At 64.3% G+C, this 115,343-nt stretch carries 92 protein-coding genes, 1 tRNA gene, 1 pseudogene and 1 riboswitch (1 of these 95 cut by a window edge); of the genes and pseudogenes, 47 read left to right on the top strand and 47 right to left on the bottom strand.

Features of this window, described 5'->3' with window-relative positions; genetic code table 11:
- From PC358_RS17180 to PC358_RS17170, 3 genes are all read right to left on the bottom strand, one after another.
- On the bottom strand, window positions 1-370 hold the 5' end (the start) of the coding sequence (locus PC358_RS17180) for an aldehyde dehydrogenase family protein (RefSeq protein ID WP_033701347.1). It extends 1,061 nt beyond the left edge of the window; the window shows 370 of its 1,431 coding nt (coding positions 1-370); its start codon is at window positions 368-370; the stop codon falls past the left edge of the window.
- 13 nt (window positions 371-383) lie between these two features.
- Complete coding sequence (locus PC358_RS17175) at window positions 384-1,883, bottom strand: purine-cytosine permease family protein (protein WP_033701346.1); 1,500 nt, start codon at window positions 1,881-1,883, stop codon at window positions 384-386.
- 92 nt (window positions 1,884-1,975) lie between these two features.
- Window positions 1,976-2,365, bottom strand: coding sequence for a YybH family protein (locus PC358_RS17170; protein ID WP_033701345.1), 390 nt, complete (start codon window positions 2,363-2,365; stop codon window positions 1,976-1,978).
- Between the two features lie 263 nt (window positions 2,366-2,628).
- On the opposite strand from PC358_RS17170, the gene ycaC reads away from it, so the two are divergent.
- The 7 genes from ycaC to PC358_RS17135 all read left to right on the top strand — a co-directional run bounded on the left by ycaC (window position 2,629) and on the right by PC358_RS17135 (window position 10,184).
- On the top strand, window positions 2,629-3,249 hold the full coding sequence (gene ycaC, locus PC358_RS17165; RefSeq protein ID WP_033701343.1) for an isochorismate family cysteine hydrolase YcaC: 621 nt from the start codon (window positions 2,629-2,631) through the stop codon (window positions 3,247-3,249).
- Between the two features lie 112 nt (window positions 3,250-3,361).
- Complete coding sequence (gene ppk2, locus PC358_RS17160) at window positions 3,362-4,180, top strand: polyphosphate kinase 2 (protein ID WP_033701341.1); 819 nt, start codon at window positions 3,362-3,364, stop codon at window positions 4,178-4,180.
- 36 nt (window positions 4,181-4,216) lie between these two features.
- Complete coding sequence (locus PC358_RS17155; RefSeq protein WP_033701340.1) at window positions 4,217-5,413, top strand: monovalent cation:proton antiporter-2 (CPA2) family protein; 1,197 nt, start codon at window positions 4,217-4,219, stop codon at window positions 5,411-5,413.
- Between the two features lie 39 nt (window positions 5,414-5,452).
- Window positions 5,453-6,550, top strand: a complete 1,098-nt coding sequence (locus PC358_RS17150; protein WP_033701339.1) for an AI-2E family transporter — start codon at window positions 5,453-5,455, stop codon at window positions 6,548-6,550.
- 13 nt (window positions 6,551-6,563) lie between these two features.
- Window positions 6,564-8,084, top strand: coding sequence for an efflux transporter outer membrane subunit (locus PC358_RS17145; RefSeq protein ID WP_033701337.1), 1,521 nt, complete (start codon window positions 6,564-6,566; stop codon window positions 8,082-8,084).
- Window positions 8,081-9,178, top strand: a complete 1,098-nt coding sequence (locus tag PC358_RS17140) for an HlyD family secretion protein (RefSeq protein ID WP_033701336.1) — start codon at window positions 8,081-8,083, stop codon at window positions 9,176-9,178. The genes PC358_RS17145 and PC358_RS17140 overlap by 4 nt, the downstream gene beginning before the upstream one ends.
- On the top strand, window positions 9,168-10,184 hold the full coding sequence (locus tag PC358_RS17135) for a DUF2955 domain-containing protein (protein ID WP_033701335.1): 1,017 nt from the start codon (window positions 9,168-9,170) through the stop codon (window positions 10,182-10,184). The genes PC358_RS17140 and PC358_RS17135 overlap by 11 nt, the downstream gene beginning before the upstream one ends.
- A 79-nt stretch (window positions 10,185-10,263) precedes the next feature.
- Here the strand turns inward: PC358_RS17135 and ychF are convergent, their stop codons facing one another.
- From ychF to PC358_RS17095, 8 genes are all read right to left on the bottom strand, one after another.
- Entirely contained in the window at window positions 10,264-11,364 is a 1,101-nt protein-coding gene (ychF, locus tag PC358_RS17130) for a redox-regulated ATPase YchF (protein ID WP_033701333.1), read from the bottom strand.
- Between the two features lie 21 nt (window positions 11,365-11,385).
- Window positions 11,386-11,970 carry an aminoacyl-tRNA hydrolase gene (gene pth / locus PC358_RS17125; protein WP_008099045.1) on the bottom strand — a complete coding sequence of 195 codons (585 nt, stop codon included), beginning with the start codon at window positions 11,968-11,970 and terminating at the stop codon, window positions 11,386-11,388.
- 79 nt (window positions 11,971-12,049) lie between these two features.
- Window positions 12,050-12,643: a 50S ribosomal protein L25/general stress protein Ctc gene (locus PC358_RS17120; RefSeq protein ID WP_033701332.1), complete on the bottom strand. Its 594-nt coding sequence runs from the start codon at window positions 12,641-12,643 to the stop codon at window positions 12,050-12,052.
- 118 nt (window positions 12,644-12,761) lie between these two features.
- Window positions 12,762-13,703, bottom strand: a complete 942-nt coding sequence (locus PC358_RS17115) for a ribose-phosphate pyrophosphokinase (protein ID WP_003247410.1) — start codon at window positions 13,701-13,703, stop codon at window positions 12,762-12,764.
- A 47-nt stretch (window positions 13,704-13,750) separates the two neighbouring features.
- Window positions 13,751-13,825 (bottom strand) — tRNA-Gln (locus PC358_RS17110).
- Between the two features lie 19 nt (window positions 13,826-13,844).
- Window positions 13,845-14,705, bottom strand: coding sequence for a 4-(cytidine 5'-diphospho)-2-C-methyl-D-erythritol kinase (gene ispE / locus PC358_RS17105; RefSeq protein WP_033701331.1), 861 nt, complete (start codon window positions 14,703-14,705; stop codon window positions 13,845-13,847).
- Window positions 14,706-14,708: 3 nt separating this feature from the next.
- Complete coding sequence (gene lolB, locus PC358_RS17100; RefSeq protein ID WP_033701330.1) at window positions 14,709-15,326, bottom strand: lipoprotein insertase outer membrane protein LolB; 618 nt, start codon at window positions 15,324-15,326, stop codon at window positions 14,709-14,711.
- Between the two features lie 4 nt (window positions 15,327-15,330).
- Window positions 15,331-17,052, bottom strand: coding sequence for a tetratricopeptide repeat protein (locus PC358_RS17095; protein WP_033701329.1), 1,722 nt, complete (start codon window positions 17,050-17,052; stop codon window positions 15,331-15,333).
- 332 nt (window positions 17,053-17,384) lie between these two features.
- On the opposite strand from PC358_RS17095, the gene hemA reads away from it, so the two are divergent.
- The 6 genes from hemA to PC358_RS17065 all read left to right on the top strand — a co-directional run bounded on the left by hemA (window position 17,385) and on the right by PC358_RS17065 (window position 22,735).
- The gene (hemA, locus tag PC358_RS17090) at window positions 17,385-18,662 is read left to right on the top strand and encodes a glutamyl-tRNA reductase (RefSeq protein ID WP_033701328.1); all 1,278 of its coding nucleotides are present in this window, start codon (window positions 17,385-17,387) and stop codon (window positions 18,660-18,662) included.
- Window positions 18,659-19,741, top strand: a complete 1,083-nt coding sequence (prfA, locus tag PC358_RS17085; RefSeq protein WP_033701326.1) for a peptide chain release factor 1 — start codon at window positions 18,659-18,661, stop codon at window positions 19,739-19,741. The genes hemA and prfA overlap by 4 nt, the downstream gene beginning before the upstream one ends.
- Window positions 19,741-20,571: a peptide chain release factor N(5)-glutamine methyltransferase gene (prmC, locus tag PC358_RS17080; RefSeq protein ID WP_033701324.1), complete on the top strand. Its 831-nt coding sequence runs from the start codon at window positions 19,741-19,743 to the stop codon at window positions 20,569-20,571. The genes prfA and prmC overlap by 1 nt, the downstream gene beginning before the upstream one ends.
- Complete coding sequence (locus PC358_RS17075) at window positions 20,565-21,320, top strand: molybdopterin-synthase adenylyltransferase MoeB (RefSeq protein ID WP_033701323.1); 756 nt, start codon at window positions 20,565-20,567, stop codon at window positions 21,318-21,320. The genes prmC and PC358_RS17075 overlap by 7 nt, the downstream gene beginning before the upstream one ends.
- Window positions 21,313-22,110, top strand: a complete 798-nt coding sequence (murI, locus tag PC358_RS17070) for a glutamate racemase (RefSeq protein ID WP_033701322.1) — start codon at window positions 21,313-21,315, stop codon at window positions 22,108-22,110. The genes PC358_RS17075 and murI overlap by 8 nt, the downstream gene beginning before the upstream one ends.
- A 106-nt stretch (window positions 22,111-22,216) precedes the next feature.
- Window positions 22,217-22,735 (top strand): acyloxyacyl hydrolase, encoded by a 519-nt coding sequence (locus PC358_RS17065; protein ID WP_033701321.1) that lies wholly within the window; start codon window positions 22,217-22,219, stop codon window positions 22,733-22,735.
- Between the two features lie 68 nt (window positions 22,736-22,803).
- Here the strand turns inward: PC358_RS17065 and PC358_RS17060 are convergent, their stop codons facing one another.
- The 5 genes from PC358_RS17060 to PC358_RS17040 form a co-directional block, all read right to left on the bottom strand.
- Complete coding sequence (locus tag PC358_RS17060; protein WP_077068627.1) at window positions 22,804-23,502, bottom strand: SDR family oxidoreductase; 699 nt, start codon at window positions 23,500-23,502, stop codon at window positions 22,804-22,806.
- Window positions 23,503-23,513: 11 nt separating this feature from the next.
- A complete protein-coding gene (phrB, locus tag PC358_RS17055) occupies window positions 23,514-24,941 on the bottom strand; it encodes a deoxyribodipyrimidine photo-lyase (RefSeq protein ID WP_033701318.1) in 1,428 nt (475 codons plus the stop codon).
- Window positions 24,932-25,831, bottom strand: coding sequence for a MerR family transcriptional regulator (locus tag PC358_RS17050; RefSeq protein ID WP_033701317.1), 900 nt, complete (start codon window positions 25,829-25,831; stop codon window positions 24,932-24,934). Before PC358_RS17050 ends, phrB begins: the two co-directional genes overlap by 10 nt.
- Entirely contained in the window at window positions 25,821-26,789 is a 969-nt protein-coding gene (locus PC358_RS17045) for a YbgA family protein (RefSeq protein WP_033701316.1), read from the bottom strand. Before PC358_RS17045 ends, PC358_RS17050 begins: the two co-directional genes overlap by 11 nt.
- Before the next feature lie 106 nt (window positions 26,790-26,895).
- Window positions 26,896-27,882, bottom strand: a complete 987-nt coding sequence (locus tag PC358_RS17040; protein WP_033701314.1) for an NAD(P)/FAD-dependent oxidoreductase — start codon at window positions 27,880-27,882, stop codon at window positions 26,896-26,898.
- Between the two features lie 186 nt (window positions 27,883-28,068).
- Here PC358_RS17040 and PC358_RS17035 point away from each other — a divergent pair, with 186 nt between their 5' ends.
- Window positions 28,069-28,974 carry a TIGR01777 family oxidoreductase gene (locus tag PC358_RS17035; RefSeq protein ID WP_033701313.1) on the top strand — a complete coding sequence of 302 codons (906 nt, stop codon included), beginning with the start codon at window positions 28,069-28,071 and terminating at the stop codon, window positions 28,972-28,974.
- A gap of 13 nt (window positions 28,975-28,987) precedes the next feature.
- The gene (gene hemH / locus PC358_RS17030; protein WP_033701312.1) at window positions 28,988-30,001 is read left to right on the top strand and encodes a ferrochelatase; all 1,014 of its coding nucleotides are present in this window, start codon (window positions 28,988-28,990) and stop codon (window positions 29,999-30,001) included.
- Between the two features lie 51 nt (window positions 30,002-30,052).
- Here hemH and PC358_RS17025 read toward each other — a convergent pair whose 3' ends face one another.
- Both PC358_RS17025 and upp read right to left on the bottom strand, forming a co-directional pair.
- Window positions 30,053-31,318, bottom strand: a complete 1,266-nt coding sequence (locus tag PC358_RS17025) for a uracil-xanthine permease family protein (RefSeq protein ID WP_033701311.1) — start codon at window positions 31,316-31,318, stop codon at window positions 30,053-30,055.
- A gap of 2 nt (window positions 31,319-31,320) precedes the next feature.
- On the bottom strand, window positions 31,321-31,959 hold the full coding sequence (upp, locus tag PC358_RS17020; protein WP_033701309.1) for a uracil phosphoribosyltransferase: 639 nt from the start codon (window positions 31,957-31,959) through the stop codon (window positions 31,321-31,323).
- Between the two features lie 160 nt (window positions 31,960-32,119).
- On the opposite strand from upp, the gene PC358_RS17015 reads away from it, so the two are divergent.
- From PC358_RS17015 to PC358_RS17000, 4 genes are all read left to right on the top strand, one after another.
- On the top strand, window positions 32,120-32,677 hold the full coding sequence (locus PC358_RS17015; RefSeq protein WP_033701308.1) for a hypoxanthine-guanine phosphoribosyltransferase: 558 nt from the start codon (window positions 32,120-32,122) through the stop codon (window positions 32,675-32,677).
- 2 nt (window positions 32,678-32,679) lie between these two features.
- A complete protein-coding gene (locus tag PC358_RS17010) occupies window positions 32,680-33,153 on the top strand; it encodes a WbuC family cupin fold metalloprotein (protein ID WP_033701307.1) in 474 nt (157 codons plus the stop codon).
- 65 nt (window positions 33,154-33,218) lie between these two features.
- Window positions 33,219-33,689: a hypothetical protein gene (locus tag PC358_RS17005; RefSeq protein WP_033701305.1), complete on the top strand. Its 471-nt coding sequence runs from the start codon at window positions 33,219-33,221 to the stop codon at window positions 33,687-33,689.
- Between the two features lie 68 nt (window positions 33,690-33,757).
- Window positions 33,758-34,048 carry a PA4642 family protein gene (locus PC358_RS17000; protein ID WP_033701304.1) on the top strand — a complete coding sequence of 97 codons (291 nt, stop codon included), beginning with the start codon at window positions 33,758-33,760 and terminating at the stop codon, window positions 34,046-34,048.
- 63 nt (window positions 34,049-34,111) lie between these two features.
- Here PC358_RS17000 and mqo read toward each other — a convergent pair whose 3' ends face one another.
- Together mqo and PC358_RS16990 are read right to left on the bottom strand one after the other, a co-directional pair.
- Window positions 34,112-35,617 carry a malate dehydrogenase (quinone) gene (mqo, locus tag PC358_RS16995; RefSeq protein ID WP_033701303.1) on the bottom strand — a complete coding sequence of 502 codons (1,506 nt, stop codon included), beginning with the start codon at window positions 35,615-35,617 and terminating at the stop codon, window positions 34,112-34,114.
- Between the two features lie 602 nt (window positions 35,618-36,219).
- The gene (locus tag PC358_RS16990; protein WP_033701301.1) at window positions 36,220-36,453 is read right to left on the bottom strand and encodes a hypothetical protein; all 234 of its coding nucleotides are present in this window, start codon (window positions 36,451-36,453) and stop codon (window positions 36,220-36,222) included.
- Window positions 36,454-36,597: 144 nt separating this feature from the next.
- Between PC358_RS16990 and PC358_RS16985 the strand changes: the two genes are divergently transcribed.
- Window positions 36,598-37,182, top strand: coding sequence for a YajG family lipoprotein (locus PC358_RS16985; protein WP_033701300.1), 585 nt, complete (start codon window positions 36,598-36,600; stop codon window positions 37,180-37,182).
- Between the two features lie 67 nt (window positions 37,183-37,249).
- Here the strand turns inward: PC358_RS16985 and PC358_RS16980 are convergent, their stop codons facing one another.
- Window positions 37,250-37,456 (bottom strand): hypothetical protein, encoded by a 207-nt coding sequence (locus tag PC358_RS16980; RefSeq protein ID WP_033701299.1) that lies wholly within the window; start codon window positions 37,454-37,456, stop codon window positions 37,250-37,252.
- Window positions 37,457-37,616: 160 nt separating this feature from the next.
- Between PC358_RS16980 and PC358_RS16975 the strand changes: the two genes are divergently transcribed.
- A complete protein-coding gene (locus tag PC358_RS16975) occupies window positions 37,617-37,877 on the top strand; it encodes a hypothetical protein (RefSeq protein ID WP_033701298.1) in 261 nt (86 codons plus the stop codon).
- A 33-nt stretch (window positions 37,878-37,910) separates the two neighbouring features.
- On the opposite strand, the gene PC358_RS16970 is transcribed toward PC358_RS16975, so the two are convergent.
- Entirely contained in the window at window positions 37,911-39,080 is a 1,170-nt protein-coding gene (locus PC358_RS16970; RefSeq protein WP_033701297.1) for a 1-acyl-sn-glycerol-3-phosphate acyltransferase, read from the bottom strand.
- 122 nt (window positions 39,081-39,202) lie between these two features.
- Here PC358_RS16970 and PC358_RS16965 point away from each other — a divergent pair, with 122 nt between their 5' ends.
- From PC358_RS16965 to PC358_RS16950, 4 genes are all read left to right on the top strand, one after another.
- Window positions 39,203-39,388 carry a CPXCG motif-containing cysteine-rich protein gene (locus PC358_RS16965; RefSeq protein ID WP_033701296.1) on the top strand — a complete coding sequence of 62 codons (186 nt, stop codon included), beginning with the start codon at window positions 39,203-39,205 and terminating at the stop codon, window positions 39,386-39,388.
- Window positions 39,388-39,648 (top strand): putative signal transducing protein, encoded by a 261-nt coding sequence (locus tag PC358_RS16960; RefSeq protein ID WP_033701294.1) that lies wholly within the window; start codon window positions 39,388-39,390, stop codon window positions 39,646-39,648. Before PC358_RS16965 ends, PC358_RS16960 begins: the two co-directional genes overlap by 1 nt.
- A 15-nt stretch (window positions 39,649-39,663) precedes the next feature.
- Window positions 39,664-40,284 (top strand): SOS response-associated peptidase, encoded by a 621-nt coding sequence (locus tag PC358_RS16955; protein WP_033701293.1) that lies wholly within the window; start codon window positions 39,664-39,666, stop codon window positions 40,282-40,284.
- 97 nt (window positions 40,285-40,381) lie between these two features.
- On the top strand, window positions 40,382-41,197 hold the full coding sequence (locus PC358_RS16950; protein WP_033701292.1) for a M48 family metallopeptidase: 816 nt from the start codon (window positions 40,382-40,384) through the stop codon (window positions 41,195-41,197).
- Between the two features lie 60 nt (window positions 41,198-41,257).
- Here the strand turns inward: PC358_RS16950 and PC358_RS16945 are convergent, their stop codons facing one another.
- The 3 genes from PC358_RS16945 to PC358_RS16935 all read right to left on the bottom strand — a co-directional run bounded on the left by PC358_RS16945 (window position 41,258) and on the right by PC358_RS16935 (window position 44,129).
- Window positions 41,258-41,839: a TMEM165/GDT1 family protein gene (locus PC358_RS16945; RefSeq protein ID WP_177326489.1), complete on the bottom strand. Its 582-nt coding sequence runs from the start codon at window positions 41,837-41,839 to the stop codon at window positions 41,258-41,260.
- 90 nt (window positions 41,840-41,929) lie between these two features.
- Window positions 41,930-42,071: riboswitch (yybP-ykoY riboswitch) on the bottom strand.
- Between the two features lie 39 nt (window positions 42,072-42,110).
- Complete coding sequence (locus PC358_RS16940) at window positions 42,111-43,109, bottom strand: class I SAM-dependent methyltransferase (protein WP_033701289.1); 999 nt, start codon at window positions 43,107-43,109, stop codon at window positions 42,111-42,113.
- 54 nt (window positions 43,110-43,163) lie between these two features.
- Window positions 43,164-44,129: a 2-hydroxyacid dehydrogenase gene (locus PC358_RS16935; RefSeq protein ID WP_033701288.1), complete on the bottom strand. Its 966-nt coding sequence runs from the start codon at window positions 44,127-44,129 to the stop codon at window positions 43,164-43,166.
- A 216-nt stretch (window positions 44,130-44,345) separates the two neighbouring features.
- Between PC358_RS16935 and PC358_RS16930 the strand changes: the two genes are divergently transcribed.
- From PC358_RS16930 to PC358_RS16885, 10 genes are all read left to right on the top strand, one after another.
- On the top strand, window positions 44,346-46,028 hold the full coding sequence (locus tag PC358_RS16930; RefSeq protein WP_033701287.1) for a fatty acid--CoA ligase: 1,683 nt from the start codon (window positions 44,346-44,348) through the stop codon (window positions 46,026-46,028).
- Window positions 46,029-46,361: 333 nt separating this feature from the next.
- Window positions 46,362-48,248, top strand: a complete 1,887-nt coding sequence (locus PC358_RS16925; protein ID WP_033701285.1) for a DUF1302 domain-containing protein — start codon at window positions 46,362-46,364, stop codon at window positions 48,246-48,248.
- Between the two features lie 25 nt (window positions 48,249-48,273).
- On the top strand, window positions 48,274-49,638 hold the full coding sequence (locus PC358_RS16920; RefSeq protein ID WP_033701284.1) for a DUF1329 domain-containing protein: 1,365 nt from the start codon (window positions 48,274-48,276) through the stop codon (window positions 49,636-49,638).
- Window positions 49,639-49,916: 278 nt separating this feature from the next.
- A complete protein-coding gene (locus tag PC358_RS16915) occupies window positions 49,917-52,634 on the top strand; it encodes a winged helix-turn-helix domain-containing protein (protein ID WP_033701283.1) in 2,718 nt (905 codons plus the stop codon).
- 172 nt (window positions 52,635-52,806) lie between these two features.
- Window positions 52,807-54,414: a tetratricopeptide repeat-containing response regulator gene (locus tag PC358_RS16910; RefSeq protein ID WP_033701281.1), complete on the top strand. Its 1,608-nt coding sequence runs from the start codon at window positions 52,807-52,809 to the stop codon at window positions 54,412-54,414.
- Entirely contained in the window at window positions 54,411-55,103 is a 693-nt protein-coding gene (locus PC358_RS16905; protein WP_033701279.1) for a sensor histidine kinase, read from the top strand. Before PC358_RS16910 ends, PC358_RS16905 begins: the two co-directional genes overlap by 4 nt.
- 183 nt (window positions 55,104-55,286) lie before the next feature.
- Window positions 55,287-55,565 carry an AbrB/MazE/SpoVT family DNA-binding domain-containing protein gene (locus PC358_RS16900; RefSeq protein WP_081874754.1) on the top strand — a complete coding sequence of 93 codons (279 nt, stop codon included), beginning with the start codon at window positions 55,287-55,289 and terminating at the stop codon, window positions 55,563-55,565.
- Window positions 55,562-55,909: a type II toxin-antitoxin system ChpB family toxin gene (locus tag PC358_RS16895; protein WP_033701277.1), complete on the top strand. Its 348-nt coding sequence runs from the start codon at window positions 55,562-55,564 to the stop codon at window positions 55,907-55,909. The genes PC358_RS16900 and PC358_RS16895 overlap by 4 nt, the downstream gene beginning before the upstream one ends.
- An 8-nt stretch (window positions 55,910-55,917) precedes the next feature.
- Window positions 55,918-56,562 carry an MBL fold metallo-hydrolase gene (locus PC358_RS16890; RefSeq protein ID WP_033701276.1) on the top strand — a complete coding sequence of 215 codons (645 nt, stop codon included), beginning with the start codon at window positions 55,918-55,920 and terminating at the stop codon, window positions 56,560-56,562.
- Between the two features lie 109 nt (window positions 56,563-56,671).
- Complete coding sequence (locus tag PC358_RS16885; protein ID WP_033701275.1) at window positions 56,672-57,391, top strand: YiaD family glycine zipper/OmpA-like lipoprotein; 720 nt, start codon at window positions 56,672-56,674, stop codon at window positions 57,389-57,391.
- A gap of 42 nt (window positions 57,392-57,433) precedes the next feature.
- Here the strand turns inward: PC358_RS16885 and pta are convergent, their stop codons facing one another.
- Window positions 57,434-59,521: a phosphate acetyltransferase gene (pta, locus tag PC358_RS16880; RefSeq protein WP_033701274.1), complete on the bottom strand. Its 2,088-nt coding sequence runs from the start codon at window positions 59,519-59,521 to the stop codon at window positions 57,434-57,436.
- A 32-nt stretch (window positions 59,522-59,553) separates the two neighbouring features.
- Window positions 59,554-59,856, bottom strand: a complete 303-nt coding sequence (locus PC358_RS16875; RefSeq protein WP_033701526.1) for a DUF3565 domain-containing protein — start codon at window positions 59,854-59,856, stop codon at window positions 59,554-59,556.
- Here PC358_RS16875 and PC358_RS16870 point away from each other — a divergent pair.
- Both PC358_RS16870 and PC358_RS16865 read left to right on the top strand, forming a co-directional pair.
- Window positions 59,855-60,340 carry an FKBP-type peptidyl-prolyl cis-trans isomerase gene (locus PC358_RS16870; protein WP_016501463.1) on the top strand — a complete coding sequence of 162 codons (486 nt, stop codon included), beginning with the start codon at window positions 59,855-59,857 and terminating at the stop codon, window positions 60,338-60,340. The genes PC358_RS16875 and PC358_RS16870 overlap by 2 nt on opposite strands.
- Window positions 60,341-60,485: 145 nt before the next feature.
- Complete coding sequence (locus PC358_RS16865) at window positions 60,486-60,968, top strand: glutathione peroxidase (RefSeq protein WP_033701272.1); 483 nt, start codon at window positions 60,486-60,488, stop codon at window positions 60,966-60,968.
- Between the two features lie 9 nt (window positions 60,969-60,977).
- Here PC358_RS16865 and PC358_RS16860 read toward each other — a convergent pair whose 3' ends face one another.
- Window positions 60,978-62,195 (bottom strand): glycosyltransferase family 4 protein, encoded by a 1,218-nt coding sequence (locus PC358_RS16860; protein ID WP_033701271.1) that lies wholly within the window; start codon window positions 62,193-62,195, stop codon window positions 60,978-60,980.
- Window positions 62,196-62,373: 178 nt separating this feature from the next.
- On the opposite strand from PC358_RS16860, the pseudogene PC358_RS28455 reads away from it, so the two are divergent.
- Window positions 62,374-63,102, top strand: a pseudogene (locus tag PC358_RS28455) (PAS domain-containing protein); the annotation flags it as partial.
- A 156-nt stretch (window positions 63,103-63,258) separates the two neighbouring features.
- Entirely contained in the window at window positions 63,259-63,690 is a 432-nt protein-coding gene (locus PC358_RS28450; protein WP_371925420.1) for a methyl-accepting chemotaxis protein, read from the top strand.
- 152 nt (window positions 63,691-63,842) lie between these two features.
- Here the strand turns inward: PC358_RS28450 and cysZ are convergent, their stop codons facing one another.
- Window positions 63,843-64,571, bottom strand: coding sequence for a sulfate transporter CysZ (gene cysZ, locus PC358_RS16850; RefSeq protein ID WP_033701268.1), 729 nt, complete (start codon window positions 64,569-64,571; stop codon window positions 63,843-63,845).
- A 329-nt stretch (window positions 64,572-64,900) separates the two neighbouring features.
- On the opposite strand from cysZ, the gene trxB reads away from it, so the two are divergent.
- On the top strand, window positions 64,901-65,863 hold the full coding sequence (gene trxB / locus PC358_RS16845) for a thioredoxin-disulfide reductase (RefSeq protein WP_033701267.1): 963 nt from the start codon (window positions 64,901-64,903) through the stop codon (window positions 65,861-65,863).
- A 63-nt stretch (window positions 65,864-65,926) separates the two neighbouring features.
- On the opposite strand, the gene nadC is transcribed toward trxB, so the two are convergent.
- Entirely contained in the window at window positions 65,927-66,775 is an 849-nt protein-coding gene (gene nadC, locus PC358_RS16840; RefSeq protein WP_033701266.1) for a carboxylating nicotinate-nucleotide diphosphorylase, read from the bottom strand.
- 242 nt (window positions 66,776-67,017) lie between these two features.
- Between nadC and PC358_RS16835 the strand changes: the two genes are divergently transcribed.
- The 3 genes from PC358_RS16835 to ampE all read left to right on the top strand — a co-directional run bounded on the left by PC358_RS16835 (window position 67,018) and on the right by ampE (window position 70,663).
- Window positions 67,018-69,183 carry a DUF1631 domain-containing protein gene (locus tag PC358_RS16835; RefSeq protein ID WP_033701264.1) on the top strand — a complete coding sequence of 722 codons (2,166 nt, stop codon included), beginning with the start codon at window positions 67,018-67,020 and terminating at the stop codon, window positions 69,181-69,183.
- Window positions 69,184-69,269: 86 nt separating this feature from the next.
- On the top strand, window positions 69,270-69,836 hold the full coding sequence (gene ampD, locus PC358_RS16830) for a 1,6-anhydro-N-acetylmuramyl-L-alanine amidase AmpD (RefSeq protein ID WP_033701263.1): 567 nt from the start codon (window positions 69,270-69,272) through the stop codon (window positions 69,834-69,836).
- Window positions 69,833-70,663 (top strand): regulatory signaling modulator protein AmpE, encoded by an 831-nt coding sequence (gene ampE / locus PC358_RS16825; RefSeq protein ID WP_033701262.1) that lies wholly within the window; start codon window positions 69,833-69,835, stop codon window positions 70,661-70,663. The genes ampD and ampE overlap by 4 nt, the downstream gene beginning before the upstream one ends.
- Before the next feature lie 18 nt (window positions 70,664-70,681).
- Here the strand turns inward: ampE and PC358_RS16820 are convergent, their stop codons facing one another.
- Both PC358_RS16820 and cra read right to left on the bottom strand, forming a co-directional pair.
- Complete coding sequence (locus tag PC358_RS16820) at window positions 70,682-71,458, bottom strand: TatD family hydrolase (protein ID WP_033701261.1); 777 nt, start codon at window positions 71,456-71,458, stop codon at window positions 70,682-70,684.
- A 2-nt stretch (window positions 71,459-71,460) separates the two neighbouring features.
- Window positions 71,461-72,456, bottom strand: a complete 996-nt coding sequence (gene cra, locus PC358_RS16815; RefSeq protein ID WP_033701260.1) for a catabolite repressor/activator — start codon at window positions 72,454-72,456, stop codon at window positions 71,461-71,463.
- 287 nt (window positions 72,457-72,743) lie between these two features.
- Between cra and ptsP the strand changes: the two genes are divergently transcribed.
- Genes ptsP through PC358_RS16800 form a run of 3 tightly spaced genes read left to right on the top strand, consistent with a single transcriptional unit; the run spans window position 72,744 to window position 78,279 of the window.
- Window positions 72,744-75,596, top strand: a complete 2,853-nt coding sequence (gene ptsP / locus PC358_RS16810; RefSeq protein WP_033701259.1) for a phosphoenolpyruvate--protein phosphotransferase — start codon at window positions 72,744-72,746, stop codon at window positions 75,594-75,596.
- Window positions 75,596-76,543, top strand: coding sequence for a 1-phosphofructokinase (gene pfkB, locus PC358_RS16805; protein ID WP_033701258.1), 948 nt, complete (start codon window positions 75,596-75,598; stop codon window positions 76,541-76,543). Before ptsP ends, pfkB begins: the two co-directional genes overlap by 1 nt.
- Entirely contained in the window at window positions 76,540-78,279 is a 1,740-nt protein-coding gene (locus PC358_RS16800; RefSeq protein ID WP_033701257.1) for a PTS fructose-like transporter subunit IIB, read from the top strand. Before pfkB ends, PC358_RS16800 begins: the two co-directional genes overlap by 4 nt.
- 35 nt (window positions 78,280-78,314) lie before the next feature.
- Here PC358_RS16800 and PC358_RS16795 read toward each other — a convergent pair whose 3' ends face one another.
- A complete protein-coding gene (locus PC358_RS16795; RefSeq protein ID WP_033701255.1) occupies window positions 78,315-78,536 on the bottom strand; it encodes a DUF3820 family protein in 222 nt (73 codons plus the stop codon).
- A gap of 201 nt (window positions 78,537-78,737) precedes the next feature.
- On the opposite strand from PC358_RS16795, the gene PC358_RS16790 reads away from it, so the two are divergent.
- The gene (locus PC358_RS16790; protein WP_033701252.1) at window positions 78,738-79,214 is read left to right on the top strand and encodes a ferritin-like domain-containing protein; all 477 of its coding nucleotides are present in this window, start codon (window positions 78,738-78,740) and stop codon (window positions 79,212-79,214) included.
- Here the strand turns inward: PC358_RS16790 and PC358_RS16785 are convergent.
- The 14 genes from PC358_RS16785 to PC358_RS16720 form a co-directional block, all read right to left on the bottom strand.
- On the bottom strand, window positions 79,211-80,707 hold the full coding sequence (locus PC358_RS16785; protein WP_033701251.1) for a sensor domain-containing diguanylate cyclase: 1,497 nt from the start codon (window positions 80,705-80,707) through the stop codon (window positions 79,211-79,213). The genes PC358_RS16790 and PC358_RS16785 overlap by 4 nt on opposite strands.
- Before the next feature lie 224 nt (window positions 80,708-80,931).
- Complete coding sequence (locus PC358_RS16780) at window positions 80,932-82,266, bottom strand: OprD family porin (RefSeq protein WP_033701249.1); 1,335 nt, start codon at window positions 82,264-82,266, stop codon at window positions 80,932-80,934.
- Window positions 82,267-82,470: 204 nt separating this feature from the next.
- Entirely contained in the window at window positions 82,471-82,695 is a 225-nt protein-coding gene (locus tag PC358_RS16775) for a hypothetical protein (protein ID WP_033701248.1), read from the bottom strand.
- A gap of 130 nt (window positions 82,696-82,825) precedes the next feature.
- The gene (locus PC358_RS16770; protein WP_033701246.1) at window positions 82,826-84,238 is read right to left on the bottom strand and encodes a heavy metal sensor histidine kinase; all 1,413 of its coding nucleotides are present in this window, start codon (window positions 84,236-84,238) and stop codon (window positions 82,826-82,828) included.
- A complete protein-coding gene (locus tag PC358_RS16765; protein WP_033701245.1) occupies window positions 84,213-84,887 on the bottom strand; it encodes a heavy metal response regulator transcription factor in 675 nt (224 codons plus the stop codon). The genes PC358_RS16770 and PC358_RS16765 overlap by 26 nt, the downstream gene beginning before the upstream one ends.
- Window positions 84,888-84,896: 9 nt before the next feature.
- Entirely contained in the window at window positions 84,897-87,989 is a 3,093-nt protein-coding gene (locus tag PC358_RS16760; protein ID WP_033701244.1) for a multidrug efflux RND transporter permease subunit, read from the bottom strand.
- Window positions 87,986-89,149, bottom strand: a complete 1,164-nt coding sequence (locus tag PC358_RS16755; RefSeq protein ID WP_033701243.1) for an efflux RND transporter periplasmic adaptor subunit — start codon at window positions 89,147-89,149, stop codon at window positions 87,986-87,988. Before PC358_RS16755 ends, PC358_RS16760 begins: the two co-directional genes overlap by 4 nt.
- Before the next feature lie 421 nt (window positions 89,150-89,570).
- Window positions 89,571-90,305, bottom strand: coding sequence for a YkgJ family cysteine cluster protein (locus PC358_RS16750; RefSeq protein WP_033701242.1), 735 nt, complete (start codon window positions 90,303-90,305; stop codon window positions 89,571-89,573).
- Window positions 90,302-90,613 carry a hypothetical protein gene (locus tag PC358_RS16745; protein WP_033701241.1) on the bottom strand — a complete coding sequence of 104 codons (312 nt, stop codon included), beginning with the start codon at window positions 90,611-90,613 and terminating at the stop codon, window positions 90,302-90,304. Before PC358_RS16745 ends, PC358_RS16750 begins: the two co-directional genes overlap by 4 nt.
- 88 nt (window positions 90,614-90,701) lie before the next feature.
- Complete coding sequence (locus PC358_RS16740) at window positions 90,702-91,601, bottom strand: chemotaxis protein (RefSeq protein ID WP_033701239.1); 900 nt, start codon at window positions 91,599-91,601, stop codon at window positions 90,702-90,704.
- Window positions 91,602-91,718: 117 nt separating this feature from the next.
- Window positions 91,719-92,903, bottom strand: coding sequence for an HlyD family type I secretion periplasmic adaptor subunit (locus tag PC358_RS16735; protein ID WP_033701238.1), 1,185 nt, complete (start codon window positions 92,901-92,903; stop codon window positions 91,719-91,721).
- Window positions 92,900-95,062 carry a type I secretion system permease/ATPase gene (locus PC358_RS16730; protein ID WP_033701237.1) on the bottom strand — a complete coding sequence of 721 codons (2,163 nt, stop codon included), beginning with the start codon at window positions 95,060-95,062 and terminating at the stop codon, window positions 92,900-92,902. Before PC358_RS16730 ends, PC358_RS16735 begins: the two co-directional genes overlap by 4 nt.
- Complete coding sequence (locus PC358_RS16725; RefSeq protein ID WP_033701236.1) at window positions 95,059-96,495, bottom strand: TolC family outer membrane protein; 1,437 nt, start codon at window positions 96,493-96,495, stop codon at window positions 95,059-95,061. Before PC358_RS16725 ends, PC358_RS16730 begins: the two co-directional genes overlap by 4 nt.
- A gap of 64 nt (window positions 96,496-96,559) precedes the next feature.
- Window positions 96,560-115,343, bottom strand: an 18,784-nt coding sequence (locus PC358_RS16720; protein ID WP_244884621.1) for a BapA/Bap/LapF family large adhesin, incomplete at its 5' end; no start/stop codon positions are given.

Below are 115,343 nucleotides of genomic sequence, written 5' to 3'. Positions count from 1 at the left end.
CGCAGTTTTTCTGCGGCAACTGCTCAGCCAGGTCGGCGTAGTAATTGAACGTGGCAATCGCGTCGTCCAGGTCGATTTCGGCCTCATGGCGCGGCTTGCCGTTGTTGCGCATCTGCAGGGTGATCAACGCTTCGCGGCGTTGCCCGAGCTGCTCGGCAAAGCCGCGCAGGTACGCAGCACGCTGGCTGGCGTTGGTCTGCTTCCAGGCGGGCAGAGCTTCGCGGGCGGCAGCCACGGCTTGGTCGACCTGGGCGACGCTGGCGGCCATCAATTCGGCAAAGGGCAGGCCCAGGGCAGGGTCATTGACGCTGATGCAGTCGCTGCCTTGGCCTTCGACCCAGCGGCCGGCGATGTAGTGAGAAGTGGTCATGGGCAGACTCCAGTCAGGCTATTTCGGCAGTGATTAGCGGCGCATGCGGGGTGCTTTTGCAGCGCACCCAGCGCGGGCCATCAGGCCCATACACGCCAGCAGGTTCAGGGAACAGGTTGAGCAGCACGAGGTAAAGCACCCCGGCCAGCCCCAGGGTTACCGGCAGGCTCAGGTCGATGCCGCCGGCCAGGTCGCCCAGCGGGCCGACGAACTGCCCCGGCAGGTTGACGAAGCACAGGCCGACCGCCGCGCTGGGGATCCACGCCCCCATGCCGCGCCAGTTCCAGCCGTGCGTGAACCAGTAATGGCCGCCGCGCTGGCCACGGGTGAACACCTGCAGGTCATCGGCATGGTAGAAGCCGCGGCGGGTGATCAGGCCGAGGATCATGATCACCATCCAGGGGCTGGTGCAGGTGATGATCAGCACGGCGAAGGTCGACACGCTCTGCACCAGGTTGAAGGTGAAGCGGCCAATGAAGATGAAACCGATCGCCAGCACGCCGATCAGCAAGGTGGCGCCGGCACGGCTGAGCAGGCGTGGGAACACGCTGGACATGTCCAGGCCGGTGCCATACAGCGCAGTGGTGCCGGTGGACATGCCGCCGATCACCGCGATCAGGCACACCGGCAGGAAGAACCAGTTAGGCGAGACCGCCAGCAGGCCGCCGACGTAGTTGTTGGCCGCGATGTAGTCCGGTGCCTGGCTGGCGACCAGGGTGGCGGTGCACAGGCCGAACAGGAAGGGGATCAGCGTCGCGGCCTGGGCGGCGATCACGGCCAGCATGATGCGCGGCTTGGGGGTTGCCCGCGGGATGTAGCGCGACCAGTCGCCGAGGAAGGCACCGAACGAGACCGGGTTGCTCATGGCCAGGATCGCCGCGCCGACGAAGGCGGCCCAGAAACCCGCCTGGCCGAGATTGACGCTGCCGGCGTAGCCCGCATCGAACGGAGCGGCGAAGGCGACGATGCCTAGCAGAAACAGCAGGCTCGACGCCCACACGGCAATCTTGTTGACCCACAGCATGAAGCGGAAGCCGAAGATGCACACCACCAGTACCAGCACCGCGAACAGGCCATAGGCCAGGCCCAGGGTCAAGTCGGTTTCCGGCAAGCCGGCCAAGCGCTTGGCACCGCCGACCAGGGCATCGCCCGAGCTCCACACCGACAGCGAGAAGAACGCCACGGCGGTGAGCAACGACAGGAACGAGCCGACGATACGCCCGTGCACGCCGAAGTGCGCGCCCGAAGACACCGCGTTGTTGGTGCCGTTGAGCGCACCGAACAGGCCCATGGGGGCGAGGATGATGGCGCCGATGCCGACCCCGAGCAAAATTGCCCAGACCCCGGCCTGGAACGACAGCCCGAACAGCACCGGGAAGCTGCCCAGCACGGCAGTGGCAAAGGTATTGGCACCGCCGAAGATCAGGCGGAACAGGTCTAGCGGCGCGGCGTGGCGTTGATCGTCGGGGATCTGTTCGACACCGTTGGTCTCGATACCGGTCGATTGGCTCATGGTGATGCTCCAGCGCGGTTGTTGTCGGCCGGCGCGGTGCGCGGGCCTTATTGTGGGTGCGATGGCAGAGCGGCAAGGCCGCAAAAGAAGGTTCAGGCGGTGGTGACGACCGACAGGTGCTCATGGCAGGCCAGCCAGCGTTCGCCGTGGCGGCGGAACACGATGGTCTCGCGTTCAGCCAGCTGGTGTTCGTCACCGGCGATACGGATATGCGTGGCCACATCGTGCATGAAGATCGCCACGTCGCCTTGCAGGCTCACCTGGGCATTGCCCGATTCACACGCCAGCACGGCGAAGCCTTCGGCCTGCCACTGGGCCCAGAGGTCTTCATAGTCGCGGCGCGACAACAGCGGCTGGGCCAAGGTGTGGAAGAGGAAGGTGGCGTCTTCGCTGAAGCAGGCGAAGTAGCGAGCGGTGTCGTTGCTGGCAAAGGCATCGACGAGGTCGGCGGCGGCCTGCCGTACCTGGAGTGTCTGGTCCACGGGAGTGGCCTCACGGTTTTTGTGATTGTGGTGAGCGATTCTGGTGGCGGTGGGCGAGGGGAAAAATCGCTGGGGGCAAATAATCAGTTCAGGAAATTGTGAAGTGAGCGGTGGGGGCTCGCCTTGGCTGTTTTGGCGCCTATGAGATCGAGCGCCGCGTGGGCGGCGCTCGATCTCAAGAACGGACCCGACTGACGGTTACCGCAGTCGCTCATCCTTGCCTACGCTGATACTCCCTATCCGCTGATGCAAGGAGCTCCACCATGGCCTTCCAATACACGCGTCTGGACAAGAACAACGTCGCAGTCCTGCTGGTCGATCACCAGACCGGCCTGCTTTCGCTGGTACGGGATATCGACCCGGACCGTTTCAAGAACAACGTTCTGGCCCTGTCGGACCTGGCCAAGTACTTCAAGCTGCCGACCATCCTCACCACCAGCTTCGAAACCGGCCCCAATGGCCCGCTGGTCCCCGAGCTCAAAGAGCAGTTCCCCGACGCCCCCTACATTGCCCGCCCCGGTAACATCAACGCCTGGGACAACGAAGACTTCGTCAAGGCCGTCAAGGCCACGGGCAAGAAGCAACTGCTGATCGCTGGTGTGGTGACCGAAGTGTGCGTGGCGTTCCCGGCACTGTCGGCCCTTGAGGAGGGCTTCGAGGTCTTCGTCGTCACCGACGCCTCTGGCACCTTCAACGAGTTGACCCGCGATTCGGCATGGCGCCGCATGGAGGCCGCCGGGGCGCAACTGATGACCTGGTTCGGTGTGGCCTGCGAGCTGCACCGCGACTGGCGCAACGACGTTGAAGGGCTGGGGACGTTGTTCGCCAACCACATTCCCGACTACCGCAACCTGATGACCAGTTACAACAAGCTGGCCAAATAACCCGGCCATTGTCCGCCCTCTCCAAAGGGGGGCGGTGCTGTGGTAGCAAGCGAAGCGGCAAACCCCCGTGGATCGACCATACTGAACCTTCATTCGCCGCCGGGAGCGCCCCATGTCGAAGTCAGCCAGGAAGAAGACCCCACAGGCACAGCCGGAAAAGTTGGGCGGCAAGGCCTACGAGAAGGCACTCAAGCAACTTCACGTCGAGTTGGTGAAGCTGCAGGAATGGGTCGTGGCCAAGGGCCTGAAGGTGTGCATCGTCTTTGAAGGCCGGGACGGCGCGGGCAAGGGTGGGACCATCAAGGCCCTCACCGAGCGTGTCAGCCCGCGAGTGTTCCGTGTGGTGGCGCTGCCGGCACCTACCGAGCGGGAAAAGTCGCAGATGTACGTGCAACGCTACCTGGGCCATCTGCCCGCTGCGGGCGAAGTGGTGATCTTCGATCGCAGTTGGTACAACCGCGCCGGCGTCGAGCGGGTGATGGGCTTTTGCAGCGATGAACAAGCCGACAAGTTCCTCATGGTGGTGCCGCTGTTCGAGAAGATGATGGTCGAGTCGGGGATCATCCTGATCAAGTACTGGCTGGAAGTGAGCGCCGAAGAGCAGACCCGCCGCCTGCAGGACCGCATCAGCGATGGGCGCAAGCTGTGGAAGCTGTCACCCATGGACCTGAAGTCGTATAGCCGCTGGGATGATTACACCAAGGCGCGCGACGCGATGTTCGCCGCCTCGGATTCCTCCTGGGCACCCTGGTTCATGGCCCATTCCAACGACAAGCGGCGGGCGCGGCTGAACATCATCAGCCACCTGCTCACTCGCATTCCCTACAAGGACATCACCCGCGACCAGGTCGTGAAGTTGCCCAAGCGCGGCAAGGTCGGCAAGTACAAGGCGGTGGCCTACCCGTTCAAGGTGGTTGAAGAGCGCTTCTGACCCCCTCCTTGCGGGGAGCCTAAAGGATGAAATCCTATGCCACATGACGGCAGCCTGCTGCAGGCGACGGTGGTGTTCCTGCTGGCCGTGGTGCTTCTGGTGCCACTGGCGCAACGTTTGAAACTGGGGGCAGTGCCTGGCTATCTGCTGGCCGGCATCCTGATCGGCCCCTCGGTGCTCGGCTTGCTGGGCAACCCGGACAACGTCGCCCGCCTGTCGGAGATGGGCGTGGTGATGCTGCTGTTCGTGATCGGCCTTGAGCTCTCGCCCCGCCGCCTGTGGACCATGCGCCGCGCCCTTTTCGGCATCGGCTCGCTGCAGGTCGGGCTGACCGCCGCCGCACTTGGCCTGCTCGCCTATGGGGTATTTGGCCAGTCGAAGCCGGCGGCCATCGTGCTGGGGCTGGGGCTTGCGCTGTCATCAACGGCGTTCGGCTTGCAGGTGCTCGCCGAGCGCAAGGACCTGGGCAAGCCCCACGGCCGACTGGCTGTGGCGATTCTGCTATTCCAGGACATCGCCGCCATCCCCCTGATTGCCGTAGTGCCCTTGCTTGGCGGTGATGTCAGCCATGCAGATGAAGGCAACTGGCCGCTGCTGGCCGTGGCGCTCGGCATCGGCGTGATCATTATCGGCGGCCGCTACTTGATGACCCCGATTTTCAAATGGACAGTCGGCTCCGGGTTGCCGGAGCTGTCCACGGCTACTGCGTTGCTGGTGGTGTTGGGCACCGCCTGGGTGATGGAGCATGTAGGCATATCGATGGCCCTTGGCGCATTCCTGGCCGGCGTATTGATGGCCGAGTCGCCGTTTCGCCACGAACTGGAAACCCAGATCGAGCCGCTCAAAGGGTTGCTGCTCGGGCTGTTCTTTGTCGGCGTGGGCATGAGCGCAGACTTGCGCCTGTTGTTCGGCATGCCCTTGGCCGTGCTTGGGCTCACGCTGCTGCTGGTGGGCATCAAGCTGCCACTGTTGGTTGCCCTGGGCCGCAGGGCCGGCGGGTTGAACCGCGCCCAGGCGCTGTGCCTGGGCGTGGTGCTGGCGTCGGGCGGCGAGTTTGCTTTCGTGGTGTTCAAACTGGCGCGTGAGCACCAGGTATTGGAGCAGCAGGTTCACGACCTGCTGGTGCTGGCCATCACCTTGTCGATGGCCGTGGTACCGCTGGTGATGATGGGCCTGACACGGCAGTTGAGCGACGCTGAGGCGTCCCCGCCTGAGCGTCAAACCGACCACTGAACTGCACCCGTTGGCAAAATGAATGTGCGGAGGTGAAGCATGCAGCCGAGTTTCAAGCTGGACAGTGCCCTGTCGCGGGGCCTGCTCGATGTATTGATCAAGGCAGGCCTGGTGGCTGCCCTGGTGATCTTCGCCTTCCAGGTGTTTCAGCCCTTTCTGGAATTGATGCTGTGGGCGGTGATCCTGGCGGTGACCCTGTACCCGCTGCACCAGCGCATCAAACGCGGCACGGGGCTCAAGGACGGCTATGCGGCAACGCTGGTGGTGCTTTTGGTGCTGGTGGTGTTGCTGGTGCCGATCTACCTGGTGGTGGTGTCGATCAGCGAGTCGGTGGACGGCTTGGTGACACTGCTCAAAAGCGGTGCCTGGAGCGTGCCGACGCCTTCGGAGTCGGTGGCCACCTGGCCGCTGATCGGGCCGCGCGTGTATACCTTGTGGCTGGCGGCTTCCGAGAGCTTGAGCGGGGTGCTCAACAGTGTGATGCCGCAGCTCAAGGATGCCGGGCGTGTATTGTTGGGCGCCGCTGCCAGTGCCGGGGGTGCATTCTTGATGTTCATCGCGGCGATCATCATCTCGGGGGTGATCATGGCCTTCGGCGAGCGCGGCGAAGTGGCGGCGCAGCGCATTGCCATTCGGGTTTCAGGTGAGTCGCGCGGCAAGCCCATTGCAAGGCTGTGCACCGCCACCATTCGCGCCGTCGCCCAGGGTGTGATCGGCATCGCCTTCATCCAGATGCTGCTGATAGGCGTAGGTTTTGTGGTCAAGGGTGTGCCGGGCGCGGGGATCCTGGCAATCGCCATCCTTATGCTGGGCATCGCCCAGGCGCCGGCCACGCTGATCACGCTACCGGTCATCGCCTATGTATTCCATGCCGAAGGCTTCACCGTCGCGACCATCGTGTTTGCCATCTACACCTTCGTCGCCGGCCTTGCCGACAACGTGCTCAAGCCGCTGTTGCTGGGGCGCGGCGTGGATGTGCCGATGCCGGTGGTGCTGATCGGTGCGCTGGGCGGCATGGTGGTCAAAGGCATCATTGGCCTGTTCATCGGCCCGGTGATTCTGGGCGTGACCTATGTGCTGTTCTGGCAGTGGGTGGCGTTGCAGGTGCCGGAAGACCCTGCCGAACCGTCGGCTTGAGCCGGGGCCTGGCATGCCCGGACCTCGCTGGCGCCGCGCACTGGGCCTGGTGGCTTTGCTGGCAGGCTGTACGCAGGTCGGTCCGGACTACCCGCCGGCGCAATCGCCCTGGCTGGACACCTGGAGCACCCCGCTGCTGGAGCAGGCCAGCCGTAGCGCCGCGGCGCCGGATTTTCGCCAGTGGTGGGCGGTGTTCGCCGACCCGTCACTGGATGCCCTGATCGCCCAAGCCGATGCGCACAACACCAACCTGCGCGTGGCTGGGCTGCGCGTCGCCGAGGCACGTGCGCAACTGGCCATCGTGCAGACCGGGCGTTATCCACAACTGCAGCAGTTGCGCGCGCAAAGCCTCTACCTCAAGCAGGACCAGTCCGGTACCGCCAACGCTCGTGATTCGGTGTTCTGGCAGTCCAGCGTGGGCTTCGACATTGGTTGGGAGATCGACTTCTGGGGGCGCTTCAGCCGTGCCATCGAGGCGGCCGATGCCCTGTACTTTGCCTCCGAGGCCAACTACGCCGATGCCATGCTGTTGTTGCGTGCACAGGTGGCCGACACCTATTTTGCCTTGCGTACCGCCGAGGCGCGGCTGGCCATTTCCGAGGAAAACGCCAAGCGCCAGGCGCGCAGCCTGGAGATCACCGAGCGGTTGTTCCGCCATGGCGAGCATGATGAGCTCGACTGGCAGCAGGCACGCACCCAGTACCTGGCGACGCAGGCGACCATCCCCGAGTTCGAAAACCAACTCAATGCCCTGCGCAACGTGTTGTGTTCGCTGCTTGGGCGGCCACCGGGGCCGCTGCCGGAGTTGCAACCTCGTTACGGGCAGTTACCACTGCCAGACCGGGCACTGTTGCAAGACGTTCCCGCCCGTTTGTTGCTGCGACGCCCGGACATCCGTGCCGCCGAGCAGGCCGTCGCGGCGCAGTCGGCGCTGGTGGGCGTGGCCGAAGCGGACCTTTATCCACAGCTGAGCCTGCTGGGCAGCATCGGCTGGAGCTTCGTGACGGCCAGCCACCTGCCCGACAGTTTCGACCTCGCCGCTGGCCCAGGCCTGATCTGGAACCCGTTCGACTATGGCCGGCGCAAGAACGCCGTGCGCGTGGAGGATGCCCGCTTGCAGCAACTGATCGAGCTGTATCAGCAGGGCGTGCGCGAAGCCGCCCGCGAGGCCGACGATGCAGCCAGCGGCCTGGTGCGCTCGTTGCAGAGCGCGGGTATTCGCGACCAGGCCTCGCAAGCCGCGCAGCGCTCGCTGAGCCTGGCCACCTCACAATACCGCGAAGGCTTTGCCGACTTCCAGCGGGTGCTCGATGCCCAGCAACTGCTGCTGCAGCAACAAGACGGTTACCTGGTCAGCCGCGGCAATGCCGTCAGCAGCGTGGTGACCTTGTACAAGGCCCTGGGCGGCGGTTGGCAGCCAGGCCGTGCAGCGGTCGACCCGGCCACGCGTCGACAGATGCAGCAACGCACCGATTGGGGAGACCTGCTGGACGCGCCAGCCCCTACCGCACAGCAACCCGGTGAACCGAAATGAGCGACGCCCCGCAAACACCGCCCCCGCAAGCGCCTGATCGTGGCATGCGCTGGGTATTGCTGCTGATTGCCATAAGCCTGCTCTGGTACTTGCTGGCAGACCGTTTCACGCCTTACACCCAGCAGGCCCGCCTGCAAGCCTATGTGGTGCCGGTGAGCGCCGAGGTGGCTGGCCCGGTGAAGCGTGTGGCCGTGGGCAACAATCAGGAGGTACGCCAAGGCGCGGTGCTGTTCGAGCTGGACCCGGCGCAATACCGCATTGCGCTGGCTCGCGCCGAGGCCGACCTTGATACCGTGCGCAGGCAGATCGGCGCCAACACCGCCGGCATCGATTCGGCCAAGGCGGCGTTGCTGGCGGCCCAGGCCAACGAGCGCAAGGCGCGCCAGGATGCCGAGCGGCTCAAGCGGCTGATCGAGGAAGACCCAGGCACGGTGTCGGTGCGCCGCCTGGAAGGGGCCCAGGCCACGCGCGACCAAGCCATCAGCCAGGTGGCGGCGGCCCGTGCCGAAGTCGAGCGGGCACGTGAACAGCAGGGCGGTTCACAGGCAGACAACGCCCAGTTGCGCAGCGCTGCGGCGAATGTTGAAAAGGCCCGCCTGGATCTGGCCCGCACCGTGGTGCGCGCCGATGCCAACGGTTTGATCACTGACCTGCGCACAGACGTTGGCCATTATGTGGCGGCCGGCAGCCCGATGATGACCCTGATCGCGATCCATGACGTGTGGATCAGCGCCGACATGACCGAAAACAACCTCGGCCGCCTGCGCTCCGGCACAGCGGTGCTGGTGGTGCTCGATGCACTGCCGGGGGTCGTGCTGAAGGGGCGCATACGCAGCATTGGGTATGGCGTCAGCGTGGGGCAGGGCAGCCCGCCGGGTACCCTGCCGAGCGTGCAGAACAGCCGCGAGTGGCTGCGCTCGGCGCAGCGTTTTCCGGTGATCGTCGAGCTGGACCGTGACCAGCTGGAGGACAAGACCGGGTTGCGGGTCGGCGGCCAGGCCGAAGTCATGGCGCTGCCCAGCGAGGGCAACCCGCTGAACGTGCTGGGCCGCGTGTTCATGTGGCTGATGAGCTGGCTGTCGTATGCCTATTGAGTGGCGGCGCCTGCGGGCGCTACGCCTGGCCTGGGGCGTGGCGCTGTGCCTGGCGGTCAGCTTCGGCATCGGCCTGCCCGTGCCGATCCTGGCCCCGGTGTTTGCGGTGCTGCTGTTAGCCACCCGCAGCCAGCCGCTGCCGTTGCGCGCGGCACCGGCGTTGGCGGTGCTGGTGCTGCTCAGTTGTGGCAGCGGCTTGTTGCTGATTCCACTGCTGCGCCATGCCCCGGTGAGTGGGGTGCTGTTGGTCGGCGTTGGGGTGTTTCTGGTGCTGCGTTACGCGCTCAAGGGCGGCAATGGCCTGGTGGCGAACTTGCTGGTGATCGGCCTGACCATGATCGCCGCAGCCGGCACCCATGATTTCACCTTGGCGCTGTCGGTGGTCGAGGCGTTAGCCAAAGGCATGCTGTTGGCGGCGCTGGGCACGGCGCTGGCGCATGTACTGTTTCCCGAACCTGTCGATGCCCCCGCGCAACCGTCCCCGCCACCGCTCCCCAGCGCGCGTGCCAGTTGGGTTGCGCTGCGTGCCACGCTGATCGTCATGCCGGCGTTCTTGCTGGCGCTGATTGCCCCGGATGCATTCATGCCGCTGATCATGAAGTCGGTGAGCCTGGGCCAGCAGGCCGGCGAAACCCATGCCCGCAATGCCAGCCGAGAGCTGATTGGTTCGACCCTGCTAGCCGGGCTGCTGGCGATCCTGCTGTGGAGTGCCTTGAGCCTGTTCGTGCACCTGTGGATGTTTTTTCTGTGGGTGTTGCTGTTCACCCTCTGGCAGGCCCGGCGGCTCTACCGGGCGGTGGCGACGCGGCACGGCCCTGCTTACTGGGTCAGTTGCCTGACCACGATGCTGATTCTGCTGGGGCAGTCGGTGCAAGACAGCGCGGCAGGGCAGGACGTGTACCGGGCCTTTGCGGTGCGCATGGCGCTGTTCTTGGCTGTCTCGGTGTATGCCAGCGTCTTGCTGATCTGGATCGACAGGCGCAGGGCGCGGCAGTGGGTGCACTGAGGGGGATAGGGGCGAACGGGACAACAGAAACACAAAAGCCCCCATACGGAGGCTTTAGTTGACAGGCAAACGCTGAGCGTCAGACGTTGAAGCGGAAGTGCATCACATCGCCGTCTTTGACGATGTAGTCCTTACCTTCCAAACGCCACTTGCCGGCTTCCTTGGCGCCACTTTCACCCTTGAACTGGATGAAGTCGTCATACGCCACTACTTCAGCGCGGATGAAGCCTTTTTCGAAGTCGGTGTGGATCACGCCAGCAGCCTGTGGCGCGGTGGCGCCAATGCGCACGGTCCAGGCGCGTACTTCCTGCACGCCGGCAGTGAAGTAGGTCTGCAGGTTCAGCAGCTCGTAACCGGCGCGGATCACGCGGTTCAGGCCAGGCTCTTCCAGGCCCAGGGCCTCGAGGAACATGTCCTTCTCTTCACCGTCGTCCAGCTCGGCGATTTCGGCTTCGATCTTGTTGCACACCGGTACCACGACCGCGCCTTCTTCCTCGGCGATGGCCTTGACCACGTCCAGGTGCGGGTTGTTGTCGAAGCCGTCTTCAGCGACGTTGGCGATGTACATCACCGGCTTGCTGGTCAGCAGGTGGAAGCCACGGATGACGGCCTTCTCGTCGTCAGCCATGTGCTTCATCAGGCTGCGTGCAGGCTTGCCTTCGGTGAAGTGCGGGATCAGCTTTTCCAGGATGGCCTTTTGCGCCAGGGCTTCCTTGTCGCCACCCTTGGCGTTGCGGGCAACCTTCTGCAGTTGCTTCTCGCAGCTGTCGAGGTCGGCGAAGATCAGTTCGAGGTCGATGATCTCGATGTCACGCTTGGGGTCGACGCTGTTGGAAACGTGGATCACGTTCTCGTCTTCGAAGCAGCGCACCACGTGGGCGATGGCGTCGGTCTCGCGGATGTTGGCGAGGAACTTGTTGCCCAGGCCTTCACCTTTCGATGCGCCTGCCACCAGGCCGGCGATGTCGACGAATTCCATGGTGGTCGGCAGGATGCGGTTAGGCTTGACGATCTCTGCCAGGGCAGCCAGACGCGCGTCGGGCATCGGCACGATGCCGCTGTTCGGCTCGATGGTGCAGAAAGGGAAGTTCTCCGCCGCGATGCCGGACTTGGTCAAGGCGTTGAACAGGGTGGACTTGCCGACGTTGGGCAGGCCGACGATGCCGCAATTGAAACCCATGGGTATTCCCTCTCTAGGAAATCAGGCCTTCTGGCTGTGCAGCTCGCGCATCGCCTTGGCGAAATCGCCAGCGAGGACATCTGGCAGCACGCCGAGGGCAAAATCGATGCTGGCGTCGAGCTTCTCCTGCTCGGCGCGCGGCGCGCGGCCCAGGACGAAGTTGGAGACCAGTTTGGCGTCACCCGGGTGGCCGATGCCAAGCCGCAGGCGGTGGAAGTCGTTCTGGTTGCCGAGCTGCGCGATGATGTCGCGCAGGCCGTTGTGCCCGCCATGGCCGCCGCCGCGTTTAAGCTTGGCGACGCCCGGAGGCAGGTCGAGTTCGTCATGCGCCACCAGAATTGCTTCCGGCTTGATGCGGAAGAAATTGGCCAAGGCCGCCACGGACTGGCCGCTACGGTTCATGTAGGTGGTGGGGATGAGCAGACGAACGTCGTTGCCCTGATGGCTGAATTTAGCCGTCAGGCCGAAATACTTGCGGTCAGCGGTCAGCGAGACGCGCTGGGCGCTGGCAATGCGTTCAACGAAAAGAGCCCCTGCGTTATGCCGGGTCTGTTCGTATTCGGGGCCGGGGTTACCCAGGCCAACGATCAACTGGATGGCGGTCACGTCAGGGGCTCTTCCTTGGAGTTGGTGGGTTACAGCGCGCGCGGCACTGTAACCCGATCAACACCGGCGTGCGAGTGGATTACTCGGCAGCGCCTTCTGCTTCTGGAGCAACGCGTGGCGCGTGAACGTTGGCAACAGCCTTGTCATCACCGTGGGCCAGAGCGACGAACTCTACGCCTTTCGGAGCTTTCAGGTCCGACAGGTGGATGATGGTGCCGACTTCAGCGTTAGCCAGGTCAACTTCGATGAACTCAGGCAGGTCTTTGGCTTCGCAGGAAACTTCGATCTCGGAAACAACGTGGGAGATCTCGCCGCCTTTCTTGATCGGCGCTTCTTCGCCGATGAAGTGAACCGGAACCTTGGCAGTCAGCTTCTGGCCAGCAACGACGCGAACGAAGTCAGCGTGCATGATGAATTGCTTGGCTGGGTGACGCTGCATGGCCTTGACGATGACGTTTTGCTTGGCGCCGTCAACGTTCAGCTCGATCACGTGGCTGTAGGCAGCTTCGTTTTCGAACAGCTTGGCGATTTCCTTCGACACGATGGTCAGGGATTGCGCTTCTTTATCGCCACCGTAGACAACGGCAGGGATGCTCAGCGAGTGACGCAGGCGGCGGCTCGCACCTTTCCCCAGGTCAGTACGCACTTTGGCGTTCAGCGTGAAATCAGTCATTTTGTTTCTCCAAAATAGCCTCCCGAGGGCGTTTGCGACCAGCGCCAACGGGAATGGCAAAAAAGCCCCGCCCCAACAAATGCTGGGGCGGGGCGCTTCACATCAACACGTGTTCCGCTTAGCGGAACATCGCGCTGATCGATTCTTCGTTGCTGATGCGGCGTACCGCTTCAGCGACAACCGGTGCGATATCCAGCTGGCGGATACGGTCACAGGCTTGAGCAGCGGCGGACAGCGGAACGGTGTTGGTCACCACCAGCTCGTCCAGTACCGACTTCTCGATGTTCTCGATCGCGCGGCCCGACAGGACAGGGTGCGTGCAATAGGCGTAAACCTTGGCAGCGCCGTGTTCTTTCAGGGCTTTGGCCGCGTGGCACAGGGTGCCGGCGGTGTCGACCATGTCGTCTACCAGGATGCAAGTGCGCCCTTCGACGTCGCCGATGATGTGCATCACCTCGGAGTGGTTAGCCTTCTCGCGGCGTTTGTCGATGATACCCAGATCGACACCCAGGGACTTGGCGACGGCACGTGCGCGCACGACACCACCGATGTCCGGGGAGACGATCATCAGGTTCTCGAAACGCTGGTCTTCGATATCGTCGACCAATACGGGCGAGCCGTAGATGTTGTCGACTGGGATATCGAAGAAACCCTGGATCTGGTCAGCGTGCAGGTCGACGGTGAGTACACGGTCGATACCCACGACAGTGAGCATGTCAGCGACAACTTTGGCGCTGATGGCTACACGTGCCGAACGCGGACGGCGGTCCTGGCGGGCGTATCCGAAGTAAGGAATCACGGCGGTGATTCGGGATGCTGAGGAGCGGCGGAAGGCGTCGGCCATCACTACCAGTTCCATCAGGTTATCGTTGGTCGGGGCACAGGTCGGCTGAATAATGAAGACGTCTTTACCGCGGACATTTTCATTGATCTCAGTGCTGATCTCGCCGTCGGAGAATTTACCGACAGAGACGTCACCGAGAGGGATATGCAGCTGACGTACGACACGCCGAGCCAGATCGGGGTTAGCGTTCCCCGTAAAGACCATCATCTTGGACACGCGCAGTACCTGAAGGCTGAGGGTATACCTGGATGAGTATAGGAAAATGGCAGGGGCGGCTGGATTCGAACCAACGCATGGCAGGATCAAAACCTGCTGCCTTACCGCTTGGCGACGCCCCTGTATCTGTTGCTGCGAGCGCTAGGCACTCGACTTCTTGACCAGACTTTGCAGCTTGCGATGCAACATCGAAACATTGCTTCCTTTCGCCACAAACCCTGTTTGGGTCGCTGAAAGAAGGGCCAGAACTTTATCAGCTTCGGCTTTGCTTGGGAAGGCCCCAAACACACAACTTCCAGTGCCGGTTAATCGAGCTTCAGTGAATTTGCCCAGTGAATTCAACGCATTGCGAACTTCTGGGTAACTCTGCTCTACCACCGGTTGGCAGTCATTTCGACTGTTTCCCTCGGGAACGGGGCGCATCTTAAGGGGGAGGGAATCACGTGTCAACTGCGGATGTGAAAAAATTTCTACAGTACTGACAGACACTTGCGGCACCAGCACGACATACCAGGGCTCGATCGGGTCGACCGGGGTCAGTTGCTCGCCCACACCCTGGGCGAACGCCGCGTGGCCGCGCACGAACACCGGCACGTCGGCACCGAGGGTCAGGCCCAGGCCGGCCAGGCGATCTTCATCCCAGTCCAGCTGCCACAAGTGCGCCAGCGCCAGCAGCGTGGTCGCGGCGTCCGAGCTGCCGCCGCCGATGCCACCGCCCATGGGCAAGACCTTGGTCAGCCAGATGTCGGCGCCAAGGCGGGTGCCGGATTGTTCCTGCAATTTGCGCGCGGCACGCACGATCAGGTTGCTGTCGTGGGGCACCGCCTCGATTTCGGTGTGCAGGCGGATCACGCCGTCTTCACGCAGGGCGAAGCTCAGCTCGTCGCCATGGTCGAGAAACTGGAAGACGGTTTCCAGCTCGTGGTAACCGTCCGGGCGGCGGCCGATGATGTGCAGCCACAGGTTGAGCTTGGCCGGGGCGGGCAGGGTAAGGGTGGTCATCGATCAGTGCCCCAGCTGGCGCGGCTGCCAGTCCTTGACCACCAACGTCACGTCGAGGTCCTTGCCGTGCAGTTTCAGGCGCTCGGGCAACCAGTAGCCGTTCTGCTCGGTATAGCTCAGGTACTGCACCTGCCAGCCATCCTGTTGCAGGCTGGCCAGGCGGCTGTCGCCGTCCAGGGTCAGCTGGCTCTTGCTGTCGGGCGCGGGCAGGCCGCGTACCCACCAGACCAGGTGCGAAACCGGCAGTTGCCAGCCCAGTTGTTCTTCCAGCAGTGCTTCCGGGCTGGTGGCTTCGTAGCGGCCCTGGTTGGCCACTTCCAGCACCACGCCGCCGGGGCGGCCGGTCAGGCGGGCAGCGCCACGGCCCAATGGCCCGGCCAGGCGGATGTCGTAGTAGTCCTGGCGCTGCAACCAGAACAGCGTGCCGCTGCCGGAATCGCGCGGGGCGCGGATGCCGACCTTGCCGCTGATCTGCCAGCCGTCGAGGGTGCTGAGTTGCGCTTTGTGCTGGCGCCACTGCTGCGGGTCGCCATGGCCCTGCAGGGCTTCACGGCTACCGAAGCCGGCACAGCCCGCGAGCAGGGCAATCAGGGTGAAGGTGATGCAATGGCGCAGGAACATGGCGTTAAAGGGTCTCTGATCCGGTCAGGCGCAGTACGGTCTTGCGCAGGATGGGGCTATCGGGCTGGGCTTCGAAGGCCTTGGCCCAGACCTGGCGGGCTTCGCGGCGCTTGCCGTTGGCCCACAGGACTTCGCCCAGGTGCGCAGCCACTTCGTGGTCGGGGAAGCGTTCCAGGGCCTGGCGCAGGTAGCCTTCGGCTTCGTCCAGGTTGCCCTGGCGGTAGGCGATCCAGCCCAGGCTGTCGAGCACCGCCGGGTCATCCGGGGTGAGCTGGTGGGCCTTGTCGATCAGCGCCTTGGCCTCGGCGTAGCGGGTGGTGCGGTCGGCCAGGGTGTAGCCCAGGGCGTTCAGGGCCATGGCGTTTTCCGGCTCGCGGTCGATGATGGCGCGCAGGTCTTTCTCCATCTGCGGCAGGTCATCACGCTTTTCGGCCAGCATGGCGCGGGTATACAGCAGGTTGGGGTCGTCCGGGTAACGCTGGATGCCTTGTTGCAGCACCTGGTTGGCCTGAGCGTCCTTGTTGTTGTTGCTGTAGCTTTCCGATTCGATCAGGTACAGCTGGATGGCGTAGTCCGGCTGGGCCTCGCGGGCTTCGGCGAGCAGGCGCGAAGCCTCGGTGCCGCGGCCGTTGGCAATCAGGATGTCGGCCTGGCGCAGCTGCGCCGGCAGGTAGTCGGGGCCGGTGCCGACCAGGGCGTATTCGCGCAAGGCGCCTTCGGGGTCGTGGCGCTCCTCGCGGATGCGGCCCAGGTTCAGGTGGGCGGCGTCGACGTTGCTGTCGCGTTCGACCAGCTCCTGCAGGTAGCCCTCGGCTTCATCCCAGTCTTTGTTTTCCAGGCATACCAGTGCCAGCGAGTAGCGCAGCTCGTCATCCTCGGGGTACTGCTGGACCAGGCTGATGAACTCCCCCTTGGCATCGGCGATGCGGTCCTGCTCGACCAGGGTACGGGCGTAGGTCAGGCGCAGGCGTTTGTCATCCGGGTTGTCGCGGATCGCGCCACGCAGCAGGGGCAGCGCCTCTTTGCCGCGGTCGAGCGCTTGCAGCAGGCGGGCACGCAGCAGAATCGGGGCGATCTCGCCATTTTGCGGCGGGTGCTCCTCGAGCAGTTCGAGCGCTTCTTCGGCCTTGCCGTCCTGGTTCAGCAGGAGCGCTTTGCCGAACACCAGCTGGCTGTTTTCCGGGTACTTGACCAGCAGGCGTTCGAAGCTCTGCAGCAAGCCGTCGCGAGTGCTCTGGTCGGTCTCGGCGGCCGACAGGGCGAGGAAGTCGAAATGGGTATCGCCCTGGCCTTGCAGGACTTTTTCCATGTAGACCATAGCATCGTCGTAGCGACCGGCGCGGGCCAGCTGGATGGCGGCGGCGCGCTGGGCGTCGAGGTTGTCCGGGTCGTTGCGGGCCCAGATCAAGGCGTTTTCCAAGGCCGGCTCGTCGGCGCCGAGGTACTCGGCGATGCGGTAGGCGCGTTCGGAAACGCCAGGGTCCTGGGTTTTTTCGGCCTGGTCGGCGTAGTTGGCCAGGGCGATGTCGAAGCGGTTGCGCTGGCCGGCCAGCTCCGCCACCAACAGGCTATATAGGGTGTCTTGCTTGAACGAACCGTACACCACGGGTTTTTCGGCCTCGCCCTTGCCGGCCTCGGCAACGGGTGGCTCGGCTTTTTGCGGGGCCAGGCTCTGGCAACCCTGGAGCAGGGCGAAGGCAAGCAGCAGTGCGTAGTGTCTGTTCATAGAAAGGCTTAAAAGGACTCACCGGCGGTCGGAGCATGATGACACAAGCGCGGGGGCAAACCCACCTGCGAAGCATTTGCTTAACTGCGACCATGGCAGGGGCGCCCAGGTTCCGCCACCTGTGTGGGGGCGGCCTGTGGGGGCGGCCTTGGGTCGCGAAAGGGGTGCGTAGCGGCCCCAGGTTTTCAGGTTTGTCAGAGATATTGCCGGGGCCGCTGCGCAGCCCTTTCGCGACGCAAGGCCGCTCCTGCACGACAATAGCGAACGGTGGTTGTTCTAAAACCTGCGAAAGAGGACAATTATCGGCTTCTCGTCACAACCAGCGACCTTGCATGGCCTTTCTTGCACTTGGTATCAACCATAAGACTGCCTCGGTAGACGTACGCGAGCGCGTGGCGTTTACCCCAGAGCAGCTGGTGGACGCCCTGCAACAGCTCTGCCGACTGACCGCCAGCCGTGAAGCGGCGATCCTGTCGACCTGCAACCGTAGCGAGCTTTATATAGAGCAGGACCACCTGTCTGCCGAGGCCGTACTGCTGTGGCTGGCCGATTACCACCGGCTGAGCCTGGATGAACTGCGCGCCAGCGCCTACATCCATGAAGAGCACGATGCGGTGCGGCACATGATGCGCGTGGCCTCTGGCCTCGATTCGCTGGTGCTCGGCGAGCCGCAGATCCTCGGCCAGATGAAGTCTGCCTACGCCGTGGCGCGTGAGGCCGGTACCGTTGGCCCACTGCTCGGGCGCCTGTTCCAGGCCACCTTCAGTGCCGCCAAACAGGTGCGCACCGACACCGCGATCGGCGAAAACCCGGTTTCGGTGGCGTTCGCCGCGGTGAGCCTGGCGCGGCAGATCTTCAGTGACCTGGGCCGCAGCCAGGCCCTGCTGATCGGGGCCGGCGAGACCATCACCCTGGTCGCCCGCCACCTGCATGAGCAAGGTGTGCGCCGGATCGTGGTGGCCAACCGTACCTTGGAGCGTGCCAGCACGCTGGCCGAGCAGTTCGGCGCACATGCCGTGCTGCTGGCCGACATCCCCCAGGAACTGGCCAACAGCGACATCGTCATCAGCTCCACCGCCAGCCAGTTGCCGATCCTTGGCAAGGGCGCGGTCGAGAGCGCGCTGAAACAACGCCGGCACAAGCCGATTTTCATGGTCGACATCGCCGTGCCGCGTGATATCGAACCCGAAGTGGGCGAGCTCGACGACGTCTACCTGTATACCGTCGATGACCTGCACGACGTAGTCGCAGAAAACCTCAAGAGCCGCCAGGGTGCGGCCCAGGCTGCCGAAGAGCTGGTGTCGGTGGGCGCCGAAGACTTCATGGTGCGCCTGCGCGAACTGGCTGCGGTGGACGTGCTCAAGGCCTACCGCCAGCAAAGCGAGCGCCTGCGCGATGAAGAGCTGCAAAAAGCCCAGCGCCTGCTGGCCAACGGCGGCAACCCCGAGGACGTGCTGGCCCAGCTGGCCCGGGGCCTGACCAACAAACTTCTGCATGCGCCCAGCGTGCAGTTGAAAAAGCTCTCGGCCGAGGGCCGCCTCGATGCGCTGGCCATGGCCCAGGAACTCTTTGCCCTCAACGAGGGCTCGACGGACAAATCCCTGCAATGAAAGCGTCGCTGCTGAACAAACTGGATATTCTCCAGGACCGCTTCGAAGAACTGACCGCACTGCTCGGTGACGCTGAGGTCATCAGCGACCAGACGCGTTTCCGTGCTTATTCCCGCGAATACGCCGAAGTCGAGCCGGTTCACACGGCCTATCAGGCATGGCGCAAAGTCCAGGACGACCTTGAAGGTGCCCAGGCGCTGCTCAAGGACAGCGATCCGGATATGCGCGAAATGGCCGTGGAGGAAGTGCGCGAAACCAAGGAGCAACTGCTGGCGATGGAGGCGCAGCTGCAACGCATGCTGCTGCCCAAGGACCCCAACGACGGGCGTAACGTGTTCCTCGAAATCCGCGCTGGCACCGGTGGTGACGAGGCGGCGATATTCTCGGGTGACCTGTTCCGCATGTATTCGCGCTACGCCGAAAAGCGTGGCTGGCGTCTGGAGATTCTGTCCGAGAACGAAGGCGAACACGGCGGCTACAAGGAAATCATCGCCCGCGTCGAAGGCGAAAACGTTTACGGCAAGCTCAAGTTCGAGTCTGGTGCGCACCGTGTGCAACGGGTGCCCGAGACCGAGTCGCAGGGGCGCATCCATACCTCCGCTTGTACCGTGGCCGTGCTGCCCGAGCCCGATGAGCAGGCGGTGATCGAGATCAACCCGGCCGACTTGCGCGTGGACACCTACCGCGCTTCCGGGGCCGGTGGCCAGCACATCAACAAGACCGACTCGGCGGTTCGCATTACTCACTTGCCCACCGGTATCGTGGTCGAGTGCCAGGAAGAACGCTCGCAGCACAAGAACCGTGCCCGTGCCATGTCCTGGCTGTCGGCCAAGCTCAACGACATGCAGACCAGCGCCGCGCAGAATGCCATCGCCAGTGAGCGCAAGCTGCTGGTGGGCTCCGGTGACCGCTCCGAGCGTATCCGCACCTACAATTATCCACAGGGCCGGGTAACCGATCACCGCATCAACCTGACCTTGTATTCGCTGGACGACATCCTTGCCGGTGGCGTCGATGCCGTGATCGAACCGCTGTTGGCCGAGTACCAGGCCGATCAACTGGCCGCCCTGGGGGACTGATGACCATCATCGCCAGCTTGCTGCGCAATGCGCAGTTGCCCGAATCGCCCACCGAGCGGCTGGACGCCGAACTGTTGTTGGCTGCGGCCATCGGCAAGTCGCGCAGCTACCTGCATACCTGGCCCGAGCGCATCGTCAGCAGCGAAGCGGCCGACACTTATACCGGTTACCTGCAGCGCCGCCGCAGCGGTGAGCCGGTGGCGTATATCCTTGGGCAGCAGGGGTTCTGGAAGATCGACCTGGAAGTGGCACCGCATACGCTGATCCCGCGCCCGGACACCGAGCTGCTGGTCGAGACCGCCCTGGAGCTTCAGCCTGCGACACCTGCCAAGGTGCTCGACCTGGGCACCGGCACCGGGGCCATTGCCTTGGCCCTGGCCGGCGACCGCCCGGCCTGGCAGGTGATGGCGGTGGACCGTGTCGAGGAGGCCGCCGCGCTGGCCGAGCGCAACCGCCAGCGCCTGGGGCTGGGCAATGTGCAGGTGCGCGTCAGCCACTGGTTTGACCAGCTCGGCGATGAGCGTTTCGACCTGATTGTCAGCAACCCCCCCTACATTGCCAGCGAAGACCCCCACCTGGCCGCTGGCGATGTGCGTTTCGAACCCAGCAGCGCACTGGTGGCAGGTGCCGATGGCCTGGACGACCTGCGCGTGATCATTGCCCAGGCGCCGCAGCACTTGCTGCCAGGCGGCTGGTTGCTGTTGGAGCATGGTTATGATCAGGCAGCGGCGGTGCGCGCCTTGCTGACTGAACAAGGCTTTGCCGAGGTTGCCAGCCGCATCGACCTGGGCAGCCATGAACGCATTACCCTGGGGCGCCTGCCATGCTGAGTGATCAGGAACTGTTGCGCTACAGCCGGCAAGTGCTGCTGGCGCAGATCGATATCGACGGCCAGTTGCGCCTCAAGCAGAGCAAGGCGCTGATCGTCGGCCTCGGTGGGCTGGGCTCACCTGTGGCGCTGTACCTGGCTGCGGCGGGGGTGGGCGAGTTGCACCTGGCAGATTTCGACACCGTCGACCTGACCAATCTGCAACGCCAGGTGATGCACGACAGCGACAGCGTCGGCATGAGCAAGGTGGACTCGGCGCTGCAGCGCCTGGGGGCGATCAACCCGGAGATCAGCCTGGTCGCTCACCGCCAGGCGCTGGACGAAGATTCGCTGGCCGCAGCGGTGGCTGCGGTCGACCTGGTGCTGGACTGCTCCGACAACTTTTCCACTCGCGAGGCGGTCAATGCCGCCTGCGTCGCTGCTGGCAAGCCGTTGGTCAGTGGGGCGGCGATCCGCCTCGAGGGCCAGCTTTCGGTGTTCGACCCGCGGCGTGACTACAGCCCGTGCTACCACTGCCTGTATGGCCATGGCAGCGAGGATGAACTGACCTGCAGCGAAGCCGGCGTGATCGGCCCGCTGGTGGGGCTGGTAGGTAGCCTGCAGGCGCTGGAAGCCATGAAGCTGCTGGCTGGGTTCGGCGAGCCACTGGTGGGCCGCCTGCTGCTGATCGATGCCCTCGGCACGCGCATACGTGAACTGCGGGTCAAGCGCGACCCGGCCTGCGCTGTCTGCGGCAAGCGCGATGGCTGAGCGTTCGGCGCCGATTGGCGTGATGGATTCGGGGGTCGGCGGTTTGTCGGTGCTTGCCGAGATCCAGCGCCTGCTGCCCAACGAAACCCTGCTGTATGTGGCCGATTGCGGTCATGTGCCCTACGGTGAGAAGTCGGCGGACTACATCCGCCAGCGCTGCCGACGCATTGCCGAGTTCTTCCATCAGCAAGGCGCCAAGGCCATGGTCCTGGCCTGCAATACCGCAACGGTGGCGGCGGTTGCCGACCTGCGTGAGCTGTACCCGGTCTGGCCGCTGGTGGGTATGGAGCCTGCGGTAAAGCCTGCAGCCGCCGCCACCCGCTCCGGTGTGGTCGGGGTGCTGGCCACTACCGGGACCTTGCAGAGCGCCAAGTTCGCGGCATTGCTCGACCGCTTCGCCAGCGATGTACGGGTGGTCACCCAGCCTTGCCCAGGGCTGGTAGAGCTGATTGAAACCGGCGACCTTGGCAGCCCCGCGTTGCGCCAGTTGCTGCTCGGGTTTGTGCAGCCACTGCTGGATGCCGGCTGCGATACGCTGATTCTTGGCTGCACCCATTACCCATTCCTGCGCCCCTTGCTGGCCGACATGGTGCCGGCAGACGTGGCCATCATCGATACCGGCGCCGCCGTGGCGCGCCAGCTGCAACGGCTGTTGCACGCCAACGACCTGCTGGCCGAGGGCCCGGCGCTGGATACCCGCTTCTGGACCAGTGCCGACCCGCAAACTCTGAGAAAAATCCTACCGTTGCTGTGGCATAAGTCCGACAGTGTGCAAAGCTTTGCGTTGTGAAAAAAACGTCAAAAGCAGCTGAACTATCGTACCACTGCCGATTTCTACCGATTTGCCTGGCAAGAGGCGAACACTAACAACAGCATCAGGAAGAAGGATGTTTCTTATGAGGAAACTGCTCGGCTTGGCGGCGGTTGCCGCCTTAACTTTGGGGCAAGTGGTGTCGGCGCAGGCTGCCGATGTTTCATTTTCGGTGGGGCAGACCGGTGACTCGACCATGGTCTATCGGCTGGGGTTGCAGTCGAACTGGGAGGCGAGCTGGTGGCAGACCAGCGTTGGTCGTCTCACCGGTTATTGGGATGGGGCTTACACCTATTGGCAGGGTGACGAGACGGCGAGCAACCACAGCTTGTCGTTTGCGCCAGTGTTCGTCTATGAGTTTGCCGGGGAATCGGTGAAGCCTTACATCGAGGCGGGCATCGGTGTCGCGGCCTTCTCCAGCACCGAGCTTGAAAGCAACGAGCTAGGCTCGGCGTTCCAGTTCGAGGACCGGATCGGTTTCGGCTTGCGCTTTGCCGGTGGGCATGAAATTGGCGTGCGCGCCATCCACTATTCCAACGCCGGTATCAAGCAGCCCAACGATGGTGTGGAAAGCTACAGCCTGCATTACCGTATGGCGTTGTAACCCACCTGCTTGGGCAGTGGGAGCGGGTGAGCCGCTCCCACTGCGGTAGCACCTTGCCAACCCTTGGGTCAGCGCGGCAGCGGCCACAAACTGCTAGGGTCCAGCGTCTCCAGCACCAGTTCAGGTTCTCGAAGCGGCAGTCGCCGCAGCAGTTCTTCGGCAGCGCTCTGCGCTGTCCACATCTCCGGCATAGCCTGCGCCGGTGTCACGGGGGTCTTCAATGATTGCGGCGCCACCACCGTCAGGCTGATCTGCAGTTGGTCCAGTACCTGGCGTTGCTCGCGAAACCACTGCGCGGTGCTGTTGAAACCGCTGGAAACCTGTGTGGGCGCAAACAGCTGCGAGGCTGAATAGCGATTGAGGATCGCCATTACCTGAGGCGCTTCACCCTTGGTCAGCAGCGGCAAGGCACTGGCCAGGCATTGTTCGCTGGCCAGCAGGTTGCTGGCGGCGATGGCCTCGAACAGCTCGGCATCAGGTATGGCGTCGGCCACATACTCACCGGTGCCGGCATTGATGATCAGGCAGTCCAGCGACCCCCAGTTGCCCAATAGCAGCTTGCTGGCTGCCTCGACCTGATCCAGCGCCTGCAACTGGCCCGGCAGGCGCAGCAATTGCGTGCCGTAGCGTTCGCCCAGCGTGTCCAGTGCTTCACACTCCCTGCCGCTTGCGGCTACCCGGTGCCCCTGTTCGAGCAACTGTTGTACCAATGCCAGCCCTAATCCATTAGTGGCCCCTGTCACCCAGACACTGCGAGCTCTATTCACGATACTGCCCCTTAATGCTGCCGACGCGGAAGGCCTTTGAAGGCTTCTAATGCGCGCTGGCGACTGCTGCCGAGATCGACTATTGGATTGTGATACGAATGGGTAGCAAAAAGATCCGCAGCCTTAACTGGCTGATGAATGGCTTTATCATCCAGCGCCTGCAGTTCCGGTACCCAGTGACGAATGAAGCGCCCCTGCGGATCGAAGCGCTGAGACTGCGAAACCGGGTTGAAGATGCGGAAATAGGGCACGGCGTCGGTGCCGGTAGATGCGCTCCACTGCCAGCCGCCGTTGTTGGCTGCCAGGTCGCCGTCTATCAGGTGACGCATGAAATGCCGCTCGCCTTTGCGCCAGTCGATCAGCAGGTTCTTGCTGAGGAACATGGCGACGATCATGCGCAGGCGGTTGTGCATCCAGCCGGTGTGCAGCAACTGGCGCATGGCGGCATCGATGATCGGAAAACCGGTGCGCCCCTGTTCCCAGGCCGCAAGGTCTTCAGGTGCATCACGCCAGGGCAGGGCTTCGGTCTGGGCACGGAAAGCACGGTGACGGGATACCTGTGGATATCCCACCAGGATGTGCTTGTAGAACTCCCGCCAAAGCAACTCGTTGACCCAGGTCTGGATGCCGGTGCTGCCGCTGTCGAACTCGCCACGGTTGCTGGCCAAGGCCCCGTGCAGGCATTGCCGGGGCGAAATCACCCCGGCGGCCAGGTAGGCGGAGAGCTCGCTGGTGCCAGGCTTGGCCGGGAGGTCGCGCTGGTGTTGGTAGTCTTCCACCCGCTCATCGAGAAAACGCGACAGCCGTGCTTGCGCTTCGGCTTCGCCCGCTGCCCAGCCATCGCGCAAGGTACGCGGTACTGGGTCGAAGCCCAGCACATGCTCAGGTAGCGGGTCGCTGGCGATCGCCAGAGGCGCCTGGGGCTTTAGCCGTGGGGCCAGCGCGGGGAGGCTGCGGTGCAGATGCTCCAGGCAGCTTTTCTTGAATTGGCTGAAGACCTGGAAGTAGTCACCACTGCGGGTAAGGAGGGTGCCAGGGCGGAAGAACAGCTGGTCGAGGTAGCTGTGCGCCTGCACGCCTGATTGCTCCAGCCGCGCCCGCACAGCCTGGTCGCGGCGCTGTTCGTTGATGCCGTACTCGTCGTTCCAGTGCACGCTATCTATCCGATGCTGATGGCATACTGCCATTATTGCATCTGATGCCTGATCCCACCTGTCAATTGAGCGGATCAGCAGCGGGATGTTGAGTGTGCCCAGTGCCTGGCGCAGCTCGCGCAGGTTGCGCAGCCAGAAGTCTACTTTGCAGGCGGCGTCGTCGTGAGCCTGCCATTGGCCGGGGCTGAGCAGCCACAGGGCGACGGTCGGGCCGCGCTCACAGGCGGCGCTCAAGGCGGTGTTGTCGTCGATGCGCAGGTCGCTGCGCAGCCAGATCAATTGCATGGTGCATTCATCTCTACAGGCCGGCGGTCATTGCCTTGAAGCAAACGCAATGCCGCCTGCGGGGTATCGAACAGGAGCAGGTCGGGGAGGTCGAGGGCGTTCAGTTGGGCTTCATGCAGGGCGAGCGTGGCGCCGCCCAGCAGTTTTGCCCCCGGCGTACCCTGCAGCGTGCGCTGCAAGGCCTTGATGTCGATGCGTGGCCCCAGGTGCAGTAACAGGGCGCGCGGTTGCAGCGCGGCGATGGCCCGTTGCAGTTGCGGGCCACCCACCGGCTGTTCAAGCACCTCGACAGGGATGCCGTTGCTGCTGAGCAGCCAGGCGCACAGCCACAGCTCAGGGTCGAAGACGCGTTCGCTGTCTTCGGCCAGCAGCACTGGCGCACCCGGTAGCAGCTGGTTGTCGTGATACACCCGGGCGCCGAGTTTGCTGCGCAGCCAGCTGTGGAAGAACACTTGCTCAAGCCGTGCATTGAAATAGTTGCGCCAGCGCAGGTCCAGGCTGTCGAGCAGGGGTAGCAGCAATTGCTCGCACAGGGTAATGGCGGGGTACAGCGCCATGGCCTGGTTGAGTTGCTGGTCAAGTGCCCGCTGCGAGAGGTTGGCGATAGCCTCGATCAACTGCGTCTGTCGCGCCTGCCAGTTGCTTTGTGGGGCGGTGCTGGCCGGTTTATCGAGCAGTTCGCGCACCTGCCCCACCGATGCGCCGCGCTGCAGCCAGGCCAGGATCGCTTCGACCCGTTCGACCTGCTCGTTGGAATACAAGCGATGCCCTTTTGCGGTGCGCTGTGGCTTGAGCAGGCCGTAACGGCGTTCCCAGGCCCGCAGGGTGACTGGGTTGACGCCGGTGCGGCGGGCGAGTTCGCCTATCGCTAGCAGGGCCTCAGACGGCATTGCGCAACCCTAGGCTTTCGGGGTGTGGCTGCAGGTAGGCCTGCTGCATCAGGTAAGGGTCGGGGTGCTTGCGCAGGTGGTGCTTGAGCAGCGTCAGCGGTACCACCAGCGGCACCACGCCCTGTTGGTACTGGCTGATGATGGCTTGCAGTTCGGCCTTGTCCTGCTGGGTCAGGGCGTCTTTGAAGTAACCGCTCAGGTGCTGCAGTACGTTGCAGTGCGTGCCACGGCTGGCGCAGCGGCGCAGGGCCTGCATCAGCTGGCTGAAATAGTGTGGGCCGACCTGCTGCGGGTCGTCATCACGGCTCATGCTGCCCAGTAGTCGCCCCAAGGTGCGGTAGGCATGGGGGTTGTTGGCCATCAGCAGGTACTTGTAGCGCGAGTGAAACCGCACCAGGGCACCGCGGCTCAAGCCTTCGGCCAGCAGGCGCTGCCAATCGGCATAGGCGTATACGCGGCTGATGAAGTTTTCGCGTAGCACTGCGTCATGCAGGCGGCCTTCCTCCTCCACCGGCAGATCCGGGCGAAGGTTGCAGAAGGCCTGGGCATACACACCACGTCCGCTATGCAACGCAGGGTGGCCGTTATCCTGGTAGACCTTGACCCGCTCCAACCCGCACGAAGGCGACTTCTGCATGAAGATATAGCCGCAGATATCGTCGAGCTCGCCGGCCATCTGCTCGCCATAGGTGCGCAGCGGGCCGGTGAGGTCCATGCCGGGGTTGCGGGTACCGACCACTTCCGGCTGCTCCGGGTCGCCTACCAGGCGAATAGGGTCGCGCGGTACACCGAGGCCGATAGCGACCTCGGGGCAAACCGGCAGCCATTCGAAGTGCGCTTCAAGTTGCGCGCGGCACAGGTCGGATGCCTTGTGCCCACCGTTGTAGCGCACACTGTGCCCGGTCAGGCAGGCGCTGATGGCGATGCGAGGCTTGCAGTGAGCGGAAGGGGATTGCATGGCTGTCTCCGGTAAACTTGTACGCGATATCTATTTTGTACAAGTTTATTCCAGCACAGCCTTGGCGTTATGCAAACTGATTTTTTTGTACAGGCTCAGCGCCCGTTCAGTCGAGATGCTCCAGCAGCCGGCGAGCGGCTTCCTGGCCACTCAGCCAAGCCCCCTCGACGCGGCCGGACAAACACCAGTCGCCGCAGGCGTACAGGCCTTGATCGGCATCGGCCAACGCGCCCCACTCATGGTGGCTGGTGGGGCGTGCATACAGCCAGCGGTGGGCGAGGGCGAAGGTGGGTGCCGGCACCACGCAGCCGACCAGTTCGGCGAATTCGCCCCATAACTGCTCGATCACCTCTTCCTTGGGCAGGTCGATATGCTGCCGGCTCCAGCTCGACGTGGCATGCAGCACCCAGGTGTCGAGATGCTCGTCACGCCCGGGCTTGCTGCGGTTGCGGGCCAGCCAGTCGAGCGGGTTGTCCTGCACGAAGCAACCTTGCATGGGGGTGTCCAGTGGCGTCTGGAAGCCCAGGGCGACGGCCCAGGTAGGCTCCATCTGCACGCCGGCCGCCACGGCAGCCAGTTTGGGCGTCGAGGCCAGTAACGGCGTTGCCTGCGGCGCAGGCACCGCGATCACCACGCGGCTGAATGGGCCGTGGCTGCAGCCTTCGGTGTCTTGCAGGTGCCAGTACTGCTTGCCGCGGAATACTTCAGCGATGCGGCAGCCAAAGTTGACCGTCACATCCTTGAGCATGCCGCGGGTGATGGCACTCATGCGCGGCACGCCTACCCAGCGAGTCTGCTCATCCGGGGAGGGTGTGAGTTCGCCGTCGCGGTAGTTGTACAGTTGCGGCTTCCATTGCTCGGCCCAACCCGCAGCCACCCATTGCTGGACCTGATCGACGAAACGCCGGTCACGGGCAGTGAAATACTGGGCGCCGAGGTCCAGCGCGCCAGCGTCGCTGCGCTTGCTGGCCATGCGCCCGCCACTGCCGTGGCCTTTGTCGAACAAATGCACGGATTGCCCGGCCTTTTGCAGCGCCTGGGCGGCGGACAGACCGGCGATACCGGCACCGATGATGGCAATAGGTACTGTCATGATGGCCTCTTCAAACCTTGCTGTGAGCAGACTACGCTGTCAGGCAAACCTGTACAATGCACAAATTTTGTATAAGGTTATTCCGCTTTATAGAGCAGGTTGGCCTATGTTTATCCGAGAGCGTCGGGTCAAAAAAGTGCCTTGTTCTAAAAATAGACCACTGCCGCATTCTGCGAGGACACAGCCATGCATATATTGCTGACAGGCGGCACCGGTTTGATAGGCCGGCACCTGTGCCAGCTCTGGCTCGGCCAGGGCCATCGCCTTACGGTTTGGAGCCGCCGGCCTGATCAGGTACCCAAACTGTGCGGTAGCCAGGTGCGCGGCATCGCCCGGCTTGAAGAACTGCAGGCGGATGATCAGTTGGATGCGGTCATCAACTTGGCCGGCGCGCCGATTGCCGATCGGCCTTGGACCGGCGCCCGGCGTAACCTGCTGTGGGCCAGCCGGGTCACCCTGACCGAGCAGTTGCTGGCTTGGCTGGGCAGCCGTGAGCAGCGCCCGGAGGTGCTGATCTCCGGGTCTGCGGTGGGCTGGTACGGGGATGGCGGTGAGCGCGAACTGACCGAGGTATCGCAGCCGGTACGCGAAGATTTTGCCAGCCAGTTGTGCATCGCCTGGGAAGAAACCGCCCAGCGTTCGCAGGCACAAGGCATCCGGGTGGTGCTGGTGCGAACGGGGCTGGTGCTGGCCAGCGATGGCGGCTTTTTGTCGCGCCTGCGCCTGCCCTTCAAACTGGGGCTGGGCGGGCCGTTGGGCGATGGCCGGCAGTGGATGCCGTGGGTCCATATAGACGACCAGGTCGCCCTGATTGATTTTCTCTTGCAGCACAAGGACGCCAGCGGTCCTTATAATGCCTGCGCCCCAGAGCCTGTGCGCAACCGCGAGTTCGCCAAGCGCCTGGGCCGGGCCATGCACCGGCCGGCCGTGCTGCCCGTGCCTGCGCTGTTGCTCAAGGCCGGCCTTGGCGAGCTGTCGACGCTGTTGCTCGGTGGCCAGCGGGCGCGCCCGGTGCGCTTGCTGGCGGCAGGGTTCACCTTCCGTTTCAATGATCTGCAATCGGCCCTGGACGACTTGTCCAGCCGCCTCTGACATAGGACGCTGCATGACTGAACACGCCCTGCTGCTGGTCAACCTGGGTTCCCCGGCCTCCACTTCGGTGGCCGATGTGCGCCGTTACCTCAACCAGTTCCTGATGGACCCGTACGTGATCGACCTGCCCTGGCCGGTGCGGCGCTTACTGGTGTCACTGATATTGATCAAGCGCCCGGAACAGTCGGCGCACGCCTACGCCTCCATTTGGTGGGAGGACGGTTCGCCACTGGTGGTGCTGACCCGCCGTCTGCAAGCCGCGATGGTCGAGCACTGGCCCCATGGCCCGGTGGAGATGGCCATGCGCTATGGCCAGCCGGCATTGCCCGAGGTGCTCGAGCGCCTGGCCGCCCAAGGCGTGCGCACGGTCACCCTGGCACCGCTTTATCCACAGTTTGCCGACAGTACGGTTACCACGGTGGTCGAGCAGGCGAAGCAGACCATCAGCGAACGCCAGCTGCCGCTGCAGATGCGTGTGCTGCAGCCGTTCTACGATCATCCCGACTACATCGACGCGCTGGTGGCCAGTGCCAGGCCCTATCTGGAGCAGGATTACGATCACCTTCTGCTGAGTTTCCATGGGCTGCCGGAGCGGCACCTGAAGAAGCTGGACCCCACCGGCAAGCATGATTTCCGAGCGGCCGATTGTTGCAAGGACGCCAGTGCCGAGGAGCGCGCAGTGTGCTATCGAGGGCAATGTCAGGCCACGGCCAAGGCGTTTGCGCAGAAAATGGGTATCCCGCACGGCAAGTGGTCGGTGTCGTTCCAGTCGCGGCTGGGGCGGGACAAGTGGATCGAACCCTACACCGAGAATCGCTTGGATGAGCTGGCTGCTGCGGGGGTGAAGAAGCTGCTGGTGATGTGCCCCGCGTTCGTTGCCGATTGCATCGAGACGCTGGAAGAGATTGGCGACCGCGGCAAGGAGCAGTTCATCGAGGCGGGGGGCGAGGAGTTGGTGCTGGTGCCGTGCCTGAATGATCACCCGGAGTGGGTGCGGGTGTTGGCGGGGATGTGCGAAAAGGCTTGAATGCAAAGGGCCGCATTGCGGCCCTTTGCGAGCGGTCTGGCAAGGCCGCTCTTACACATCCAGCTTCTTGTTCTTCCAGCCGTCATTGCCCGGCAGAATGAGGTTCAGGGCAATGGCCACTACGGCGCACAGGGAAATACCCTTGAGGCCCCAGTCGTCCGGGCCGTCACCGCTGCCGATCAAGACCCCGCCAATGCCGAACACCAGGGTCACCGAAACGATCACCAGGTTGCGCGCTTCGGCCAGGTCGATCTTGTGGCGAATCATGGTGTTCATGCCCACCGCCGCGATCGAACCGAACAGCAGGCACAGAATGCCGCCCATGACCGGTACCGGAATGCTCTGCAGCAGCGCGCCGAACTTGCCGATGAAGGCCAGGGTGATGGCAAAAATCGCCGCCCAGGTCATGATCTTCGGGTTGTAGTTCTTGGTCAGCATCACCGCGCCGGTCACTTCGGCGTAGGTGGTGTTGGGCGGGCCACCGAACAGGCCGGCAGCCGTGGTCGCCAGGCCATCACCCAGCAAGGTGCGATGCAGGCCGGGCTTTTTCAGGTAGTCGCGGCCGGTCACGCTGCCCACAGCGATCACCCCGCCGATGTGTTCGATCGCCGGCGCCAACGCCACCGGCACGATGAACAGGATGGCCTGCCAGTTGAACGCCGGCGCGGTGAAGTTGGGGATCTCCAGCCAAGGCGCGGCGGCAATCTTGGCGGTGTCGACCACACCGAAGGCGAACGCCAGGGCAAAGCCCACCAGCACGCCGGAGATGATCGGTACCAGGCGGAAGATGCCCTTGCCGAACACCGCGACGATCAAGGTGGTCAGCAGCGCCGGCATCGAGATCAGCATGGCGGTCTGGTAAGGCATCAGCGCAGCACCATCACCGCCCTTGCCCATGGCCATGTTGGCGGCGATCGGCGCCATGGCCAGGCCGATCGAGATGATCACCGGGCCAATTACCACGGGCGGCAGCATGCGGTCGATGAAACCGGTGCCTTTGATTTTGACCATCAGCCCCATGAAGGTGTAGACGAAGCCTGCGGCCATCACGCCGCCCATGGTCTCGGCCAGGCCGAACTGGCCCTTGGCAAGGATGATGGGGGTGATGAAGGCAAAGCTCGACGCCAGGAACACCGGTACCTGACGGCCGGTGACCAGTTGGAACAGCAGCGTGCCGATGCCAGCAGTGAACAGCGCGACGTTCGGGTCGAGGCCGGTGATCAGTGGCATCAGCACCAGCGCGCCAAATGCCACGAAGAGCATCTGCGCGCCCGAAACGACCTGGCGCCAGAGCGGGTCGTTGAAGCCGTCCTGCATGGTCAGGCGTCCTTTTGCTTGGTGCCGAAGATCTTGTCGCCGGCATCACCCAGGCCCGGCACGATGTAGCCGTGCTCGTTGAGGCGCTGGTCGATCGAGGCGGTGTAGATCTGTACGTCGGGGTGGGCTTTTTCCACCACGTCGATACCTTCCGGTGCTGCAACCAGGACCATGGCGCGGATTTCCTTGCAGCCAGCCTTTTTCAGCAGGTCGATGGTGGCGACCATCGAGGCGCCGGTGGCCAGCATCGGGTCGATGATCAAGGCCAGGCGCTGGTTGATATCCGGTGCGAGCTTTTCCAGGTAGGTGTGGGCTTCGAGGGTTTCCTCGTTGCGCGCGACGCCAACGGCACTGACCTTGGCACCCGGAATCAGGCTGAGCACGCCGTCGAGCATGCCGATACCGGCGCGCAGGATCGGCACCACGGTAATCTTCTTGCCGGCGATTTTTTCGACCTGCACCTTGCCGCACCAGCCGTCGATCTCGTAGGTTTCCAACGGCAGGTCTTGAGTGGCTTCATAGGTCAGGAGCGCGCCGACTTCCTGGGCGAGTTCGCGAAAATTCTTGGTGCTGATGTCGGCACGGCGCATGAGGCCGAGCTTGTGGCGGATCAGCGGATGGCGGATCTCACGAGTGGGCATAGGGGGGGCTCCGAAAGGCGGGCAAAAAAACCGCGCTAGATTAATCTATTCAACCTGTGCTGTCGTGTAGTCCTTTTGGACGTTAGTCCATAAATGCTTGATCTGTGACGAGCGGATGCGTACCTTTGCCCGCTTTTCCAAAATACCCCCGGAGAGCGCAATGTCCGCCGATCTCGAGCACATCCGTCAAGTCATGCGCGAAGCTGACTGTCTGTACAACGAAGCCGAAGTCGAAGCGGCCATCGCCAAGGTCGGCGAGCAGATCTGCAAAGACCTGCACGACAAGAACCCGGTGGTCTTCTGCGTGATGAATGGCGGCCTGATTTTCACCGGCAAGCTGCTGACTCACCTGCAGTTCCCGCTGGAAGCGTCGTACCTGCACGCCACCCGCTACCGCAACCAGACCAGCGGCGGTGAGCTGTTCTGGAAGGCCAAGCCTGAAGTCTCGTTCATCGACCGTGACGTGCTGATCGTCGACGACATCCTCGACGAAGGCCACACCCTCAGCGCCATCATCGAGTTCTGCAAGCATGCCGGCGCTCGCTCGGTGCACACCGCGGTGCTGATCGACAAGGACCATGACCGCAAGGCCAGCCCGGACCTCAAGGCCAACTACGTCGGCCTGCCGTGCGTCGATCGCTACATCTTCGGCTATGGCATGGATTACAAAGGCTACTGGCGCAACGCCAACGGCATCTTCGCCGTCAAGGGTCTGTGACCATGCGCCAGCCCGCGTTCATCGACCAATCGCTGTTCGCTGGGCTGGCGCAAAAGGCTGCCGCCAACCCTCGCGGGCGGCAGCACCACAATTTCCACGAGATGGAAGAGCCCTGCCACCGCATGGCGGTCGGGTTGCAGCCGAGCACGTACATCCCGCCGCATCGGCATCTGAATGACGACAAGGCCGAAGCACTGATCGTGCTCAAGGGGCGCCTGGGCCTGCTGATTTTCGATGAGCAGGGCGCGCTCATCGACAAGCGTGTGCTGCAGGCTGGCGGTGACTGCCTGGGCGTGGACCTGGCACCGGGTACCTACCATGGGTTGGTGGTGCTGGAGCCAGACAGCATCTTGTTCGAGTGCAAGGCCGGGCCGTACCGGCCGGTGGGCGAGGGCGAGCATGCGCACTGGGCGCCACGCGAAGGCCAAGCGGGCGTGGCCGAGTACCAGGCCTGGATGCGCGCGCAGTTCGATTGAGCGGCGGCTCCGGTACAGGCTGAACACAGCATGCTAGAGTGCCTGTTCATGCCAAGGAGCCTCACATGCGTGCGATTGTTCCCCTCCTGTTGGCGGTCAGCCTGCCGATCGGTGCAGCACCGCTGCACAGCCAGTTTCTGCCGCCCGATGACCTGTCGTTGCGCCAGGAAGCGCCGACTGGACAGCAACTGCTGCAGGTGACCGATTATTCGGTCGTAGTAGGTGCCCAGCGCCAGTCCGACCAGCAGCCGATCCCGATCACCGCCTCGTTGCAGATGCGCCTCAAGGGCAAGCCGCTGAGCAAGGGCGCCACCCTTGCCCAGGTGCTGTTGACCTTCGATGGCGAGCCCGGCAAAAGCTTGAAAAAACCGGTCTATGACGAAAAAACCCGCACCTTGAGCCTCAATTACCCGGTCAGCGATTACCGCGTGATCATGGACCTTTTGCGCAACGAGACGCTCTACGTGCAGTTTCTGACCTATGGCAACGGCCATATCTGGGCCGACCTGCACACCGGGACCGTACGTACGCGTTGAGGCGCGCGCCCTGCGGGGGGTAAACTGCCGGCCTTCGAAATTCCGTGATGGTCCAGTTGGAGTCGGCAATGCGTAAAGACAAGAAACAGGTAATCGGTGACGAAATCAGCGACGACTACATCAAGTCGTACCTTCAGTTCGAGCCGGCCGATGGCGTGACTTCGCCTTCTCAGCACAAGCTGATCAAGGCCTACCGCGGTCTGCGTATTGACGACTTCGAGCGTTTCGTCCGCTTCTTCGTCGAAGCTGGCCTGGACCTGGATGGCAAGGACGAGCACGGCAAGACCTTTGTCGAGGTAATCGCCGACCAGCGCGGTGCGCCGGAGTACATCGAGGTCATCGAGAAAGCTCGGGGCTGATGTGTAGCCTGTATCGCAGCCACAAAAAAACGCCCCGAGGGGCGTTTTTTCGTTTCAGCCAGCTCAGGCGTAATGCTGGGCCGGGCTGTCTTCTACCAGTTCCAGCGCCGCATCGTTGTCGGCACTGATCTTGCGGTACAGCGCAGCATCGGTTGCCAAGGTCTTCTCGCGAGCCGGGAAGATCTCCTTGAGCTTGGCAGCCCAGGCACCTTTGGCCTGCTCGGGGAAGCAGCGCTCGATCAGTTCGAGCATGATCGAAACGGTGACCGAAGCGCCCGGCGATGCGCCGAGCAGCGCCGCCAGGCTGCCGTCCTGAGCCGAGACCAGCTCGGTACCGAACTGCAGAATGCCGCCTTTTTTCGGGTCTTTCTTGATGATCTGCACGCGTTGGCCGGCCACTTCCAGGCGCCAGTCTTCGGCTTTAGCCTGCGGATAGAAGCGACGCAGGGATTCCAGGCGTTGCTCCATCGACTGCATCACTTCACTGACCAGGTACTTGGTCAGGTCCATGTTGTCGCGGGCTACGGCCAGCATTGGGCCGATGTTGCCCATGCGTACCGACAGCGGCAGGTCCATCAACGAGCCATGCTTGAGGAACTTGGTGGTAAAGCCGGCGTAAGGGCCGAACAGCAACGAGGTCTTGCCGTCCACCACGCGGGTATCCAGGTGCGGCACCGACATCGGTGGCGCGCCGACTGCGGCCTGGCTGTAGACCTTGGCCTGGTGCAGTTTGACGATTTCCGGGTTGTCGCACCGCAACCACTGGCCGCTGACCGGGAAGCCGCCGAAGCCTTTGCTCTCGGGGATGCCGGAAAGCTGCAGCAGCGGCAGGGCCGCGCCGCCGGCGCCGAGGAACACGAAGCGGGCATCGACTTCACGGCTGCCGCCGCTGTTGACGTCCTTGATGCTCACGGTCCAGCCGCTGCCGTTACGGCGCAGGCCGACGACTTTCTTGCTGTACTTGACCTGCGTGTCCGGGGTGTCGGCCAGCAGCTTGAGCATTTTGTTGGTCAGCGCGCCGAAGTTGACGTCGGTGCCTTTCGCCACGCGGGTGGCGGCGATGTGCTGGTCGGCCGGGCGGCCGGGCATCATCAGCGGCATCCAGTCCTTCATCACGGCCTTGTCTTCGGTGTATTCCATCTCGGTGAAGGCGTGATGCTGCTTGAGCAGCTCGAAGCGCTTCTTGAGGAAGGACACACCCTTTTCACCTTCGACGTAGCTCAGGTGCGGGACAGGGTTGATAAAAGCACGCGCCGAGCCGAAGTTGCTCTTCTTGCTCAGGTAGGCCCAGAACTGGCGCGAGACCTCGAACTGGGTGTTGATGTGCACGGCCTTCTTGATGTCGATGCTGCCATCGGCGGCCTGGGGCGTGTAGTTAAGCTCGCACAGGCCAGCGTGGCCGGTACCTGCGTTGTTCCAGGGGTTGGAGCTTTCCGCGGCCCCGGAGTCCATCGCCTCGACGACCTCAAGCTTCAGGGTCGGGTCGAGCTCCTTGAGCAGTACGGCCAGGGTGGCACTCATGATGCCCGCGCCTACCAGTACTACATCAACCGATTCGTTCTGCGCCATTTAACGCGTCTCCACAATCTACAGCTACCTAATTGACAGCATAGGACCTGGGTTTGCCAGGATCGCCATGTCCGACTTTTCGCAGTTCTTGCAACTTCCGCGGACACCGCCAATCAGTCTTCGGGTTCAGGTATTGAACCCCGTTTGCCACAGGTGCGGCAATTCGACTTATGGTCAAGGTGTCGTGCGTGCGTTATGGAGCGGCCTCAGATACTCATCCGGGATGAGCGCAGTTGCCGCCTGTTCAGGGCTGTTCGGGACACATCTGCTGCTTTTGCACATGCCAGACTGTTCATTTGCTCGCCACACTCTCGTGAAGTTGTGAAAAACCGTTTTTTCACGCTCTTTTGGAGACGTGAACCTCAAAAGGGGACTGCGCGATGGCAACCCACAGGTTCATGCAGTGCGAAGGGCCGGAAAAGCAGGCACGACAGCCGATGCAAGACCTGAGTGGAAGGCTCTCTGTGGGCGAAGCGGTGAAGGTGCCGGGGTCAAGCGGCAAATGCGGGGCCCGATCAGGAGACGTCCTTATAATCGGGGGGAGATTATAGCGATGTCGCGGGCAGAAAGGTCGTTATTCGTGGTTTTTATTGCAGCGTTTGTCAGGCCGGCAGGCTGCGTTGATGCCAACGGTTGTTTGCGCGCGCGCAAACCCGAGCGCTGGCGGGCAATTGGCGGCCCAGCCAGGCGAGTTGCACTTCGCTGACCTGCACCCAGCCACTGCCGCTTGGCGGCTGGCTACAGTGCTTGAACGCCAGGCATTTGCCGTCGGCGTCAAGGTGGGCATAGGGGCGGTGGCGCGGGCGTTGGAAGAGCAGGGTCCAGAGCGAGGCCATGGCGGTGAGTCCTTTGTGTTAGGGCTGGGCCAAGGATAACGGCAGGGGCATGAAACGATTGTGACAGCGCAGCCTTGGCGATGACTGGCCTGTGCGAGGCTGGGTATACTGTGCGCCTTAGCCGCATTTTCTGGAGAAACGCGCATGTTGCAACGTCTGTTGTTCGGTTTGATCGCCGTGGCCAGCCTCAGCCTGGTCGGATGTGCCCACAGCCCGCAACAACTCAGCCCGCAACCCAAGCTCACCGCCCAGCTCGCACCTGTCGGCCAGGGTCAGCCGGTGGTGGTCAAGGTGGTTGATGGTCGGGCTTCGCAGTCCCTGGGCACTCGCGGTGGCATGTACCCCGAGACCAGCACCATCAGCGTCAGTGGCAATGATGTGCTGCCCAAGTTGCAGGCCCAGGCCGAAGCCGCTGTACGCCTGCTCGGTTTCACCCCGACGCCGAACGCTAACAATGCGCCGCAACTGACCGTGACCCTGGCCGAGCTGAAATACCAGTCGCCCAAGGACAACCTGTACGTGACCGAGGCCACCATCGGCGCCACTTTCCGTGCCGACGTGGCCAACGCCAACCGCCGCTACAGCGGCCGTTACGGCGCTTCGCTGGATCAGCGCTTCGGCATGGCGCCGAACCAGGAAACCAACACCAAGCTGGTCAGTGATGTGCTGAGCGACGCCCTGACCCGCCTGTTCAAAGACCCGACCATCGGGCAGGTGCTGGCCGAGTAAGCGTTCAGTTGCCTTACAAAAAACCCGCTGCCTGGCAGCGGGTTTTTTGTGGGTGGCTGCGGGGGCTTCAGGCCGCCTGGATGTGGAAATCCAGCACGCTGAAACCGGTGGCAACATCCACCTCTGGCAAGTCTTCATGAGCATGCCCTCCCAATGCGCAATAGACCAGCCACTGCCGGTCTTGCACATTGATGGCGAAACCGTCGATCAACGCCTGTTGTTCGTCGCTCTGGGCAACGAGATAGAGGCGGTCCTGGTTTTCGGCGTGCAGCATGAACAAGCTCCGGATCGGGGAAAGGCCGACAGGGTGGCCTGTTCTGATGACGAGCATGTGACAGATGAAATTTAGTGACACTTTGTCGCCCAGGCCGGGCGCCTGGGTCGGACTTGGGTAGAATGCCGGCCTTCGTTGTCGTTCAAACCGAGGATGCGTGATGTCGTTGCAAGTGCTCTGGGGGTTTCTGGCCGCCCATCCCACCAAGCTGATCAACCTGCTGGCATTGCTGATGACCTGCCCAGGCGGCCTGCTGCTGCACAGCGCACGGCGCCGCGAGGCGGTCACGCGTGAAAGCCTGGCAATGGATGAAGGGGTGATGGATGCGTTTGACCTGAGGGTGCCGCGTTACTTCTATATTCTCGGTTTTTCGTGCCTGGCCCTGGCGCTGTTGTTGTCCTGGTTCAGTACCTGGGTCTGAAAACCTGGGGCCGCAGAGCAGCCCCAGAGTTGATCAGGCGACCGGTGCCTGCTGCCTGACCTGATACTGGTTGCGCACCGGCGTCGCATACTGCAACACCAGGTACGGCCGCTGCTCCTCGGGGCATGCCTCCAGGCGCCGCTGCCATTCTTCCTTGGCCCGCGCCAACTCTTCGGCCGGGAACACCTTCTCGGCACTCGGCACCTGCAGTGCCTCATCCTTTTCGTCCCACATTGCGTAGGCCAGGTAGTGCACCGGGAACAGCCGGTAGCCGCCGAGGATCTGCCGGTCGATTTCGGCTGCCAACTGCTTGGTGTCTTCGAAGTATTCGGTCACCGGCGCTGCAAAGTTGATGTGCACACGACCTTTGTAGCCAGTGATGCCTTTGGCGATGCTGTTGTCGTCTTCGCCCGGCGCCTTCTTGTAGGTGCCAGTGGTGGCGCGGATGTACAGCTCACGGGCTTTGGCCTGGTCGCAGGGGTCGTACTCGTAGCTGATCGACACCGGCGTCAGGTTAAGGCTCTGGATGACCGCGCCGAACGGTTCGTCCTTGCGGCTCATGTGGAACATCTTGAGGATCGCCGAGTCGGTGCGGTCGTCACCATCCTTGGCACGGCCTTCGGCCTGGGCGATCCAGATCGACGCAGTATCGTTGCGGATCGAGTGGTTGATGTAGGCCGAAAGCAGTTGGTAAGCCGCCAGCTTTTCGCGACGACCGCTGAGCGAGCGGTGCACGATGAAGCTCTTGTTCAGGCGCATCATGTCGCTGACGAAGGGCTTTTGCAGCAGGTTGTCACCGATGGCGATGCGTGGGGTCGGCAGGCCGGCGTGGTACACGGCGTAGTTGACGAAGGCCGGGTCCATGACGATGTCGCGGTGGTTGGCCAGGAACAGGTACGCGGTGCCGGCCTTGAGCTGCTCGACGCCCGAGTAGGTGACGCCATCGGTGGCGCGTTCGATGGTTTGATCGACGTAGTACTCGACTTTGTCCTGCAAGGTCGAGACGCAGGTGACGCCGGCGAACTCCTTGCGTAGGCGACGGGCGATTAGCGGCTTGAGCAGCCATCCGAGGGGGCCAGCCGCACGCGGGAAGCGGAAGTGGGTGAGGATATCGAGGAATGCCGGGTCGCTGAGCAGGCGTGCCAGCACGGCAGGGACCTCAGCGTCGTCGTACGGTCGGATGGCATCGAATTCGCCCATCATGCTCTCTTGTTGGAAACGGCTAGGGTAATAAGGTAGGGACGGGGTCCGAAAAACGGCTCGAACACACGCAGGCCCTGTAATCAGACCGGCAATTATACGCATAAGTCACCGCGGAGGCCGCGATGCTGGAAACCGACTTCTATGATTGCCCTTATTGTGGCGAACGTGTGGAAACCACTGTCGATATTTCCGGTGGCGACCAGCGCTACACCGAGGATTGCCAAGTGTGTTGCCAGCCTGTGGTGTTCATTTTGCAGGTGCACGGTGACGAATGGATGCTTGAGGTCAGACGCGAGGACGATGCCTGATGCAGCGAATCTACGAGCCGGAGAGTTTGCTGGAGGCCGAAATGCTGATGGGCATGCTGGCCAGTGAAGGTGTCTCGGTACATTTGATTGGGCGCGACCTGGTCGGTGCTGCCGGTGAGCTACCGATGCAGGGCTTGCTGGCGCTGGCGGTGCCCGACGAGCAGGCCGAATACGCACGGCAGCTGATCGATGCGTACAATGCTGCCCAGCCACTGGTTGGCGACGAACCGGAGAGCTATCCCGGTACCTTGATCTGCTAGGTTCAGAATTCGCTCATGTGTGGACGTTACGCCCTGTTTCGCTGGCCCCAGGCCCTTGCCAGTCTGCCGGGCTTTCCGGCCGGCCAGCCGGCCCAATGGAATATCTCGCCGGGGGCTTCTGTGCTGATTCAGCGCCAGCTCGACGGCCAGCAGCAACTGGCCAAGGCGCGCTGGGGGCTGACCCCGGCCTGGCTCACCGACCTTTCCCGTACGCCTGCCCATGCCCGCGCCGAAACCCTTGCCGAGCAACCGATGTTCCGCGAGGCGTTTCGCCAGCGCCGTTGCCTGATGCCGGCCAATGGCTTCTATGAGTGGCGCGGTAATGTGCGCAAACGCCCGTACTGGCTGACGCCAGGGGAGGGGGCTTCGCTGTATTTCGCAGCGGTGTGGGAGGCGTATCCGGTACAGGACCAAGTCTGGTTGAGTTGCGCGGTGGTGACCCAGGCGGCCATGAACCAGCGCCGGCCTTTGATTCTGGATGAGGCGGGGCGAGCGGCCTGGCTGGACCCTGATACGCCGATGGCGCGGTTGCATGAATTGCTGGCCAGCCCGCCGGCCACGTTGCGTGAGCGGGCGTTGGCACACTTCGTCAATGACCCGAAGCTCGATGCGCCAGAGTGCCTGACCCCGGCCTGATGCGCTGGCTGCAGTGCCGGTAAAATTCTTCCCTGCGGCTATGGCGGGCCTGGGCGACTAGGCCTAGGATACGCCGCATGTAAAAGGGAGTGTTTTCATGCGTAAGTCATTTGTTGTCAGTCTGTTGAGCGCCGGTATCCTGCTGGCAGGCTGCCAGTCGGTAAATACGACCAGCGGCGGGGCCGTCGGTGTCGAGCGCAAGCAATACATGTTCAGCATGCTCTCGACCGATGAGGTCAACCAGATGTACGCCCAGTCCTACCAGCAGACCCTCGGTGAGGCGTCGAACAAAGGCGTGCTGGACAAGTCCAGCGCCGACGCCAAGCGCGTGCAGGTCATCGCTGACCGGCTGATCGCCCAGGCGCCGATCTTTCGTCCGGATGCTGCCCAGTGGAAGTGGGAAGTCAACGTGATCAAGAGCGATGAGCTCAATGCCAACTGCGGGCCTGGCGGCAAGATCATCGTTTACACCGGCCTGATCGACCAGCTCAAGCTGACCGATGCCGAGATTGCAGCGGTGGTCGGCCACGAGATCGCCCACGCCTTGCGTGAGCACAGCCGCGAAGCGATGTCCAAGGCCTATGGTGTGGAAATGGCCCGCCAAGGCGCGGGCGCCCTCTTCGGACTGGGCCAGAGCAGCATGGCCTTGGCCGATACCGTGGTGAACTACGCCATGACCCTGCCCAACAGCCGTTCCAACGAGAACGAAGCGGACCTGATCGGCCTGGAGCTGTCGGCGCGTGCCGGTTACGACCCGAATGCCGCGATCACCTTGTGGAACAAGATGAGCAAGGCTTCCGAAGGCGCGCCGCCTGAGTTCATGAGCACTCACCCGGCGTCCGAGAGCCGTATCGCCTCGTTGCAGGCAGCCATTCCGAAGGTGATGCCGTTGTATCAGGCGGCCAAGAAGTAAGCATTCCCATGGGGGCCGCTTTGCGGCCCTTTTGCAACGCAAAGCGCCCCCAGCTTTGTGTTACCCCACCCAGCCACTGGCTTTCATCGCCGAATAAACGGCCACGACCGCCAGCACGATGAACGCGGTAGCCGCCAGGCGACGAATCAGCGTCAACGGCAGTTTATCCGCCGCAAAGTTACCCGCCAGTACCACCGGCACGTTGGCAATCAGCATGCCCAGGGTGGTGCCGATGATGACCATGATCAGGTGTGGGTACTGTGCTGCAAGCATCACCGTGGCCACTTGGGTCTTGTCGCCGATCTCGGCCAGGAAGAACGCAATCAGTGTGGTCAGGAAAGGGCCGAAGCGGCGCGCGGGGTTTTCATCGTCATCCATCTTGTCCGGCACCAGCGTCCACAGTGCAGTGGCGGTGAAGCTGGCGGCCAGGATCCAGTGCAGCGCCGAGTCGCTGAAGAACCCGCCGACCCACGCACCCACGGCGCCTGCGGCGGCATGGTTGGCCAGGGTGGCGGCGATTATACCGGCGATGATCGGCCAAGGCTTGCGAAAGCGGGCAGCGAGGATGAGCGCGAGCAGTTGCGTCTTGTCGCCGATTTCGGCGAGGGCAACGATGGCGGTGGGGACCAGCAGGGATTCCAGCATCAGGTTTCCTACGGGGGCGGGTCGACACGGCTATGACACGTACAGCCTTCCCGCCCCGGGTAAGGTGTGCGTGTCATAGGTCTTGTCAAACCGCGGATCCGTCTGTGCGGATCTCTCTATGCAGGCGCTGCATAGCGGGTCGCACGCGCCATGGCCTGTGGGCCAAGTATGTTGACGCGTGCCGGGCGAGCTGGGTGCTCGCGGGAGACTACTCCCCTAGGACGGTGCGGATTCTGCCTAGCCGAATCGGTTTCGGCAAGCGCTGTTTTTAACCGCGTGTTGCCTGGTAGATACGAAAACCGTCGGCCTCGGCGCGTACCTGGCAGTTGCCCAGTGCCCCTTCGATCAGCGGCTGGTAGCGCAGGAAGCTGTTCGCCACCAGGCGCATTTCGCCACCTTTTCGCAGATGAACGCTGGATTTTTTCAGCAAGTTCTCCGACGCCTGGTAGTTGGTGTGGACCCCGGTATGAAACGGCGGGTTGCTCAGGATCAGGCTCAAGTCGGTGGGGGCCGCGTCGATGCCATCGCCGCTGATCACTTCACCTTCCAGGCCGTTGGCGGCCAACGTCAGGCGACTGGCAGCCACGGCGAAGGCGTCGACGTCCAGCAAGGTCAGCCGGCTTTGCGGATAGCGGCGTTTCACCGTGGCACCCAGCACGCCGGCACCGCAACCGAAGTCCAGTACATGCCCGCACGGTAGGCCATCGAGGTGCTTGAGCAACAGTGCGGTACCGCGATCGAGGCGGCCATGGCTGAACACGCCCGGCAGGCTGACCACCTGCAGTGGGCCGTCTTCGAGGTCGAGCTCGAAGCGCTCGGCCAGGCTTTGCAGCGGCGTGGCCGCTGGCGCCTGGTTGACGGTCACTTGCCACAACTGGCAATGCCGGGCGCTGTCGAGCTTGCGCGGTTTGCCAAAGGCCTGCAGTTGCTTCGCCGCGCCTTCGATACCCCCGCGTTTCTCCCCGACCAGGTACAAATCGCGCCCGGCCAGGCGCGACGCCAGGGCGTTGAGCAGGTAGGCGGCCAGCTCACGGGACTTGGGCAGAAACAGCACGGCGCTGTCGAAGGCCACCGGGGGCGGTTCGACACCGTAGTGGCTGCGGCCGGCAAAGCGCCCTTCGAGCATGGCCTGGTCGCCGGCATGCCAGGTCCAGCCATGGGCCATGGGCAGGTGGCCGAGCAGATCGTCGGCGGGCGCACCGGCGATCAGCAGCGGGCCCTGGAACAGGTCCGCCTGGCGGAGCAACACTTCACTGCGCGGGTCCATGGACGACGCCTCCTGGAAAAAAGTCGCGCAGTGTAGCAGAGGCTAACGCTGCGCTCAGCTGACCACGCGGCGTGGCTGACCGGCGAAGTAGGCCTGGGCATTCTCGCTGAGCTGGCCGACGATGCGCTGGCGCGACTCCACTGCACCCCAGGCACTGTGCGGGGTGATGATCAGCCGGGGGATATCGCCTGCCAGCAGCGGGTTGCCATTGACCGGCGGCTCGACGCTGAGCACGTCGGTGGCGGCGCCACCGAGGTGGCCCTGGCGCAGGGCGTCGGCCAGTGCCTGCTCGTCGATCAGTCCGCCCCGGGCGGTGTTGACCACCAGGGCACCGGGCTTGAGCAGGGCCAGCTCGTCGGCCCCGATCATGTGCCGGGTATGCTCGTTCAGTGGGCAGTGCAGGGTCAGCGCGTCGACTTGCGGCAGCAGGTCTTGCAGCGGCATGCGGTCGGCGCGCTCCGGGCGGCCGGGGATCTGCCCGCTCAACACGCGCATGCCAAAGGCTTCCGCCAGGCGTGCCACCGCGCCGCCCAGCTCGCCATGGCCGAGCAGGCCAAGGGTCTTGCCCTCCAGCTCGACGATGGGGAAGTCCAGCAGGCAGAACTGGTTGGCCTTGGCCCATTGGCCGTCAGCCACCGCCTGGTTGTAGTCGCACAGGCGCGTGGCCAGGGCCAGCAGCAGGGCGAGGGTGTGCTGGGCCACCGACGGCGTGCCATAACCCTGGCAGTTGCACACCGTGATGCCTTGGGCGCGGGCCGCTGCCAGGTCGACATTGTTGGTGCCGGTGGCGGCCACCAGGATCAGCTTGAGCTGCGGGTTGGCCGCTAGGGCTGCGGCATCGAGCATGACCTTGTTGCTGATCACCGCGACGGCGCCCTGCAGGCGTTCGGCGACCTGCTCCGGGCGGGTGGCGGCAAACAGCTCGAACGCCTCGAACTGCGATTGCAAGGGCGACAGGTCAAGGTCACCCAGGTCCAGGGACTGGTGATCGAGGAACACGGCGCGACGCGGGCTGGGCATGGGGTTCTCCGGTGGCGGGGCGGGAAATGGGGCATGGGTTTCGGTGCAAAGCCCGAAAGGGTTAGCCGCAGTGTCTAGCCCGCGGTTACCGCGCGTCAACGCCTGCCACTCATACCTCAACGGCCCAAATCATTCCTTCGGCTGATTTGACCGTCACATTGAGCTACTACAGTAGATCCAGACTTGTCCGGCCCGCTTTTCAGAAAAGGGATACCCATGTTGCAGACCCGCATCATCAACCCCGCCGAAGGCGCCTACGCCTACCCGCTGCTGATCAAACGCCTGCTGATGTCCGGCAGCCGTTACGAGAAAACCCGCGAGATCGTCTATCGCGATCAGTTGCGCCTGACTTATCCACAGCTCAACGAGCGTATCGCTCGCCTGGCCAATGTCCTGACCGAAGCCGGGGTCAAGGCCGGTGACACGGTGGCGGTGATGGACTGGGACAGCCATCGCTACCTGGAATGCATGTTCGCGATCCCAATGATCGGCGCGGTGGTGCACACCATCAACGTGCGCCTGTCACCGGAACAGATCCTCTACACCATGAACCACGCCGAAGACCGGGTGGTGCTGGTCAACAGTGACTTCGTCGGGCTCTACCAGGCCATCGCCGGTCAGTTGACGACGGTCGACAAGACCGTGCTGCTGACCGATGGCCCGGACAAGACCGCCGAGCTGCCGAACCTGGTCGGCGAGTACGAACAGTTGCTCGCCGCCGCCAGCCCACGCTACGACTTCCCGGATTTCGACGAGAACTCGGTGGCCACCACCTTCTACACCACAGGTACCACCGGCAACCCCAAGGGGGTGTACTTCACCCATCGGCAACTGGTGCTGCACACCCTGGCCGAAGCCTCGGTGACCGGCAGCATCGACAGCGTGCGCCTGCTGGGCAGCAACGATGTGTACATGCCCATCACCCCGATGTTCCACGTGCATGCCTGGGGCATCCCTTACGCCGCCACCATGCTTGGCATGAAGCAGGTGTACCCGGGGCGCTACGAGCCGGACATGCTGGTCAAGCTGTGGCGTGAAGAGAAAGTCACCTTCTCCCATTGCGTGCCGACCATCCTGCAGATGCTGCTCAATTGCCCCAGCGCCCAGGGCGAGGACTTCGGTGGCTGGAAGATCATCATCGGCGGCAGTTCGCTTAACCGGTCGTTGTACCAGGCTGCACTGGCGCGCGGTATCCAGCTGACGGCGGCGTACGGCATGTCCGAGACCTGCCCGTTGATTTCTGCCGCGCACCTGAACGACGAACTGCAGGCCGGCAGCGAGGATGAGCGCATCACCTACCGGATCAAGGCCGGCGTGCCGGTGCCCCTGGTGGAAGCGGCGATCGTCGACGGCGAGGGCAATTTCCTCCCGGCCGATGGCGAGACCCAGGGCGAACTGGTGCTGCGAGCCCCGTGGCTGACCATGGGCTACTTCAAGGAGCCGGAAAAGAGCCAAGAGCTGTGGCAGGGCGGCTGGCTGCACACCGGTGACGTCGCGACCCTCGATGGCATGGGTTACATCGATATCCGCGATCGCATCAAGGATGTGATCAAGACCGGCGGCGAGTGGGTATCTTCGCTTGACCTCGAAGACCTGATCAGCCGTCACCCGGCGGTGCGCGAAGTGGCGGTGGTGGGTGTCGCCGACCCGCAGTGGGGCGAGCGACCCTTTGCCCTGCTGGTGGTGCGCGACGGGCAGGCCATTGACGCCAAGTCGCTCAAAGACCACCTCAAGCCTTTTGTCGAAGAGGGGCATATCAACAAGTGGGCAATTCCAAGCCAGATCGCCGTTGTTACTGAAATTCCCAAGACCAGTGTCGGCAAACTCGACAAGAAACGCATCCGCCAGGACATCGTCCAGTGGCAGGCCAGTAACAGCGCGTTCCTGTCGACTCTGTGAGCACCATGCGGGTCGTGTACGTCAGAACACGACCCGCATGCTAGAGAGCCCGGCGCCTTGCCAAACAGCCAAAATGCGCCATGCTTCAGCACTGCCAGCGCGTCACGAAGAAAAACGTCCGTGCGAGTTGGCGGCACGGAGCGCAAATCACACTTTAGAGGGATCAAGCGCCTGTGCCTTGCTGGCTATAGTCGAGGCCAGGGGATTTTCAGGAATGGGGGAGGGCGACACGCGCAAGCCGTGTTGCCGCAGGCGCAAGCCTGCATACCGGTCCCACGGGCCGTTTCTGAAAGGACTCACTGCCATAACAAAAAAGTACATGGAGTAGCGTCGATGAAATCTGCAAACCTGTTCTGGCGCCGGGCCAAGTTGCCCCTGGCCGTCAGCCTTGCTTCCACGCTCGCAAGTCCTGCTTTCGCTGTCAGTTTCAACATTGGTGAAATCGAAGGCCAGTTCGACTCGTCGCTCTCCATCGGCGCCAGTTGGTCGACGGCCAACCCCAACAAGAACCTGATCGGGGTGAACAACGGCGGCAAAGGCCTGTCGCAGACCTCCGACGATGGCCACCTGAACTTCAAGAAGGGCGAAACGTTCTCCAAGATCTTCAAGGGCATCCATGACCTCGAACTCAAGTATGGCGACACCGGCGTGTTCGTGCGCGGCAAGTACTGGTACGACTTCGAGCTGAAGGACGAAGGCCGCGAGTTCAAGGACATCAGCGACTCCAACCGCAAGGAAGGCGCCAAGTCTTCCGGTGCCGAACTGCTCGATGCGTTCGTCTATCACAACTATTCGATTGGCGACATGCCAGGCTCGGTGCGCCTGGGCAAGCAGGTTGTCAGCTGGGGTGAGAGTACCTTCATCGGCGGCGGCATCAACTCGATCAACCCGATCGACGTGTCCGCGTTCCGCCGCCCGGGAGCCGAGATCAAGGAAGGCCTGATCCCGGTCAACATGTTCTACATCTCCCAGAGCTTGACCGATAACCTGTCGGCCGAGGCCTTCTATCAGATCGAATGGGACCAGACCGTCGTCGACAACTGCGGCACGTTCTTCTCCCAGCCAGACATCATCGCCGACGGCTGTACCGACAACCTGCGCGTGCTCAACAGCAGCCGCACGGTGCCGGGCGCGGCCCAGCAGTTCCTCGCCACCCAGGGCGTGAACATCAACGAGGAAGGGGTGATGGTGCGCCGCGGCGCCGACCGTGATGCCCGTGACAGCGGCCAGTTCGGCGTGGCTCTGCGCTACATGTTCGACCCGCTGGACACCGAGTTCGGTGCCTACTTCATGAACTACCACAGCCGCGCGCCGATCTTCAGCGCCACTGGCGCCCCACCGTCGGTGTTCGCCGGCCTGAGCGCGCTGCCTGCACAGTTGCGAGCGCTGGCACCGCTGATCGTGGCCGGTAACTCCGAGTACTTCGTCGAGTACCCTGAGGACATCCGCCTGTACGGCCTGAGCTTCTCCACCACACTGCCCACAGGGACCGCCTGGAGTGGTGAAGTCAGCTACCGCCCCAACGCCCCGGTACAGCTGAACACCACCGACATCCTGTTCTCCGGTGTTCGCCCGATTGGTGGCGCCCTGAGCAACGCGTCGCTGCTCTCCGGTACCCCAGGGCAGGACCTGCACGGCTACCGTCGCAAGGAAATCACCCAGTTCCAGACCACCCTGACGCACTTCTTCGACCAGGTAATGGGCGCCAGCCGCATGACCGTGGTGGGCGAAGTGGGTGTCACCCATGTCGGCGGCCTGGAAAACGCACGCGAGACCCGCTACGGCCGCGACCCGGTATTCGGGCCTGGCCCGCTGCCTGCCACCGGCGGTGCGGACACCTGCCAGGCACTCAATGGCAGCACCATCGCTGGCGCGGGTGCTGGGGCATCCACCACCAACCTGAATCGCAAATGCGAGAACGACGGCTACACCACCAGCACCTCCTGGGGTTACCGCGCCCGGGTCATCTGGGACTACAACGACGTCTTCGCCGGGGTCAACCTCAAGCCCAGCGTGGCCTGGTCGCATGACGTTTCCGGCTACTCGCCTGGCCCGGGTGCCAACTTCGAGGAAGGCCGCAAGGCCGTCAGCCTGGGCCTGGACGCCGAGTACCAGAACACCTATACGGCGAGCCTGTCGTACACCAACTTCTTCGATGGCAAGTACAGCACCGTGGATGACCGCGACTTCGTCGCCCTCAGCTTCGGCGTGAACTTCTAAGAATACTGATTCAGGACGACACGACATGAACAAGACCAGAAGTCTGCTGCAAGCCGGTGTACTGGGCCTGTCCCTGCTGGCGACCAGCGTCATGGCTGCGGTATCCGCCGACGAGGCGGCCAAGTTGGGCAGTACCCTGACGCCGATGGGCGCCGAAAAGGCCGGCAACGCCGATGGCTCGATCGGCCCGTGGGAGCCGCTGTCGAAGACGGCGGGTAGCGTCGACGGCAAGGGCTTCCTGGCCGACCCGTATGGCAGTGACAAGCCGCTGTTCACCATCACTGCGCAGAACGCCGATCAGTACAAGGACAAGCTTTCGCCGGGCCAGCTGGCCATGTTCAAACGCTACCCGGACAGCTTCAGGATCCCGGTATTCAAGACCCATCGTGGCTCCACGGTACCTGCCGACGTGTTCGCCGCCATCAAGAAAAACGCCACCCAGACCACGCTGGTGGAAGGCGGCAACGGCTTGAACAACTTCGACACGGCGGTGCCGTTCCCGATCCCGAAAAGCGGCCTGGAAGTGATCTGGAACCACATTACCCGCTACCGGGGGGGCAGTGTCAGCCGCCTGGTAACCCAGGCAACGCCACAGCAGAACGGCTCTTTCAACCCGGTGTACTTCTCCGACCAGTTCGTCTTCCGCGACAAGATGAAGGATTACGACCCGAGCAACCCGGGCAATATCCTCTTCTACTTCAAGCAGGAAGTGACCGCGCCCGCTCGTCTGGCCGGGACGGTGCTGCTGGTGCACGAAACCCTCGACCAGGTGAAGGAGCCGCGCAAGGCGTGGATCTACAACGCCGGCCAGCGTCGCGTACGCCAGGCACCGCAAGTGTCGTACGACGGCCCGGGTACCGCTGCCGACGGCCTGCGTACCTCGGACAACCTGGATATGTTCAACGGGGCGCCAGACCGCTACGACTGGAAGCTGGAAGGCAAGAAGGAGCTGTACATCGCCTCCAACGCTTTCAAGCTGGATGACCCCAAGCTGAAGTACACCGACATCATCAAGGCCGGGCACATCAACCAGGACCTGTCCCGTTACGAGCTGCGCCGCGTCTGGCACGTGGTCGCAACCCTCAAACCGGGCCAGCGGCACATCTACGCCAAGCGTGACTTCTACATCGATGAAGACACCTGGCAGGCTGCAGTGATCGACCAGTACGACGGTCGTGGCCAGCTGTGGCGCGTTTCCGAAGCCCATTCCCAGCCGTATTACAACAAAGAGGTGCCTTGGTACACCCTGGAAACCATCTACGACCTGCAGTCGGGGCGTTACCTGGCGCTGGGCATGAAGAACGAAGAGAAGCGCGCTTACGACTTTGGCTTCAGTGCCAGCAAAGCCGACTTCCAGCCAGCGGCCCTGCGTCAGTCGGGTATTCGTTGAGCTGATAACCTGCAACTCCGTGTGATCCCCAGAACGCCCCGGCTTGCCGGGGCGTTTCTGTTCAGCCACTGCGCAATTCGCGGCCACCTGCAGGGCCGCGATAAGGCCGGTGAATATTCCGCCAAAGCCCCGGCCTAGTGCTCGTCCATCAGGGTTGTTGCTTTTTGTCGTAGTCTTTTACAGCGCAATTGCGCCCATCATCTTCAAATGCGCTGCGTTACCCGCTAGTCTCGCAAGCATCCGTATCGCCGTTGTCTTCCCATCAGAATGAGCCGGCCATGACAGATCTGTCCCGTACGCATGGATTCGCCAGCCAGGCCCTCGGCCTGCTGGGCGGGCGTTTCTTCCGGCCACCGCTGCCGGACGGCCATGTGCCGCGTGCACGTCTGTGCCAGCGCCTTCAAGCAGGCCTGAATGGGCGGTTGCTGCTGGTCAACGCGCCGGCGGGCTTTGGTAAAAGCTCGTTGGCCATCGAGTTCTGCGAAGCACTGCCCGAGCACTGGCGAAGCCTCTGGCTTGGCCTGAGCCAGCGCGATGCCGACCCCGGGCGTTTTCTCGAGCGGCTGCTCGAAGGCCTGCAGCAGTACTGCCCCGCCTTGGGTGGCCAGGCCATGGGCTTGCTGAAAATGCGCCAGCGTCACCAGCCATTCGCCTTCGAGGAGTGGATCGACGGCCTGCTCGACGAGCTGGCGCAGTACCTGCAGGCCGATACGCCCCTGCTGCTGGTGCTGGATGACTATCACCTGGCGCAAGGGCCGGTACTCGACAGTTGCCTGCAGTTTTTCCTCAATCACTTGCCCAATGGCCTAGTGCTGTTGATCACCAGCCGCCAGCGCCCGGATTGGCACCTGGCGCGCTTGCGTCTGTCCCGGCAACTGGTCGAACTCAACGAGCAGGAGCTGCGCCTGACGCCTGACGAGTCGTTGGCGGTAATCGGCCGCCAACCCACCGGCCTGCGTGGCCAGGCACTGGACAACCTGATCCAGCGCAGTGACGGCTGGGTGGCCGGGCTACGCTTCTGGCAGCTTGCGGCCAGCGAATCAGGCGATGAGCATGCCTTGCCCCACGCCTTGCATGGCGGCGAAGGGCTGATACGCGATTACTTGCTGGAAGAAGTCATCGAGATCCTGCCGGCGGACGTACAGGCCTTTCTCTACGAAACGGCGTGCCAGGAGCGCTTCTGTGCGCCGCTCTGCGATGCCCTGCGTGGCCGCGAGGACAGTACCGCGATCCTGCGCTTCCTGCAGGCTCACCAGGTGTTTCTGGTACCGCTGGACGAGCACGGTCACTGGTTTCGTTACCACCACCTGTTCTCTGACCTGCTGCGTAGCCGCCAGGCCAGCGAACCGCTGGCGGGCCTGCACTTGCGTGCCTGCCGCTGGTTCGAGGGGCAAGGCTTGCTGGACGAGGCGGTTGAACAGGCGCTGCGTGCCGGCCACCTCGATGTGGCTGCCGACCTGGTGCAGAGCCTTTCCGAGGAGCAGCTGCTGGCCGAGCAGAACGTCGGCATGCTGCTGCGCTGGAAGATGGACCTCCCAGAAAGCTTGCTGATCAGCACGCCGCGGCTGATCGTGCTGTATAGCTGGGCGTTGGGGTTGGCTTGCCAGCTGGATGCGGCCGAAGAACTGGCCGGTTACCTCAGCCGTTTTCTGCCTGCGCCGTCGGCGACCGCGCAGAAGTCGATGCTGGCCCAGTGGCTGGCGCTGAGCGGCGTCATCGCGCGCGGTCGGGGTGATCGCGAGCGCACCTTGGCTTATTGCGGTGAAGCGCTGCAAAGCCTGCCGTGCAAGCGTTATGGCCAGCGCCTGGTGTGCCTGTCGACACTGTCCAACCTGGCCATTGCCGATGCCGACTTCTGGCATGCGCGGGGCTGGAACCGCGAAGCTCTGGAGCTGGCCCAGCGTGTCGGCAACCCGCTGTTCGAGGCCCTGGCGCACTATGATCGGGCGCGGGTGCTGCATGCCCGTGGTGAAGTGTTGCGGGCCCTGGACGAAGTGCGCCAAGGCTTGCAGCGCCTGCAGGGGCTGTCGGGGCAGCGCCTGTATGCGGTGCGGGCGCGGCTGACCCTGTACGAGGGCTACCTGCTGGTTTCGCGCCTGCAAGCCGCCCAAGGCCGTGCGCGCCTGCGTGCGGGGCTGGGTGAAGCGCGGGCCTGCCGGGACATCAGCGTGCTGATCGGCCACTGTGTGATTGCGACGCTCGATGGCCGTGAGGGCCACTTCGCCGAAGCGTTCGCCGAGCTGGCCGAGGCGGAGCGGCTGATGCACATCTGGGATGTTCCGCCGATCTACTACCTGGCCATGATTACCCTGGTCAAGTGCGAGCTGTGGCTGGCGCAAGGGCGTACCGACCTTGCCGAGTCGTGGTTGCTGCGGCTGGGGCAGACCTACGGCGGCGAGCAGCCCGCAGCGGCCCCGGAGTTTCACCCGTTGCTGCCACTGCATATCGAACTGCAGCAGGCGTTGCTGGCGCGTATCCAGCTGCGTACAGATGAATCTATTCAGCGCCTGTCTGGGCTGGTCGAACGGGGTTTGGCCAGTGGCGGCATGCTGCTGGCCGTCAGTGCACTGTGCCAGTGGGTTGCCCTGCTGCTAGGGGAGGGCCGTGACGCGCAAGCTGCCGGGCTGCTGCCCAAGGCGCTCGAAGCCGCGCAGGGCGGCGTGCTGCACCCCTTCCAAACGTTGCTCGAAAAACACCCACAGTGGCTGCACGAGCAGCTTGCAGCGCACCCCGGTTGCGCGGTGCAGGCCGAACTGCTCAAGCGCCTGCCGCCATTACCTGTGGTCAGCAGCGGCAGCGGCGAGGCGTTGAGTGGTCGGGAGCGGGCTGTGCTTGAGCTGATCGCGCAGGGGTGTTCCAACCAGCAGATCAGCGAGCGGCTGTTTATCTCGCTGCATACCGTCAAGACCCATGCCAGCCACATCAACAGCAAGCTGGGCGTCGAGCGCCGGACGCAAGCGGTGGCCAAGGCCAAATCGCTGGGCTTGCTGGCCTGAGGTAGCCCTCGCGGGGTTTGCTCGCTAAAGTAATGGCTTGAGGCCACTGCGCGCAATTGTTTAGCGCGCTGCATGCTCAACCCTCATCTTTCCCGACCGGCTGCCGATACAGCATTCGGTGGTATGCATCGCCTTGCGCGATTTTTCAATCATCCCAATACAGGTCGTGTTGATGCTGCAGTACGGGCAAAAGAGCTTTCTGATCGTCGACGACTTCACCGACTTTCGTACGTCGACACGTTCCATGTTGCGCGAGCTGGGTGTGCGCGACGTGGACACTGCCGACAGCGGCGAGCAGGCCCTGCGCATGTGCGCGCAGAAACGTTATGACTTCATCCTGCAGGACTTCCACCTGGGCGACGGCAAGAAGAACGGCCAGCAGGTGCTCGAAGACCTGATCCTCGACAAGCACATCAGCCATGAGTGCGTGTTCATCATGGTGACGGCCGAGAGTAGCCAGGCCATCGTCCTCAGTGCCATCGAGCATGAGCCCGATGCCTACCTGACCAAGCCGTTCAACCGGGTAGGCCTGGCCCAGCGCGTCGAGAAGCTGTTCCAGCGCAAGACCTTGCTCAAGCCGATCCTCCAGGCCCTGGACCGCGGTCGCCCGGCCGAAGTCCTGGCGGCCTGCGCCGAGCTGTGCAAGAAGGACCCGCGCTTCGCCCCTCTGTGCCTGCGCTACCGGGCCGATGCCCTGCGCAACCTCAATCGCTTCGACGAGCTGGAAAAGTTCCTCAAGGCCATTCTCGCCAGCCGCCCGCAGCCGTGGGTGTACTCGGCGCTGGGCAGCCTGATGCACAAGCGTGGCCAGAATGCCCAGGCTCAGGGCGTGTACGAGCAGGCACTGAAGGCCTTCCCGATCATGCCGGGCCTGTACGACGGCATGGCCGAAGTGCTGGTGGCGCAGGGCGAGAACAAGCGCGCGCAGAACATGCTGGAAGAAGCAGTGCGCCTGTCGCCGCTGTCGGTACGCCGGCAGGCCACGCTGGGCAAGCTGGCGCTGGGCAACGAGGACTTTGAAACCTCCTCGAAAGCGTTCCGCCATGCAGTGAACCAGGGGCAGAGTTCGCGCTACAAGGATGCCGAGAACAACCTTGGCCTGGTGCAGGCCTTGATGAGCAAGAACGCAGGCTTTGGCCTGGACGCCCGGACCCGCGTCGAGATCAACACCGTGCTCAGTGAAGTGGCCAAGGAAAACCCCGAGGATCAAGGCTTGCAGGTGCGCGCCCGGATGATGAAAGCCGCGAGCCTGCAGCAGGCCGGTGACGCCGAGACGGCCGCCAAGCTCACCGAGCAGGCCATGCAGCGTCTGGACAAGATGGAACAGTTCTTCTCGGTCGATGCTGCGCTGACAGTGGCTGCCCAACTGCAGGCGTCAGGGCAGGAAGCGGCCGCGATTGGGGTGCTCAAAAGCTGTGTGGAAAGCTATGGCGATGACCCCAAGGTCATGCAGAAGGTGGCCAAGCTGACGGATGATCCGGCCGTACTCAATGCGATCACCGAAGCCGTAACCCTCAACCGCCAGGGAGTGCGTAGTTACCAGGGAGGTCAGCTCGACGAAGCGCTGCAGTTGTTCCGCAAGGCCTTGGCCTTGCAACCGAAGAACATCAGCATCGCCCTCAACACCGCCCAGGCGCTGCTGCGCATCGGGGGGGATGACCCACAGCCTGCGATCATGCAGGAATGCCGCAACGCCTTGACCAGCGTTGCCGGCATCCCGGCCAGCGACAACCGCTATGACCGCTATGGCAAACTGCACATCCGAGTGTTCGGCGCATGAATCAAGACAATCAGGGGCTGGATTTTTCCACGGTGATCGCCTCCACCGTGCACGACCTCAAAAACTCCCTGTCAGCGCTGATCCAGTCCCATGACCAGTGGCTGGCGCGCTTGCCCGAAGAGTTGCGCACTGGCACCGAGCAAGGGGTGATGGAGCACGAGTTCCGCCACCTCAACGGTATGCTGGTGCAGCTGTTGGGGCTGTACAAACTGGGTGTCAACCAGCTGCCGGTCTGCCCGGACTACCACGAGCTGGATGACTTCATCGAAGCCCAGTTGGCTGCCCATCAGGAAGTACTCAAGCACAACGACATCCTCGCCACCTGGCGTATCGACACCGACAACCCGTTGGGCTTTTTCGACCGCGAACTGGTGGCGTCGGTGATCGCCAACGTCATCACCAACGCCACCCGTTTTGCCGGGCATGCCTTGTTGATCAGCATCGAGGAAGAGGCCAACCAACTGGTGATCTGCGTCAACGATGACGGCCCGGGTTATCCACAGCGCATGCTCGAACGCCAGGAAGAGTTCATTCAGGGGATCGATTCACACAGTGGCAGTACTGGCCTGGGCCTGTACTTCGCTGCGCGGATCGCGGCGCTGCATGAGAGCGATGGGGTGAAGGGGCGCATCGAGATTTCCAATGGCGGGGCGCTTGGGGGCGGGTTGTTCAGGTTGTTTTTGCCTTGATCGTTCACGTGGCCATTTCGCGTGATCAGGTGTTGCCTTTTATTGCGGCCCCAGCGTCGATTCCCAAGACGATGTAAGGGATTTCCTTCTTGTGGTAGCTGGGCTTTTTTTCCAGCCAGGCGAGTGACAATGTAGATACGACGTTTCTACATTTCACTTGCAATCGCATGGAGGATTTCTAGTATGTATCTACCTTGGGAGATACTTATGCAGATCAAGATTCAGCAGTGGGGCAATAGCGCGGCCATTCGCCTCCCTGCAGCGGTGCTCAAGCAGCTGCACCTTGGTGTCGGCTCAACCCTTAGCTTGGATACGGCGGGTGAAACGCTGGTGCTCAAGCCTGTCAGGTCCAAACCTAAATACACCCTTGAAGAATTGATGGCTCAGTGTGATCTGACGGCACCGGAGCCAGAGGACATGGCCGCCTGGAGCGCGATGCGCCCAGTGGGGCGTGAAGTGTGAAGCGGGTTAAATTCGCCCGAGGCGATATTGTTCGTATCAACCTTGATCCCACTGTCGGACGAGAGCAGCAAGGCGCAGGGCGACCCGCATTGGTGCTTACACCCTCGGCCTTCAATGCTGCGGGGCTCGCAGTGATCGTGCCGATCTCCCAGGGTGGGGATTTCGCAAGGCATGCAGGGTTCGCAGTGACGCTTAGCGGCGCGGGTACGCAGACGCAAGGGGTCATGCTCTGTAACCAGATACGCACAGTGGATCTGGAGGCCAGAAAGGCCCAGCGTGTCGAGGCTGTGCCCGAGGTGGTCATCCTTGATGCACTGGCTCGCGTACAAACCCTCTTTGAATAATGGTCCCTATGGAAAATCTATCCTCAGCCCTCATCCGCGAAACCTTCCCCGTAGGCCCCCTGCAGTGCAATTGCACCCTGATCGGCGACCCGCTGAGCAAAAAGGCCATCGTCGTCGACCCAGGCGGTGACCCGGAGAAGATCCTCGCCCGCCTGCAAGCCCATGGCCTGACCTTGGTAAGCATCATCCACACCCACGCGCATTTCGATCACTTCCTCGCCTCGGGCAAGTTGAAGGAACTGACTGGCGCGACATTGCACCTGCACAAAGACGACCAGTCGCTGTGGGACAACCTGGAGATGCAGTGCCAGGTGTTCGGCGTGCCTTACACCCCGGTGCCTGCCCCAGACCGCTGGCTGAGCGATGACGAGGAACTGGCCTGTGGTTGTGGCGTAGCCTTGCATACCCCGGGGCATACGCCCGGCTCGATGAGCTTCTGGTTCGCCGATGCCAAGCTGTTGATTGCCGGCGATACTCTGTTCCGTCGCGGTATTGGCCGCACCGATTTGTGGGGCGGTGATCAGCGGGCTATCGTTCGTTCGATCAAGGAGCGGTTGTACCGGCTGGATGAAACGGCCATCGTGGTCACAGGCCACGGGCCAGATACCCGCCTGGGTGACGAGATGCGCGAGAACCCGTTCGTTCGGGCATGAACCCGCGTGAAAACGTGTTCATGGAATTTTTCTGCCGCTTGGCAATCCAAGGCTGGCATAGATCCATTCGCGGTCTGCCGCATTTATGAATTTCAGTAGGAGCTTGTCCATGTTCACCATGCGTCGTCTGATTATCGTCGCAACCGCTGCAGCCCTGATGACTGGCTGCGCAAGCCAGAACCCGTACGACAACCAGGGTCAGGCGCAGGGCTCCACGGGGATGAGCAAGACCGCCAAGTACGGCGGCTTGGGCGCGTTGGCCGGCGCTGTCGCCGGTGCCGCCATCGACCACAACAACCGGGGTAAAGGTGCGCTGATCGGCGCCGCCGCAGTGGGTGCCGCAGCAGCCGGTTACGGCTACTACGCCGACAAGCAGGAAGCCGCACTGCGTGCACAAATGGCCAATACCGGCGTCGAGGTGCAGCGCCAGGGCGACCAGATCAAGCTGATCATGCCAGGCAACATCACCTTCGCCACCGACTCGGCCAACATCGCGCCAAGCTTCTACTCGCCGCTGAACAACTTGGCCGGCTCGTTCAAGCAGTTCAACCAGAACACCATCGAAGTGGTCGGCTTCACCGACAGCACCGGCAGCCGTCAGCACAACATGGACCTGTCCCAGCGCCGCGCGCAGGCGGTCAGCACCTACCTGACTTCGCAGGGTGTGGATGCTTCGCGTATTTCGGTACGTGGCATGGGCCCGGACCAGCCGATCGCCAGCAACGGCGACGCCAACGGCCGGGCACAGAACCGTCGCGTGGAGGTCAACCTGAAGCCGATCCCAGGTCAGCAGTATGACCAGCAAGGGCAGGTTCAGCAGTATCCGTAAGTCATAAGGGTCGCCTTGGGGCTGCCAAGCAGCCCCAAGGCTTCAGCGCACGACGCTGGCCTGAATCGCCGTCAGGGCGATGGTATGCACGATATCGTCCACCTGAGCCCCGCGCGGCAAATCGTTCACCGGCTTGCGCAACCCCTGCAGCATCGGCCCCAGGCTGACCCCATCGGCACTGCGCTGCACCGCTTTGTGCGTGGTGTTGCCGGTATTGAGGTCGGGGAAGACGAACACCGTGGCTCGCCCGGCAACCGGGCTGTTTGGTGCCAGTTCCCGGGCGATGGCCGGGTTGGCCGCAGCGTCATACTGCAACGGCCCATCGATCAGCAGATCATGCTCCGCGCTTTGTGCCAGGCGTGTCGCTTCGCGGACCTTCTCGACTTCTTCATCGCTCGCCGAATCACTTGAATAACTGATCATCGCCACCCGCGGCGCGATGCCGAAGGCCTGTGCCGATTCGGCGCTCTGCCGGGCAATTTCTGCAAGTTCTGCGGCACTGGGGTGCGGGTTCATCACGCAGTCGCCGTACACCAGCACCTGCTCGGGGAACAGCATGAAGAACACCGAAGACACCAGGCTGGCACCTGGCGCCGTCTTGATCAGCTGCAGGGCCGGGCGGATGGTGTTGGCGGTGGAGTGCACCAGGCCCGAGACCAGGCCGTCGACCTCATCCAGGGCCAGCATCATGGTGGCGATCACCACCGGGTCTTCCAGCTGCTGCTCGGCCATGGGCGCATTAAGGTTCTTGCTTTTGCGCAGCTCGACCATCGGTTCGACATAGCGCCCGCGAATCAGCTCCGGGTCGAGTATTTCCAGGTCTGGCGGCAGGGTAATGCCCTGGGCGCGGGCAACGGCTTCGACGGCCTCGGGCTTGGCCAGCAGTACGCAACGCGCGATGCCACGGGCCTGGCAGATCGCCGCCGCCTGCACCAACAGCGGCTCGGCGCCCTCGGGCAGGACGATGCGCTTGTTGGCCTGTTGTGCGCGTTGAATCAACTGATAGCGGAACACCGCAGGCGACAGACGCAGCTCACGTGGCGTGCCACAGCGCTGATGCAGCCAGGCAGCGTCGAGGTGGCTGGCGACGAAATCGGTGATGAACTCGGCACGCTCGCGGTCATCCACGGGGATCTCGCGGTTCAGTGAATTGAGCTGGTTGGCCGTGTCGTACGAACCGGTACTCACCGAAAGAATCGGCAGGCCGGCTTGCAGGGCGCCGCGGCACAAGCCAAGGATGCGCGCATCGGGCTTGCTGTCGCTGGTCAGCAGCAGGCCGGCCAGGGGCACGCCATTGATCGCCGCCAGGCTCACGGCCAGAATGATGTCGTCACGGTCACCCGGGGTCACCACCAGGGTGCCAGGGGTGAGCAATGGCACGGTGTTGGCCACGGTGCGTGCGCAGATGATGATCTTGCTCATGCGCCGCTGCTCGTAGTCCCCGGCGTTGAGCACCTGGGCGCCAAGCAGGTCGGCCACATCGCGGGTGCGCGGGGCGTTCAGCTCGGGCTGGTAAGGGATGCAGCCCAGCAGGCGGAAGTCGTTGCCGCGCAGCAATGGCGAGTGCTCGCGCAGGCGCGTGGCGAAGTCCGCCATGCTTTCTTCGGTGCGCACCTTGTTGAGAACCACCCCGAGCACTTTCGGGTCGCGTGGGCCGCCGAACAGCTGGGCCTGCAGCTCGACCCGGCCGGACAGCTCGCTGAGGACCTCGTTTTCCGGCGCCGACACCAGAATCACCTCGGCATCCAGGCTCTTGGCCAAGTGCAGGTTGACCCGCGCCGCGTAGCTGGCGTGGCGGGTCGGCACCATGCCCTCGACCACTACCACGTCATTGCCCACGCAGGCTTGCTGGTACAGGCGGATGATTTCTTCGAGCAGTTCGTCAAGTTGGCCATCGCCGAGCATGCGCTCGACGTGCGCCAGGCTCAAAGGCTTGGGCGGCTTGATGCCGTGGGTCCGTGCGATCAGTTCGGTGGAGCGCTCGGGGCCGGTATCGCCGGGGTGAGGCTGGGCGATCGGCTTGAAAAAACCGACCTTCAGGCCTGCGCGTTCAAGGGTGCGAACCAGGCCCAGGCTGATTGAAGTCAGGCCGACACCAAAGTCGGTCGGCGCAATGAAAAATGTTTGCATGCGTGCTTCTCGAAATAAAGCGGTGCAAGGAATCAACGGCCAAGGGTAGCGCTATCGGCCCCCTGTGCACACCAGCCACAGGCGAAAGCCTGGCCGATGCGCTGCTGGCGCTGAGCGGCATCGAGCACCCACGGGCGCGCCTGCCAAGGGGGTTGGTGGCGAAGGTGCTGGGTGTGGCCGCACGACAACTCGACCACCCAGTGGCCTTCTTCGTCCTGATGGAAGCCAGTGATCCGACTGATGGGCTGTTCCTCGGCCGAGGCGCGTTCGCAATCGGGCGATGGCTTGGTTACACTTGTCCGCTCTACATACTTTTGCAAAAGGTCTTGCCCCATGCTGATCGCCGCCAACAAGGCTGTCTCCATCGACTATACCCTGACCAACGACGCCGGGGAGACCATCGACAGCTCCGCCGGTGGCGCGCCGCTGGTTTACCTGCACGGTGCCGGCAACATCATCCCGGGCCTGGAAAAAGCCCTGGAAGGCAAACAGGCCGGTGACGAGCTGAATGTCTCCATCGAGCCGGAAGACGCGTACGGTGAATACCTGGCCGAGCTGGTCAGCACCCTGAACCGCAGCCTGTTCGAAGGCGTCGACGAGCTGGAAGTCGGCATGCAGTTCCACGCCTCGGCGCCGGATGGCCAGATGCAGATCGTCACCATTCGCGACCTCGACGGCGACGACGTTACCGTTGACGGCAACCACCCGCTGGCCGGCCAGCGCCTGACCTTCCAGGTCAAGGTTGTCGACGTGCGTGATGCCAGCGAAGAAGAAATCGCTCACCGTCACATCCACGGTGAAGGTGGCCATCACCACTGATTTTCTGCGCTAAGCTCAGAGAGTCGCCAGGCGCTCGGGCAAGCCATTTGCCTTCCCAATGGGAGGTGGACGGCTTGGACGAGCGCTTTTTTATTGGGCGGGTTTCGCCCACGCGGCCATCGGGAACCTGAGAGGGGATTACATCATGAGTGCATTTCACGACCTGAAGTTGGAGGCACTGAACGGCGGGGAACTGCCCCTCGCACCGTTCAAGGGCCAAGTGGTGCTGGTGGTCAACGTTGCCTCCAAGTGTGGCCTGACGCCGCAATACGCTTCGCTGGAAAAGCTGCAACAGCAGTTCAAGGGCAAGGGTTTCAGCGTGCTGGGGCTGCCCTGCAACCAGTTTGCCGGCCAGGAGCCTGGCAGCGAGAAGGATATCCAGGAATTCTGCAGCCTCAACTACGGTGTCAGCTTCCCCTTGGGCGCCAAGCTGGAGGTCAATGGGCCACAACGCCACTCGCTGTATCGCCTGCTGGCAGGGGAGGGGGCTGAATTCCCCGGTGACATCAGCTGGAACTTCGAAAAGTTTCTGGTAGGCAAGGACGGGCGTGTGCTGGCGCGCTTCTCGCCGCGCACTGCGCCGGATGACCCTGCCGTGGTTCAGGCCATCGAGAAGGCACTGGGCTAAGGTTTTTCCTCAGCCGCGCGGGGCTGTCGAACCTGGCTTGATCGCCAGCGCAGTGCCCGGTGCCTGTTGCGTCGCGCCTGCGCGTTGTTTGCAGGCACCATACAGATAGGCCTCGAACTGCTCGACAATCGCCGGCCAGCCTTGGCGGCTGGCGTGTTGACGGGCGTTCAGGCGTACTCGGCGCAGGGTTTCTTCCTCTTCCAGCAACCAGCAGGCGGCATCGATAAAGGCCGCCTGGTCCCCGGGCATGGCCAGCGCGCCGCTGTGCCCATGACGAAGATGTTGCGCGGCCGCCGCCTCATCGTAGGCCACCACCGCCAGCCCCGAAGCCATGCCTTCGAGTACCACGTTGCCAAAGGTTTCGGTCAGGCTTGGGAACAGGAACAGGTCACCGCTGGCATAGTGCTCGGCCAGTGCCTCACCGCGCTGGGCGCCACAGAACACGGCATCAGCCACCTGTTGTTCAAGGGCGGCGCGCTGTGGGCCGTCGCCGACCACGATCAGGCGCAGGCGCTTCTGTGGATAAGTCTGCTTCAGCGCGTCCAGGCACGGGCGCAGCAGCCCCAGGTTCTTTTCTGCCGCCAAGCGCCCGACATGCAGCACGGCGATATCGTCCGGGCCAAGCCCCCAGCTTTCACGCAGCACCTGGCTGCGCCGGGCCGGGTTGAACAGGCAGGCATCGACGCCGCGAGCCAGCAGTTCCAGGCGCTCGAAGCCACGGCGTTCAAGCTCCAGGCGCTGGCTGATGCTGGGCACCAGGGTGATGGCCGTACGGCGATGGAACCAGCGCAGGTAGTGGGTGAGCAGGCGTGCCAGCAAACCCAAGCCATATTGGCCGGAGTACTGCGGGAAGTTGGTATGGAAACCGCTGACTACCGGCACCCCCAGGCGCCGTGCCGCGCGCAGCGCACTCAGCCCCAATGGCCCTTCGGTAGCGATGTACAGCACATCCGGGCGTTGCCTGCGCCAGCGCCGCAGCAGCTTGTGCATGGACACTTCGCCCCATTGCAGGCCGGGGTAGCCGGGCAAGCCCCAGCCGCGGCACAGCATCAGTTGCGGGTCGTTTTGCACCGGCGCTTCGCCGGCTTGGCGTGGGCGCACGATCTCGATGTCATGCCCGCGTTGGCGCAACCCTTCGCTGAGGCGGCCAAGGGTATTGGCGACACCGTTGATCTCCGGTGGGAAGGTTTCGCTGACGAGGGTGATACGCAGGGCGGGTGTATTCATGACAAAAAGTGTCCGCCTGCAGCATTGCGCGCATGTGACGGCCTTGTGACGTGCAGGTGACGCCTGATCGCCGGTTGTTTCAACGGTGTGAATATTTGCCTGCAGGGTGCTCAAGAACCTGCCACCACCAGCCGATGAAGATGCATTCGATTACGTGCTGCGCTCCAGGAGAGCGGGAATGTTCAACAACAAGCTCAAGCAAGAAATCCAGCAACTGCGTGAAGACCTGCTGTCGGTCGAACAGGTCAAGAGCAGCCTCGACAGCGAGATGCTGGTGCTCCAGCTCGACCCCCAAGGACGGATCGAGATGGTCAACGGCAACTTCGAGAGCGAGATGCTCTACCGTGCCGACCAACTGCTTGGACGCAAACTCGAAGACATTGTCCCGGCCCATGTGAAGACGCTGGATTTCTATCAGCGCATGAAAAGTGCCATTAGCCGTGGCGAGCACCTCAACGGGGCGTTCCGCCTGCTGCGTGGCAATGGCCAGGAAGCCTGGCTGCGCTCCATCCTGCAGCCGGTCAAGAACAGCGAAGGGCGCCTCAAGTATTTCACCCTGCACTCGAGCGACCTTACCCGCACCATCGAAACCTCACGCGAGCACGAAAGCCTGATCAAGGCATTGATGCGCTCGACCGCCGTGATCGAATTTGGCCTCGATGGCACCATTCTGACTGCCAACGAACGTTTTCTGACCGCGGTCGGCTACCGTCTCGAGCAGATCTGCGGCAAGCATCACCGCATCTTCTGTGAGCCTGCAGAAGCCAATTCGGCAGGGTATCAGGCGTTCTGGGACAAGCTGCGCCGGGGCGAATACATCGCTGAGCGCTTCAAGCGCGTCGACGCCCATGGCCGGGTAGTGTGGCTGGAGGCGTCCTACAACCCGATCTTTGATGCCCATGACGTGCTGTACAAGGTGGTCAAGTTCGCCACCGTGATCACCGACCAGGTCAACCAGGAGCAGGCGGTTGCCGAGGCGGCGGACATCGCCTTCAACACTTCGCTGGGCACGGACACCAGCGCGCGCAAGGCCACCGAGGTGGTGACGCAAACCGTAAGCGTCATGCGTGGGCTGGAGGCGTCGATGCAGGAGGCGGCCGAGGGTATCCAGGCGCTGGACACTCAGTCGCGGGTGATCGGCTCGATCATCAAGACCATCAGCGACATTGCCGGGCAGACCAACCTGCTGGCGCTCAACGCCGCCATCGAGGCAGCCCGTGCGGGGGAGCAGGGGCGGGGGTTTGCTGTGGTCGCCGACGAAGTACGCCAGCTGGCCTCGCGTACCAGCACTGCCACCGAAGAGATTGCCAGGGTCGTGCAGCAGAACGAGCAATTGGCCCAGGCTGCGGTGGCGATCATCGACACCAGCAAGCGCCAGGCCGAGCAGGGGCTGGCGCTTGCCGATGAGACCGGCAACGTGATCGTCGAGATTCAGGACGGAGCGAAGCGGGTGGTGGACGTGGTGGGGCAGTTTTCCAGCCGCCTGGCTCAGTGATTGTTGTTGTTGTTGTTGTTGTAGGAGCGGCCTTGCGTCGCGAAAGGGTCGCGTAGCGGCCCCATCGATATTAGCGGCGACGCTGAAATCCGGGGGCCGCTACGCGACCCTTTCGCGACGCAAGGCCGCTCCTACAACAGCGCGTGCCAGGCTCAGTTACGCTCGCGTACCCAGAACAGGGTGGCACCGGCCACCGCTGCCGGCATCATCAGCACGTTCACCACCGGCACCATCAGCGCCAGGTAGGTGATGCCGCCAAAGCCCAGCGACTGCCAGCGCTTCTGGCGCAGCCAGGCGAGCATGTCCTGCCAGCTCATCTTGTTGTTGTCCGCCGGGTAGTCGATGTATTGGATAGCCATCATCCATACCCCAAAAATCAGCCACAACGGCGCCGCGATCACGTTGACCACCGGGATCAACGACAGGATGAACAGGCCGATCGCCCGGGGCAGGAAGTAGCCCAGCTTGCGCATCTCGCGGCCAAAGGTGCGCGGCACCATGGCCACCAGCTCAGCCCAGCTGAACGCGGGGAAATTGTCTTCGCCGCGCACCACCACTTCGACCTTTTCGGCCAGAAAACCATTGAACGGCGCGGCAATGACGTTGGCGACCAGGGTGAAGGTGAAGAACACCATCAGCACCACCAGGGCGACGAACAGTGGCCAGAGAATGTACGTGAGGAAGTTCAACCAGCTTGGCAGGGTCGGCATCAGCGCGTCGACCCACACACTGAACTGGTGGCCGGCAAAGTAGATCAGGCCGCCGAACAGCAGCAGGTTGACGGCCAGGGGCAGCAGCACGAACAACCGCAGGTTCGGGCTCAGCACCAGTTTCAGGCCTTCGCGCAGATACTGGGGGCCAGAGAGGACAGGGGCTTGCATCGAGACACTCCGAACATAAGGAAAACGCGCTGACCTTACCGAGTTTGTTGCGCCGACGAAAGGCGGGCGATGTCGGCGAAACCGGCTGTAACAAAAGCATCAGGGCGTTTTTCGTGAATGAAATTGCTGAATAGACGATGCCTATGAGGTGGATTGTCGAAGGATATTTCCTTAATCTTTGCGACCTCGCTACAGTGCGCTCAACTTTTAGGTTCTGGACCGACGCGTTGTAGCCTTCCCCAAGGTTGCGTGGGTCCTTTTTAAATTCCAGCTGGCACCGCCGGCACACCGATGCTGGCCCCGTGCGGCCGGCTCGACAGGAGTTCGACATGTCTGAAGTACGTCATTCGCGCGTCATCATCCTCGGTTCCGGCCCTGCCGGTTACAGCGCCGCAGTCTATGCCGCCCGTGCCAACCTCAAGCCGCTGCTGATCACCGGCATGCAGGCCGGTGGCCAGCTGACGACCACCACCGAAGTCGACAACTGGCCGGGCGACCCCCATGGCCTGACTGGCCCAGCCCTGATGCAGCGCATGCAAGAGCACGCCGAGCGCTTCGAGACCGAGATCGTCTTCGACCACATCAACGCTGTCGACCTGGCCAACAAACCATTCACCCTGCAAGGTGACAGTGGCACCTATACCTGCGACGCGCTGATCGTTGCCACTGGCGCCAGCGCCCGCTACCTGGGCCTGCCGTCGGAAGAAACCTTCATGGGCAAGGGTGTTTCGGCCTGCGCTACCTGTGACGGCTTCTTCTACCGCAACAAGCCAGTAGCCGTTGTCGGTGGCGGCAACACCGCGGTTGAAGAGGCGCTGTACCTGGCCAACATCGCCAGCAAGGTGACCTTGGTTCACCGTCGCGAAACCTTCCGTGCCGAGAAGATTCTGGTCGACAAGCTCAACGCCCGCGTGGCCGAAGGCAAGATCGAGCTCAAGCTCAACGCCACCCTGGACGAAGTACTGGGTGACAACATGGGCGTGACCGGTGCGCGCCTGAAGAACAACGATGGCAGCAGCGACGAAATCAAGGTCGACGGCGTGTTCATCGCCATCGGCCACACGCCGAACACGTCGCTGTTCGAAGGCCAGCTGACCCTCAAGGACGGCTACCTGGTGGTCAATGGCGGCCGTGAAGGCAACGCCACTGCCACCAACGTCGAAGGTGTGTTCGCAGCGGGCGACGTGGCCGACCACGTCTACCGTCAGGCCATCACCTCGGCCGGTGCAGGCTGCATGGCGGCACTGGACGTCGAGCGTTACCTGGACGGCTTGGCCAACGCCTCGTTCTGATCCAACGCTCGAAAAAAACCGGCCATCTGGCCGGTTTTTTCATGCCTGCAATTTTCTGCGCCTTCAGAGGCTCAAGCGCATCGACAAGTCCACCGCCTTTACATCCTTGGTCATGGCACCAATGGAGATGTAATCGACGCCGGTTTCGGCAATCAACCGCAAGGTGCTCTCGTTGACGCCGCCGCTGGCCTCAAGTTTGGCCTTGCCTGCGGTGATGCGCACCGCTTCGCGCATTTCATCCAGGGTCAGCTCGTCGAGCATGATGATATCCGCCCCCGCACTCAGGGCCTGGCGCAGTTCGTCCAGGCTTTCGACCTCGATTTCCACGGGCTTGCCAGGGGCGATGCGGTGCGCTGCTGCCACCGCTTCAGGCACGCCACCGCTGGCGGCGATGTGGTTTTCCTTGATCAGGAAGGCATCGTAAAGGCCGATGCGGTGGTTGTCGCAACCGCCACAGGTGACTGCGTACTTTTGCGCCAGGCGCAGGCCGGGCAGGGTCTTGCGGGTGTCGAGCAGGCGCACCTGGGTGCCGTCGACCAGGTCGGCCAGAAAGCGCGCGCGCGTGGCGACGCCAGACAGCATCTGCAAAAAGTTGAGCGCACTGCGCTCACCGCTGAGCAGCGAGCGTGCCGGGCCTTCCAGGTGGAACAGCGGCTGGTTGGCCAGCGCGCGGTCGCCGTCGGCGACTTGCCAGTGCACGGCTACCCGCGGGTCGAGCTGGCGGAACACGGCGTCGACCCAGGCGGTGCCGGCGATCACGCAGTCCTCGCGGGTAATGATGGTCGCCTTGGCCAGGCGCTCGGCAGGGATCAGCTGCGCGGTGATATCGCCACTGCCGATGTCCTCCAGCAGCGCGCGGCGCACGTTGGCTTCGATTTCGGCGGTCAGGTCGGCGAGGCGTAGGTTCGGCATGGTCGGCTCCACAAGCTAGATGCCGGCGATTATAGGGCAGGGGGCCGGTGTGTACAGCGCCCTGGCGGGTGACCTTTGGTCGGTCGGTGTGAGCATCTGCGGCAAAGCAGGGTCATTTCCCCGTACGCGAAACGGCGCTGGCAGCTATCAGATTTTTTGCCGATAATGGTGCCCAGTATTTGGCGTCATAGCTTTGACGAATTATTGCCCGCTCGGGCAAGCGAGCCTGCAAGGAGTTCGGGATGCATAAAGAAGGCAAGGTGGTGCCGCTGGCGGCAGCCATCGACAGAGGGGCGCGCACGCCTCTGCCTTGCCTTCCGGTATTGCTCCTGCAAGTGCGCGACAAGGCTGCACTGCAATTGCGCCAAGGCCTGCAAGCCTTGTTCGACAACGCCGACGACACCCTGTTCGAGATGGCCGACAAGGCCTTCGAGCGCTGCGACCAGAACCTGTATTTTGAAGCGATGCGCGACTTGCGCCTGAAGCGCAAAAGCATCGAGCGGGGCTTTCTCGATACCTTCTACGACACCTTCGCCAGCATCGGCAAGGTTGACCCCTTGGGGTGCCTGGGTGAAACGCAAAGCGCAGCCAGCAAGGCGCAACTGGAGCGCGCATCGGCGCTTGAAGGGATGGTCGCGCGGGTGCTCTCGCGTGACGGCATTGCCCTCCAGCAACTGGGCCTGCGCTTGCAGGCCTTGCTCGATCGCCCTGTAGCGGAGCAGCAGAACCCGGTCGGGCCTGCTGCCCTGTGCGGTTATTTTCTCGAAGCGGGCCGCAACCTGGGGGTCGGTCTGCGGGTGAAGCTGGTGTTGCTCAAGCTCTTCGAGCGCTACGTGCTGCGTGATGTGGATGTGCTTTACGCGGAGGCCAACCAGTTGCTGGCCGCCGCCGGCGTGCTGCCCGAGTTGCAACCTGCGCCGCGTCGGCGTGCCGAGGACCGGCGCATGAGTGCCGGGCGCCGGCCGGCAAACCTGGAGGCACAGGGGCAGGTGGGCGCGGACAGTGCGGGGCAAGCGTTTTTTGCTTCGCTGCAGGCACTGCTGGCCCCGTCGCGTGGGCAGATCGCACCGCGTTTGCAGGCTGTGGCCGCTGCCCAGCCGATCAGCACCGGCGACCTGCTGCGCCTGCTCTCGCACCTGCAACACTATGTACCCGCCACCCAAGCGGCAGATGACTTCGAACTCGGCCAGCAGCTTGAGCAACTGCTGTTGCGCGTCAGTGTGCGCAGTGGCACCCGCCGGCGCATCGCCACCGCCGATGAAGACATGATCAACCTGGTCGGCCTGCTGTTCGGCTATATCCACAATGACCACAACCTGCCGCCCAGCCTGCGGGCGCTGATTGCGCGTTTGCATATCCCGCTGCTCAAGGTCGCGCTGCTCGACAAGGGATTGTTCAGCCGTGCCAGCCACCCGGCCCGCCGCCTGCTCAACGAGATCGCTGCTGCTGCGATCGGCTGGGAGCAAGGCGGTGAGGGCCTGCGCGACAGTTTGCATCTGCGGGTGGAGCGAATCATTCAGCGCCTGCTCAACGATTACACCGAGGACGCGTGCCTGTTCGCCGAACTGCTCGACGAATTCCTCGCCTTCAGCCACGACGAGCGCCGCCGTAACGAGCTGCTCGAGCAGCGCACCCGAGACGCCGAAGAGGGCCGGGCGCGCACCTTGCAGGCCCGCCTGCGGGTGCAGCAGGTGCTCAACCAGCGTCTGCGCGGGCGGGTGTTGCCGCAGGTGGTGGTACAGATGCTGGTGCAGGCCTGGAGCCAGGTGCTGCTGCTGGCGTGGCTCAAGCAGGGCGAAGGCTCGCAGGTGTGGCGTGATGCCCTGGCCACCATGGACACCCTGCTCGTCAGCATTGCCCCGCACCAGGCCTGCGAGCAACTGCTGCAACAGGTGCCAGGCCTGCTCAAGGCCTTGCGTGAAGGCCTGGCTGGCGTGGCGCTGGACTCGTCCGCCACCCGCGACTTCTTCCAGCAACTGGAGCAATTGCACCTGCGTGCCTGCTCGGCTTGCGTACCGCCATTGGCCGATGACCACCCGGCGTTGCAAGAGGTACGGGTAGCCGAGGACATCGTCCTGGCCCTCGCCGAAGAGCCGGCCTGTGCGCCCTTGCACATTGCCGATGGGTTCGCCGCGCAACTGCGCCAGGTTCAGCGCCTGCGTATCGGCACCTGGGTCGAGGTGTTCGATGAAGACGACACACTGCGCTGCAAGCTGGTGGCACGTATCGACAGCAATGATCGGCTGATCTTTGCCAATCGCACGGGCATGAAGGTGCGAGAATGGAGCACTGGCAGCCTGGCCCAGGCGTTGCAGCGGGGGGATGCGCGTGTGCTCGATGACGGCTTGCTGTTCGAACGGGCGCTGGCGTCGGTGCTTGAAGGGCTGCGGCAACAGCAGGTGCATTGACCCCCTTACAATGATTCACATGCAAACGGCCTCGCCCGCAGGGCATACTGCTGTTCTGTACCCGGCGTTTTTCAGGATCTGCCACCATGCAATTGGACCGTGCCACCGGCTGGTTCCACGGAATCACCCACTGCCCTTCGCCGAACTTCAACGCGCGCCCCGAGGGCGAGTCGATTTCCCTGCTGGTGATCCACAACATCAGCCTGCCGCCCGCGTGTTTCGGCACCGGCAAGGTTCAGGAGTTCTTCCAGAACCGCCTGGACGCCAATGAGCACCCCTATTTCCAGAGCATCTGCCAGCTGACGGTGTCGGCGCACCTGTTCGTCGAGCGCGATGGTGCCGTGACCCAGTTCGTGTCATTGCTCGACCGCGCCTGGCATGCTGGCGTCTCCAGCTTCGACGGGCGTGAAGGCTGCAATGACTTTTCCATCGGCATCGAGCTCGAAGGCACTGACGACCTGCCTTACACCGATGCCCAGTACGCCACGCTGGCGCAGCTTACCCGGCAGATCCGCAACGCCTGGCCGGTCATCGGCCTGGCGCGCATCCAGGGCCACAGCGACATTGCGCCGGTGCGCAAGACCGACCCAGGCCCGGCATTTGACTGGGGCCGCTATCGCCAAACCGTGAAGGATAACGAGGATTACCCATGAGTTTTCTGGTTCTGCTGCTGGCGCTGTGGGTCGAGAAGTTCTCGGCACTGCGCCATCAAGTACAGCGCGATGGTTTTTTCCTGGGCGAAATGGTGCGCCTGGAGCGCAGCGGCAAGGTGCAGCCGTGGTGGACGCTGGCCATTCTGGTGCTGGCGCCGGTAGCGGTGCTGGTACTGCTGCTGCATGTGCTGGAGCCGGTGGCCTATGGCCTGCTGGCATTGCCGGTACACCTGCTGGTGCTGGTCTACAGCCTGGGCCGCGGCGATGCGAAGGCGGCGCTGGGGCCGTTTCGCGATGCCTGGCGGCGCGGTGATGATCAGGCCGCCCTGCACGTTGCCGAGCGCGATCTGGGCCTGGTGGCCGACGAACCGCAAAGCCTGCTGGTGCGCGTGCAGGGCTATTTGCTGTGGCAGGCTTACCAGAGCTTCTTTGCCGTGATCTTCTGGTATTTCGTGCTCGGCCCCGGTGCTGCATTGGCCTATCGCCTGCTGGCGCTGTGCGGCGAGCACAGCAATCAGCCCGCGCTCAAGGCGCGTGCCGAGCAATTGCGGCACATCATGGACTGGCTGCCGGTGCGGGTGCTGGCCTTGAGCTTCGCGCTGGTCGGCAATTTCGTCGCGGTCACCCGCGTCATGCTCCACGAACTGCTCAACTGGCACATCAGCGCCGGGCACCTGGTGGCCCGGGTCGGCCGGATTGCCGACGATATTCCCGAGGAAGAAGACAGCCAGCGTGGGTTGAGCCGGTTGGACAGCCTGTGGGAGTTGCTGCTGCGCTGCGCGGTGCTGTGGTATGCCGGGTTCGCCTTGTGGACGGTGCTGGTCTGAGCCTACCCAGGTAGCTGGCTACCAGCCAAACAGCTCGCAGGCATTACGGCTGCTGGCAGCGGCCAATTGCTCGACATCGACCCCCATCACCTGCGCCAGCGCCGCCGCGATCTCAGGCAGGTGCTCCGGGCTGTTGCGCTCACCCGGGTACATCACCGGGGCCATGTCCGGCGCATCGGTCTCCAGCACGACGCTCTCCAGCGGTAGCCGTGCCAGGGTCTTGCGCAGCCGCAACGCCTGGGGCCAGGTGGCTGCCCCGCCAAGGCCAAGGCGAAACCCGAGCTTGATGTATTCACGTGCTTCTTCGTAGCTGCCCGCAAACGCATGGATCACCCCCGCCCGCGCCGGCTTGTAGCGCTTGAGCGTGGCGATCACCTGGGCGTGGCTGCGGCGCACATGCAGCAAGGCGGGCAGTGCGAAGTCGCAGGCCAGTTGCAACTGGGCCTCGAACAGCGCCTGTTGGCGGCCCTTGTCCAGTGCTTCGAGGTAGTAGTCCAGCCCGAACTCACCCACAGCGCACAGGCGCGGGTCGCCGCGCAGGCGGTCCAGCCAGTCGCGCAGTTGCGTGAGGTGCTCGGGGCGATGCTGGTCAAGATAGACCGGATGCAGCCCAAGGGCTGCAAACACCTGCGTCTCGGCGCAGGCCAGGTCCCATACCCGCTGGAAGTTCGCCTGATACACCCCCAGCACCACCATGCGTTCAACCCCTCGCACCGCCGCGTTGGCCAGCAGGCGCGGCCGGTCGGCATCGAAGTCGGGGAAGTCGAGGTGGGTGTGGGTGTCGATCAGGCGCATGCTCAGCCCGCTGTGATCCGTTGCTTGAAGGTTCGACCGATGGCGTGTACGCCGGGTTCGTAGCGTTTTTCCTCGATTGCAGCCAGGGCCAGCTCCAGTGCGGTGGCCGCAATCAGCCCGTGCTGCTGGGCCATGGCATTGACCGGAAGCGGCAGGAAATCGAGCAGTTGATTGTCACCGAAGGTGCCCAGCTGCAGCTGGCGCGAGTCGGCGGGGCGCGCCTGCAGGGTGTCGAACACCCCTTGCAGCAGCACGTAGGAAGTGGTGACCAAGGCATCGGGCAACCCCCCTTGCTCGTCGATCAGTTGCTGCATCAGGCGTTGGCCGCATTCGCGGCTGAATGCCTCGCCCTGGTAACGCCGCACTTCACCGGCATAGCCTTGCAGCGCTTCGTCGAAGCCGCCGGCACGGGCCTGGCTGACCGAAAGCTCTGGGCGCGCGCCGATCAGGGCGATGCTGCGCGGGGCAGCGCTTAGCAGGCTGGCCGCCAACTGGCGGCTGGCATCGCGGTCATCGCTGATGACCGAGCAGAAGTGCGCTGGGTCCAGGCGGCGGTCAATGGCGATCACCGGCATGCCCTTGTCCTGCAGTTCACGGTAGCTGTCGTCTTCCACCGGTAGGCAGCTGGCGACGAACAGGGCGTCGCAACGGCGGGCGCGGAACAGTTGCTGCAGCTGGCGCTCGCTGTCGGGCTGGTCATCGCTGCTGGCAATCAGCAGTTGATAGCCCCGGGCGCGGGCGCCTTGTTCCAACTGCTTGGCGATGCGCGCGTAGCTGGGGTTCTCAAGGTCAGGGAGAATGAAGCCCAATGTGCGGGTGTGTCGGCTGCGCAGGCCGGCGGCTTGCGGGTTGGGTGTGAAGCCATGGGCCTCGACCACCGCGCGCACACGCTCGACAGTGCCGCTGCTGATGCGCTGCTGTTCGGCCTTGCCATTGATGACGTAGCTGGCAGTGGTCACGGACACACCGGCCAGACGGGCGATATCGCTGAGTTTCACCGAATTTTCCTTATTATTACCGGGGCTGGCTGCGAGGCCTGACCGGGTAGTTTGACCCGGAGTTGCCGCCGCGCGCAGACGACCATTGTCGCAATTGTCCGACAGGATGGGGCTTTTTCCTGGGGAGATTATCGAGTAACGTGGCCGCCTGGTCAGGTTAAACGTTTCAGCTGCCAAATATTCTGCCTTGGCTGCCGCCTGTGCAAGGCTGTTGAACTGGCCGTTTTCGTGAATTTCACAACAATAACCTCAGTACCCGACTTTGGGCACTGTAAAAGGAGAAGGTCATGCTCGAGCTCGCCACAGGGCAGATAGCCATGGGCCAGAAGGCCGCGGACAAGGCCGAGGCATTGCGCCTGCTGGCGGACCAACTGGTTGCCGACGGCCTGGTCGCCGAGGGTTACCTGCAAGGCCTGCAGGCCCGTGAGGCGCAGGGCTCGACCTTCCTCGGCCAGGGCATTGCCATCCCCCACGGCACCCCGCAGACTCGCGACCTGGTGCATACCACTGGGGTGCGCTTGCTGCAGTTCCCCGAGGGTGTGGACTGGGGCGATGGCCAGGTGGTCTACCTGGCCATCGGTATCGCTGCCCGCTCTGACGAACACTTGCGCTTGCTGCAACTGCTGACCCGCGCCCTGGGCGAGACCGACCTCGCCGAAGCGCTGCGCCGGGCCAGCTCTGCCGAGGCCTTGCTCAAGTTATTGCAAGGTGCGCCGCAAGCCTTGGCGCTGGATGCGCAACTGGTCGGCCTGAACCTGCCGGCCGAAGACTTCGACGAACTGGCCTGGCGCGGTGCGCGCCTGCTGCAGCGCGCCGGTTGCGTCGACAGTGGCTTTGCCGCCGTGCTGCAACAGGCCGAGCCGCTGCCACTGGGCGAGGGCCTGTGGTGGCTGCACAGCGAGCGCCAGGTGCGCCAGCCTGGCCTGGCATTCATTACCCCGCAGCAACCGTTGCGTTACCGCGACCAACCGCTCAACGGCCTGTTCTGCCTGGCAAGCCTCGGCGCTGCCCATCAGGCCTTGCTCGAGCGCCTGTGCGAAGTGCTGATCGAAGGGCGCGGGCAGATGCTCTACCAGGCCACCAGCAGCCGCGCGGTGCTGCAGGTGCTGGGCGGCGAGGCGCCGGCAGATTGGCCCAGCGCGCGCATCGTGCTGGCCAACTCGCATGGTTTGCATGCCCGCCCGGCCAAGGTGCTGGCACAACTGGCCAAGGGGTTCGAGGGCGAAGTCCGTGTGCGCCTGACCGACAGCGCGCAACCCGCCGTGTCGGTCAAGAGCTTGAGCAAGTTGCTCAGCCTCGGTGCCCGTCGTGGTCAGGAGCTGGAACTGATTGCCGAACCCGGCATTGCCGCTGATGCGCTGCCGGTGCTGCTGGCGGCCATCGAGCAGGGCCTGGGCGAGGACGTCGAGCCGCTGCCGCAAAGCGCTGCAGCGGTTGCCGTCCCGCCGCAGGAGGTGCTGCAGGCACCCGCCGCAGGTAGCCGAATTCAGGGCGTCGGCGCGGCCCCCGGCATTGCCAGTGGCCCGGCGCACGTCTGCGTCGAGCGCGACATCGACTACCCGCTGCGCGGTGAGTCCCCCGCCCAGGAACGGGTCAAGCTGCGCGAGGCCCTGGCAACGGTAAACGGCGAGTTGCAAACGCTGGTCCAGCGCAGCGACAAGGCCATCGGCGAGATCTTCGTCACCCACCAGGAAATGCTCGCCGACCCGGCGTTGGCCGATGATGTCGAGCAGCGTCTGGCCCAGGGCGAGAGCGCCCCTGCGGCGTGGATGGCGGTGATCGAGGCGGCCGCCCGGCAGCAGGAGTCGCTGCACGACGCCTTGCTCGCCGAGCGTGCCGCCGACCTGCGCGACATCGGCCGCCGCGTGCTGGCCCAGTTGTGCGGCGTGCAAGCGCAGGTTGAGCCCGACCAGCCCTATGTACTGGTGATGACCGAGGTCGGCCCCTCCGATGTGGCCAGGCTGGACCCAAGCCGGGTCGCCGGCATCGTCACCGCCCAGGGCGGGGCGACTGCTCACAGTGCCATCGTCGCCCGCGCCTTGGGCATACCGGCGGTGGTCGGCGCCGGTGCAGCGATTCTGCTGCTCGATGGCGGCACGCCATTGTTGCTCGATGGGCAACGCGGTGTGGTGAACATCGCGCCAGCCGCCGCTGAGCTGCAACGCGCCTTGGCCGAGCGCGACCAGCGTGAGCAGCGCCTGCAAGCGGCCTGGGCCAACCGTCATGAACCGGCTATCACCCGTGATGGCCATGCCGTCGAAGTCTTTGCCAACATCGGCGAGAGCAGCGGTATCGACAAGGTCGTGGAGCAGGGCGCAGAAGGCGTCGGCTTGCTGCGCACCGAGCTGATTTTCATGGCCCACCCCCAGGCGCCGGACGTGGCCACCCAGGAAGCCGAGTACCGCCGCGTGCTCGATGGCCTGGGTGGGCGGCCGCTGGTGGTGCGCACCCTGGATGTCGGCGGCGACAAGCCGCTGCCTTACTGGCCGATCGCTGCCGAAGACAACCCCTTCCTCGGCGTGCGCGGTGTGCGTTTGACCTTGCAGCGCCCACAGGTGATGGAAGACCAGCTGCGCGCCTTGCTGCGCGCGGCCGACCAGCGCCCGCTGCGGATCATGTTCCCGATGGTCGGCCAGGTGCACGAATGGCGTGAAGCGCGGGCCATGGTCGAGCGCCTGCGTGAGGAAATTCCGGTGGCCGACCTGCAACTGGGCATCATGGTCGAGGTGCCCTCGGCGGCCCTGCTGGCGCCGCAGCTGGCACGTGAAGTGGACTTCTTCAGCATCGGCACCAACGACCTGACCCAATACACCCTGGCCATCGACCGTGGCCACCCGAGCCTGTCGGCCCAGGCCGACGGCCTGCACCCGGCGGTGTTGAGCCTGATCGACATGACCGTGCGCGCTGCCCATGCCGAAGGCAAGTGGGTGGGCGTGTGCGGTGAGCTGGCCGCCGACCCGCAGGCGGTCGCCGTGCTGCTTGGCCTGGACGTTGACGAGTTGAGCGTCGCCGCCCGCAGCATTGCCGAAGTCAAGGCCCTGGTCCGCCAGGCCGATCACCAGACGGCCCGCGCCCTGGCGCGCGAAGCCTTGCAACAAGACAGCGCCGCGGCGGTTCGCGCGCTGGTGGAGCGTTACTGATGGCCAAGATCCTCACCCTCACCCTGAACCCGGCGCTTGATATCACCATCGGCCTCGATACCTTGCGCCCAGGGCACGTCAATCGCAGCCAGGCGCAGCACAGCCATGCCGCCGGCAAAGGGCTGAACGTCGCCCAGGTACTGGCCGATCTGGGCCACAGCGTCACCGTTGGCGGCTTCCTTGGGCAGGGCAACCTGCAGCCGTTCGAAGCCTTGATCGACTGGCGTGGTTTTACCGATTGCTTTGTCCGTGTAGCGGGCGAGACGCGCAGCAACATCAAGCTGGTCGAAGCCGATGGCCGCGTGACCGACATCAACGGCCAGGGGCCAGAGGTCGATGAGGCCGCCCGCGTTGCGTTGCTGCGGCGGCTGGAGCAGGTCGCCCCTGGGCATGATGCGGTGGTGGTTGCCGGCAGCCTGCCCCGCGGTATCAGCCCTGAGTGGTTCCGCCAGTTGCTCGAACAACTGAAGGCTCAGGGCCTGAAAATTGCCCTGGACAGCAGTGGCGAAGCGCTGCGTGCCGGCCTGCAATGCGCGCCGTGGTTGGTCAAACCCAATACCGAGGAACTTGGCGAGGTGCTTGGCCTGGTGCTGCAAAGCCCGGCGCAGCAACGCGCGGCGGCCGAGCACCTGCTGGCCAGTGGCATCGAGCATGTGGTGGTGTCCGCCGGCGAGCAGGGCGTCAGTTGGTTCGCCCGCGACCTGGCCCTTCATGCCCAGCCGCCCAAGGTACGGGTTGCCAGCACCGTGGGCGCGGGGGATTCGCTGGTGGCGGGCATGGTCCATGGCCTGCTGCTTGGCGAGGCGCCCGCGCAGACCTTGCGCCGAGCCACCGCCATCGCCGCCCAGGCCGTGACCCAGGTCGGTTTCGGCATTCGTGACCGCGAGCAACTGGCACGCCTGGAAGCGGGCGTGCAAGTGACAGAACAACAAGAGGGTTGCCGATGAACATTGCCATTGTCACCGCCTGCCCCAACGGCCAGGTGTCCAGCGTGCTGAGCGCGCGTCTGCTGGCTGCAGCTGCCCAGCGTCGTGGCTGGAGCACCAGCGTCGAGGTGGAGGACGCCGAGCACCCCGAGCGGCAGCTGACGCCGGCACAGATCAGCGAAGCCGACTGGGTATTGGTGGTCAGCACCGGGCCAGTGGACCTGGCCCGTTTTGTCGGCAAGCGCGTGTACCAGAGCACACCGTCCCAGGCGTTGGCCGACCGCGAGGGTTTCCTCGACGAGGCGGCGGCCAAGGCCCAGCTGTTGGCCGAGGTGCCCGGCAGCCCGGTCGCGGTGAGTGGCGCTGGCACGCGGATCGTCGCGGTGACTGCCTGCCCGACCGGCGTCGCGCACACCTTCATGGCCGCAGAGGCCTTGCAGCAGGCCGCGCAGCAGCAGGGCTACCAACTTACCGTGGAGACTCAAGGGTCGGTAGGCGCGCGTAACCCACTGTCCGCCCAAGCCATCGCCGAGGCCGACGTGGTGCTGCTGGCCGCCGACATCGAAGTGCCCACGGCGCGTTTCGCCGGCAAGCGCATCTACCGCTGCGGCACCGGCATCGCCCTCAAGCAGGCTGGCGCCACCCTGGACAAGGCCCTGGCCGAAGCCAAGGTCGAACATGCCGCCGATGCCGCTGCGGCTGCCAGCGCCGGGAAGGGTGAGAAGACGGGGGTGTACAAGCACCTGCTCACCGGGGTGTCGTTCATGCTGCCGATGGTGGTAGCCGGCGGCCTGTTGATCGCGTTGTCGTTCGTGTTCGGTATCGAAGCCTACAAAGAGCCCGGCACCTTGCCGGCGGCCTTGATGCAGATTGGCGGCGAGGCGGCGTTCAAGCTGATGGTGCCGCTGTTGGCCGGCTACATCGCCTGGTCGATCGCCGACCGCCCAGGCCTGGCGCCCGGCATGATCGGTGGTCTGTTGGCCAGCACCCTGGGGGCTGGCTTCATCGGCGGCATCATTGCAGGGTTTCTCGCCGGCTACAGCGCCAAGGCCATTGCACGTTGGGCGAGGCTGCCAAGCAGCCTGGAGGCGCTCAAGCCGATCCTTATCATTCCGCTGTTGGCCAGCCTGTTCACTGGCCTGGTGATGATTTATGTGGTCGGTCAGCCAGTGGCGGCGATGCTCGAAGGGCTGACGCAGTTTCTCGACAGCATGGGCACCACCAACGCCATCCTGCTTGGGCTGGTGCTTGGCGGCATGATGTGCGTGGACCTGGGCGGGCCGATCAACAAGGCCGCCTATGCCTTTTCGGTGGGCCTGCTGGCCTCGTCGAGCTATGCCCCCATGGCGGCGACCATGGCTGCCGGCATGGTGCCGCCGATCGGGCTGGGGATTGCCAGTTTTATCGCCCGGCACAAGTTTGCCCAGAGCGAACGCGAGGCGGGCAAGGCCGCGCTGGCCCTGGGGCTGTGCTTCATTTCCGAAGGCGCCATCCCGTTTGCCGCCAAGGACCCGCTGCGGGTGATCCCGGCCAGTGTCGCCGGGGGGGCCTTGACCGGTGCGTTGTCGATGTACTTCGGCTGCAAGCTGATGGCACCGCACGGGGGCCTGTTCGTGCTGTTGATCCCCAACGCGATCAACCATGCGTTGCTGTACCTGCTGGCGATCGTGGCGGGTAGCCTGCTGACGGCCGTGGTGTACGCGGTGATCAAGAAGCGTGAGCAGGTGGAGTTGGCAGTGGTGCCGGTGAAGGGGTAATCGAGCGTTCTGGGGCTGCGCAGCAGCCCCCCTGCCTACCGCTGATGTTTGCGCCGCAACGGCTCCAGCAAGTCCATCAGCCCGTTATGATCGACTTCATGCATCAGCGCCAATAACCCCCCCAGTTCCCCGGTCGGGAAGCCCTTGCGCGCAAACCAGGCCAGGTAGTCACCCGGCAAGTCGGCAATGATGCGGCCTTGATACTTGCCAAAGGGCATGGTCCGGGTGACCAGCAGTTCGAGGGTTTCCGGTTTCATCGGCGCACCTGGCTGTGGAAAAGCGCCGACCATACTGCAATCTGCACGAAGGCCAAAGCGGCAATCATGCAGAACGCCGCTTCGAGCATGGCTGGGCTATTATTTAAGTAATTGATTTAAAAGGATTTAATTCTAAAACAAAGGTTGGCACGAACGCTGCTCCATTACAGATGACTATCACCTGCCAAGGAGTTCGTGAACATGAGCAACCCCAACAAAGACGTGATCGATGTGCTCAACGACTTGATCGAATACAGCAAGGATGGCGAAAAAGGCTTCAAGGCCTCGGCCGAAGATGTGAAAAACCCCGAGCTGAAAGCCTTCTTCGTCCAGCGTGCCGGTGAATGTGGCAACGCCGCCGGCGAGCTGCAAAGCGAAGTACGCCGCCTGGGTGGCGACCCTGAGACATCCACCAGCATCAGCGGTGACCTGCACCGTGGCTGGGTCAACCTCAAGGCGATGGTCACCGGCAAGGATGAAGAGGCCGTGCTGAATGAGGTCGAGCGGGGCGAGGATCATGCCCTGAAAGCCTACAAGGAAGCCCGTGAGAAACTGGTCAAACTGGGCCGTGCTGCCAGCGATCCGAGCTACGCCCTGGTGGAAAAACAGCTGCAAGGTGTGCAGCGTAACCACGACCAGGTCAAGGCACTGCGTAACGCAGCCCGCGCCCGTTCCTAACGCGTAGGCCCCTCTACCCGGTTGCGGCCATTGGCCTTTGCCCGGTAGAGCGCCTCGTCCGCAGCCCCCAGTACGCTCGCCAGATCGTGCTGGGGGCCTGCTTCGTACAGGCCTATGCCGATGCTCACCGTCACTGCGCGGGTGTCATTGGCAAACGGCGCCAGCGCCGCCACGCTGCTGCGAATACGTTCGGCCAGCAGCCGCGCCCCGGCCAGATCGGTCTCGGGCAAGATCACTTGAAACTCCTCCCCACCATAACGCGCCGCCAGGTCCGCCGGCCGCCTGATGCAGGCCTCGATGCACTTGGCTACTTCACGCAGTGCATGGTCACCCCCGGCATGGCCGTGGCGTTGGTTGAACGCTTTGAAATGGTCCACATCCACCATCAGCACTGCCAACGGTTTGTGGTTGCGCTGCGCGCGCGCCCACTCCAGGCGCAGCACCTGATCCAGCCGACGGCGGTTGGCCAGGCCGGTCAGGCTATCGGTGGCGGCCAGTGTCGCCAGGCCCTGCTCGGCCTCGTGGCGACGGCGCAGTTCGCGGCCCAGCAACAAGGTCAGCCAGAGCAGGCCCATGCACAGCACGCCCGTGGCCACGCCAATCACAATCGCGGTACGCCGCCACGACTGGAACACTTCGTCGGCCGAGTGCACTACCAACACGATCAGTGGCAAGTCGGCCACGTGGGCGAAGGTGTACATGCGTGAGGTGCCGTGGGTGGCGGAGCGGGCAGTGAAGCTGCCACTGCGCTCGCCAAGGATGCGCTTGAAGTTGGGCCGCTCGGCATAGAGGGTGCCGATCAGCGGGTCTTGCGGGCGCGTGGGCTGGCGGGCCAGCAGTTGGCCGTCGGTATTGAACAGGTTGATGCTGCTGTCATCGCCGATGTCTAGGCGCTTGAACAGTTCGCTGAAGTACGAAAGGCGCAGGGCGCCCGCCACCAGGCCGGCAAACTCGCCATCGGGGCCGGAGATGCGCCGGCTGAAACTGATGCACCAGTCCAGGTCGCCCAGCCTGGCCTTGAACGGAGGGCCAACCAGCAAGCCGAGGTCGGCATTGTGTAAATGTGCCTGGAACACCCCGGTGTCGCTGAAGTTGGCCTTGCGCGGTACGGTGCTGGTGGAATCGCCCACCACGTTGCCTTGCTTGTCGAGCCAGAGCACGTCACCGCGCTTGCGGTCGACGAACGCTTCATTGAACAACAGGCGTTGGCGTAGCGCACCGGGGATCTCCGGCAGTTCCTTGCGCCCGACCGCCCAGATCAAGCCCTGCAACGACTGATCGTAAAGTTCGGCGTTGCGCAGGATGTCGCTTTCGATCAGCTGGACGATGTTGTTGGAGGCGCGGATGGCCGACAGTTCGACGCTTTCGCGCTCACGGGCCAGCAGGTAACTGACGATGGCCACGATGGCGAGCACGGCAAGGCAACTGCCCAGGTTGAGGATCAGCTCGGGGTGCGACCTGTAGAGTGCGAAACGCGGTGATCGGGTGAGCATGCTCGCTACTGCTGAGGCAGGGCCATTCGCGGCGGCGCCATTCTAGGGAACTGGGGATTGTCGGACAAGATTTGTCCGACGGAATCACGCGGTGCCGTTGCCAGTCCTGTGGGAGCGGGCTTGCCCCGCGAATGGCCCTACGCGAGGCGTGGCACCGGCTTCGCCGGTGTTCGCGGGGCAAGCCCGCTCCCACACGGTCCCTGCTAAATCAAAAAATAGGTGGGTCAGAACACGTTCAACGGATAATCGACGATCACCCGCAGTTCGTCGTTGTCGCTGTTGCTGTCGATCGACGCATAGCCCTGGCTGCCCCGGTGGGCGGCGTAACGCACCAGCACCGAGAGGTCCTTGAAGTCGCCTTCCTGGAACACGTATTTCACGTCCAGGTCACGCTCCCAGTGCATGGCATTCTTGCCATCGGCGCGGTAGTAGTCGTAGTGGGTGTTGTTCTGGTCGGCTTTGGTCAGGTCTGCCTCGCCGCGCGAGTACGACAGCGTCGTGCTCAGGCCGGGGATGCCCAGGCCTGCGAAGTCGTAGCCGTATTGCAGCTTCCACGAGCGCTCGTTGGGCGCGTTGAAGTCCGAGTACATGCGCGAGTTGTCCAGGTACACGCTGTCGCCCAGGTTGATGTAGTCGAACGGCGTATCGCCATTGACCCGCTGGTAGGCAGCCGTGACGCTGTGGAACCCGGCGTTGACGGTGAAGTGCACGCTGTAGGTGTTGTTGTCGATCTTGCCCAGCAGGGCCTGGCCGGTGTCTTGGGTGTGATAGAAGTGCACACCCGGGTTGAGGCTGACCAGGTCGTTGACCACATAGGTGTAGTCGAAGTCGGCGTAATACTGGTTCCAGATGTCCTTCAGCTCGGCGGCGTACAGGTTGGCGGTGATGTTTTCGCTACCGCTCCACGCTGCGCCGGCCCAGTTCAGGTGCTTGCTCTTGTCGTGTTCGTCCAGCGAGCCGTAGTAGGTGTCGATGCGGCGGTGGCCGCTCTGGTTGTACGGCTTGGTGAAGCTGACCTGGCCGCCTTCGAGCAGCAAGCCGTCGATGCTGGTGTTGGTCAGGCTCACACCGCGGAAGGTCTGCGGCAGCATGCGGGTTTCGCCACCGGCGATCACCGGGTTGGTGAGGAACAGGTCACCGGCCTTCAGCTCGGTGTCAAAACCCTTCAGTTTGACTGCTGCACCTGCGGTAGAGAACGAATGCGGGGCCGCGCCCAGTTCGCCGTCGTCCTTCACATGCTGCGGCAGAATGCTGGTGCCAGCATGGCCGCCACCGCCATCGAGCTTGAGGCCCAGCATGGCATGGGCGTCCACGCCGAAGCCGATCACGCCGGGGGTATAGCCCGACTCGAAGCGCGCCACTGCGCCCTGGCCCCACTCGCGGGTGTCGCGCGCGCCGGCATTGTGGTTGTCGCGGTTGAAGTAGGCATTACGAAAATGCAGGTTCAGGGAAGACCCTTCGATGAAGCCATCAGCCTTGTCTTCATCTGCCTGGGCGGCGAAAGGTATCGTTGCAGTCAATGCAATGAACAACGGGGTAAAACGAAACGCGGAAGGCACCGGTACTAGCTCCTTTGGTCTGACGGTGGGGCAGTTTTTATTTTTGAATGTGCAACTTTCTTATGGGTGACGTTACCGCCGGGCTGATAGTTAAAACACATAAAAAAAGCCGCTGATTGGCAGCGGCTTTAAAAGGCTAACATATCGGCACCTAAGGTGCCCATGGCGTAGCCAAGGGAAAACGGGAGCAGGTACGGCGGCCGATCAGCTGTCGGCATTGGCGTCGCTGGACACCTTGGAAGCGGTCTGGTTTGCGTCTTTTACGGCATCGGCCTGTTGTGCGGCTACAGCGTCGCGGGCCTCTTGATGGACGGCGGCGAGCTCTGCATTACGGGCGACGAAAGCCGGGGATTCTTCGGCCATGGCCAGGGGCGACAACAACAGGGAAGACAGGACGAAGACGCTGGCAATACCCATACTGTTGGACATTTGAAACTACCTTCTTGCGATGCAAGTGCTAATGAGGACAGGGCTAAAGTTAGTCCCTTCAGGGCACTTGAAACAGAGCGAAGTACGATAAGCACTGTTGCGCAAAAGGTAACGATCATGCGGCGAAAGCTCAGGCTTCTGCGGCAAACCCGCGCAGTTGAGCGCTTGGCAGGCGAATGCCGAAGGTGTTGGCGCCTGCTTCGCTGCGTACAAAAACCTCGCCGCCATGCATCAACGCAATCGCCTTGACGATAGCCAAGCCCAAACCATGGTTGCCACCCCCACTGTTGCTGCGCGCTGCATCCACCCGATAGAAGCGCTCGAACAGCAGCGGCAGGTGTGCATCTTCGATCGCCGGCCCCGGGTTGCTCACGGCGATGCTGACCTGGCTCGGCCCGCTGTCGATCCGCACCTGGATCACCTGGTTGGGCGCGGTGTGCTGCACGGCATTGTTCAGCAGGTTGATCAGCGCCCGGCGCAGCTGGGCTTTCTCGATGGGCGCCTGGGCATCGCCACTGACCGCGACGCGGACCTGTGCGTCTTCGAGGATGTAGTCCAGGTAGTCCAGCGTGGTCGCCACTTCCTCGGCCAGCGAGGCTTGGGTCAGTGCGGTGGCCTTGCTGCCCTGGTCGGCGCTGGCCAAAAACAGCATATCGTTGATGATGCTGCGCAGGCGCTCCAGCTCTTCGAGGTTCGATTGCAGCACTTCGAAGTAGTGCTCGGCGCTGCGGCCGCGGGTCAGTGCCACCTGGGTCTGGCCAATCAGGTTGGTCAGCGGCGAGCGCAGCTCGTGGGCGACGTCGGCGTTGAACGCCTCCAGCCGTGAGTAGGCCTGGCTGACCCGGTCGAGCGCGGCGTTGAAGGCCCCGGCGAACTGCGCCAGTTCCGGGGCCAGGTCGTGGGTTTGCAGGCGCCCGTCCAGGCGTGGCGGCGCCAATGCCTGGGCTTCGTTGGACAGTGCCAGCAACGGGCGCAGGCCGATGCGTGCCACCCAGTAGCCGAGCACCGAGGCCAGCAGCACGCCGAGCACCGCCAAGCCAACGATGGCCACCAGCAAACTGTGCTGCGCCTGCCAGAAGGTCTCGGTGTCGATGCCGATCAGAAAGCGCAGCGGTGGGCGCTCAGCCAGCGCCGGCAACTCGCTGACCAGCACCTTGTAAGGGTAGGGCTGGCCGGGCAGGCGCAGGTCGCGCATGCCCGGCGGGCCTTCGGCAAATGCGCGAACCAGCTCGCTGGGGTGGCCATAGTCGTAGGCCGGGTCGCTGCTGACCACCCAGAAGCGGATGCGCTTGTCCTCTTCACTGAGCAGGTTGAGCTTGTTGCTGACCTTGGCCCAGTGATCGGCCGTGCCGAAACGGTTGAGGGTGGACTCCAGCACACTGAAACGCGCATCCAGTTCGGCGGCCGGCAGCAGGTCGAGGCTGCGATCGACCTGGCGGTAAAGCGCCGTACCGATCAGCAGGAACACGCTCACTGCCACCAGGATGAACAGCACCGACAGGCGCAGTGCGATGGAGTTAGCCCGCACGGTTTTCCAGGACATAGCCCATGCCTCGGATGGTGTGCAGCAGCTTGTGGTCGAATGGCCCGTCGAGCTTGGCGCGCAGGCGTTTGATCGCCACTTCGACGACATTCGCGTCACTGTCGAAGTTGATGTCCCAGACCAGCTCGGCAATCGCGGTCTTGGACAGAATTTCGCCCTGGCGGCGGGCCAGCACGCTGAGCAGCGAGAACTCCTTGGCGGTCAGGTCCAGGCGTTGGCCGGCCCGGCTGGCCTTGCGTGCCATCAGGTCGATCCACAGGTCGGCGACCTGTATCTGCAGCGGTTCGTGGCTGCTGCTGCGGCGGGTCAGGGCCTGCAGGCGGGCGACCAGTTCGAGGAAGGAAAAGGGTTTGCCCAGGTAATCATCGGCCCCTTCGCGCAGGCCATGGATGCGGTCTTCGACCCGCTCGCGGGCGGTCAGCATGATCACCGGCGTCTGCTTGCGCGCCCGCAAGGCGCGCAGCACGCCGTAGCCGTCCAGGCCCGGCAGCATCACGTCGAGCACGATTACCGCATAGTCACCTTCCAGGGCCAGGTGCAAGCCGTCGATGCCGTCACGCGCCAGGTCCACGGTAAAGCCTTGCTCGCTGAGGCCGCGATGCAGGTAATCGGCGGTTTTTTCTTCGTCTTCGATGATCAGCACACGCATGGTCTTGTCTCAACTGGCACTTGGCGCGGCCGCGTTGGCGGCCCGACGGCGATGGAACAGGCGCTCCAGGGCCAAGTATATGACTGGGGTGGTGAACAGCGTCAGGGCCTGGCTCACCAGCAACCCGCCGACCACGGCAATGCCCAGCGGTTGGCGCAGCTCGGCACCGGCGCCGAAACCGAACATCAGCGGCACCGCGCCGAGCAGCGCGGCCAGGGTGGTCATGATGATCGGCCGAAAGCGCGTCAGGCAGGCCTGGTGGATCGCCTGCTCGGGCGTCATGCCGTGATGGCGCTGGGCTTCAAGGGCGAAGTCGATCAAGAGGATGCCGTTTTTCTTGACGATGCCGATCAGCAGCACCACGCCGATCAAGCCCATGATGCTGAAGTCCTGGCCCATGGCCCAGAGCAGGATCAGCGCGCCCAGGCCCGCCGAGGGCAGGGTCGAGATGATGGTCAGCGGGTGGACAAAGCTCTCGTAGAGCACCCCGAGGATGATGTACACCGCCACCAGGGCGGCGAGGATCAGCCACGGCTGGCTCGACAGCGAGCTCTGGAAGGCCTGGGCCGCGCCCTGGAAGTTGCCGCTGATCGAGTCGGGCATGCCCAGTTCGCGCTGGGTGCGCTCCAGGATGCTCACCGCATCGCCCAAGGCCACGCCCGGGGCCAGGTTGAACGACAGGTTGGCAGCCGGGAACAGCCCATCGTGGCTGATCGACAGCGGCCCGGTGCTGGGCGCGGCAACGTGGGCCACGGCGGACAACGGCACCATCTCGTTGCTCAGGGGCGAGCGCAGGTAGAAGTAGTTGAGGCTCTCGGCCTTGCCACGCTGGCGCGCGTCCAGTTCGAGGATCACTTTGTACTGGTTGGTCTCGGTCTGGAATTCGCTGATCTGCCGTTGGCCGAAGGCGTCGTACAGTGCCTGGTCGACGTCGGTGGTGGTCAGGCCGAAGCGCGCGGCGGCCTGGCGGTCGATGTCGATGCGGGTGACGCTGGCCCCCAGTTGCAGGTCGTTGGACAGGTCGCGCAGTGCCGGGTTTTCACGCAGGCGGTCGGTCAGGCGCTGGGTCCACAGGTTCAGTGCCACGCCGTCGTTGCTCTTGAGCACGTACTGGTACTGGGTGCGCGACGGGCCGGAACTGAGGTTGATGTCCTGGCCGGCGCGCATGTACAGGACGATGCCCGGCACCTGGGCGAGCTTGGGCCGCAGCCGGTCGATCAGCTCGCTGGCCGAGACATCGCGCTCGCCGCGGGGCTTGAGGGCGATCCAGAAGCGGCCATTGGCGATGGTCTGGTTGCTGCCGGTGACGCCGACCGAGTGCGAAAACGCACGCACGGCCGGGTCAGCCTCGATGATCTTGGCCAGGGCCTGGTGCTTTTCGATCATCGAAGGGTACGACACGTCCGCTGCCGCTTCGCTGGTGCCGAGAATGAAGCCGGTGTCCTGCAGTGGGAAGAAGCCCTTGGGGATGGCCACGTAACCCACCACGGCCAGGGCCAGAGTGAGGCCGAACACGCCGAGGGTCAGGCGCTGATGGGCCAGGGCGTGGTTCAGGCCTTTTTCGTACCACCTCACCAGGCGCTCGCCAAAGCCGCCGTGCTGCTCGCCGGCCGGGCGGCGCATGAACAACGCGCAGAGGGTGGGTGCCAGGGTCAGCGAGACCACCACCGAAATCAGGATGGTGGCCGTGGCGGTCAGGGCAAACTCCTTGAACAGGCGCCCGACCACCCCGCCCATGAACAGCAGCGGGATGAATGCGGCAATCAGCGAGAAACTGATCGACACCACGGTGAAGCCGATTTCGCCGGCGCCCTTGAGTGCCGCCGTGCGGCTGTCGTCCCCCGCTTCGAGGTGGCGGTGGATGTTTTCCACCACGACGATGGCATCGTCCACCACGAACCCCACCGAAATGACGATGGCCACCAGGGTCAGGTTGTTCAGGCTGAAACCGAGTACGTACATCAGCGCGCAACTGGCAATCAGCGACACCCCGAGCACGCTGGACACCACCAGGGTCGCCGACCATTGACGCAGGAACAGCGCCATGACCCCGATCACCAGGGCCACAGCGATCATCAGGGTCAGCTCCACTTCGTGCAGCGAGGCGCGGATGGTTTGGGTGCGGTCCTGCAGGACCGACACCTCGATCGAAGCCGGGAGCATTTCCTGCAGCTTGGGCAGGGCCGCCAGTACCCGGTCCACGGTGTCGACGATATTGGCGCCGGGCTGGCGAAAGATCACCAGGTTCAGCCCAGGCTGGTCGCCGGACCAGGCCTTGACGTAGGCGTTTTCGGCGCCGTTGATCACCTTGGCCACGTCGCGCAGGTGCACCGGCGCGCCGTCGCGGTACGAGACGATCAGTTGGGCGTAGTCCTCGGGGTGGAACAGCTGGTCGTTGGCCGCGAGAGTCGACACGCTGTGCTCGCCGTACAGCGCGCCCTTGGCCAAGTTGAGGCTGGTCTGCTGGATGGCCAGGCGCAGGTCGGCGAGGGTCAGGCCGATGGCTGCCAGCTTCTCCGGTTGCGCCTGCACGCGGATGGCGGGGCGCAATTGCCCGGTGATATTGATCAGGCCGACCCCGTCGATCTGGCTCAGTTGGCGTGCCAGCAGGGTTTCGGTGTAATCGCTCAGGTCATTGCCGGGCATCTGGTTCGAGCTGACAGTCAGCACCAGCACCGGGCTGTCGGCCGGGTTGACCTTGCGCCAGGTCGGCGGGTTGGGCAGGTCTTGCGGCAAGCGGGCAGTGGCGGTGTTGATCGCGGCCTGGACTTCCTGGGCCGCCGTGTCGATGTTCTTGTCGAGGGTGAACTGCAGAATCAGGTTGGTCGACCCCAGCGCGCTGCTGCTGGTCATCTGGGTCATGCCGGGGATGGCACTGAACTGCACCTCCAGCGGCGTGGCCACCGACGAGGCCATGGTTTCCGGGCTGGCCCCTGGCAACTGGGCAGTGACCTGAATGGTCGGGAAGTCGGCCTCGGGCAGCGGTGCCACCGGCAGGCGGGGGAAGGCGATGGCCCCCAGCATCACCAGAGCGAAGGTCAGCAGCAAGGTAGCGATCGGGTGGTCGATGCACCAGGCCGAAACCCCGTTGCGCGCGTTCATGGCTGGCTCCGGCCGTCGGCCATTTCTGCGGGGGCCGGCGCATCGGTGGTGACTTCGACCCGCGACCCAGGCTTGAGCCGCGACTGGCCGTCGAGCACCAGGCGCTCGCCTGCCTTGACCCCGGCGATGACATTCAGCCCGCTGTCCTGGTACAGCACGTTGACCGGCACGCTGGTCACCTTGTCACCGTCCAGGCGGTACACGAAGTGGCCGTCGACGCCGCGCTGCACTACGGGGGGCGGCACCACCAGGGCATTCTCCTGCATTGCCGTGCGCAAGCGAACGGTGACCAGTTGGCCGGGCCACAGGCGCCCATCCTTGTTGTCGAATTCGGCCTTTACCCGCACCGTGCCCGTGGTCGCCGAAATCTGGTTGTCGATCAGCGCCAGGTGGCCTTCACCGAGCAGGCTGCGTTCGCCGTCGGCGTCCATGTAGGCCTGCACCAGCGCCGGGCTGGGCGCCTTGAGCAGGCTTTGCAGGGTGGGCAGCATCTGTTGCGGCAGGGCGAACTCGACGGCGATCGGGTCGATCTGGGTCACGCTGAACAGGCCCTGGGTGTCGCTGCTGCGTACCAGGTTGCCGGGGTCGACGTTACGGATACCGACCCGGCCGGTCACCGGTGAGTGGATCTGCGTGTAGGACAGTTGTACTTCGGCGTTGGCGATGGCGGCCTGGTTGCCCTTGACCGTGGCCTGCAACTGGTTGACCAGGGCCTGCTGCTGGTCGAGGGTTTGCTTGGATACCCCGTCATCGGTACTCAGCAGGCGGTAGCGCTTGAGGTCGACACCGGCGACCTGGATCTGCGCCAGGCTCTGCCCGAGCTGCGCGCGCGCCTGGTCGAGGCTGGCGCGGATCGAGCGGTCGTCGAGGGTGGCCAGCAGGTCGCCTTCCTTTACCCATTGGCCTTCCTTGACCAGCACCTGGGTCAGCACGCCTTCCACCTGTGCGCGGATTTCGACGCTGTGCAGCGACAGCACCGAGCCGATGGCGCTGGCATAGCGCGGCACGTCTTGTTGGGTGACGCTGACCACGCGCACGGGGATCGCTGCCTGGGCGCGGGGGGCGGGCGCTGGTTGACGCTGACTGAACCAGACGCCCAGCGCTACCAGAATGAGCAGCGCCAAGGCGGCAAGGGTGACAGAGCGGGACGGACGTCGCATCGGGGGCGGGCACCTTGGCCAGAAGGGGGAGACGGTTGTCTGTACTCAAGCTTATAGCCCCCGGAGAGGGTCGGCAGCATGACGGCTGGCTGACAGCGGTGACAGTTTCGGGTTTGGCGACGGTTTTGTGGTGGGGCGGAAATCGAGCGCCGCCCGCGCGGCGCTTCGCGGGGCAAGCCCGCTCCCACATCTGTTTCGGGCCAGTCTCGCCTGTGAGATAGGCGCGCGCCCCCTCGTTTATACGACACGACATTGGGGTGGACGCCAAGAGGGACGCGCGCCAATGCTTCAGGAATAATTGGCCCGAAACAGATGTGGGAGCGGGCTTGCCCCGCGAAGCGCCGCGCGGGCGGCGCTCGATCTCGAATCCGCCACAAGGCCCAAGCCATGCACCCGGCCCCCCGCAATCCGCGTTACCCCGTCAAAACCCAATAAACGCGTAATAAACCGGCGTTTCAGAGGTCGTGCTCAGCCCAACCCCCCGCAAACTGGCCGTCAACGCTTCATCCTGCACATGCAGCGTCCACCGCGCCCCATTATCCTCCGGCACCTGCGCCAACGCTGTCGCAAAAGCCCCCATCTCCGGCAGATAAGCCGTAAACCCGTTCCCTTTCAGCGCACTGGTAGTCATGCCCAACGCCTGGCAAACCGCAACCTTGGCCGCGATGTCATCACGATCCGCCTGGCGCGAAGCCTCCACCAGCGCCGCCAGCCCCGCGTCGGCCAGCTGGCTGCCATGAATCAGCGCCGGCCCCTGCTGCCAAGCCTCGGTCGGGCAGTCCTTGTTCTCGGGTCGCAGCGGAATATGCGGGTTGATTTCCACCGGGTAGATGCGACAGACCAGCGGGCGCGCGTCGTAAATGGTGCACAGGTCATTGTCGTCGAGGTTGCGACAGCGCCCCGGGTTGAAGGCCGCGAAGGTCACCGAGACGCGAGCGACCGTGTCGCCGCAGGCCACCGGGTGGGAGCGGCGCAGCACATGCTCGCGTTGCTCCTCCGGCATGCCCGGGCCATCGGCCACGAAGGCTTCTATCAATACCACCACCTGGCCCCCAGACGCCGCCCACTGGCGCGCCTCGTCGAGGGTCAGCGGCACATGGTGGCCGGTGCAGCACTTGCCGCAGCCGGTGCAGGCGAAACGCAGGTTGTCGGTCACTTGGCTTCCGGGTTCCATTCGCTGACGAACGCGCGCTGGTGCTGGCGGTCGTAAAGGCACAATTCGGTGCCGCTACGTTGCTGCATGTGCTTTTGCGGGTAGACGCCTTCGATCAGCAGGGCACTCATGCCGACTTGGTCGTCGAATTCGGCGGGCTTGCCGCGCGCATGGGCGTCCTTGAACTGGCTGGCGGCAAGGCACGCCTTGAGCATCTGCTGGCGCTGCTCGTTCCAGGCCTGGCTGCTGGAGGCCTGGGCGACACCGCTGAACAGCGCGCAGGCGACTAGGAGGGAGCTGAAAAACTTCATACGCGATTCCGGCAAATATCTTCCGAGGGGAGCGAATTATGCCCGAGTCATCCCCGACGGCAAGCCGGGGAGTTTGTCGCTTGATGTATCAACGCTCGGCAAACACCACTGCCCGCGCCGCCACCACCAGGCAATCGGTCAGCTCCGGCGAGGAGAATTTGGTAAGGATGGCATTGGCCCCCGCCAGCCTGGCTTTTTCGCTGCTCATGGCGCTGTCGAGCGAGGTATGCAGCAGGATATACAGGTGCTGAAAATCGGGCGTTTCACGCAGGGTACGGGTGAAAGCATAGCCGTCCATTTCGGACATCTCGATATCGGAGACGATGATGTTGATCTCCTGCGCGGTGCCCTGCAGTTCCAACAACACGTTGATGGCGTCCTTGGCACTGCGTGCGGTATGGCATTCGATGCCCAGGTTGCGCAGGGTGTGCACCGACTGCTGCAAGGCCACCTGGCTGTCGTCCACCACCAGGATGTTGGCGGCGGCCAGCAGGCTCGCGTCTTCTTCGGTCAGTGCGCCGTGCTGTGGCTCGGCGGCAGGCGGGGCGATGGCATGGATGACCTTCTCGATGTCCAGTACCTGCACCAGCGCGTTGTCGACCCGGGTCACGCCGGTGATGAACGAGCGGTTGCCCGAACCGAAGGGCGGCGGTTTGATGTCGGTGCTCAGGCAATGCACGATGCGGCTCACGGCCTGTACATGCAGGCCTTGGCGCGAGCGGCTGATCTCGGTGACGATCAGGCAGCCGCCGTCCGGGTCGGCCAGCGGGCGCTCGCCGATGGCGCGGGACAGGTCGATGACCGACAGCGAGTTGCCGCGCAGGGTGGCCACACCTTTCACATGGGGGTGCGATTCGGGCAGCTTGGTCAGTGAAGGGCAGGGGATGATCTCGCTGACCTTGAGCAGGTTGATTGCCATCAGCTTGCCGCTGCGCAGGGTGAACAGCAGCAAGGACAGCGAATCCGCGCGGGCATTTTGCGTGGCCATGGTGACCTTCGTGGGAATAGGGGAATAACGGGTTATCGGCGTATTTGCGTCGGGCTTTAGTGGGCGTGTTGTCGATGCCTGGCCTGGTAGAGCGGGGGGCGCAAAGCGCCCCCACGATTACCGTTCGCGCAGGGCTTCCTTGGCCCGGTTCAACGGCTTGATCAGGTAGTCGAGGATGGTCTTCTCGCCCGTGCGGATATCCACCGTGGCAATCATCCCGGGCACGATCGCAAAGTGCTTGCCGGCCTTGTTCTGCAGGCTGTCCTGCTCGGTGCGGATAAACACCCGGTAGTAGTAGATCTCCGGCTTCACCTCGTCCTGCAGGGTATCCGGCGAGATGCCGACTACTTTGCCTTCCAGCCCGCCGTACACCGAGTAGTCATAGGCACTGATCTTGACCTTGGCCGCCTGGTCGGGGTGGATGAAGGCGATGTCCCGTGGTGCAATGCGGGTCTCGATCAGCAGGCGCTCGTCCATCGGCACGATCTTCATCACTTGCCCACCGGGCTGCACCACACCGCCCAAGGTATTGACCTCAATGTCCTTGACGATGCCGCGCACCGGTGAGCGCAGGGTCAGGCGCGTCAGCGAGTCGCTGCGCCCGCGGATCACCTCGGACAGGCTGTCGGCCTCGGCGCTGGCCTTGGCCAGTTCCTCGCGTGCACGCACCAGGTAGTCGGAGCGCGCTTCGTTGGCCTTGAGCTGCAGTTCCGAGCGCTGGCGGTTCAAGCGGATCACCTCGACCCGGCTCGAGGCGCCCATCTTCGCCAGGTTCTCGGTGATCTTCAGCTCGCTGCGCACCAGTTGCAGCGAGTCCTCGATACCGGCCAGGGTCTGCTCCAGGCCACGGCGGCGTGTCTGGTACAGCGCGGTCTCGGCGTCGATCAGGTCGGGTGAGTCGCGCAGGCTGTCGGGGAACACCAACGGCTTGCCGGTCACCTCTGCCTGCAAGCGGGCCTGGCTGGCCTTGGCCGCCCGGTACTTGGCTTCACTTTCGCCGACGCTGGAGGAGGTCTTGGTCGGGTCGAGCTGGGCCAGTACCTGCCCGCGGTCGACCAGGTCACCTTCGGCCACGCTCATCTGCGCGACGATGCCGCCCTCGAACGACTGGATCACCTGCTCGCGTGAACTGGGGATCACCTTGCCGGTGCCGGTGGACACTTCGGTCACCTCGAACCAGGCCGCCCACGCCAGGAACGCCGCCAGCATCAGCGCACAGATCGTGATGATGCGGCCGGCGCGGAACACCGCCTGGTCGTCCTGCCCGTCCAGGTAGGACGCCGGGAGTTCATGGTTGCTCATGCCTGGGCTCCTTGCAGTTTCGCCAGCGCGGCATCGCGTTTGTCGTCGATGACGATGCGTCCGCCATCGAGCACGAGGATCCGGTCGACCCGCTGCAGCACGCTCAGGCGGTGGGTGGCGATCACCAGGGTGCGGCCCTGGCAGAAGCGTTCGAGGTTATCCAGCAGCTTGCGTTCGGTCATGTCGTCGAGGGATGCGGTGGGTTCGTCCAGCAACAGCACCTGCGGCTGGCGCACCAGCAGGCGTGACAGCACCAGGGCCTGGCGTTGGCCGCCGGACAGGCCCACGCCGCCTTCCAGGATCAAGTGGTCCATGCCTTTGGGCAGCCGCCGGACAAAGTCCAGCGCCCCCGTGGCGGCCAGGGCGGCGACCAACTCCTGATCACTGGCCTGGCCGGCACCCAGGGTGAGGTTTTCCCGCAGGGTGCCGTGGAACAGCCGCGAGTACTGCGGCAGCAGGCCGACATCGCGGCGCAGGTCGGCAGGGTCGAGGTGGGCCAGGGCAATGCCATCCAGGTTGATTTCGCCCTGGACCAAGTCCATGGCACCGCCCAGGGCCTGCAGCAGGGTGGATTTACCGGCACCGTTACGGCCGAGCACGGCGATGCGTTCACCCGGCTGGATGTCCAGCTGGGCGATGCTCAGGACGGGCGGGGCCTCCGGGCTGTAGCGGAAGTTGGCCTGGCGCAGCTGATACTCGCCGCGGATGGCCGGCAGGTGCACGCGGGCTTCGTTTTCGGGGTGATCGACCGGTGACTGCATCAACTTGTCGAGGCCTTGCAGGGCCACCTTGGCCTGCTGCCAGCGAGTCAGCACATGGGTCAGTTGTGCCAGCGGCGCCATCATGCGCGACGACAGCATCGACGCCGCCACCAGGCTACCGGTGGTGAGGTCGCCGGCGATCACCATCGGTGCGCCGATGACGATGACCACCGCAAACACCGCACCCTGCACGTTCTGCGTCCAGGTCACCAGGCCGTTGGTCAGGGTGCGCAGGCGCAGGTTGGTGTGGGCGCAGGCGGCGTTGTACTGGTTCCATTGGCGCTCGAAGCGTGCCTCGGCTTGCAGTGCCTTGATTTCATCCAGGCCCTGGATGCTCTCAACCAGCATGGCGTTACGCAGCGCCGACTCACGCATCGAGGCATTGGCCAGGCGGGCCAGGCGCCGTTGCGCGAGCAGGCCGGGCAGGACCATGGCCAGCAACGCCAGCAGCGGGATGAACACCAGCACGCCGCCGATCAGCCAGAACACGAACAGGAACAACAGGAAGAACGGCAGGTCGGCCAGGGCCGTGGCGGTGCTCGAGGTGATCAGGTCGCGGATCGACTCCAGCTCGCGTAACTGCGAGATGAACGAGCCGGTCGACTTGGGCCGCACCGAATTGCGCAGGCGCAAGGCATGCCCATAGACCAGGTCGGAGACGCGCAGGTCGGCGCGCTTGCCCAGCAGGTCGGTCACCTTCAGGCGTAGCAGGCGCATGCTGAAGTCGAACACCAGCGCCAGCACCACACCGCCAAACAGCACGTACAGCGTGGGCAGGGACTCGGCGGGGATCACCCGGTCGTACACCTGCATGGAAAACAGCACGCCGGCCAGGGCCAGCACGTTGGCCACCAGCGAGGCGACCATCACCTGCCCATACGGGCGCAGGTCGCGCAACACGATGCGGGCGAACCAGTGGCGGTCGTAGGGGGCGGTGTAGTCGTCGGTGCGCACATCGCGCAACGGCCGCGCCGGGCGCAGCAGGGCAACCCGGGTGATGCGCCCTTTGAGGGTGTCGCGTGGCAGGCGTGAGGTCAGCCCCTGGTCACCGGCGAAGACTACCGCCAGGTCGTCCTCTTCGGTTACCGACTCGACCACTGCCAACTGGCCGTCGTCGAGTTCCAGTACCAGCGGCGTGCGCCATTGCCGCAGGCCTTTGGCATCGAAGCGCACGAAGCGCAGCGCCAGCCCGGCCTGGCGGGCCATGTGGCGAAGAATTTCATCCAGTGGGCGGGCATCTTCGACGGCCGCCAAGCGTATGCGTTGCGGCGACACGTCCAGGCGGTAGTGGTGCGCGACCTGGAGCATGACCTCAAGCCAAGGCCCCAGGTCTGGCCGTTGCTGGGCCGTTTGCTCCGGGGGCTGGCTGGGCAGGGTCACATTGACGGATTCGTTCATGGCTGGATCTCCACACCTTGCAGGTTACGCCCCTCGAGCCCGAAGGCCGTGCGCAGGGCGCCGGTGTTGTAAAGGCAGTCGACATCCAGGCGCAGCAGGTCGGAGCGGGTGCCGGCGAGTTCGAAGCGTGACTGGTAGATTTCCTGCTCGGCGTTGAGCAGGTCGAGCAGGGGCCGGGTGCCCAGGTCCAGGTACTGCCGGCCGTACAGCATGCGGGCTTCCTGAATGCTGACCTGGCGGGCCTCCAGCGAACTGAGCCGACGGCCCAGCCCCGAGGTCTGCGCCATGGCCTCGGCCAGGCCGCGGCGGGCCTGCAGGCGGGCGGCATCCTCGGCCGAGTCGGCGGCAGTCAGCGCATGGCCGGCGGCGCGGCTGCGGGCGCTGATGGCGCCACCCTGGTAGATGGGCACCTCGACGTTCAGGTAGATGCCTGCCTGGGTGCGGTCCATGCGTGAGTTGTCGCGGTCGTAGTCGTTATCCAGGTAGTGGTTGATCTGCGGCTGCAGCGACACGGTGGGGTAGGCTTCGGCCTTGGCCTGGGCCAGTTCGGCCTGGCCTTGGGCGCGTTGGGCCAAGGCCATCAGCACGGCGGGCAAGCGGTCGTCGCCTTGTGCCGGGCGCTTGCAGGCCTGGTTCAGCTCGGGTGGCGATTCTTCGGCCAGCGCCGGTGGCGTGACCCGCCCCAGCAACGATGCCAGGGTCGAGCGCCAGCGTTCGTACTGTGACTGGTATTCCTCCAGGGTGGCGCGGGCGCTTTCCACGCGGGACTCGGCCTGGACCACGTCGGAGCGGGTGCTGGCGCCCATGTCGCTGCGTTGGCGAGCCATGCCGGCGATGTCGCCCACCCCGCGGATCTGGTCGCGGGCAATGGTGATCAGTTGTTCGTAGCGGCGGGTTTCGACCCAGGCATAGGCGGTGTCGCGGGCCAGTTCGTCGACCACCAGCAGGATATTGGCTTGGGCGCGGGCGGCGGCGGCCTGGGCAGCGCTGACGGCGCTGTCGACCTTGCCGAAGTCGTAGAGCATCTGCTTGAGCGACAGGTTGAGCGCCTGGCTGTTGCGGTCGCCGCCGTAGCCGGTGTCATAGCCTGTGCGTACACCGCCGGAAATCTGCGGGTAGTAACCGGCGCGGGCAACATTGATGCCTTCGCCTTGCTTGTAGAGGTTGCCGATGGCCTCGGCGATGCTGGGGTGCCATTGCGCGGCTTGCAGCACCGCTTCGGTCAGGCCAAGGCGGTCGCCATTGGCGACGGGGGCCATGCCGATGGCAGGGCGGGCGGGCACTGCATCGGGCGCATCACGTAACAGTGATGGCCCGATCTGGCGCAGTTGTGGGTCGATGTCATCGGCCGCCTGGGCAGCCGTGTTGAAGTTCAGGGCCAGGAGCCCCAAGGCTCCCAGCAACAGCGGTGACAGCGGACTGCTTCGCTTCACATAGTTCCCTTACTGCTGTTCCGTCCTTGCCGCCGGGCGATGGCCCGGCGGGGTTGCAGCGGCCTCAGACGACATGGATACCGTTCTGCACCCACAGGTGCTGGCTTGGATCCTCCTGGGCCGTGTATTGGTTATAGTCGATGCCGTCGGCGGTTTGGTTCCCGACCAGCGCCCAGTTGTCCGTCATGTGAACCGAGTCGTTTTCATCCCCCTTGATGACCAGTGTGTCGGTGCCGGTTTCGGTGATCGCGACCACGTCCGCCAGGTTCAGGGTCAGCGCCACCGAACTGGTGTCGTTGAGGTCGATCACTTCGATGTCATGCACCCGCCCGACCAGGTTACCCAGGTCGATGCTGGCATCACCGCCGCCCCACAGCAGGGTGTCGGTACCGGTGCCGCCATCGACGCTGGCGAAGTTCTGGTCGACCACCACCAAGGTGTCGTCGCCCGCACCCCCTTGCAGGGTGATGTGGCCGCCCTGGCTGCCATCGAGGTGGTCGTTGCCGTCGGTGCCGGCGATCACTTCGCTGGAGGCTGCCGCCGCGATGCTGGCCAGTGCGACACCTTCGTCGCCGGTGTCGGCCAGCAGCGAGGTGGTGGCGGTGAAGTTGGCGGCGTTGTCCAGGTTGATGGTGAGGTTGGCGGTGTCGGTGGTGCCGTTGGGGTGGGTCAGTTCGTAGGTGAAGGTTTCATGCTGGCCGATCACCGCATTGGTCAGCCCGGCGTTGAGGGTGTAGGTGTAGCTGCCATCGGCGTGCACCAGCAAGGTGCCGTAGTTGCCCGCCACACTGACCCCGTTGTAGCCCGGGATGGTGTAGGTATTGGCCGCCGTCATCACACTCAGCACGGTCAATGGCGAGCCGACGTTGTCGTCGGCCAACAGGTTGCCGGTGACTGCGGTGGCGCCGCTGACCACGAACTCGGTCAGGTGCGTGGTAGTGGCGTTGACGCTGGTGGTGATCGAGCTGGCCAGGCCGATGCCACCTGCGGTGACACGTATTTGGTAGGCGCCGGCGCCTTGGTTCTGGAACGTGTAGCCGGCACCGCCGCCAAGCAGGCTGATCAGTGAGCCGCCACCGACCGACTGCACCAGCACGTACTGGCCGGTAGCCGGGTTGAGTTTGAGCAGGTCGAGGGTGGTGCCATTGAGCAGGCTCAACAGGTTGGTGGAGTTGACTACCACTTGCAGGTTGGCCGTGGTGTCGGCGGCAACGCTAGTGTCGTAGAGGGCCTGGCGTGAACCAATCAATGGCAAGCGGAGCGTGCCTAGCGTGTCACTGTTGGTGTCTACCCGGTTGGCCAGGGTGAGGTGGCTGGTACCGGCATCGTTGACCGCGTCGACTACCGTGGCCGGTGCGCCGTAGTTGCTGTCGCTCCAGATTTCCGTGGCTTGTGGGCTGTCGATGCGCACATACAGGTTGGCGGCATCGGACGCGCCGTTGGCATGCAGCAGCTGGTAGCTGAACACATCGACCTTGCCGACGCTCGATGGGCTGCCGTTAGGCGTGTAGGTGTAGCTGCCGTCGCCGCGGATCACCAGGGTGCCGTACAAGCCCTGCACCGTGGTGGCGCTGCCTGCCGAGACATAGCTGCCGTTCTTCATGACCTGAAGGACGGCGGCGCTGTCCGGGCCAAGGGCGTCGACGGCGCCGTCGGTGCCGACGTCGGTGATGACGTTCCCCGATGTTGCCGTGCCGGTGCCGGTGAACTGCGTGAGGCTGGTGGTCTCGATGTCCAGCGTGGTGGTCACGTTGGTAATCAGGCCGATGCCGCCACTGCCGACGGTCAGGCGATAGTCACCCGCCTGCAGCTCGCCGATATCGACGCGAATGCCCTGGCCCAGCGGCAGCAGGATCAGGTCGAGCAGGCCTTGGCTGGTGCCGGTGGCCAAGGTCACCCAGTTACCGGCAGCGTTCTTCACCTGCAGGGTGAAGGTTGCGTTGTCGAGCAGCGACAGCGCGCTGCTGGTGTTCAGGGTCAGCGTCGGGTCCACGGTGGTACCGGCACCTACCGTCCAGGTGTAGGTCTTGGTGAAGCCCGCCAGCAAGGTCGTGAAGCTGTCCTGATAAGTCCGCGAGCTGACCACCGGTGCCAGGTTGACCTCGGCGGTCACCAGGTTGTCGCTGGCGATCACCGGGGCATTGGCGTCGACGTCAGGCGCGGTGATGTTGACGTTGCCGGACACGTTGCCGCGCCCGTCGCTGAGGGTCACCGACAGCAGCTGGCCGTTGTCCTGAGGCGGGCTCAGGGCCACGGTGAAGTTGCCGTCCGGTTGCACCACCGCCGTCTGCAGCACGGTGCCGTTGGCACTGTGCACGGTGACGGTGGCACCCACTTCGCCACTGCCGGTGAGGCTGCTGCCGTCGGCGCTGATCACCAGGTTGCTGGCGGCCGCAGGTGGGGTCAGGTCAGGTGCGGTAAGCGCGGTGCCGGTCGAGGCATTACCCGCACCGTCGGTGAGGGTGACGCTCAGGGCCTGGTTGTCGATCTGCGCCGCAGTCAGGCTGACCACGAACAGGCCGTTGCTGCCCACTGTTGCGGTGCCCAGTACGGTGCCTGCGCTGTTGCGCACGGTGACGGTGCTGCCGACCTGGCCAGAGCCGCTGACGGCCGTGCCGTTGGCGTTGATGGTTGCCAGCGGCGCTGCCGGTGGCGTGGTGTCCGGCGCCGTCAGGCTGATGCTGGCGGACAGGTTGCCGGACGGGTCGGACTGGCGTACGACCAGCAATTGCCCATCATTTTGCGCTGTGGTCAGGATGATGGTGAAGGTACCGTCGGGTTGCACCACGGCCGAACCGAGCGGGCCGCTCGGGCCTTGCACGGTCACGGTTGCACCGGCCTCGCCACGCCCTGTGAGCTCGGTACCCGTCCCGTTGATGACCACGTTGGTAGGCGCCACAGGCGGCTGTACATCGATAGCCGTGAAGCTGGTGCTGCCAGACGCGTTGCCGGCCGTATCGGCCTGGCTCACGGCCAATACCTGGCCATTGAGCTGCGGCGTGATCAGGTTGATGCTGAACACGCCACCGGCATTCACCACCCCGGTGCCGAGCACGTTGTTGGCGGCGTCGCGCACGGTCACCGTAGCATTGGCCTCACCGGTACCGGTGAGTACCAGGCCATTGGCGGACAGGCCGGTCACCAGCGGGTTGGCCGGTGGCGTGATGTCGGCGGCCTGGACGAAGGTCGGTTGCGATTCGCCGCCCACCAGTGCCACCGCCGTCACGCTAAGGTGCTGGCCGTCGAGCTGCGCCGTGTTCAGTTGCAGGGTGAAGGTGCCATTGAGTGTGGCGCCGCCCGTGCCGATCAGGTTGCCTGCGGCATCGTACACGCGGATGCCGACACCGCTCGGCGCGTTGCCCGACAGGGTCAGGCCGTCGCTGCCCAGGGTCACGTTGGTGGGCGGCACCGGCGGTGCCAGCAGTGGCGTGATATAGGTCGCGACCGCCGAGGTGTTGAAGCCGTCAGACTGCGTCACCGCCAACGTGGCAAGGCTGCCGGCTGCCGGCACCAGGGTTACCTGGAAGTTGCCGGCAGCATCCACCTCGCCAGTGCCCAGCACGATGCCGCCGCGGCTGACGGTGACCGTCGCATTGGGTTCGCCTTTACCGGTCAGCACGTTGAAGGTGTTGTTGATGGCCATGTCCGTGACCACGGCAGGCGGCGAGGTGTCGTTGGTCTGGTAGCTGGCAGGCAGCGAGGCGTTGCCGGCATCGTCGGTGGACACCACGGTCAGCAGTTGGCCATTGTTCTGGGCCGGGTTGAGGGTGACGGTGAACTGGCCGTTTTCAGGTACCTCCACCGTGCCGACCACCGCGTTGTTTGGCCCGCGAACGGTGATGGTGGTGCCTGCTTCGGCAGTACCCGTCATCGAGGTGCCGGCCGGGTTGAGCAACAAGTCGGTCGGTTGTAGCGGTGGCGTCAGGTCCGGTGCGGTCACTTGCAGTGGCGCGGACGGGTTGCCGGTGGAGTCCTGGGCGATGAGGGTCAGGGTTTGGCCGTTGATCTGCGCAGCGTTCAGGTCGAGCACGAAGGTGCCGTCCGGGTCGACTGTCACCTGGCCAAGTAGGTCGCCATTGTTGTTTACCACGGTGACGCGGGCGCCGGCTTCACCGGTACCAACCAGCTGGGTGCCGCTGTCGTTGATCACGGCGATCACTGTGGCTGGCGGGGTAACGTCAGCTGCGGTGGTCGTGCTGATCGGCGAGACGTTGCCGCGCGGATCGGTCAGGGTCACTTGCAACACCTGCCCGTCAAGCTGCGCCGAGCTCAGGTCGACCACGAACTTGCCGTCGGCACCGACCTCGATGGTGCCGATCTGGGTGATGCCGACGTAGACGCGAACGGTAGCGCCCGCTTCGCCGACGCCGCTGAGCTGGTCGCCCGCCACGTTGAGCCGCAGCTCGGTCGCAGGCGCTGGTGGTGTGAGGTCGGGCGCCAGGATGTTGACCGGCGCACTGATGTTGCCGGGTGGGTCGGCCTGCTGTACCGACAGCGGTTCGTTGTTGATCTGCGCGGGTGTCAGCTCGACGCGGAAGCTGCCGTCGGCCTGCACGGTGCCAAAGCCCAGCACGGTGCCCGCAGTGTTGCGCACGGTGACGGTTGCCCCGGCTTCGCCCAGGCCGGTCACCACGCTGCCGTCGACACTGATGTCGACCTCGGTAAGCGCAGCGGGCGGGGTGAAGTCTGGGGTCTGCAGGGTGGCCACCGCCGATACGTTGCCGGCAGCGTCGGTCTGGGTGAAGCTGAGCAGCTCGCTGTTACCCAACGCCGGGGTGAGGGTGACGGTGAAATGCCCGCTGGCGTCGACCGTGGCCCTGCCGACTTCGTCGCCATTCGGCGCGGTGACGATGACCTCTGCCCCAACCTCGCCGCGGCCGGTGAGGGTGATGCCATCGCTGGAGATGGCAAGCTCGGTTGGTGCGGCTGGTGGCGTGGTGTCGGGCGCGGTGATGGCACTGGCATCCGACTGGTTGCCGGCGGCATCGATCAGCACCACTTGCACCTGCTGGCCGTTGGCCTGCGGCGTACCGAGGTCTACCTGGAAGCTGCCGTCGCCACGCACGACCGCGGTGCCGAGCACGCTGCCATCGGCAGCCAGCACGCGGACAGTGGCGCCCGCTTCGCCGGTACCGTTGAGCAGGCTGCCGCCCCCGGCGAAGGCCAGGTTCTCGGCGGCATCGGGTGCCACGCGATCAGGCGCGGTGAGGCTGATGCTGTTGGACTCGTTGCCGGCAACATCGGACTGGCTGGCGCTGAGCTGTTCGCCGTTGATCTGCGCGCTGCCAAGGCCAATGCTGAAGTTGCCATTGGCATCGACCAGACCGGTGCCGAGATCGATGCCGCCTTCACCGATCACGGTGACGGTGGCACCCGGCTCGCCGCGGCCACTGAGCACCAGCCCGTCGCTGGACAGCACGACATTGGTCAGCGGCAGCGGTGCGGTGGTGTCGGGCGCTTGCAGGCTGGCCGGCAGCGACGTGCTGCCGTCGGTGCCTACGGCGCTGACTTGCAGCACTTCGCCGTTGGCCTGGGCGCTACCGAGGTTGACCGTGAAGGTGCCGTCGTTGGCGACGGGGGCGGTACCCAGCAGTACGCCATTGGGGCCATACACGTTCACTGTGCTGCCTGGGGTTGCCGTGCCGGTCACTGCCAGGCCATCGGCAGCCAGTACCAGGTTGTCGGGTGTATCTGGCGCCAGCACGCCCGGTGCGGTGACGGTTTGCGCAGGCGAAACGTTCTGCGCGGCATCGGCCTGCACCACGCTGAGGCTTTCGCCGGTAATGGCAGCCGGTGACAGGGCCACGCTGAAATGGCCATCGGCCCCGACGGTGGCGGTGCCTAGCACGCTACCGTCCGGTGCGCGAACGGTGACTGTGGCGTTGGCTTCGCCGGTGCCGGTGAGGGTCGCGCCATTGGCCGCGACAGCAAGGTTGGTCACGACGGCAGGTGGCGTGGTATCGGCTGCGGTGTAAGGCGCGGCTGGCGACACGTTGCCTGCGGCATCGGTGGCGGTTACCTGCACGGTCTGGCCGTTGGTCTGGGCACTGTTCAGGGTGACCTGGAAGGTGCCATTGCTGCCGGCTACCGCAGTGCCGAGCACGTTGCCTGCGGCATCGCGCACGGTCACGGTGCTGCCCGCTTCTGCGTTACCGGTCAGTTGCAGGCCGGTGGCAGCCAGGGCCAGGGTGGTCGGTGCCGGTGGTGGGGTGAAGTCCGGCGCGGTGACTGCTACTGCAGTAGAGGTGTTGTTGCCCGCGTCGGTCTGGATCACGCTCAAGTGCTGGGCGTTGAGCTGTGCGTTGTCGAGCGTCAGTGTGAAGCTGCCGTTGGCGGCCACCAGCCCGGTGCCGATGATGGTGCCATCCGGGCCGCGCACGGTCACGGTGGCGCCTGCTTCACCGAGGCCGCTCAGGGTCAGGCCGTTGTTGTTCAGCACCACATTGGTCAGCGGCGCGGGTGGGGTCAGGTCAGGGGTGCTGACGTTGACTGCCGTCGAGGTATTGCCAGCAGCATCCACTTGCGTGACGCCGATGGCCTGGCCGTTGGCCTGCGGTGTGTCGAACACCACCGTGAAGCGCCCATCGGCACCGACCACAGCGGTGCCGAGCACGGTGCCGGCGGCATTGCGGACCTGGACCGTGGCGCCCACTTCACCGCTGCCCGACAGCTGCCGGCCGTCCTGGCTGAGGACGGGGTTGCTGATGGCGGCAGGCGGTGTGCGGTCTGGCGTCGCCATGCTGGCCGGGCCAGACACGTTACCCGCAGCATCGCTGAGCGTGACCTGCAGGGGGCTGCCGGCGGTTTGCGCGCTCGGCAGGGTGATCTGGAACTGGCCGTTCTGGTTGACGGTGCCGGTGGCCAGGATCGCGCCGCTGGCATCACGCACAGTGACGTTGGCACCGGCTTCGCCTTCGCCGCTGAGCACGGTGGCCGCGCTGTTGAGGCTGAGGTTGTTGGCTGCCTGCGGCGCCTGCAGGTCAGGTGCCTGCAGGGTGGCCGCGAGCGAGACGTTACCCGCGCCATCGGCCTGGGTGATGATCAGGTTTTGCCCATTGGCCAGCGCTGGCGCGAAGCTGATGCTGAACAAGCCATTGCTGCCGACGGTCGCGGTGCCAAGCACGTCGCCCTGGGCATTGACCACGCGAACGGTCGCACCCACTTCGCCCTGGCCGGTCAGCGTGCTGCCGGTACGGTCGATGGCAACCTGGGTCGGCGCATCCGGCGCTGTGCTGTCGTTGGCCACGAGGGTGGCCGGTACCGACGGATTGCCATCGACCGAGGTGCGAGCGGTGACCACAAGGGTCTCGCCATTGAGCTGGGCATTCTGGAAGAACACCCGGAAGGTGCCATCGCTGCCAACCGTCGCCGTGCCCAGGGTGGTGCCGCCGGCGGTCACGGTGATCAGCGACCCGACGGTGCCCTGGCCGATCAGCAGGAAGCCATCGGCGCTGAGGGCGAGGCCGCTTGGAGTGGCGGCTTCGGTGCCATCCGGGCCGTCCAGCGAGACCGGGGTGGACTCGTTGCCGGCGGGGTCGATCACCACCACGTCGACGGTTTCGCCCGCCGTCAGTGGTGGGTTGACCGGTACCACGAAGGTGCCGTCCGGGGCCACGGTTTCGCTGCCGCGCTCGCTGCCGTCCGGGTTACGGATGACCACCGTGCTGCCAGGTTCGGCGCCGCCGCCGACAATGCTGCCATCCGGGCTGACGGTGACCCCCGTGGCCGGCAGTGGGTCGGTGGTGTCGGGTGCGGTGATGGTGATCGGCGCGGAGCCGTTGTTGGCGCCGTCGGTGACTACCACGGTCACGCTTTCGCCATTGGTCTGCGGGGTCGGCAGCGTCACGCTGAAGCTGCCATCGGGGTTCACCGGCTCGGTGGTTTCGTTGCCGTCCGCGTCCCGCACCGTCACCGAAGTAGCGCCTGGCGCGTTGCCGGTAACGGTGGTGCCATCCGGGCTGACCACCACGTCGGTGGGCAGTGCTGGCGGCGTGACGTCCGGTGCGATGATCTGGGTAGCCAGGGATTGGTTGCCAGCGGCGTCGGTCAAGGTCACGTCCAGCGCCTGGCCATCGAGCTGCGCAGGCGCCAGCGGTACTGTGAACTGGCCGCCAGCCGGTACCACCACACTGCCCACCAAGGTACCGTCGGGGGTGCGCACTTCAACAGTCGAGCCCGCTTCGCCGGTGCCCTGGATCGCGTTGCCGCCGGGGGTGATGGAGAGCCCGTCCGGTGCGGTAGGGGCGGTGCTGTCATCGGCGGTGAAGGTGGCCGATGGCGATGCATTGCCTTCGCTGTCGATCAGTACCACCGACAGCACTTCGCCGTTGGTCTGGGCGGGCGTGAGGGTAACGCTGAAGGTGCCGTCCTCGCCCACCGGGAGGGTGCCCAGCAGGTCGCCGGCTGCGTTGCGCACTTCCACGGTGCTACCCGGTTCGCCCTGGCCACTGAGTACCGTGCCTTCGGGGTTCAGGCCCAGGCCTTGCGCCGCTGCCGGTGCTTCGAGGTCAGGCGCGGTCACGGTGCCAGGCGTCGAGTCATTGCCGGCGCCGTCAGCCTGGGTGACGGACAGGGTCTGCCCGTTGAGTTGTGGCGGGTCGATGCTTACGCGGAAGCTGCCGTCGGCCTCGACCACGGCGGTGCCCAAAATCGCGCCAGCCGTGCCGGTGACGGTAACCTGCGCACCCGGCTCGCCGGTGCCACTAACGGTGCGGCCATCGCCCGACAAGGTGAGGCCTGTCGGGGTGTCTGGCGCTTCGCTGTCCGGTGCCGGCAGGGTGACGGCGGTAGACAAGTTGCCGGTGGGGTCACGTTGCTCCACGGTCAGTGCCTGGCCGTTGGTTTGCGGCGTGTCCAGGGTGATTTCGAAGGTGCCGCCCGTACCAACCACGACGCTGCCCAGTACGGTGCCGTCCGGCCCCCGCACGATGACCGTGGCATCGGGTTCACCGGTGCCGGTGACGGTGGTGCCTGCGTCATCGATGGCGACGCCAGTGACCACTTGCGGTGGTGTGGTATCGGGCGCCGTGAAGTCAACCGGGCCTGCGCTGTTGCCCAGGTTGTCGGTGGCTTCCACGGTCAGGCTTTCGCCATTGCGCTGCGGCTGGTTGAGGGTGACGTCGAAGCGGCCGTCGGCAGCCACCGTGGCGGTACCCAGCACGGTGCCGTCCTCGGCGCGCACGGTCACGATCGAACCGCTCTGGCCCTGCCCGGTGAGGTGGATGCCGGCGGTATCGATGGCCAGGCCCGAAGGCTGCAGCGGGCCATCCAGGTCAGGCGCGTTGACGGTTGCGCTGGAGGTGTTGCCTGCGGGGTCGCGCAGTACCACGTCCAGTTCCTGGCCGTCGGTTTGCGCGGGGGTCAGGATAACGCTGATGACGCCGTTGTCGCCGACCTGGGCATTACCCAGCACATCGCCCTGGGCGTTGATGACCTGAACGGTGGTGCCGGGCTCGCCGCGCCCGGTGAGGACGCTGCCATCGGCGCTGAGCTGCAGGTCGCTGGCCTGGTTGGGCGGGGTGATGTCGGGTGCGGTGATCTGGGTCGGCAGCGAGCTGTTGCCATCGGCATCGACGGCGACCACATCAAGCACTTCGCCGTTGGCCTGAGCAGGTGTCAGGCCGATGGTGAAGGTGCCGTCGGTGCCTGCCTGGACGCTGCCAATGACAGTGCCCTGGGCGTCGCGCACCTCAACTTGCGTGCCCGCTGGGGCAGTGCCGCTGATGGATGAACCGTCAGGCGCCAGCACCAGATCGCTCGGGCTTTCGGGCAGCGGTGCATCGGCAACGATGACGTCGATGCCCACCGAGGTGTTGCCAGCGGCGTCGGTTTGCACCAGTACGATCGACTCGCCAGCGGCCAATGGGTTGGCGAGGTCGATCACGAAGGTGCCATTCGGGGCCACCGTGCCGGTGCCGATGACAGTGCCACCGGCATCCCGCACTTCCACTTCGGCGCCGGCTTCGCCGCGACCCGACACGGCCAGGCTGCCAGCACCGGCGACGACGTCGGTGATGATCGCTGGCGCGGTGATGTCCGGTGCCACGTAGCTCAACGGCACCGAGGTGTTGCCGGCGGCGTCGACCACGGTGATGGCCAGGGTCTCGCCATTGGCCTGGGCAGGGTTCAGGGTCAGGGTGAAGGTGCCGTCGGGCTCGACGATGGCGCTGCCGATCAAGTCGCCCGAGGCGTCACGTACGTTCACCCGCGCGCCCGGTTCGGCGCTACCGGTGAGGCTGTTGCCAGCGGTAAGCACCAGGTCGGTGGGTTGCGGCGGGGCAACCTGGTCTGGTGTGTCCACCGAGCCTGGTTGCGAAACGTTGCCGGCGGCATCGGTCAAGGTCACTTGCAGGGACGAACCGTCTACAACCGCCGACGGCAGTTGCACGGTGAAGTCGCCGTCAGGGCCTACCGTGCCACTTTGCAGCAGTTGGCCCTGGTCATTGCGTACCTCGACTGTCGCGCCAGGTTCGCCGCGACCAGAAACGGTGCGCCCGTCATCGCTGACCACCAGGTCGGTGGCCTGCTCTGGCGGCGTGGTATCGCCGCCGTTGTCGATATCCGGCGCGGTGACGGTGCCGGCTGTCGAGCTATTGCCCGTGGTATCGGTGGCAGTGACTTGCAGTTGTTCGCCATCGACTTGGGGTGGGGTGAGGGTGACGCTGAAGGCGCCGCTTGGGCCGACCAGCGTGCTGCCCAGCTCGGTGCCATCGGCTGCCAGAACCCGCACGGTGCTGCCGGCTTCGGCACGCCCGGTGACCACGCTGCCATCGGTACTGACGACGAGTTCGGTGGGCGTGTCGGGGGCGGTGATGTCCGGTGCGCTGACTTGTACCGGCAGGGACGATGCACCGGTGCTGTCGATGGCCACCACATCCAGCAGTTCGCCATTGGCCTGTGCGGGTGTGAGCACGACGGTAAAGGTGCCTTCGGCACCGACCACCACGCTGCCGACCAGGGTGCCGTTGGCATCGTGCACTTCTACGCGGGTGCCGGTCTGGGCGCTACCGCTGATGCTGGTACCGTCTTCAGCGACCACCAGCTCGCTTGGGCTGGTGGGTACGGTGGCCAGCGGCACATCGTATTGCAGGGCTTCAGAGGCATTGCCGGCCGCGTCGGTCTGGACCAGGCTCAGGCGTTCGCCCGGCTGCGCGGCGGGGTTGAGGTCGACCAGGAAGGTGCCGTTGGCAAGCACGGTACCGCTGCCCAGCAGGTTGCCATCGACGTCACGCACTTCGACGCTGGCCCCCGCTTCACCGCGGCCGCTGAGGGTCAGGCCGTCGGCACCGACCACGATGGTACTGACCGCTGCCGGTGGGGTGATGTCCGGGGCATCGAACTGCAGCGGAGCAGAGGTGTTGCCGGCGGCATCCACCAGGCGGATGTCGAGGGCTTCGCCATTGGCCTGTGCAGGCGACAGCGTAAGGCTGAAGCTGCCGTTGTCGTTGACCAGGCCCGTGCCGATCAGGTCGCCATCAGCGTCGCGGACCTGCACCGTGGCACCCGGCTCGCCGCTACCGGTCAAGGTCACGCCATTGGCCAGGGCCAGGCCGGTCGGTTGCTCGGGGGCCTGCAGGTCGGGCGAGATGACCGAGCCAGGTTCGGAGGCGTTGCCTGCGGCGTCGGTCAGTATCACTTGCAGGGTACTACCGTCTTTGACGGCCGGGTCCAGGGTGAGCTGGAAGCTGCCATCCGGGTTGACCGTGCCGGTGGCCAGGAGATTGCCCTCGGCATCGCGCACCTGCACGCTGGCCCCGGCTTCGCCGCGGCCGTTGAGCTGGCTGCCAGCGAGGCCAATCACCAGGTTGGTTGGCGCCTCCGGTGGGGTGGTATCTCCGCCGTCGATGTCAGGGGCCGTGACCGTGCCCGCCGTGGAGCTGTTGCCAGCGTTGTCGGTGGCCGTCACTTGCAACACCTCACCGTCGACCTGAGGTGGGTCGAGGGTGATGTTGAAGATGCCGGTCGGGCCAACCAGTGCACTGCCAAGTTCAGTGCCATCGGCCGCCAGGATCCGCACGGTGCTACCGGCTTCGGCACGCCCGGTAACCACGCTGCCATCGGTGCTGACGGCAAGTTCGGTCGGTGTGGCGGGCGCGGTGATGTCGGGTGCGCCCACTTGCACTGGCAGCGACGATGCGCCGGTGCCGTCGATAGCCACCAGGTCGAGCAGCTCGCCATTGGCTTGGGCCGGGTTGAGGATGACGGTGAAGGTGCCTTCGGCGCCGACCACGACACTGCCGACCAAGGTGCCATTGGCATCATGCACTTCCACGCGCGTACCGGCTGGGGCGCTACCGCTGATGCTGGTACCGTCTTCGGCCACCACCAGGTCGCTTGGGCTGGCCGGCGCGGTGGTCAGGGGTACGTCGTACAGCAAGGCTTCGGAGGCGTTGCCGCTTGGGTCGCTCTGCACCAGGCTCAGTTGCGCGCCCGGTTGGGCTGCTGGCGCAAGGTCAATCAGGAAGGTGCCGTTTTCGCCAACGGTGCCGGTGCCGATCAGGTTGCCATCGGCGTCACGCACTTCGACGCTGGCCCCCGCTTCGCCCCGACCGCTCAGGGCCAGGCCGTCGGCGCCGACGACAATGTTGCTGACTGCCGCCGGTGGGGTGATGTCCGGGGCATCGAATTGCAGTGGGGTGGAGCTGTTGCCAGCGGCATCCACCAGGCGCACATCCAGCGCCTCGCCATTGGCCTGCGAAGGGAACAGTGTGAGGCTGAAGCTGCCGTTGTCGTTGACCAGGCCGGTGCCGATCAGGTCGCCAGCAGCATTGCGAACCTGCACCGTGGCGCCCGGTTCGCCGCTACCGGTCAAGGTCACGCCATTGGCCAGGCCCAGGCCGGTCGGTTGCTCAGGGGCCAGCAGGTCTGGCGAGATGACCGAGCCGGGTTCGGAGGCGTTGCCTGCGGCGTCGGTCAGTACCACTTGCAGGGTGCTGCCGTCGTTCACGGCTGGGTCCAGGGTGAGCTGGAAGCTGCCATCCGGGTTGACCGTGCCAGTGGCCAGGAGATTGCCCTCGGCATCGCGCACCTGCACGCTGGCCCCGGCTTCGCCGCGGCCGTTGAGCTGGCTGCCGGCGAGGCCGATCACCAGGTTGGTCGGTGCCTCCGGTGGCGTGGTGTCACCGCCGTCGATGTCCGGCGCCGTGACCGTGCCGGCTGTGGAGGTATTGCCCGCAGCATCGGTTGCGGTGACCTGCAGCACCTCCCCATCGACTTGCGGCGGGTCGAGGGTGATGTTGAAGGTGCCGGTCGGGCCGACCAGGGCAGTGCCCAGTTCGCTGCCGTCAGCGGCAAGAATACGCACGGTGCTGCCCGGTTCGGCGCGGCCGGTGACTGTGCTGCCGTCAGCGCTTACGGCGAGCTCGCTTGGGGCAGTTGGGGCAGTGATGTCTGGTGCTGCGATTTGCACAGGCAGGGACGACAAGCCCGTGTCATCGATGGCCACCACATCCAGCAGTTCGCCGTTGGCCTGGGCTGGGTCGAGGATGACGGTGAAGGTGCCATCGGCACCCGCCACCACGCTGCCGACCAGGGTGCCGTTGGCATCATGCACCTCAACACGGGTGCCAGCTGGGGCATTACCACTGATGCTGGTGCCGTCTTCGGCCACTACCAAGTCGCTCGGGCTGGCCGGCGCGGTGGTCAGGGGGACGTCGTACAGCAGGGCTTCGGAGGCGTTGCCGCTTGGGTCGGTTTGCACCAGGCTGAGCTGCGCACCAGGCTGTGCGGCCGGGTCGAGGTCGATCAGGAAGGTGCCGTTGGCCAGTACCGTGCCGGTGCCAATCACATTGCCATTGGCATCGCGTACTTCAACGCTGGCACCCGCTTCGCCACGGCCGCTCAGGGCCAGGCCGTCGGCACCGACGACGATGTTGCTGACAGCGCCAGGTGGGGTGATGTCCGGAGCATCGAACTGCAGCGGGGTGGAGGTGTTGCCGGCGGCATCCTCCACGCGGACATCCAGTGCCTCGCCGTTTGCTTGAGCGGGGGCGAGGGTGACGCTGAACAGGCCATCCGCGCCCACCAGGGCGGTGCCGATCACCGTGCCCGCTGCATCGCGTACTTGAACAGTGGCACCCGGTTCGCCGCGACCGGTAAGGGTCACGCCTTCGGCCAGGGCCAAGTCGGTGGGTTGTGCCGGTGGCAGCAGGTCTTGCGAGGCGACCGAACCCGGTTGCGAAACGTTGCCTGCGGCATCGGTCAGGGTCACTTGCAGGGTGCTGCCATCAATCACGGCAGGGTCAAGCGCGATCACGAAGGTGCCATCTGCACCGACGGTGCCGGTCGCCAGCACATTGCCGGCGGCGTCACGCACCTGCACGGTGGTGCCCGCTTCGCCACGGCCGCTGAGCTGAGTACCAGCAAGGCCGATCACCAGGTTGGCCGGTGTACTCGGTGGTGTGATGTCGACGCCGTCGATGTCCGGCGCGGTGACGGAGCTGGCTGTAGAGGCATTGCCTGCGGCGTCGGTAGCGGTGGCTTGCAGCACTTGGCCATCGACCTGTGGCGGGTCAAGGGTGATGCTGAAAATACCGGTCGGCCCAACCAGGGCAGTACCCAGTTCAGTGCCATCGGCGGCAAGAATGCGCACGGTGCTGTCCGGCTCGGCGCGGCCAGTAACGAGAGTGCCGTCAGCGCTGACGGCCAATTCACTCGGTGCGGCTGGCGCGGTGATGTCTGGCGCGGTGATCTGCGCAGGCAGGGACGACAAGCCCGTGTCATCGATGGCCACCACATCCAGCAGTTCGCCGTTGGCCTGGGCCGGGTTGAGCTCGAGAGTGAAAGTACCGTCGGCACCGGCAATGGCGCTGCCGATCAGCGTGCCATTGGCATCATGCACTTCCACACGGCTGCCGGCTGGGGCGGTACCGGTGAGGGTGGTGCCGTCGGCATCGATGGCCAGCTCGCTCGGGCTGGCCGGCGCGGTGGTCAGCGGTACGTCGTATTCGAAGGCAACCGAAGCGTTGCCGCTCGGGTCGGTCTGTACCAGGCTTAACTGTTCGCCGGGTTGTACGGCCGGGTCAAGGTTGATAGTGAAGGTGCCATTGGCGCCCACCGTGCCGGTGCCGATCACATTACCGTCGGCATCGCGCACTTCGACGCTGGCACCCGCTTCGCCGCGACCGCTCAGTACCAGGCCGCCAGCGCCGATGACAATACCGCTTACTGCGGCAGGCGGCGTGATATCTGGGGCATCGAATTGCAGCGGGGTCGAGGTGTTGCCCGCAGCATCCGCCAGGCGGATATCCAGCGCCTCGCCGTTTGCTTGAGCGGGGGCGAGGGTGACGCTGAACAGGCCATCCGCGCCCACCAGGGCGGTGCCGATCACCGTGCCCGCTGCATCGCGTACTTGAACAGTGGCACCCGGTTCGCCGCGACCGGTAAGGGTCACGCCTTCGGCCAGGGCCAAGTCGGTTGGTTGTGCCGGTGGCAGCAGGTCTTGCGAGGCGATGGAGCCCGGTTGCGAAACGTTGCCGGCTGCATCGGTCAGGGTCACTTGCAGGGTGCTGCCGTCGATCACGGCAGGGTCAAGCGCGACCACGAAGGTGCCGTCTGCAGCCACGGTGCCGGTCGCCAGCACATTACCGGCAGCGTCACGCACCTGCACGGTGGTACCCGCTTCGCCACGCCCGCTAAGTTGGGTGCCGGCAAGGCCGATCACCAGGTTGGTCGGTGCACTCGGTGGTGTGGTGTCGACGCCGTCGATATCCGGCGCGGTGACGGAGCTGGCTGTCGAGGTATTGCCCGCAGCATCGGTCGCGGTAGCTTGCAACACTTCGCCATCGACCTGGGGCGGGTCAAGGGTGATGCTGAAAATACCGGTCGGCCCAACCAGGGCAGTACCCAGTTCAGTGCCGTCGGCGGCGACGATACGCACGGTGCTGCCCGGTTCGGCGCGGCCAGTGATGACGGCGCCGTTGGCATTGACGGCCAATTCGGCAGGTGCGGCTGGTGCGGTGATGTCCGGCGCAGTGATCTGCGCAGGCAGGGACGACAAGCCCGTGTCATCGATGGCCACCACATCCAGCAGTTCGCCGTTGGCTTGGGCCGGGTTGAGCTCGAGAGTGAAAGTACCGTCGGCACCGGCAATGGCGCTGCCGATCAGCGTGCCATTGGCATCATGCACTTCCACACGGCTGCCGGCTGGGGCGGTACCGGTGAGGGTGGTGCCGTCGGCATCGATGGCCAGCTCGCTCGGGCTGGCCGGCGCGGTGGTCAGCGGTACGTCGTATTCGAAGGCCACCGAAGCGTTGCCGCTCGGGTCGGTCTGCACCAGGCTCAGCTGCTCGCCAGGTTGCACGGCAGGGTCGAGGTTGATGATGAAGGTGCCATTGGCGGCCACGGTACCGGTGCCGATCACATTACCGTCGGCATCACGCACTTCGACGCTGGCCCCGGCTTCGCCGCGACCGCTCAGCACCAGGCCGCCAGCGCCGACGACAATATCGCTTACTGCGCCAGGCGGCGTGATATCCGGGGCATCGAACTGCAGCGGGGCCGAGCTGTTGCCAGCAGCGTCCAGTTGACGGATGTCCAACGCCTCGCCGTTCGCCTGAGCGGGGGCGAGGGTGACGCTGAACAGGCCATCGGCGCCGACCAGGCCGGTGCCGATCACGGTGCCTGCGGCGTCGCGAACCTGAACAGTGGCGCCTGGTTCGCCGCGACCGGTAAGGGTTACGCCTTCGGCCAGGGCCAGGTCAGTCGGCTGCGCCGGTGGCAGCAAGTCTTGCGACGCGACCGAGCCCGGTGGCGAAACGTTGCCGGCAGCGTCGGTCAGGGTGACTTGCAAGGTGCTGCCGTCGATCACGGCAGGGTCAAGCGCGATCACGAAGATGCCGTCTGCACCGACGGTGCCGGTCGCCAGTACATTTCCGGCAGCATCACGTACCTGAACGGTGGTACCTGCTTCGCCGCGGCCGCTAAGCTGCGCGCCAGCGAGGCCGATTACCAGGTTGGTCGGTGCCTCCGGTGGCGTGGTATCACCGCCGTCGATATCCGGCGCGGTGACGGAACTGGTTGTCGAGGTATTGCCCGCAACGTCGGTTGCGGTGGCTTGCAGCACTTCGCCATCGACTTGCGGCGGAGCGAGGGTGGTAGTGCCCGCTTCGCCACGGCCAGTGAGTTGATGGCCCGCGAGGCCGATCACCAGATCAACAGGGGCGTCAGGCGGCGTGGTGTCGCCGCCGTCGATATCGGGTGCGGTGACGGAGCTTGCTGTCGAGGTATTGCCTGCGGCGTCGGTTGCGGTGGCTTGCAGTACTTCGCCATCGACTTGCGGCGGAGCGAGGGTGATGTTGAACACGCCGGTCGGCCCGACCAGGGCGCTGCCCAATTCGGTGCCGTCGGCGGCAAGAATACGCACGGTGCTGCCGGGTTCGGCGCGGCCAGTGACGACAGTGCCGTCAGCGCTGACGGCCAGCTCACTCGGTGCGGCCGGCGCGGTGATGTCTGGCGCGGTGATCTGCGCAGGCAGGGACGACAGCCCCGTGTCATCAATGGCGACTACGTCCAGCAGTTCGCCGTTGGCCTGGGCCGGGTTGAGTTCGAGAGTGAAGGTGCCGTCGGCACCAGCAATGGCACTGCCGATCAGCGTGCCATTGGCATCGTGCACTTCCACGCGGCTGCCGGCTGGGGCGGTACCGGTGAGGGTGGTGCCGTCGGCGTCGATGGCCAAGCCGCTCGGGCTGGCTGGCGCGGTGGTCTGTGGCACATCGTATTCAAAGGCAACCGAAGCGTTACCGCTCGGGTCGGTCTGCACCAGGCTCAAGTGTTCGCCAGGTTGTACGGCAGGGTCCAAGTCGATCAGGAACGTGCCGTTGGCCAATACCGTACCGGTGCCAATCACATTGCCATTGGCATCGCGCACTTCAACCGTGGCACCCGGCTCGCCGCGACCACTTAAGGCCACGCCTCCGGCACCGACGACGATGTTGCTGACGGCAGCAGGCGGCGTAATGTCCGGGGCATCGAATTGCAGCGGAGCCGAGCTGTTGCCAGCAGCATCCACCAGGCGGATATCCAGTGCCTCGCCGTTTGCTTGAGCGGGGGCGAGGGTGACACTGAACAGGCCATCTGCGCCCACCAGGCCGGTGCCGATCACCGTGCCCGCTGCGTCGCGAACTTGAACCGTAGCCCCTGGCTCGCCACGACCGGTAAGGGTCACGCCTTCGGCCAGGGCCAGGTCGGTCGGCTGCGCCGGTGGCAGCAGGTCTTGCGAAACGACCGAGCCCGGCTGCGAAACGTTGCCAGCAGCATCGGTCAGAGTCACTTGCAAGGTGCTGCCGTCGATCACGGCAGGGTCGAGCGCGATCACGAAGGTGCCATCTGCACCGACGGTGCCGGTCGCCAGTACATTACCGGCAGCATCGCGCACCTGCACGGTAGTGCCCGCTTCGCCACGGCCAGTGAGTTGATGGCCCGCGAGGGCGATCACTAGATGAACAGGGGCGTCAGGCGGCGTGGTGTCGCCGCCGTCTATATCGGGTGCGGTGACGGAGCTGGCTGTCGAGGTATTGCCTGCGGCGTCCGTTGCGGTGGCTTGCAGTACTTCGCCATCGACTTGCGGTGGAGCGAGGGTGATGTTGAATACGCCAGTCGGGCCGACTAGGGCAGTGCCCAGTTCGGTGCCGTCGGCGGCAAGAATACGCACGGTGCTGCCGGGTTCGGCGCGGCCAGTGACGACAGTGCCGTCAGCGCTGACGGCCAGTTCACTCGGTGCGGTTGGAGCAGTGATGTCCGGCGCGGTGATCTGCGCAGGCAGGGACGACAACCCTGTGTCATCGATGGCGACCACGTCCAGCAGTTCGCCGTTGGCCTGTGCCGGGTTGAGTTCGAGAGTGAAGGTGCCA

It is taken from the genome of Pseudomonas capeferrum, from assembly GCF_000731675.1.
GTDB lineage: Bacteria > Pseudomonadota > Gammaproteobacteria > Pseudomonadales > Pseudomonadaceae > Aquipseudomonas > Aquipseudomonas capeferrum.
The sequence above is the reverse complement of the archived record's forward strand: the minus strand, read 5'-3'. Positions and strand labels throughout refer to the sequence as shown.

What these genes read in the sequence shown, in the direction of transcription:
- PC358_RS16795 (WP_033701255.1), bottom strand. Translation starts at nt 78,536, where the DNA reads ATGAAACCGGAAACCCTCGAACTGCTGGTCACCCGGACCATGCCCTTT.
- PC358_RS16765 (WP_033701245.1), bottom strand. Translation starts at nt 84,887, where the DNA reads ATGCGTGTGCTGATCATCGAAGACGAAGAAAAAACCGCCGATTACCTG.
- murI (WP_033701322.1), top strand. Translation starts at nt 21,313, where the DNA reads ATGGCTGAGCGTTCGGCGCCGATTGGCGTGATGGATTCGGGGGTCGGC.
- PC358_RS16755 (WP_033701243.1), bottom strand. Translation starts at nt 89,149, where the DNA reads ATGCGACGTCCGTCCCGCTCTGTCACCCTTGCCGCCTTGGCGCTGCTC.
- PC358_RS17005 (WP_033701305.1), top strand. Translation starts at nt 33,219, where the DNA reads ATGCGTGCGATTGTTCCCCTCCTGTTGGCGGTCAGCCTGCCGATCGGT.
- PC358_RS16740 (WP_033701239.1), bottom strand. Translation starts at nt 91,601, where the DNA reads ATGGCCACGCAAAATGCCCGCGCGGATTCGCTGTCCTTGCTGCTGTTC.
- PC358_RS16910 (WP_033701281.1), top strand. Translation starts at nt 52,807, where the DNA reads ATGCTGCAGTACGGGCAAAAGAGCTTTCTGATCGTCGACGACTTCACC.
- mqo (WP_033701303.1), bottom strand. Translation starts at nt 35,617, where the DNA reads ATGGCGCAGAACGAATCGGTTGATGTAGTACTGGTAGGCGCGGGCATC.
- PC358_RS17175 (WP_033701346.1), bottom strand. Translation starts at nt 1,883, where the DNA reads ATGAGCCAATCGACCGGTATCGAGACCAACGGTGTCGAACAGATCCCC.
- PC358_RS16955 (WP_033701293.1), top strand. Translation starts at nt 39,664, where the DNA reads ATGTGTGGACGTTACGCCCTGTTTCGCTGGCCCCAGGCCCTTGCCAGT.
- PC358_RS16905 (WP_033701279.1), top strand. Translation starts at nt 54,411, where the DNA reads ATGAATCAAGACAATCAGGGGCTGGATTTTTCCACGGTGATCGCCTCC.
- PC358_RS16930 (WP_033701287.1), top strand. Translation starts at nt 44,346, where the DNA reads ATGTTGCAGACCCGCATCATCAACCCCGCCGAAGGCGCCTACGCCTAC.
- ispE (WP_033701331.1), bottom strand. Translation starts at nt 14,705, where the DNA reads ATGACCACCCTTACCCTGCCCGCCCCGGCCAAGCTCAACCTGTGGCTG.
- PC358_RS16785 (WP_033701251.1), bottom strand. Translation starts at nt 80,707, where the DNA reads ATGCTCACCCGATCACCGCGTTTCGCACTCTACAGGTCGCACCCCGAG.
- pfkB (WP_033701258.1), top strand. Translation starts at nt 75,596, where the DNA reads ATGGCCAAGATCCTCACCCTCACCCTGAACCCGGCGCTTGATATCACC.
- PC358_RS16885 (WP_033701275.1), top strand. Translation starts at nt 56,672, where the DNA reads ATGTTCACCATGCGTCGTCTGATTATCGTCGCAACCGCTGCAGCCCTG.
- PC358_RS17035 (WP_033701313.1), top strand. Translation starts at nt 28,069, where the DNA reads ATGCATATATTGCTGACAGGCGGCACCGGTTTGATAGGCCGGCACCTG.
- PC358_RS17050 (WP_033701317.1), bottom strand. Translation starts at nt 25,831, where the DNA reads ATGCCGTCTGAGGCCCTGCTAGCGATAGGCGAACTCGCCCGCCGCACC.
- PC358_RS17040 (WP_033701314.1), bottom strand. Translation starts at nt 27,882, where the DNA reads ATGACAGTACCTATTGCCATCATCGGTGCCGGTATCGCCGGTCTGTCC.
- ychF (WP_033701333.1), bottom strand. Translation starts at nt 11,364, where the DNA reads ATGGGTTTCAATTGCGGCATCGTCGGCCTGCCCAACGTCGGCAAGTCC.
- PC358_RS16940 (WP_033701289.1), bottom strand. Translation starts at nt 43,109, where the DNA reads ATGGACCCGCGCAGTGAAGTGTTGCTCCGCCAGGCGGACCTGTTCCAG.
- PC358_RS17120 (WP_033701332.1), bottom strand. Translation starts at nt 12,643, where the DNA reads ATGACTGATTTCACGCTGAACGCCAAAGTGCGTACTGACCTGGGGAAA.
- PC358_RS16860 (WP_033701271.1), bottom strand. Translation starts at nt 62,195, where the DNA reads ATGAATACACCCGCCCTGCGTATCACCCTCGTCAGCGAAACCTTCCCA.
- PC358_RS16770 (WP_033701246.1), bottom strand. Translation starts at nt 84,238, where the DNA reads ATGTCCTGGAAAACCGTGCGGGCTAACTCCATCGCACTGCGCCTGTCG.
- PC358_RS16935 (WP_033701288.1), bottom strand. Translation starts at nt 44,129, where the DNA reads ATGCCCAGCCCGCGTCGCGCCGTGTTCCTCGATCACCAGTCCCTGGAC.
- PC358_RS17025 (WP_033701311.1), bottom strand. Translation starts at nt 31,318, where the DNA reads ATGCAGGACGGCTTCAACGACCCGCTCTGGCGCCAGGTCGTTTCGGGC.
- PC358_RS16875 (WP_033701526.1), bottom strand. Translation starts at nt 59,856, where the DNA reads ATGGGGCAAGACCTTTTGCAAAAGTATGTAGAGCGGACAAGTGTAACC.
- PC358_RS16915 (WP_033701283.1), top strand. Translation starts at nt 49,917, where the DNA reads ATGACAGATCTGTCCCGTACGCATGGATTCGCCAGCCAGGCCCTCGGC.
- trxB (WP_033701267.1), top strand. Translation starts at nt 64,901, where the DNA reads ATGTCTGAAGTACGTCATTCGCGCGTCATCATCCTCGGTTCCGGCCCT.
- PC358_RS16970 (WP_033701297.1), bottom strand. Translation starts at nt 39,080, where the DNA reads ATGATGGGCGAATTCGATGCCATCCGACCGTACGACGACGCTGAGGTC.
- PC358_RS16730 (WP_033701237.1), bottom strand. Translation starts at nt 95,062, where the DNA reads ATGAACGAATCCGTCAATGTGACCCTGCCCAGCCAGCCCCCGGAGCAA.
- PC358_RS17000 (WP_033701304.1), top strand. Translation starts at nt 33,758, where the DNA reads ATGCGTAAAGACAAGAAACAGGTAATCGGTGACGAAATCAGCGACGAC.
- PC358_RS17155 (WP_033701340.1), top strand. Translation starts at nt 4,217, where the DNA reads ATGCCACATGACGGCAGCCTGCTGCAGGCGACGGTGGTGTTCCTGCTG.
- PC358_RS16920 (WP_033701284.1), top strand. Translation starts at nt 48,274, where the DNA reads ATGAACAAGACCAGAAGTCTGCTGCAAGCCGGTGTACTGGGCCTGTCC.
- PC358_RS17150 (WP_033701339.1), top strand. Translation starts at nt 5,453, where the DNA reads ATGCAGCCGAGTTTCAAGCTGGACAGTGCCCTGTCGCGGGGCCTGCTC.
- PC358_RS17065 (WP_033701321.1), top strand. Translation starts at nt 22,217, where the DNA reads ATGAGGAAACTGCTCGGCTTGGCGGCGGTTGCCGCCTTAACTTTGGGG.
- PC358_RS16965 (WP_033701296.1), top strand. Translation starts at nt 39,203, where the DNA reads ATGCTGGAAACCGACTTCTATGATTGCCCTTATTGTGGCGAACGTGTG.
- upp (WP_033701309.1), bottom strand. Translation starts at nt 31,959, where the DNA reads ATGCCCACTCGTGAGATCCGCCATCCGCTGATCCGCCACAAGCTCGGC.
- pta (WP_033701274.1), bottom strand. Translation starts at nt 59,521, where the DNA reads ATGCAAACATTTTTCATTGCGCCGACCGACTTTGGTGTCGGCCTGACT.
- ampE (WP_033701262.1), top strand. Translation starts at nt 69,833, where the DNA reads ATGAGTTTTCTGGTTCTGCTGCTGGCGCTGTGGGTCGAGAAGTTCTCG.
- PC358_RS16980 (WP_033701299.1), bottom strand. Translation starts at nt 37,456, where the DNA reads ATGCTGCACGCCGAAAACCAGGACCGCCTCTATCTCGTTGCCCAGAGC.
- phrB (WP_033701318.1), bottom strand. Translation starts at nt 24,941, where the DNA reads ATGCAATTGATCTGGCTGCGCAGCGACCTGCGCATCGACGACAACACC.
- PC358_RS16820 (WP_033701261.1), bottom strand. Translation starts at nt 71,458, where the DNA reads ATGCGCCTGATCGACACCCACACCCACCTCGACTTCCCCGACTTCGAT.
- PC358_RS16790 (WP_033701252.1), top strand. Translation starts at nt 78,738, where the DNA reads ATGAGCAACCCCAACAAAGACGTGATCGATGTGCTCAACGACTTGATC.
- PC358_RS16775 (WP_033701248.1), bottom strand. Translation starts at nt 82,695, where the DNA reads ATGTCCAACAGTATGGGTATTGCCAGCGTCTTCGTCCTGTCTTCCCTG.
- PC358_RS16870 (WP_016501463.1), top strand. Translation starts at nt 59,855, where the DNA reads ATGCTGATCGCCGCCAACAAGGCTGTCTCCATCGACTATACCCTGACC.
- PC358_RS17140 (WP_033701336.1), top strand. Translation starts at nt 8,081, where the DNA reads ATGAGCGACGCCCCGCAAACACCGCCCCCGCAAGCGCCTGATCGTGGC.
- ppk2 (WP_033701341.1), top strand. Translation starts at nt 3,362, where the DNA reads ATGTCGAAGTCAGCCAGGAAGAAGACCCCACAGGCACAGCCGGAAAAG.
- lolB (WP_033701330.1), bottom strand. Translation starts at nt 15,326, where the DNA reads ATGTTCCTGCGCCATTGCATCACCTTCACCCTGATTGCCCTGCTCGCG.
- PC358_RS17045 (WP_033701316.1), bottom strand. Translation starts at nt 26,789, where the DNA reads ATGCAATCCCCTTCCGCTCACTGCAAGCCTCGCATCGCCATCAGCGCC.
- PC358_RS28450 (WP_371925420.1), top strand. Translation starts at nt 63,259, where the DNA reads ATGCGTGGGCTGGAGGCGTCGATGCAGGAGGCGGCCGAGGGTATCCAG.
- PC358_RS17095 (WP_033701329.1), bottom strand. Translation starts at nt 17,052, where the DNA reads ATGAACAGACACTACGCACTGCTGCTTGCCTTCGCCCTGCTCCAGGGT.
- PC358_RS16735 (WP_033701238.1), bottom strand. Translation starts at nt 92,903, where the DNA reads ATGAGCAACCATGAACTCCCGGCGTCCTACCTGGACGGGCAGGACGAC.
- prfA (WP_033701326.1), top strand. Translation starts at nt 18,659, where the DNA reads ATGAAAGCGTCGCTGCTGAACAAACTGGATATTCTCCAGGACCGCTTC.
- ycaC (WP_033701343.1), top strand. Translation starts at nt 2,629, where the DNA reads ATGGCCTTCCAATACACGCGTCTGGACAAGAACAACGTCGCAGTCCTG.
- PC358_RS16760 (WP_033701244.1), bottom strand. Translation starts at nt 87,989, where the DNA reads ATGAACGCGCGCAACGGGGTTTCGGCCTGGTGCATCGACCACCCGATC.
- PC358_RS17010 (WP_033701307.1), top strand. Translation starts at nt 32,680, where the DNA reads ATGCGCCAGCCCGCGTTCATCGACCAATCGCTGTTCGCTGGGCTGGCG.
- hemH (WP_033701312.1), top strand. Translation starts at nt 28,988, where the DNA reads ATGACTGAACACGCCCTGCTGCTGGTCAACCTGGGTTCCCCGGCCTCC.
- PC358_RS17075 (WP_033701323.1), top strand. Translation starts at nt 20,565, where the DNA reads ATGCTGAGTGATCAGGAACTGTTGCGCTACAGCCGGCAAGTGCTGCTG.
- PC358_RS16835 (WP_033701264.1), top strand. Translation starts at nt 67,018, where the DNA reads ATGCATAAAGAAGGCAAGGTGGTGCCGCTGGCGGCAGCCATCGACAGA.
- prmC (WP_033701324.1), top strand. Translation starts at nt 19,741, where the DNA reads ATGACCATCATCGCCAGCTTGCTGCGCAATGCGCAGTTGCCCGAATCG.
- PC358_RS16900 (WP_081874754.1), top strand. Translation starts at nt 55,287, where the DNA reads ATGTATCTACCTTGGGAGATACTTATGCAGATCAAGATTCAGCAGTGG.
- PC358_RS16950 (WP_033701292.1), top strand. Translation starts at nt 40,382, where the DNA reads ATGCGTAAGTCATTTGTTGTCAGTCTGTTGAGCGCCGGTATCCTGCTG.
- PC358_RS17145 (WP_033701337.1), top strand. Translation starts at nt 6,564, where the DNA reads ATGCCCGGACCTCGCTGGCGCCGCGCACTGGGCCTGGTGGCTTTGCTG.
- PC358_RS16925 (WP_033701285.1), top strand. Translation starts at nt 46,362, where the DNA reads ATGAAATCTGCAAACCTGTTCTGGCGCCGGGCCAAGTTGCCCCTGGCC.
- PC358_RS17135 (WP_033701335.1), top strand. Translation starts at nt 9,168, where the DNA reads ATGCCTATTGAGTGGCGGCGCCTGCGGGCGCTACGCCTGGCCTGGGGC.
- PC358_RS16975 (WP_033701298.1), top strand. Translation starts at nt 37,617, where the DNA reads ATGTCGTTGCAAGTGCTCTGGGGGTTTCTGGCCGCCCATCCCACCAAG.
- PC358_RS16890 (WP_033701276.1), top strand. Translation starts at nt 55,918, where the DNA reads ATGGAAAATCTATCCTCAGCCCTCATCCGCGAAACCTTCCCCGTAGGC.
- nadC (WP_033701266.1), bottom strand. Translation starts at nt 66,775, where the DNA reads ATGCCGAACCTACGCCTCGCCGACCTGACCGCCGAAATCGAAGCCAAC.
- PC358_RS16865 (WP_033701272.1), top strand. Translation starts at nt 60,486, where the DNA reads ATGAGTGCATTTCACGACCTGAAGTTGGAGGCACTGAACGGCGGGGAA.
- PC358_RS16745 (WP_033701241.1), bottom strand. Translation starts at nt 90,613, where the DNA reads ATGAAGTTTTTCAGCTCCCTCCTAGTCGCCTGCGCGCTGTTCAGCGGT.
- PC358_RS16960 (WP_033701294.1), top strand. Translation starts at nt 39,388, where the DNA reads ATGCAGCGAATCTACGAGCCGGAGAGTTTGCTGGAGGCCGAAATGCTG.
- PC358_RS17015 (WP_033701308.1), top strand. Translation starts at nt 32,120, where the DNA reads ATGTCCGCCGATCTCGAGCACATCCGTCAAGTCATGCGCGAAGCTGAC.
- ptsP (WP_033701259.1), top strand. Translation starts at nt 72,744, where the DNA reads ATGCTCGAGCTCGCCACAGGGCAGATAGCCATGGGCCAGAAGGCCGCG.
- ampD (WP_033701263.1), top strand. Translation starts at nt 69,270, where the DNA reads ATGCAATTGGACCGTGCCACCGGCTGGTTCCACGGAATCACCCACTGC.
- cysZ (WP_033701268.1), bottom strand. Translation starts at nt 64,571, where the DNA reads ATGCAAGCCCCTGTCCTCTCTGGCCCCCAGTATCTGCGCGAAGGCCTG.
- PC358_RS16985 (WP_033701300.1), top strand. Translation starts at nt 36,598, where the DNA reads ATGTTGCAACGTCTGTTGTTCGGTTTGATCGCCGTGGCCAGCCTCAGC.
- hemA (WP_033701328.1), top strand. Translation starts at nt 17,385, where the DNA reads ATGGCCTTTCTTGCACTTGGTATCAACCATAAGACTGCCTCGGTAGAC.
- PC358_RS16990 (WP_033701301.1), bottom strand. Translation starts at nt 36,453, where the DNA reads ATGGCCTCGCTCTGGACCCTGCTCTTCCAACGCCCGCGCCACCGCCCC.
- PC358_RS16800 (WP_033701257.1), top strand. Translation starts at nt 76,540, where the DNA reads ATGAACATTGCCATTGTCACCGCCTGCCCCAACGGCCAGGTGTCCAGC.